Source organism: Rhodococcus sp. 06-1474-1B, from assembly GCF_002258885.1.
In the GTDB taxonomy this organism is placed as follows: domain Bacteria; phylum Actinomycetota; class Actinomycetes; order Mycobacteriales; family Mycobacteriaceae; genus Rhodococcoides; species Rhodococcoides fascians.
This window is the reverse complement of sequence record NZ_NOYR01000008.1, coordinates 172,031-287,373: the sequence shown is the minus strand read 5'-3', so window position 1 is coordinate 287,373 and position 115,343 is coordinate 172,031. Positions and strand designations below refer to the sequence as shown.

The window sequence follows — 115,343 nt, the reverse complement described above, 5'->3', positions numbered from 1 at the left end:
CCTTGGCACGCAGCGAGCGCCACGCCCAGCTGACCGAACGAGGTCGACGAGCGATCGTCGCCTTCGTCGCTGCGTTCGCACTGGTGGCACTACCGTTCCTGCCCATGTCGCGGATGGTGCACGCCGAGGAGTGGCGAGTCGATCCACAGGCAGCCACTGCCCGCGACATCTCGGCGTGGATCCCCGCCGGTGACCGCGTTGCGGCGTCGAACAACCTCGTGGCACAACTCGTCGCCGACCACGACGTCTCGGTGTTTCCGCAGCGACCGACCGACTCGACCGTCCCGGATTGGATCGTCGTCAACCGAGAACGGCCCGCGGGTTGGCCGACCGACGAACGCGGCGATCGGCAGGCGATCGACCGGGCACTGACCACCGGATACGACGTCGTCTACTCCGTGGACGGTATCGAGGTGCTGCACCGCAACTGAGCGGTCCCTACTAAGGTTTCGATCAGTTCGGGCATTTCGATACCGCAGGGTTCGCGAACTCTCGACATTCGACCGATCACGACAGCTACGGCAAGGCAGGTACAGGACATCGACGCTCGAACCGGCGACCTCGGCACCACCCGAACAGCATCGAAGCGGTCACCGTGGAATCGGAAGAATCCGTACCGCGCACAGGTGTCGAGCAACCGATTGCTGTCCGGTCCCACCTCTGCGAAAGAAGTACGACACTTCTCGATCGACCTCGGTGACAGCGGAATCACCTACGAGGCGGGAGACGGATTCGGCGTCAAACCCGTCAACGACGCCGCACTGGTCTTGGCCGTCATCGACCGTCTCGGTGTCCCCGCAGACACGGCCGTCCACACCAAGTCCGGAGAAATCACCCTCGCCCAGGCCCTGACCACCGAATACGAAATCGGCATACCGTCGATGGACCTGATAGAAGCCATCGCCGAGCGGGCCGGTGATGCCGAACTGGACCACGTGCTGCAGAACGGCGACCGGGCGTCGTTCGACGCGTGGACATGGGGACGCGACGTCGTCGACGTTCTCGACCTCGATCGGTCGGGTGCTCTCGACCCCGCCGAATTCCTGGGCCTGCTCCGTCCCCTGCAGCACCGCGTCTATTCGATCTCGTCGTCGCCGACAGCGCACGAAGGAAGCGTTCACCTCACCGTGTCGACCGTGAGATACCGATCGGCCGAGCGAGATCGCGGCGGGGTGTGCTCGACGTACCTGGCAGATCGCGTCGGCAACGCGCAGGAAGCGGGAGTGTTTCTCTCGGCCAACAAGTCGTTCCGACTCCCTTCCGACGACACTCCGATCATCATGATCGGTCCGGGCACCGGAGTAGCACCGTTCCGTGCGTTTCTGCACGAACGTCGGGCTCGCGGTGCGTCGGGCCGAAACTGGCTGTTCTTCGGGGACCAACATCGAGCGAGCGACTTCCTCTACGAGGACGAACTCACGGACTTCGAGCGTGACGGTCTGTTGACCAGGCTGGATCTGGCGTTCTCGCGCGACCAGTTCGAGAAGGTCTATGTACAGCACCGCATGCGCGAGGCCGGAAAGCAGCTGTACGGCTGGCTCGAAGAAGGCGCACAGATCTACGTCTGCGGAGACGCGTCACGCATGGCGCAGGGAGTCGACGAGGCACTCCACGAGGTCGTCGCCGAACACGGTGGGCGCTCCTCCGACGCCGCGGAGGACTACGTGAACGACCTCAAGCGCGCCAAGCGCTATCTGCGCGACGTCTACTGACGGGCCGTTCTTGTCGGACCCCCTCGCTACCGTCACGGGCACAGCAATGAAGTTCTCGTCCGAGTAGAGGGTGTGCACCGTGAACGCAGTGCAGAACGACCATTTCGACTTCACCACCGCGCGTGCATGGGGCACGTTCACCGAGAATCTGCACGCGCACCTGCGGTCGCTGCCGATGCGGGACTACATCACTGTGACGGCCGCGCAGGCCAGCCCGGGCGAGCGCGGGCTCCGGCCGTACATCGACATCGCAGCAACTCGAGACGGGGCTCTGGTGTCGATCGCGTCGCTGCCCTCGCTGCTGTATCCAGAGGCACCCGAGTCGGTCACCCTCGACGTTCAGTTGCTCGACTTCGGGTGGCTTGACCGAGGCAAGCCCGTCGCAGACGGGTCGGTCATCGATCTCACGCGAACGGATTCGAGGGCCGACGCTGCTCTCGTCGCCGAAATGGTGACCCGGGCGTTCCGCGAGCTGTGGAACGTTCCCCATCCGTCGTTTCTCAGCGTGTGGGGCGTCGCCGCAGACGGAGCCGCCTCGGGGCCGATCGACCTCCAGCGCGGAATCGTCGGCGTCCGGTCCAGCACTGCCGGGGACAGCCGTGTCGACTCGACACCGACCGATCCCCCGTTCGACATCACCGACGTTCCCGACGAACTGCGATCACTGCACACTCTGTGCCAATTGACCGGTCGCAAACTCGACGCGCAAACAGTGCACTCGGTGTGCGTGGGGGCGGACATCGACGAACTCGGTGTACACGCCGTCGCCCTGCATCGCTCGGCTGCCGCACACTCGGACCGCAGCGCAGCCGAGGGAACAGGCACCTCGATCGCGGTGTGGACGGGACTGGCCCGAACCTGGCTGTTGGTTGCCCGCAGTATCGCAGCTGCAGCCGGATCGGACCGGCACGCCTGTCGCTGAACTGCTACAGAATCCTTCGCCGCAATCCGCTGGCCCGCAGGACCTGACGTTCGACTCCGGCTCGGATGGCCTCCTCGGTGCCGATCACCCGTACATGCGACCGCGCACGGGTGATCGCGGTGTAGAGCAACTCGCGAGTGAGCAGAGTCGATGCCTCGGCGGGCAACAGAACCGACACGGTGTCGTACTGGCTGCCCTGGCTCCGGTGAATCGTCATCGCGTACACGGTCTGGACGGCAGAGAGGACGTTCGGGTGAATGAGAACGTGGCCGCGACCCCGCGCGAAAGCAGCCATCGGAGTTCCGTTCTCACCCGACACCACAACACCCGTGTCTCCGTTGTAGATTCGCGCTTCGTGATCGTTGGCCGTCACCAGCAGCGGCTGACCGGGGTACCAGTAGGCGGGGTCGAGGAAGGCCTTGTTCGCTTCTCCCACCCACTCGAGTGCCAGCCGATCCCACAGCGCAACGCCCCACCGCCCCTCACGGTGCGCGCACAGAAGTCGATGCTTCTCCAGTCCCAGCAGCGCCGCGGCGGCGTCACCGCGGGTTGCCGCCGCTGTGACCTCGGCGGCGGTGTCGACCACGTCGGCCCGCAATGCGTCGGTGTCCTCGGGTGCATGGAACGAGATCTGGTCGTCACCGGATTCGAGTAGTTTCATCACCTCGTCACCGCGGCCGTCTCGAACTGCGACGGCCAGACGGGCGATCGCGCCACCGAATCGTCGACCGCGGCTGAGCCGAACCACTCCGCCGCGCAACCTGTCTCGCTCGAACGCACTGAGCGCCGCCTCGTCCGGATCCTCGGCTGCGTCGAAATCCGCGTCGACCAGGTGCGCCAACACAGGGTTCTCGGTGCCAGTGACCGGCCTTGCGACGAGGTCGGCCAACACTGCTCCGGCATCGACGGACGTCAACTGATCGGGATCGCCCACCAGTATCAACCGCGATTCCGGTCGAACTGCTTCGAGCAGCCGGCACATCATCGTCAACGACACCATCGACGTCTCGTCGATGACCACCACGTCGTACGGCAGTCGATTGTGGGAGTCATGACGAAACCTGGTCTTGCTGCCCGGTTTCCACCCGAGCAGGCGATGCAGAGTCATTGCTTTCAGTTCTGCCGGGAGACCCAGCAGTCCCGCTTGCTCGGCCACCGACTCCTGCAGACGAGCGGCAGCCTTGCCGGTGGGGGCGGCAAGACCGATTCTCACATCGCTGCCGTGTTCTCGAACCAACAGCGCCAGAATTCGAGCCACCGTGTGGGTCTTACCGGTGCCCGGCCCGCCCGCTATGACCGTGGTCCAGTGCGTCGCCGCGAGGGCTGCTGCAATCCGCTGTCGATCGGGAGGGGTGGTGGGTGCGCCGGATTCGTCGATGAACAATTCGGCCAACGCACGGTCGATCTTTGCACCGTCGACGACGGGGTGCGACTGCGATCGAGCGTCGAGTATGCCTCGAACTGTATTCTCCTGCAGGTGATATCGATCCAGGTACAGCAGTTCACCCAGGTCGGTGCGCACCAGCTTCAGCGGCGTCAGCGGCCCGTTGGCGCTGCCGAGCACGAGCGGGCTGACCGCCAACGCGTCGAGAACGTCGGACAGATCGGGCCAGGGAAGAAGGCTCGGATCCACGTCCGATTCCTCGTCCACCGTGACATCCCGCAGTCGCTGCAGGTCGAGACATATCGATCCGGATCGCACTGCGCGCACCGTCAGAGCCGTGGCGAGCAGCACCGGTTCGGAGGCTTCCCCGGCCAGGGCACCGAGCCGCAACGCCACGTGCACGTCGGCCGCTGTCAGTACACCGGCGTCGTTGAAGGACCGCAGAATTCCGCTGCCGCGCAGCGCCGTCGAGACACTCGTCATCGTTGTACCTTTCCGGCGAGTAGATCCGACAACTCGACCACCAGCGCCGCAGGCGGATCCCAGTCGAACACACCGCAGCCGGCCGGAGTCTGCGGCCCCACCATGCCCCGAACGAACAGGTACCGTACTCCGCCGAGATGCGTCTCCGGCCGGTAGTTCGGTTGACGCCATCGCAAATACCTGTGCAACGCAACGGCATACAGAATGGCCTGCAGCGGATAGTGCGACCGCATCATCTCCTGCGCCATCTTCTCGCGCGTGAAATTGCCGGTCGTCAGATCGCCTCGGGCCAGGCGGTTGGTCTTGTAGTCGACCACGATGTAGCGAGGGCCGGGTACCCGAAGAACGGAGTCGATACTTCCGGTGAGAAAGCCGCGCAGTGGGGTGGCTTCCACTGCATCGAGCAGGTCGGCGTAGTCCGCGAGGACATCCGCCGGGTCGAGATGTCGACGCAGCAGCTGCGCAACCGATGTCAGAGTCACGCTCGAGTCCACCGGGTCGTCGCCTCCGGCCAAGGGCAGCTCGAAATCCAACTCGGCCAGGTGGTCGTTCGGCGCGATGTCGGCCAGCGTCCCGAAGCCCAGCGGTGTCTGCATCACCGGCAACAGAGCGGCTGCCAGAGCCGTCGGATCGACATCTGCCATCCGTGAGGCAACGGCAGCTCTGCAGCGCTGCTCGAGTTCGGATAGTAAATCGGCTGCGGAGGTATCGACGTGCTCGAGGGCCTCGTGCACCAGGGTTCCGAATGCGGCACCGGCCGGCATGCCGTTCATCGGTGACGCGATCCCGTCAACGGGCTCGTCCGGGTTCGCGCTTCCCAGCGGAGGTTCGACAGGCTCATCCGCTTTCTCGGGCCTCTCGGCCTCACTGGTCACCCCCACCTCCGGCTCGACGGGCGACGCATCGTGCGCGTGAGCCGTCAAGGCCGAGTAGGACGTTCGACGCCACAGCAAATCCAGAGCACGCCCGAAGCGAGCGGCAGTGACGTCGCGGTGTTCCTCCTCGGGTCGAACCCACTGCTGATCCGAGGGTGGTGTGGGGCCGACTGCCTCGATCGAGATCAGATCCGCTGACGGACCGACCCAGGATTGCACGCGGTTGGCGGTAGTGGCGTCGTCGAGCACCTTGTACGACGGCTCCGGCTGCGCAATCCCCGGAATGCGGCCGAACAGCATGCGGTGCAACGACGACGTAGCAGTGTTGCGTCCCGGTGCCCACCACAACACCACCTGGCACTGGGCTCTGGTGAGTCCCACGTACAGCAGCCGTAGTTCTTCTCCGGCTTCTTCACGATCGTTGACAAGCTTTCGTGCTGCGTAGCCGGCCCCGGAGGGACCGCCGACGTCCCGGATGCGGTGGCCGTCCTCGTGCAGCAGCAGGGTCGACGGTGAGCTGAAGTAGAGCGTGTCCCAGGCGTACGGAAGGTAGACGACGGGAAATTCCAGCCCCTTGCTCCCGTGCGTGGTCATGATCTGCACTGCCGCCGAGTCACTGTCGAGCCGGCGACTGCGATCGGTGGAACCGCCGGCTGCCGGTTCCTTGATTCGATCGGTGAGCCACCGAGTGAGAGCGGTGATTCCGTACGATTCGGATACCGCTGCGCGATTGAGCAGTTGGGCGATGTGCCGCAGGTCGGTCATCGTGCGCTCCCCCGCCTCGACCGCGAGCAACCGAGCATCGAGACCCGACTGCGCCGACACCCGCTCGAACACTGCCGCGAAACCCGCCTCGTCGAACAGCACGGAGTACTCACGCAGCCGGCTGCTCACCTGCGACAGAGCGTCCTCGGCCCCGGAATCGAGTTGGGCGGCAGTCCAACCGAGCAAAGGTGTCAGGGCTGCGACTCTGACGCGGTCGGTGCGGTGCGGTTGTTCGATCGCTTGCAGTAGCCACAACCAGTGTCGAGCACTGTCGGTGCCGAAGACGCTGGTGCTGCTCGACACCACCGACGGCACACCCACTGCGTCGAGCGCATCTCGAATCAGCGCAACCTGTTTGGTCGTGCGAGTCAACACCGCGATGTCCCGCGGTTCGACCGTCCTCGGCCCGTCCGGCCGGTCCATGACGGCGTTCCCGGACAGGAGCGTCACGATCTCGGCCGCCACATCTGCAGCCACCCGAGAGCGGAGTCGATCCACCGCCGGGAATCCCGAACGCAACGGTCCTGCTCCGGTTCGGGGCAGATAGCGCAGCCGCAACGGAGGATGTCCTGTCATGCGCGAGAACGGGTTCCGCGCTTCGACGCGATGGACGACGATATCGTCGTGTCCGAGGGCGGCACCTCCGTAGAGATGGTCCAACGCGTCGAGGAGCCCGGAGTCGCTACGCCAGTTCGCCGTCAGCTCGTACAGATGATCGGCCGACTGCACCGCATCCAGATAACTCAGCACTTCGGCACCGCGGAAAGCGTAGATGGCCTGCTTCGGATCTCCGACGAGGATCAATGTCGTGTAGCCGTGAAAGGCCCGGCGCAGGATGTCCCACTGCATGGGGTCGGTGTCCTGGAATTCGTCGATCAACACGACACGGAACCGGTCTCGCACGCGCGCGCATGCTGCCTCCCCGTGCACGGGATCGGACAACACCGAGTGCAGCAGTCCGAGTAGATCGTTATAGTCGCGGATGCCGAGAAGACGTTTGCGACGCTCGACCTCACGGCGGGCCTCCCGAGCGAACTGCACCCGCAGGGCGGCTTCCCGGTTGCCGTCGTCACCGTCGAGGTCGTCGATGTCGGGGTACAGGATCGACTGTTGATCTCCGACGGCTGCCGCGGCCAGTTGTTGGGCGTCGCGTCGCCCGAACGGTGGTGCCTCGTCGTCGCCGCTGAACATCTGCAGATACAGATCGTCGACCACCTGCTCGAGCAGATCCGACACCGACTCGACGAACGTGGATTCGGGTTCGCGCTCACCCGCGATACCCAGCCCGTCGAGCATGCGTTGGCAGAAGCTGTGCGTGGTGACGATCGTCCCGGCGTCGAAGTCCGACAGCGCTTTACGCAGTCGCCGGCGCCGCCTGTCCACTTCCTCGTCGTCTGCCGCGGCGAGAAAGGCGACGAGAGGGTCGCGCGCACCACGCGCAGAGTCCGGATCACCGAGGTCTCGGGCGATCGACGCGAACCGGCTGCGGGTGCGATCGCGCAGTTCCTGGGTCGCGGCGCGACTGAACGTCACCAGCAGTAGATCCGAGATCTCGGCCAGTCCTTCGGCGATGTACCGCGCCGCAAGTCCGACGATCGCGTACGTCTTGCCCGTTCCGGCGCTGGCCTCGAGCACGGTCGTCCCGGTCGGCATCGGACCGAGGAGGTCGAATCCGCGTGCGGCGGTCATGCGTTCCCCATGTTCTCTGCGGTCAGCAATGGATCCCACAACCGGCGGGAGAGAACTCCGAAGCGGCTCTGCTCGTTCGCGGGGTCGGTCTCGTCGTCGAGAGGGCTCGGATCGAGCAACGTTCCGAACGAGAGCGACGGGCCGTGCACGTATCGCAACGATCGGTCGGTGCCGTCACCGAAATCGCCGCGCCACGCCCAACCGGCAGATTCGTAACCGTCCTCGATCGATCCGCCGCCGAACCGCTTCTCCGCGTAGGCAGCTGCCGTCCCGGTCGAGATCGGCAGCGGCGCAACCAATCCGCGATCCCGCAGGTCCACCACGTCGCGGAGTACCGCGAGGGGATTCGGAGGGGTCGTCAGGCGGGACCGGCGAGGCGGACGCATTCCGCTGGCGCGCCCGATGGTGACCGCGCTCCACTCCCCCGGCTCGGACGCTGCCACCGCCAGCAGACGCACCCACGCCGCGAGCCTGTGCTTGGCCGCCAGCCGTGAATAGGACGAACGCACGAGTGTCCGGTCGTGAATGCCGGTGACGGTACCGGTCAGACGTCGCCCATCACCGAGATCGACCACGATGTCGGTGGTCTCGGCCGGGCCTTCGTGAAACGGCGCGGCCGCGTCGGCGATGATTCCGACGACTCGGCGGATGTCGGACATCTCGCGTCGACCTTGATGAAACGGAGGCAACGTGCCGCGCCGCCACTCGGCGTCGGCGAATTCGCCGATGTCCGTGCCGGCCAGCACCGCTGCCAACATCCGATCGCCGATGTTCCACCGAGCCAACGGATCCAGTTCGATGTCGAGACTGTCCGCCAGATCGTCTTCGAGCTCGGGAACTCCAAACCCGAGACGTTGACGCAGAAACGCCTGAACCGGATTCTCCACGAACGCGATCACGTCGGCGAGTTCCACGTCGCCCGAATTCGCTGGGGGCAATGCATCTGGCAAGAACAACGGCACCGGTACGGACGGCCGCTGCTGAGACACTGCGCCTGCCAACGCCACCGTGTCGAAGCTGAACGGGTGTCGGGCCTCGAAATTGCGAGGATCGAAGGGCTGCAGTGGATGCCGGTGTTCGACGCTACGGCCGGCGGTCACGTCGAGGACGTCCATCAACTCGCGCAGTGGGATCGCGGGCGGCTTGGTCGATCCGTCGACGGGGTCGGCACCGGTGTAGAAGAGCAGTAGCTTTTCTTCGGCGGACATCACGGCGTCGAGCAGTAGCTGTCGGTCCTCGCTGCGGATGTCGCGTTCGCCGACGGCCGGGTCGCGTGCGAGGACGTCGTCTCCGTCGAGGCTGCCGACGCGGGGAAACACCTCGTCGTCGAGACCGAGAAGGATCACGACGCGGTGCGGGACCGATCGCATCGGCACCATCGTGCACACGGTGAGCTCTCCGGTGCGAAAGTTCGCTCGGGTGGGGCGGCCGGTGAGCCGCCCACCGAGCATGGCGCGCACGTCCGCCAGCCGCAGCTCGGCGGTGTCGCCGTGCTCGGTGGCCTCGGCGATCTCGCGATGCGCTTGCGCCAGTTGCCATTCGTCGGCGGTGGGCACGTCGGCAAGCAGATCGAGGGTGCGGCCGAGCTGCCGCGTCCATTCGGTCACGGGGGCGCGCCCGGACAGCGCCCGTAGTACCGAGGCGAGCCGGTCGACCAGCTCGGCGAATCGGCCCGCGAGCCCGATGTCGTTGCTGTCCACGTCGTCGAGGGGCAGCGCGAGGTCGAGATAGTCGTTCCCGCTCTCGTCCGCCGCCACTCCGAGGAGAATACGGTCGAGTGCGGACTTGAAGGTGTTCTGCCGAAAGTTGTTCAAACCGAAGGATTCTCGTTGTCGCACCGTCAAGCCCCAGCGGGCTCCGGACGTGGCGACCCATTCGCGGAGGCGTTCGAGGTCGTCGTCGGTGAACGAGAACTTCTGCCGCACCGGGCCGCTCGCCGCGAAATCGAGTAGTTCGCTGGCCGTCACTCGCCCCTCAGAGAAATCGAGCACCGTCGCCACCACATCCAGTACCGGATTGGTGCGACGCAGGCCCCGATCGGCAAGCCGGACCCGCAGTCGATGACCGGGATGCACCAATGTGGCCTGGCCGAAATTGGCACGGATCAGCGGCGCATAGGTCTCGACGTCCGGGCACATGACGAGCACGTCACGGGGTTCGAGAGTCGGGTCGTCGGCGAACAGATGCAGCAGAGACTCGCGCAGCACCTCGACCTGGCGGGCAGGCCCATGACATGCGTGAATCTGCACGGTGCCGTCGGCGAGCGCTGGATCGCCGACCGTCGTTGCGTGAGAGGGCACTTCGTCGCCGGCGATGTCGGATTGGATCGTTCCGAGCAAGGTCCGCGTTGGTCCGGGCCCTTCGTGGTGCACGGTGTGATCGGCGATCGACCCGATGGTTGCCTGCAGTTCCCGCACGTCGCGCGACAGACTCGCCAGCAGCGGGTGCTCGACGGCCAGAGCGGTCACATCGTCGCGCCGTCGGGTGGCCGCCGGGATGTCGGCGAGTGTGGACCACATCGACGGGCTGGGGTGTGGGATCCAGATGTGGACGTCGCGGTGGTGCGCGAGCGCGTGCAGGATGTCGAGCTGGTCGGCGGTCAGCCGAGTCGGACCGAACACCGACAACCTGAACGGTAGGTCCACCGCGTTCGGTTCCGATCGCAGTGTCGAACACGTATCGGGAAGGCGCTCGGCGGGACTCGGACTGCCGATCCGCTCGCGTACCAGGCTCCATATCCGCGGTTGCCACGTCAGGTCGTCGTCCAGTTCCTGGCCGAGCCCGTCGGTGAATCGTCCGGCGCGCCAGTCGCGCAGCATCTGGGGTCGCTGAGATCCATAGGCGCGGAACAGCTCCGCGATGTGCGCGGCCGTCGACCAGCGGCGCCCTACCCGATGATCGTCCGATCCCGAACCCAGATGCTTGGAGAGCACCGCGGCCCACGGTTCGGTGCGGCAGTCGTCGATCACCGACAGCGCGGTCCACAGCACTCGATTGTGAGACCACGGGTCGTCGTCGGGATCGATGCCGTCGACCTCGGAGATGGTGCGCGCGACCAACCTCGCCGGGCTCGGAAACTCGATGTTCGCGGCAATTCCATCACCGTCCGGAGCGCCCAGGACGCTCGACAGACGCTGGGTGAGCCACCGCTCGACACCTCTCGCCGGCACCGACACGATTTCGGGTACGAAGGCATCGGGCAGCGGCTCGGACAGTACATCGGCGAGGGCTGCAGCGAGCGTTCCTGCACGTTCGGCGCGGTGGAGCGTCAACACGGTCGAAGTCCCCTGCCTGCTCGTCTGAGAACGCCCGAATTCGGACTGGTGACGACCCTACTCGAGCCACCGACAAGTTCTGTCCGGTGAGTCGAGCCCTCGGCACCGGTCCGTATGTGCAGAACCCGACAGCAACGGAGGAGAACGGCATGTTCAGATACATTTTCGCGGTCGTGGCGGTCCGGGATATCGATATCGCGAACGCTTGGTACGAGAAGTTGTTCGACCGTCGGGCGGACAACAATCCGATGTCGACACTGGTGGAGTGGCAGGCCGCTCCCGGAGCATGGGTGCAGGTGACCGTGGATTCCGAGCGTGCAGGCTCGTCGCTGTTCAATGTGGCGGTCGACGACCTCGAATCGTTCGTGTCGGCGGCCCACTCGCGCGGAATCGACTTCGCCGACATCGTCGAAGCGAACAAGGGCGTTCGGCTGTCCACGGCCACAGATCCCGACGGCAATTCCATCACCGCTATCGGCGGTTTTCGCGAGCACTACTGAGCCGGGGCGTGCCGTCTCGGCTCGAGGTGTAACGACGCTCGCACGCGGTGCGACATGGTGGAAGGAAATGCGACCGCCCGGTTCGGAAGAACGTGGGGTTGCTCCCGTCTCGCGGACACCCTTCGCCGCGAGACCGACACCCCGTGACCCGAGGACGATCCGACATGACCAGTGCCTACCCACCACCGTTCCAGCGCCCCGCACCCGAGCCAGCTCCTTCTCGCCGACCCCTCGTCGGCAAGATTTTCGCTTGGGCGGCAATCATTTTCGGCGCGATCTTCTTGATCGGAGCCATAATCTCGTTCGAGTTCGGTGCGGTACTCGTCGGCGCATCGATGCTCGCTGCGGGCGTCGCGTACCTGCGCTTGTCCCCCGAGAGTGGACGCAAGGGTTGGGCCGTACCGGCGATCGCTGTTCTTCCGGCACTGATCGTCATGGGACTGACGGGATCGACCGAACCCGAGAAGGTGGCCGTCACCCCGGTGGCATCCGTGCCCGCGCTGCCCACCGTGACGACGACCTCCGCACGTCCGACGACCACCACACCGGCACCGACCACGACGACCACGGCTGCACCGACGACCGAGCCCGTCGCCGCGATCGTGGAAATACCGACGACGTCGGAGTACATCCCCGCTCCCGAGCCCGTCTACATTCCCGAACCGGTCTACATCCCGGAGCCGGTGTACACACCCGAGCCCGTCTACACCGTTCCCGCGCCGTTGGCAGCGGTGCCGGAGAGCGCCTACTACGCAAACTGCTCTGCGGTGCGTGCAGCAGGCGCAGCCCCTATTTACGCCGGCGACCCGGGATACAGCAGCAAACTCGACCGCGACGGGGACGGGGTCGGCTGCGAGAACTAAACCACCATCCGCCGTGTCAGCTCGGCAGCCTCGCGGGAGTATGCGACCAGCATGACGAGGTCGACGGATGGCCGCGCTGCCTTGACGGCAACGACCTGTTGGGTGATGGCGTCGTGCATCGGCCAACCGTAAGACCCAGCCGAAATGAGCGGAAACGCAATGGATTTCAGATTCATCGACGCCGCCAGCGCCAGGCTGCGCAGGTAGCACAGGCGTAGTAGTTCGGATCTGTCTTCGTTCTTCGAGTAGCGCGGGCCGACGGTGTGGATCACGCAACTGGCGCGCAACCTGCCTGCGGTGGTGGCCACGGCGGCACCGGTGTCGAGGCCGTGGGGCAGGGTGGTGGCCCGCAACGCCTTGCATTCCGCGAGGATCGTGGGGCCTCCGGCCCGATGCAGCGCGCCGTCCACCCCGCCACCGCCGAGGAGTCGGGTGTCGGCCGCATTGACGATCGCGTCTGCGGCCACCTCGGTGATATCACCATGCACTACGTCGATGATCGTCATGCGTCGTCCTTTCTCTCGGCGATCGCGATGGCGATGCGATCGAGGTCGTCGGCGCGCAGCCCCGGGTAGCCGTGGACCAGCTCGCGCCACTGCGTCGGGACCGCCGACGCGCCCCACCGTGCACCGAGAAGTCCGCCTGCGATCGCGGCGGTGGTGTCGGTGTCTCCGCCTGCTCGGACACACAGTTCGAGCGCGGCGGGAAGGGGCAACGATGCGTCTGCCGCGCGATGTATCGCCCACCAGGCCGTTTGGAGCGCGTGCACGACCCAACCGTTCTTCGGGAAGTCGGTCGGCTCGCCCTCCTGAGCGCTGTCGAGCAGCGGCTGCCAGAAGTCCCGGACATCGGGTTCTTCGTGGCGCAGGAAGTCGGCGATACCGTCGTACGTTCCGTGTAGCACCGCGTGCCGGATCGCGTGCGACCACAGTTGACATGCCTGACCGGCACGAGGATCGGAGTGGGTCAGCGCGCTGATCCGCTCCGCAGCAGCCCGGCATCCGGTCACGTCGTCGAGATGGGCCAGCGCGACGGGCGCGGTCCGCATCAACGAGCCGTTTCCACCGGTCCGGCCGGTCAGCGACGCCGCGACCGCGGCCATCTCCGATCCGGTGCTCGCTCTCTGCGACAGCACTTTCCGGGTCTGATTGCCGACGTCGGGAGGATTCACCGCGAACCAGGCGCGGAAGTTCGCTGCCACCTCGTCGACGTCTCCGCCGATCTCGAGAGCGCTCGCAACGCACAGTGCCATCGACGTGTCATCGGTCCATTCCCCCGGGGCCCAGTCGAACGCGCCGCCCCCGATCATCGCAATGGCGGTCTCCGGCGTCGGATATCCGAATTCGTACCCCGCGCCCAACGCATCGCCCACTGCAGTGCCGAGCAGTACCCCACGCGCCCGATCCCGCTGATTGTCGGTCAAGTTCATTCGCTGCCCCTTAGATCGTTGTTGATCTAACAATAGATCAGACTTGCGCTAAGCTGCAACCCATGACGTGGACGGACCGAGACGGCAAGGCTCTGACCGATTACCCGCGACCTTCGGTTGCGGTCGATGTCGCGGTCCTGACGGTCCGTGAACAGCAGCTACAGGTCGTTGTCGTGCCCTCGGAGCGGGGCCTCGCACTTCCCGGAACGTTTCTGCGCCCGTCGGAAACCCTGACCGAAGCCGCCGAACGCGCACTCGAGTCCAAGGCGAACATCGTCGATCTGCAGTTCCACCAACTCAAGCTCTTCGACGAGCCCGGCCGCGACGACCGCGGTTGGGTGCTGTCGATGGCGCACGGCGCAGCCACACCGAGTCGATCACTGCCTGCGACAGCCGAATCGGTCGCCATCGACGGTGTGGTGCCGGGCTCGACGCTGGCGTTCGATCACAGCGGGATGGTCACCGAGGCAGTGCTGGACCTACGAGCTCGCTACGCGCGAGAGATCGACCCTGCAGGATTCCTGGATTCCACCTTCACGCTCCTCGAACTGCGGTCGCTGTACGAAATCGTCTTCGATCGCGCGTTCTCCAAAGACACGTTTCGCCGCCACGTCATCACCGCACTCGAGGGAACGAGCACGACGACGACGGCAGGTGGCGGTCGCCCGGCCGAGCTGTATCGCCGGGCACCCGATGCTGCACTGGCCGCTTCTGCGGACTCGTTCCTTCGCGGCTAGAGGCGTCACGCGACGAAACCGGACATGTCAGCGGATAAGCTGCGAGCCATGGGATCGAAGCGGCCTGCCAACCGCGGACAGAAACGTGCAGAAAAGACCAAGGCCCGGCAACGGCGTCACCAGCAATCTCGGCCGGCACCGACCGGTGTCGTATCCGAGCGGATCAGCGATCTGATCGACGGTTTCGTCGAGTGGCTCGACGAGAGCGAGATGTCGGAGCAGGCCGAGGCAATCTCACGGTTGGTGTCGTCGACACTGACCCAGTTGTCCGGTGCGCGCCACGGGTTCTCCCCCAGCGCGTGGATTCCCGCCGACGCGCACCTGCTGGTGGATGCTGCAGAACGCATCCTGCAGGAGGAATCGGAGACCGCCGAGGACACGGCGGTAAACCTCGTTCTGACGTCACTGCAGTATCTGACGTTCCTCGACGAGACCGATCTGTGGGACGGCAGCCCCGAGGACTACGCACACTGCATGGAAGACCTCTCCGACTTCCTCGAGGGCGACGAGCCCGACATGCTCGACGCAGACGACATCGATCTGCCTAACGTTTCGCTCGACCAGGAGCTTGCGGCCATTTCGGCTCTGCCGCTGTTGCCTGCGCTCGATGACATCGTTGCTCGCGTCGCCGACGGACTGGCAGTGTCGGACGACGTCCATCTACGCACCGCCGTCGGCCCGGCTCCACTCGACCCCGCCGGACTCACCGAGTCCTCGGACGTTGCAGCCGTCGATTACTGGTCGACGGCCATCGCGACCGAATTGGTCCGGATCGACGGCGACACGGCCAAGCTCGGCGACAACGCCCCCTCTCTGGCCAAGCGTGAGGCGGAGACCGTTCATGAGCTGGTTGCCGAACACGTCCGAGTGCAGCTGTCCGGAGACGCCGACGACCCCGACGTGTCCCGTTCGCTTGCCAACACGTTCGCGGTTCAGACCCTGCTGGCCGCGATGACCGACGAGCTGCCTCTGAACAACGAGGGCGAGGACTACGCCGATTTGGAAGGTGAGGACCTGCGGACGGCGCAGCTGATCGACCATCGGGTTCGATCTCTGATCGAGCAAGGCATTCTCGTGCGAATCGAAGAGGTCCTGGCGGTTCCACATGCGCTGCGTCCCGCTGTTCTGGACGGGGTGGCCGAGGCGCACCCTTTCGGGGCGCTGGACGAGGAGACGCACGAGCCGCTCGAGGACTCGGCGTCGTCGTGAACGCACTCGCGCGCGCCGAGACTCTGTCGGTGCTCGCCGCTAGCGTGACCGACGCCGCGTTATCTCAGCGCGATTCGGGTAAGGAGCCGACATGAGCGATTCACTCGAGTTCGACTTCGACGTCGACTCGGCATGGATGCACTTCCAGCGCCGGCTCGGCGAGTACGTCAGCGCCATGCGCGACGGTGACGCCTTGGTGATCGAGTCTCGATACGACAGCACGGACGGCGTTCCGGACACCGCGGCCTGCGTCCAGTTCTACGCCTGGGATCTCGACATGGTTCGCTGCGAGCTGCCCGCCAACGAGCACCTCCACAGTAGTCGCGCCATCACCGACGCTCAGCGAGAAGCACTGAACGCGTTGGGCTTTCGAACGTCTCGGGATTCCGAGCCGACGCCACCCCACGTCGACCGCAATCGCTCGTGGTCCGATGATCTGGCGAAGAAGACGGTCGCGGTGTTCCGTGACATCTGGGGCCTGCCACACCCGTCTTTTCTGAGTTCGCGGGCCACCGGACGCTACGACGTGCCGAGCTTCGAGGCCAGCACCGAACCCGTCTCGGCAGTCGTTCCACTGTGCGTGCAGCCGAAAGGGAAGGACCACCTGCAGCAACTCGTCGATCGTGCACTCGAACCCTGGTTCGGCTTTCCGCCCGATCACGACCCCGACGGCGACATTCCTCTGCGATTCGTCAACGGCACCGCATACGTCACGGTCAAATCCACCGAGCCGGTCGTCGAGATCAACTCGACGTTGGTGCACGCGGTCACCGGTCGCACCCGCGCGGCCGAGTTGCTGGTCGATCTCAACGTGCAGCTTCCGGATGTGATGTTGCATCTCGTCCAGGACTGCATCGTGGCCCAGGTACGTGTCAGCGGATCACCGTTCGTGGCCGATCACCTGCTGTGGGCGGTCCGGATGCTCTCGCACGTGTGGGAGCAGGTCGACGACAAGTTCGCCGAGGACTTCGGGGGCAGGCTCGGCGAACCGACCCCTCCGGTCCTCGAAGGTGACGACTTCCCGGACGGTCTGCTCGCGTTGATTGAGCTGATCGCGGATTCGCCCGATGCTGTCGAGCCACGCACCGTCCTCGAGTGCTGCTCTTCGGACCGTGACGTGGTCGTGTCGTATCTCCGCATCAGCGCCGAGCAGGAGGCATCGTGGCGCGGCATAGCGGTAGCCGCGGACCTGGGCGACGAACACTGCGATGTGGACGAGGCGGATCGCGAGGCCGCGAACTGGGGCAGCGCAGTGGCTGCCCTGCGGGAGGTGCTGCGGAGCACCCCCGAACAGGTCACTCCTGTGGTCGATCCGTCGGCGATCCAATTGCAGCTATTCGAGACCGACGAAGTCGCGGAGGTGTCCGACGAGCGTTCGGACGATCAGTAGCGCCATCCGAACAGAAAAGTTTCGACGGGCTTCCCTTTCATGTTAACTGGGGTTACATTAACTCCATGTTCGCATCACGTTTGGAGAAGCCATGACACTGACGACCGGCACCACGTCCGTTTCGGTGGACATCGACGCCACGGACGAGCAGCAGTACAACGAAACACTCACGTTGCTGTCCGAGGGTTCGGTGCACAAACACTTCGATCCTTACGTCGACATCGACTGGGAGTCCGAGAAGTTCGCGGTTCCCGCCAATGATCCCCGCTGGGTACTGCCCGCCAAGACCGACCCGATCGGGGGTCATGACTGGTACAAGTCCCTGCCGCTGGACCGGCAGATCGAGATCGGCATGTGGCGTCAGGCCAATGTCGCCAAGGTCGGCCTGCAGTTCGAGAACATTCTGATCCGCGGCATGATGCAGTACGTATTCTCGCTGCCCAACGGTTCGGCCGAGGCGCGCTACTGCACCCACGAATCCATCGAAGAGTGCAACCACACCCTGATGTTCCAGGAGATGGTCAATCGGGTGGGTTCCGACGCTCCCGGCATGAGTCGACCGATGAAGATGCTTTCGCCGTTCATCCCTCTGTTCGCGACGCTGCTACCCGAATTGTTCTTCGTCGGCGTCCTCGCAGGCGAGGAACCCATCGACCACATCCAGAAGTCGGTGCTTCGCTCCGGCGAAGAGATCCATCCGATCATGCAGAGCGTGATGGCCATTCACGTGGCCGAGGAGGCTCGCCACATCTCCTTCGCGCACCAGCTCCTGCGTCGTCGTGTGCCCAAGATGTCCAAGATCGGACGCTTCCTGCTGTCGCTGGCCTTCCCCGTCACGATGCGCATTCTGTGCGACGTCATCGTCATCCCGCCGAAGAAATTCTGGACGAAGTTCGACATTCCGAAGAGTGTCAAGAAGGACCTCTTCTGGGGAACCGAGCAGTCGCAGCACGCTTTGCAGGACTACTTCGGTGATGTGCGCATGCTGGCCACCGATACCGGAATGATGAACCGGGCGGCTCGCCTGATGTGGAAGCTGTGCGGAATCGACGGCAAGGCATCACGTTTCCGTAGTGAGCCGGACCGCAGCTCCAGCCAGTTCGCCGCATAGCCCTCTCGACACCCCACGCGCCAGTTATCCGTACAGCAGCGCCCGCCGTCAGGAACCCCACATGCCCCACGTCGTCACCCAATCATGTTGCAGCGACGCGTCATGCGTCTACGCGTGCCCCGTCAACTGCATACACCCCACCCCCGACGAGCCGGACTTCCTGACGGCGGAAATGCTGCACATCGACCCGCAATCGTGTGTCGACTGTGGTGCCTGTGTGTCGGCCTGCCCGGTGGACGCCATCGTTCCCCAGGCCAAACTGACCGAGGCTCAACTTCCGTTCCTGACCATCAATGCCGACTTCTACAAGCAGGAGCGGCCGCCACGGCCGATTCTGGCTCCGGTCACGCCGGCCGCCTCGGTGTCGAGAGATCGCCAACCGCTCCGGGTGGCGATCGTCGGGTCCGGACCCTCGGCGATGTACGCGGCCGACGAGCTGCTCACGCAGCCGGGGGTCAGCGTCGATGTCTACGATCGGCTTCCGCAACCGCACGGTCTGGCACGCCTGGGTGTTGCACCCGACCACCAGAAGACGCGTCAAGTGTCACGGCTGTTCGAAACCATCTCGGCGCAAGAGGGATTCACCTATCACCTCGGCGTCGAGGTAGGAAAAGACGTGACGCACGACGAGTTGATGGACACCCATCACGCCGTGATCTACGCGGTCGGAGCGTCGTCGGATCGCGAACTCGGTATCCCCGGAGCCGAACTGCCCGGGCGCACGTCGGCGACCGACTTCGTCGCCTGGTACAACGGCCATCCCGATCACGCTCACCGCACGTTCGATCTGTCACACGAACGCGCAGTCGTCATCGGCAACGGCAACGTCGCACTCGACGTGGCCCGGATCCTGACCATGGACCCCGACGCACTCGCCGCGACCGACATCGCCCCCCACGCCTTGGAAGCGCTGCGCCACAGTGCCATTCGAGAGGTGATGGTCGTCGGTCGGCGCGGCGTGGCGCAATCCGCATTCACGGTGCCCGAATTCGCGGGACTGCTGACCGTCCCCGATATCGATCTCACCGTCGATCGCAGCGAGCTCGCACTGGATCCGGTGACGGTACGACTGGCCGGCACCAACGACCTGCCTCACGCGGTCGCCCAGAAGCTGCAACTGCTGCGGCACGTCGACGAGTCACCCGAGCACATCGACGGCCGAAAGCGCGTCACGCTGCGCTACCTGCTCTCCCCCACTCGAATCCTGGGCACGGATCGGGTCACCGGGGTCGAGTTCGAGCGCATGGGTCTGACCGCCGACACCGACGATGTGGTGCGCAGTACCGCCACCGGCGAGATCGAAACGATCGACGCCGGCCTCGTCCTCACCTCCATCGGATACCGCGGCGTCGCGCTGCCGGGAATTCCGTTCGATCACGCAGTCGGCATCATCCCCAACCTCGGCGGCCGCGTACTCGAGGAAGTGGGCGGATCCCCGTCGACCGGTACGTACGTCACCGGGTGGATCAAGAGAGGACCTTCGGGCTTCATCGGCACCAACAAATCGTGTGCTCAGGAGACCGTCGGACATCTGGTCGACGACTTCAACGCAGGCCGCCTGACCGATCCGATCGATCTGCCGAGCGCATGGACGGCGAGCTCTGGTCGAGGGTCGCTGCGTCGCTCGAAAGACAAATTGCTGGCACTGCGCCGATCCTGACTTATCGGCTCCGACACCCCACCCGGTCGGGATCAATGCGACTGTCAGTCGTTCTGAGTGCAACAAAGCCACATTCATCCGGGCAGGGGTGAGGTTGAAGCGTCTACTATTAGGGTAGGTACCTTCATCGGCCACCGAATCGCGGCGGGCCAACACCTCGAGGAGACCGAGATGCCGGCCCTGCGACGCATCACCGCCACAGCCGCTGTCCCATTTGTCGGAATTGCCATTGCGCTCGTGTGCGCCGCACCGGCGCAGGCTCTGCCCACACCGGGCGATTTGGCAGATGTGCCGACACGGACGTCGATCTCGTACGAACACGTCCCGACGGCTACGTACGTCGGCAGCGCGGAGGACAATTCGGCGCGCCCGGGGTTGTCGACGGTCAAGCTCTACATGGCCGACTACGTCGTGCGCTTCGGAGACGGTTCGCCGCGAGATCGCGACCTGGCCGCACGCATGGTCCAGGTCAGTGACGACGGTGCCGCCTCGGTACTCGACAACAAATATCCCCAGGCCATCGATTCGACGGCAACGGAGTTCGGACTCACCTCTACCTCGCGGGGCGGTTTCTGGGGCAGTTCCTACACCAGCACAGCCGACACCGTGCGATTCCTGGCGGCGAAGAAGCGAACAGACCCCGCCAGCCCGGTCCTCGGCTGGATGAACTCCGCCGCACCGGTTGCAGCCGACGGAACCGTGCAGGACTGGGGCACCCAGCAACTACCCGGCGTGACCGGTAGCAAATGGGGATGGGCCGACGACGGATCGAGCGTGGTTGCGTCCGCGTCGATCGGTGACGAATTCGTCGTGGCTTCCAACACGTATGGACCGCGCCGCTCACAGACCGACGACGTCCTGGCAGCGCTCGGCGGCGTCGAGTTGACGGCACCGCCCGCTGCTTCTCCTGTACCGAACCTTCCCGTGATTCCCGGCCTGCCGTCGGTGGAAGAACTGCTGCTGATGCTCGCTCCTCGCTGACATGTTCGAATAACTTGTCGGACCCCTCCCCTACTCTGCGATTCACCGAAAAGTTCGGGGACCACACCGGGGGACGTGGAGGGGACGACGATGAGTCGTATCGATCTGGACAGTTTTTTCAAGTATTCACGCGCAACCAATGTGCGGGTCGGTGCTGATCCGAACGAATTGCTGGACAGCGGAATCGGTTTCGCCCAGCTGGGGACGTCGACGAAGGACATGACCCAGCTGATCGCCGAACGCCTTTCCGCTGCGGACGAAACCAGCCGAGCACATTCGGTACACGATCGCGCGGCGGAGATACTCGACGACGCTCTCGACAAGGCGTTCGAGAATGGTTGGCAGCCTGCCGAACTGGTGCACGTAACGCGTCAGAGCGCCGGAGCTGATGGCGCTGTGGTCATGATCGAGGCCATCGGCGCTCACGCGGCGCGCAGTTCCGCCGACAGCATTGCTCCCGAATCCTGGCGTGATCAGTTGTCCGATCTTAACGTCGAATCTGCAGGCGGCACTTCCGCCGAACGTCTTCGGCGGTGGCGTTCGTACAACCGGCGATCGGCGGCGCAATCGTGGTACACCCTGTTGCTCGTACTCGGTTGCGCAACATCGTTGTTCCCCCTCGAGTCACTCCTGCCCCCTCCTACTCGATGGACATCGAGCACTACGCCTGCCGGTCCGCGGCAGGCTCCGGATTCGAAGATGCTCGGCAAGATACGAGGGTTACTGGCCAAGGCGGAGTCGACGCAATTCCCCGCTGAAGCCGAGGCATTGTCGGCCAAGGCCCAGGACTTGATGACGCGCTATGCGATCGACAGCGCGCTTCTCGATGCGGGGAACACTCGCAACTTGATCGACGATGTCGTCACTCGTCGCATCATGGTGAGCAATCCGTACTCCAAGGCCAAACTGCTTCTGCTGCACAGCGTCTGCCAGGCCAACGGTGCCAGAACATTGTGGAAGAAGAAGTACCTGCTGGCCACCGTGATGGGTCTGCCCGTCGATCTCGATCTGTGCGAGCTTCTGTACACCTCGTTGCTGGTCCAATCGGCACGCGCACTCGACGAGGTCGGCGAGTCGTCGACCTTGCGGACTCGCAGCTTCCGTCACGCATTCTTGATCGCATACGCCCATCGAGTCGGCGAACGATTGCAGGAGGCACGCACGCGGGCTACTGCGGCGGCAACGCAACAGCACGGATCGGCTCTGGTGCCGATCATGGCGACACGATCCGATGCCGTGGACCGTGTCTACGCTGCCCGGTACCCGTCGACGAAGACGATCGAGTTCAGCAGCGACAATGCTCAGGGGTGGCTTGCAGGCCGTGCCGCCGCCGAACGCGCCGACCTTACCGGTGGGCGCGAACGTATCGACAAATCAGATCTGGCCTCGTAGTGCGCGCTACATTGGCTGACATGACCGGTCTGGATACTCCGCTGACGCCACTTCGCTTCCTCGAACGCGCTGCGGAGGTTCATCCCGACAAGATCGCCGTGGAGGATGGTGCGCGCACCTTCACCTACGAACAGTTCGCCGCCGCCGTCACCCGGCTCGCGCGTGCTCTGCGCGCGTCGGGGGTCGGCCACGGCGATCGGGTGGCCTACATTGCGTCGAACTCGGCGGAGTTGCTGTTCGCGCATTACGCGGTGCCACTGGCCGGCGCCGTTCTGGTCGCCATCAACACCCGCCTCTCACCGGACGAAGTTCGGTACATCTGCGATCACTCCGGTTCGGTTCTGTTGGTGGGTGATTCGGCACTGCTGGCCGGTCTCGGAACAGATCCCATCGCAGATTCGGTCACCGAGATCGTCGAGACCCCCTCGGTGGACGGCACGTACGACAAGCTGCCGCACACCACGCGATACGACGCGTTCCTCGAACGGGGAACGGACGAACCGATGGAGTGGGAGGTCGACGACGAGACGTCGACCATCACGATCAACTACACCTCGGGCACCACCGGTCGACCCAAGGGCGTGATGTACACCCACCGCGGTGCTTACCTCAATTCCCTGGGCGAACTTCACCACCAGGGATTCGGGGTCGACACCCGCTATCTGTGGACTCTGCCGATGTTCCACTGCAATGGGTGGTGCACCACGTGGGCGGTCACGGCCGCGTCCGGCACACACGTGTGCCTTCGCGGAGTGCGCGGCGACGCCATCTGGTCGGCCATCGACAACGGCGTCGATCACCTTGCCGGTGCGCCGACCGTGTTGACCACTCTCGCCACTGCTGCAGAGGCACATTCACTCGATCGACCGTTGACCATCGTCACTGCGGGAGCTCCTCCGAGCCCGACGATCATCGCCAAGATTCGAGCATTGGGAGCAACGCTCGTACACGTCTACGGCCTCACCGAAACCTACGGTCCGTATTCGGTGTGCGAGGCGAAGCAGGAATGGCTCGAACTGGACGCCGACGAACAGGCACGTCGCTTGGCTCGACAAGGAGTCGGCATGCTCACCGCAGACCGTCTGCGCGTGGTCCGCGACAAGCCTGGCCCCGGTGGGGTTTTGATCGATGTCGAACCCGACGGCACCGAAATGGGTGAGATCGTCATGCGCGGCAACAACGTCATGAAGGGGTATTACAACGACACGGCCGGAACGACACAGGCTTTCGCGGGCGGCTGGTTCCATTCCGGTGACCTCGGGGTGATGCATCCCGACGGCTACGTTCAGCTACTCGATCGCGCCAAGGACGTCGTCATCTCCGGCGGCGAGAACATCTCCACCATCGAGGTGGAACAGGCACTGGCGAGCCATCCTGCCGTCGCGGACGTTGCGGTCATCGGGGTGCCCGACGACAAGTGGGGAGAGCGGCCGAAGGCGTTCGTGGTGCTGGTGCCCGGCGCGGACGTCTCGGAAGCCGAGCTCGTGGCGCACGTGAAATCGGCCATCGCGTCGTACAAGGCTCCTCGCAACGTCGAGTTCATCGTCGAGCTGCCGAAGACATCGACGGGCAAGATCAGGAAGAAGGAGTTGCGCGACGCCGAGTGGGGCACGTCCGCGTCCAAGATCAACGGATAGCTTCTCTGGTCACGCCATCTGCACACCGGCAATTTCGGTGACGCAGCCCTTGCCGTCGAACGACAGCTGCCGAAAGGCCACCTTCTCGACGAAGAACCTGTCGTGGCTCACGAGAATCACCGCACCGGGAAAGGCCATCAGCGCACGTTCGAGCACCTGGGTGCTCTGTAGGTCGAGGTGGTTGGTGGGCTCGTCGAGCACGATGACGCCTGCGCCGAACAACAGGCACTGCGCCAATGCAACTCGTGCCTTCTGCCCTCCGGACAGCACGCCGATCTTCGATTTGAGATCCATCTCGGAGAACTGCAGCAACGTGAGAAAGCGGTGGACTTCCTTCTTCGTCGCCGTCAGAGCGAGACTGCCCGGCATCGCGTTGACCGAGTGCGACACGGTGTCGTCGAGATCGAGATCGGCGAGCACCTGGTTGTAATAGATGAACGACGGTGCCTTGGTCTTCCATTTGATCTTGCCACTGTCGGGTTGCTCGGCACCGACGAGAATGTCGACCAGCGTGGTCTTTCCGCATCCATTGGGTCCGGTGATGGCGATACGGTCACCGCGGTGCACGGTGAACGAGATGTTCTCGAAGAGTCGTTGCTCGCCATAGCTTTTCGAGATTCCTGTGATCTCCGCGAGGTTGTCGTGCACATGCAAACCGCCGTAGATTGCGGTGACCACCGTGTCGACCGGGCGGGGGCTCTTGCTCTTCTTGATGTTCGCCAGGCGACGTTTGAGCACTCCGCTGGGGTTCTTCACTGCTTCCTTACGATCACTGATCGCTTCTTGCTCGTAGGCCAGCAGCTGCTGTTCGTTGCTGAACTCACGTTCGAGGTTCTTCAGTCGAAACTGCTTCTGCTGCACGTATTCCGAGTAGTTACCGTCATAGGTCTGCAGGTGATGGTTCTCGATTTCGACGATGCTGGTGACGACCTGCTCGAGGAATGCGCGGTCGTGCGAAACAACGAGTAGCGCACCGCGGAAGTCTCGTAGCCTGCGTTCGAGCCACGCGATTCCGGCAACATCGAGGAAGTTCGTCGGCTCGTCGAGGAGCAGGACGTCCGGGGCCTCGATGAGGATCTTGGCCAACGCCGCGCGGTTGCGCCAACCACCGGACAGCCGATCGACGGGGAGCTCCCGTCGTTCGGCGTTGAATCCGAGCATCGACAACACGGTGTCGATCTGTTGGTGGTAGGTCCAACCGCCACTGTTCTCCATGGCGTCGAGCAGTTCGGCTTGGCGGTCGACGAGCTTGTACATCTGCTTCTCGTCCAGGTCACCGCCCAATGCGGCCTCGACCTCGGCCAACTCGGTCTCGATTGCGTGGACAGCACCGAAGAGAGATTCGAGCTCCGCTTGAATGCTGCGATCGCCGTCCAGTTCGGAGAACTGCGAGAAGTAGCCGATGCGAGCACCCTCGGTGACGTCGACGGTCCCCGAATCCGGGGTCTCTCGGCCGAGGAGAAGCTGCAGCAGGGTGGTCTTGCCTGTGCCGTTGCGGCCGATCAGACCGATGCGATCGCCGTCGGCGAGGCGGAAGAACACCTCACGCAACATCACCTTCTGGTCGTATCCCTTGGCAACGTCGTTCAAGCGAATCCAGCTCAAGCGTCCACTCCTGTAAAGCACGGGGTTCGCTGAGTCGTCGAACCGACTCGCTCACTGTAGTCGCGTCTGCGCGAACACTCCGCGTCGCCGATCAGTTGACCAGCCGCGGATCAGCTCCCCGGACTCGACATGCAGGCGCCGATCGGCGTCATACTTCCCAATCTGAGGAGCCGATCTCCCACGGGCACACTTATCGCCCTGTGATTGTCGCAAGTGAATCGTTCGGCGGGGACACGACGACTGGATCGCGTCCGGACCACAGATCGAGAACTGCTTTGGGGCGTGCCAACAACTCTCGTGCGTAGTTCCGCACAACAGCGAGCGTGTTGCAGTCGATGCAATCGGCGGTCACGCCGTCGACCTCCAGATCCATGTCCTCGCACAGCGCCACGGCGCGCGAGACGTGAAGGGGTTGACTGATGATGAGTCCACGTTCGACGCCGAACGTCTCTTTCGCGCGGGCGCACGTGTCGTAGGTATCGATGCCGTGATCGTCTCCGATGATGACGTCAGGGTCGATTCCATGCTCGATCAGGTACTCGGTCATAGCCTGAATCTCGTTGCCGGACTTGCCGTCTGCATCACCGGAGACAAGGATTGCCTTGATCTTTCCTGCCTCCATCAACTGAATGGCGGTGTCGAGCCGACCGGCGAGAAAGCGCATCGGTTTGCCGTCACGCACCTGGGCACCGAGAACGATCCCTACTGGCGCGTCCGGTGCGTCGTCGACGTCGTAGACCTTGCCCGCCGTCGCGTACGCAACCCATCCGGCCGATGCCAGAACGACCGCGACCAGCGCTGCGACAACAGCGCACATCGCTTGTAGTAGTCGCCGAACCAGTCCTCGAGGCTTTGCTGTCGTACTCATGATCTCGTTTCGTCGGCTGCGGAAAACTCAACGTAGCTCACGAAATCGGCGAACCGTCGATCGCGCAGCGCACCCTCATCGATTCCACAGTGAACCCTCAGAAGAACCCTGCCCGTCGCGGCGATTGTCGGACGAGTACCGTCTTACCAGTGAATCCGCTGCTGACCTCTCGACGCTACGTCGACTTGCGTCTGCAAGCCAGCGCTACCTGTTGACGGTCCTCTAGACCGCAACCTCTCCGTCGGGCACATCGTCCCGATGAGCACTTTCTCGCCCACCTCTGTCGGCGTCTCTTCTTTTCGAAAGGCATAACCATGTCTGCGCCCAGCGCTACCCGTACGCGCCGTGTCCCTACCTGGGCAACCGCGTTCGGTCCACAAATCGTTGCCGGTCTCGTACTCGGTGTCGTGTTCGGGCTGATCGCTCGATCGATGCCCGACGCGGCCGACGGCAACGAAAACTGGTTGGTCGGTACCCTCTCGACCATCGGTTCGAGCTACGTCAAGCTGCTCACCGTCGCGGTCATTCCGCTGGTCTTCACGGCCATCGTCAGTTTCATCGCCAATCTTCGTGAAGTCACGAACGCTGCACGTCTGGCAATCCAGACGCTGTGGTGGTTCGCCATCACGGCGTTCATCGCGGTGATCATCGGCATCGTCATCGGTCTGGTCGCCCAGCCCGGATCGCGGACCAGCGCTGGGGCGGACTCGGCAGGAGATCCGTCCAGCGTCGGGTCATGGTGGTCGTTCCTCACCGGTTTGGTGCCGAACAACTTCCTCGCGCTCGGCGCGAAGACCACGGTTGCCGAGAGCGGTACCGCGACCACGTCGTTGAGCTTCAACATCCTGCAGTTGCTGGTGATCGCCGCTGCCATCGGTATCGCTGCTCTCAAGGTCGGCAAGAAGGCCGAACCGTTCCTGGCCTTCAACGCGTCACTCCTTGCGATCGTGCAGAAGGTGTTGTGGTGGATCATTCGCCTCGCGCCGATCGGCACGGCTGCTCTGATCGGCAATGCTGTGGCCACCTACGGCTGGGACGCGATCGGTTCGCTCGGGGTGTTCACCGTCTCGATCTACGTCGGCCTGGCTGTTGTGTTCTTCGTGGTGTACCCGTTGATCGTTCGCGCACATGGTCTCTCGGTCCGCGCCTTCTACTCGGGCGTGTGGCCGGCGACCCAGCTCGGTTTCGTCTCGCGGTCGTCGATCGGCACTCTGCCTCTCACCGAGCGTGTCACCGAACGCAACCTGGGCGTGCCGCGTGAGTACGCCTCGTTTGCGGTACCGCTCGGGGCGACGACGAAGATGGACGGTTGCGCTGCAATCTATCCCGCCATCGCAGCACTGTTCGTCGCGCAGTTCTACGGTATCGACCTGACCATCACCGACTACCTGCTGATCATCGTCGTGTCTGTGATCGGTTCAGCGGCAACAGCAGGAACGACGGGCGCGACGGTGATGCTGACTCTTACGCTGTCGACCTTGGGACTGCCTCTCGCCGGCGTCGGCCTGCTGCTCGCAGTGGAACCGATCGTCGACATGGGCCGTACCGCGGTCAATGTCACCGGCCAGGCTCTGGTGCCGACCATCGTCGCCAAGCGCGAAGGCATCTTGAATCTCGAGCGCTACAACGCTCCGCGCAACGGCGATCCCTTCGTCGACGAGGAAGCCGAAGTGGAACTGGCTCGCTAGCAGCACGTTTCGACCGATCGATCCCGACGACCGAGCAACTGGGTCGTCGGGATTTTTCGTCTATCGCGGTGGCGACAGCGCTTCGACCGATGCCGCGGTGGCACTGTCCACGGCCTCGACACTTGCGAAATAGTGTCGAAAGAACTCGCGCATGGTCTTGATGATCTCGATCTGCTGCTTGATCGCAAAGCGAGCGGAGCCTTCATCTCCCGTTGCCAACCGCGTGAACTTCGCCTGAAGCTGTTTGGCCGAGTCCAGGTCACCCCAGGACTCAGGCCACGCGAGGGAGGCGGTCATCTCCAGCATGCGATCGAGCTTTATCAGGTACTCGGTGCACGCAGCGTCGCACCGTTCTGCAACTCCTGATTCGACCTCGAGTTCGCCCGCCGCTGCTCGGTCTCGAAGACTCCGCCAGTGGTCCAGATTTTGATTCAAACCGTATGGCTCCAAGTTAGTCAGCACCCTTCTGATTCACTTCGGCAAATACGGTTCGAAGTCGACCGCGTGTCTGTTGACCTCGGCGCAGGGTTCACCTTCGAGATCTCGCGAACCCTTCTTCTGCAGGTCGAGCACGATCAGACCGTCACCCGTGCCGAAAGCAACTGCGCAACCCAGGGATTTCAATTCGTCTGCGTGCCGCAGTTGAACTGCGGTGCGGCCCGAGAGGCTCACCTCCGCACCGCGCACGAACGAAGGACTGCCCAGTAGTTCGTTGATGGACTCCAGCGACGACAACACGGCGACGTAGTACCAACTGTTCAGCGCAGTGCCGTCCCAAGTACAGCCCTTCCATCCGGGGTACGTCGTGATTCCTGCGAAGTCGGGTCGTTCCGTACTCACGTCCAAGCCGCTTGCTGTCACCGCAGATTTCGGGATAGTGCATGGATCGAATGGCTCTCGTGGGCCCGGTGCCACCGCCGACGTGGATGTGTCCTCGCTCGCCACAGGGTTTCCATCTGTCGAGCCGGCGCATCCCGTCAGCAACAGCACCGTGCTGCACGCCACAGCAATTCGACGTCCAGACATCACACGCATTCATTCAACCTCTCGACGCCGACGGCACTGACAGGTTGGACGCACGCAACGCAAGATCGGTTCCCTAGACGGGCTGCGAGGCCTCGATCTCCTGTGACTTCACGGAAGCAGGACTCCTACGTTCGGCTGCCCACACCCACAAGGCCAGCGAGATCAATGCGATCACTTCGGCAACGACGAGCACGCGCTCCACGTAGCCGAGGGTCACCACCCGGTACCAGGGTCGCGTGCCGACGGCACCGACAACGAGTGCGTATGCGATCGGGAGCAGCGTGCAGACGGACAGCACGCTCAGCCACAGTGTCGTTCGTGCCCGGACAGACCATGGACCCTGACGAATCCAGGGCCGCGAGAACGCGAAGACCGCGACGGGGATGCTGACGAACGCCACTGCCGCACCGAGTCGATGGATCGTCCCGCCGAGGCTCAGTGACGCGTCGTTCGACCAATCCTGCTTCGGCACGGCGACAACGGCAACAAGGCCGACAGTCCACAGCATCAGACACAAGGACGCTACTGAGGTGGGTGGGGTGAGCCGTTGTCGCACCGCGGCCAGCAGAGTGAAAGCAGAACCCAACGCGAGCAGGACGACCCCGATCGAGAACACCCACTGCTGTGCGCCGAGTCCGTATTCACTGATCGTGCGCCGAAGGTGCGAAGGCGTCTGCCATGCAGTGTGAGCATCGAGAACCAGAACGACCAGCGCTCCCAACACGATCGACACGGTGCCGACCTCGGCCGGACGAATCGACACGAAGACCCCTCTCTCGGACGACGTCGGTCGCGTCCGACCTCCATGGTGCCCGAACCGTTGCTCGAACCCCCTTGGATCGTTGTGCGCGGAAACTCGGTCTCTGCTACGAGTTTCCGCGCACATGCGGCGAAGCCGCTCTACTGGGGAACAGAGCTGACGGTGAACGGCTCGACCGGTTCTCCCCCACGCTTGTCGAACTGACTGTTGACCACCAGTAGTCGATCATCCACTGCTGCAACGGTTGTGGGGTAGGCAAACGATGGGTCCGTGATTTCGCCGGTGACCGATCCGCGCCGGCCATCATCGTTGAGGTCGACCTTCGAGATCAGACCGTCGCGATTGCGGACGAGATACAACGTGTCGTCGTCCATCTCCATGCCATCGCCGTTCATGAGCGTCGCCCCACCGAGGTCGACCTGGGTGACCTCTTTCGAGGTCTTGTCGATCCGGTACAGATTTCCGGTGCTGGACTGCACAACGATCAGCGCCGATTCGTCGTCGTTCTCGACGATGCCGTTGGCATTGAAGCCCTCCCCGTAGACGAACGGGCTGCCGTCGAAGTTCACGAACGTCTCCATCGGAGCGTCCTGCGTCCCAGCCACGATCTGATCGAAGGGAATGCGGTACAGCGCCGGGCTGCGTGAGTCCGTCACAAAGGTATCGCCGTTGTCGGCAATCGCGACGTCGTTGAGGAACGTCGCGTCGGGGCCGAGACCGTTGGTGAACGTTGCCACCAGATCACCGGAATTGGCGTCGTACACCCACACCTTGCCTGTCGCTCCACCGGCGATCACCAAGTAATCGGGCCGATCGTCGTCATCGGTGACATCGATCCCCGCAGCACCGGTGCGTCCGTCCGCACCGCCGGGCAGGAAGACCGATACATCCGGCGATCCGACGGTTCCGCGGAACACGGCACCGTCGGAAGTGGAGGTGACGTAGAACGTGTCGTCGGCGGCGGTGATGCCTTCGGGGAACACTCCTGTGCCCGGCAGGTTGTAGACGCCGACGTTCGATGGGCCGGACGAAGCCGATACAGACGACGGAGCGGAGGACGCCGGAGCTGACGATTCAGTGGGAGCGGAAGCGGGGGTCGGCTCCGGATCGGAGGACCCGCAGGCACCCAGCAGGAGTGTGGCGGCGGCAACAACGGGCAGTACCTGGAGGGCTCGTTTCACCCTCGCAAGTGTTCCATATGTCTCAATTTCTTGGCATTTCTCCTGGTGAGCAGATTTTCGGTCGAGACGTTTCGTACAGTCGTAGTCATGAGTGAGCTCTCCACCCTTGCCGCGACCAGCACTGAACTCGGCGGAATCGCCGGGTGGGCGGTGAGTTTGATGGAGGCGATCGGCGGTCCCGGTGCCGGTATTGCCGTCGCTGCCGAGAACTTCTTCCCGCCGCTACCCAGCGAGATCATCCTGCCGTTGGCCGGCTTCACCGCATCTCAGGGCGGGATGACGCTCTTCGGTGCATTGTTCTGGACGACGGCGGGATCGGTGCTCGGCGCTCTGGTTCTCTACTGGCTGGGCATCAAACTCGGACGTGACCGGATGTACGCCATTGTCGAGAAGATGCCGTTCGTCGGAACCGAGGATCTGACGAAGGCCGAGGACTGGTTCACCAGACACGGTCGGTCGGCGGTGTTCTTCGGCCGCATGATCCCGGTGGTTCGCTCGGGCATCTCGATTCCGGCCGGTGTGTCACGGATGCCGGTACTGCAATTCACGTTGTACACCACGCTCGGCAGCCTGATCTGGAACTCGATCTTCGTGCTGGCCGGATACTTCCTCGGCGAGAACTGGCACTACGTGGAGAACTACGCCTCCGTGTTCCAGTACATCGTCATCGGCATCGTTGTGGCGCTGATCGCGTGGTTCGTGGTGAAGAAAATGAAGGCGAGGCGCGTCGAGGTCGAGTGAACCTCACAGATCGTCGATATCGATGAAGCCGTCCTGCAGAGCCCTCGCCAACAATGCCGCTTTGGTGGGTGCCGTGCGCCCCACCGCGGAGTACTTGGCTCGGATCCGGGACAAGTGGGTGTTCACAGTTCCCATCGACAGATAGAGCGCCCGCGACGCCTCCGACTTGGAGTCGGACACCAACCATGTGGTGAGTACTTCGATTTCACGAGCGCTGAGCCGTGGATCGGGGGCGTCGCCGATGCGGATGTCGAGAACTGTCATGGAGATCCTTGATTTCGGGCACCACCGCTGTCCCGGCGGTGCGATCACCGCCAATGACATCGCACTCGCTCCGTGGCGTCACTCCGACGAATGACCGAGTTAGCTCTCACCCGAGAGTGAATACTGTCACCGGCACCGTCGTGGTCGTCCTCACCTCGGTAAAGTCCGTCCTCATGAACGAGCTCGACGCGACTGCCACCCATTTCGTCGAGGCGGCCGTCACATTGTTGGTCGCAGATCCTCGACGAATTCTCGACCGGGGTATGCGCATCGAGGACGTCGTCCACGCATCCGACTCGTCGACAGCGACGTTCTTCCGCAAGTTCAGCACCAAGGCCGACTTTCTCGACAAGGTGGTCGAGCAGCTGGCCCGGACCTCGCTGCCCACCGACGTCCACGAAACAGTTCGCAGCCAGGTGACGAACGGCGGTGCATCGATTCGCACGACGGTGACGGCGCTCGTTGCGCAGTACTTCCCGGCAATCGTCGACCGGAAGAGCATCACCGAGTCTCTTCTGGACCACGTTTTCGGCGGACCGTCGTCCCCGACCCTGTTGAGTGAGTACCGCGTCCGAGACGAAGCCGTACTGGGCGCGTTCGAGGCACTGTTCGACCCCGACGGCGGGGCCTTTCGCCGTCCCTTCACAGCCCGAACGTTCGCAGTGACGGTCAACGCAATCATCGATGGATTTCGCCTCCGCAGTCAGGCGGACGCCGCGTCCGTATCGGCCGAGGTGATGTCCGACGCGGTGCTTGCCTTTCTCGGGGCCGTCGTCGACACGTCCGGACGTCATCAGCACCTCGATGATGTGGGAGAAGTCGATTCACCGGTCGAGGAACGCCCGCTTCCTCGCGATCCTCGCGCTGCGATCGTCACAGCTGCGCGCGACGAGTTCGGAAAGCGTGGCTACTTCATGACGCGAATGGACGACGTCGCCGACATCGCAGGAGTGCCGAGGACGGCCTGCAAGACACTGTTTCCGACCAAGCCGTCCGTCATCGTTGCAGCCCTGCAGAATCGGGTCGATCATCTTCGCGAGTCGGTAGCCGACGACCAGTTGCTGGGCCTCGATGAACTCACGATTCTACGAAATCACATGCTGCGGTGCGCGCAGCTCGCCGCCGACGAAGTCGAATTCATGGACGCGCTCCTCGTCGCCGTCGCACACGACACGTACGGCGAGCCGGAGGGGTTGATCTCGATCAAGGAGAAACTCAACCTGCCGGCAATCATCGGGCCGGTCATCGCGCGGGGTCAGGACAGCGGGGTGTTCCGAAAGAGCTCGAGCCCAGTCGATCTCGCAGCAGGCATCACCAATACGCTGCTGATGCGATGCTTCACACGAAGACAGAACAGCCCGCAGGACAACGCGAACTTCGTCGCTGAACTCCTCCTCGACGGTCTCGGTGTGCACTGAGCATCGACCGAGTGCGTGTTATCGGACCCGCCGGATGCCGTCCGCGAAGTCGTCGAGAGCGGCAAGTATCTCCTCGGCCTGCCACACCCTGTTTCGTCGCCCCTTCGACGTCTGGTGCAAAATTCCCACCTCGGTCAGCTTGTCGATTGCCCGCTGAGCCGCAATCTCGCTGACGGCGAAAGTGATTCGTACGTAGGCGTTGTCGACGACCGGTTGCGCCACCAGCGCGTCGAGTAGTTTCCACACAACCGAGTCGCTGCGTGCGACGACGCGATCGGTGTACTCGGTTCTGACGTCGGACAGCTCGTCTACCAATCGCCGCCCACCTTCGACGGCGTGGAACGTGGCAGCGGTGAGGCTTCGCACGATCGCCTCGACATCCCCGGCGCGGTAGGCATCCAGACTTCGGAAGTAGCCTGCGGTGTCTGTGAGGAGCCCAGCAGACAATGGAACCGTCACTCGCTCCGTCACTTCTGCCCTCCGCAGCATCGCGTGGACTATGGCTCGGCCCGTTCGCCCGTTTCCGTCCGTGAACGGGTGAAGCGTTTCGAATTGCGCATGCGTGACGGCGATATGCGGGATGACGGGCAAGTCCGAACGAGCTGCGAACTCGAACAGGTCGGCAAGTGCACCCGGAAGCCGGTCGTGGTGCGGTGGAACGAAAGCGGCACGGTGCGGGCCTATGTCCGATCCCCCGATCCAGACTTGCTGAGTTCGCCATTGCCCCGGGAACGGATCGCCGTTGGACTCCATCAGCGATCGGTGCATCTGAAGCACGCTTGCTTCTCCGATCGATGATCCGACCTCGAGTGCTGCTTCCATCGCACGGACGTTTGCCGACACGATCGAGGCGTTCCGCGTTGTGGGCGCACCCAATTCGGCGAGTGCAAGTGCCCTGGCTCCCACGGTCAGATTCTCGATCTGAGAGGACGCCGAGCTTTCCGTCCGCAGCAGAATCGAACTCATGGGTGCATGTTCCACCGACGAACCGAGCCGCTCAGAGGCATAGTGGTCGAATCGAACGATCTCACGAAGGGCGTCCTCCGACTCTGCGATCAGCTGCGCAGGCAGGTTCAGCTCTACCTCTGCAATACGCGGCGGTACAGCTGCTCGATAGTCACCCTGATGCAGCCGCCTCTGGGCGCACGACGTGTACGAATCGGCGACACGCCACGGCCGGCTCTCGAACTCCACCGCAGACCAGGATGCACCGGCCTCACCGTCCGCCATTATGCGACCATACCAAACCTTATTTGTATATAGTTTGGTATGGACTGCTAAACCGTACGATCGGCACGCTCGGACAGTGTCGAGATGAAGGTCGACTCTGCCGATGGCAGCTACCTTTTACAGTCAGGCTCGAAATTGGCCATGTTGCAACCACTCCCCTGACTCAGTCCTTCGGAATACGGTATCGACTGCCCATGAACGCGAAGGCCGCATATCCCAGAATCACCACCACATAAAGCACAGTCGGCACCACGAACACCCACGCGCTCACCGACGCACCTGTAGTCGTGCCCGCAACGACGCAGATCCAGGCGAACAGCAGTGCGGAGGCGACTCCGATCCAGTCGAGGTCCTCGGAAATCTTGCGGTTCAGTTCGGGCCGATTCTCGGGGGCAGTCCAGTACTCGTGCAGTCGTCGACTCGGCAGGTTCACCAGCTGGGCCGGGACCTTCGGCAGCCACCACCCGACGCTGACGAACAACCCGATCATGACGAACCCGGTACCACCCATCGTGAGGAGGAAGGAGAGCTTCGAGTCCATCCGATCCACCTGACCGGATCCGTCGAAATGAGCGGGTATCTCGTCGCCCGCGGTGACGGCGACCCACACGAGGCTACCGACGAAGACGAGACTGGACAGCAGTAAGGCAGCGCGCGAAAGCTTCATCCCAGTCAACATTAGCGCCTGCGGCAGTGGTGTGGTGCTGAGCCTCTGGGTCGCTCCGCAGGCTATGCTCCTGTGCCACAGACGGCACCTATCCGCACCACTGCCGGAGGCATCGATGCCCAACAACGAGTTCGGAGACTTTCAGACTCCGGTCGAGTTGGCGCGCGCGTTGGTCAACGCCCTGCCTCGTCGCGAATGGACCCGCGTCCTGGAACCCACCTGCGGTGTCGGGAACTTCCTGTCGGTGATGGCCCGGACTCACCCTGAAACAGAGCGCGTCGGGATCGAGGTGCAGCCCGAGTATGCCTCGTCAGCAGCACAATTCGGCAGGATCATCACAGCGTCGATCTTCGACTTCGATCTGGCCCGAGATATCGAGTGGAGTTCGGGGCCCGGCGCGACCCTCGTGATCGGCAACCCACCGTGGGTCACCAACTCGCAACTGTCGGTGCTCGATTCCGCCAATCGACCCGCCCGCACGAACACGAAGAACGCCCGCGGCATCGACGCCATCACCGGCAGCTCCAACTTCGATATCGCAGAGTTCATTTGGATCAAGTTGCTCACCGAATTCGCAGATCGACCCGCAACCATCGCGATGATCTGCAAGACCCAGGTAGCTCGAAACGTTCTGCTGCACTGTGCTCGGCATCAGCTTCCGGTGACCGGTTCGAGCCTACGAATGATCGATGCGAAAAAGTGGTTCGACGCAGGGGTCGATGCCTGCTGGTTCCTTGTCGAACTCGGGCCGGGCCAGACCGACTACACCGCAGAGACATTTCCGAGCATCGATGCGTCGCAGCCGGACAACAGAATCGGAGTCGTCGACGGCCGACTGGTCGCGAACGTCGATGCATATCAGCGCAGCAAGCACTTCGACGGCACCAGCCCTCTGGTGTGGCGGCAAGGCATCAAGCACGACGCCACCGCGGTGATGGAGTTGGCCGAGAATGGCGGCCCGCGAACCAAACTGGGAACCGGCGTGGACATCGAAGCCGACTACCTGTTCCCACTCTTCAAGTGCACCGATGTCTACCGCGACAAGCTGGACTCGGTGTCCAAGTGGATGATCGTGCCGCAGTCGCATACCGGCGACGACACCGAGCAGTTGGCGCACACCGCACCGAAGTTGTGGGCATACCTCAACGCCAACGCCGCGGCGCTCGACGGGCGGAAGTCGTCGATCTATCGCAATAGAGCCCGGTTCTGCATCTTCGGTGTAGGCCCGTACACGTTCGCGCCGTACAAGATTGCGATTTCCGGGTTCCACAAGATTTCACAATTCAGGATGGTCGGTCCCTACGACGGCAAACCAGCGGTGTTCGACGATGCCACCTATCTGCTCCCTTTCGAGGACCCCGCAGCCTGCTCCGTCGCCCACGCGTTACTGACCGGGCACGAAGCCACCGATCTCATTGCTGCTCTGGCATTCTGGGACAGCAAGCGGCCCGTGACGAAGAAGCTCTTGCAACGCATCGACCTCGCGGCGATCGCCCGGGCGACCGACCCCGTCGTACTGAGTGAGCGTTCCGCAGCAGCTGCAGCTGCGCACGGTCTAGTATTCGAGGCAGCATCGCTCACTCACGCGGTGGATCTCGCGAGGGGCAAAAAGCTGTGACTGTCGATCCTCCTCAGCGACAACCCGTTCCAGAGCTGGTCCTCTTTTTCATCGGCGGTGGCATGTTCGTGGTGGCTACCGTGGCGAAGTGGAGCGCGTTGATCTTCGTGTCTATCTTCCTCTGCGTATTTGCCGGTTTCGCAGCCCTCATTTCGACATGGCTGGCCCGTCAGAGTCGGCGCATCATCGCACTGTCCGGCATCATCAACCTGCTGGCAGGCCACATACAGAGGTCGCGCCGACGCAGTGGAGACGTCACAGATCGGTCTTGATCGTTTCGGCCAATCGGTCGAGGTACTCGGCGTTGCGTTTGTAGTGCACCCACGGCCCAATTTTGGTGCTCGTCACCAGGTGGGCGCGTTGTAGCACCGCCATGTACTGCGAGGCAGTCGACTGCGAGACGCCCGCTCTGGATTGAATATGCTTGAGGCACACCCCTACCTGTTCGGCCGGTTCGAGCTGCGGCGGAAAGTCGCTCGGGTCCTTGAGCCATTGCATGATCGCCAATCGCGCCGGGTTGCTGAGAGCACCGAACACTGCCGCAAGCTCCGCAGGATTCAGTTCGTCAGCCACCCTCGAAGCGTACTCCAATATCGCAATATCGCGATCTGTGGTCTACTTACTCGGACATCGCAATATCGCGATATTCAGATAAGGAGAAGCCGATGAAGACAGCAGTAGTCGTGGGGGCCAACGGCGTGATCGGCGGAAATCTGTTCGAACACCTGCAGCGGACCGGGGATTGGAACATCATCGGCCTGTCCCGCCGCGGCGGTACCGACAGCGAACGCGTCCAGCACATTGCGGTGGACCTGCTCGACGGCGACGAGACTCGACGCCGACTCTCGCACCTGACAGACGTCACGCACATCTTCTACGCCGCGTACCAGGAACGCCCCACGTGGGCCGAGCTGGTGCCTCCCAATCTGGCGATGCTCGTCAACGTGGTCACCGTGATCGAGGACAGTTCTCCGAACCTGGAACATGTCAGCCTGATGCAGGGTTACAAGGTCTACGGCGCGCATCTCGGACCGTTCAAAACCCCTGCGCGCGAAACCGATCCACCGCACATGCCGCCCGAGTTCAACATCGACCAACAACAGTTTCTCGAAAGCCGTCAGGTCGGAAAGAGGTGGTCCTGGTCGGCTATCCGGCCATCGGTGGTGTGCGGTGTAGCGCTGGGGAATCCGATGAATCTGGCCACCGTCATCGCTGTCTACGCCACCATGTGCAAGAAGCTGGGCGTGCCCATGCGATTCCCGGGCAAGCCCGGTGCTTTCGGATCTCTGCTGGAAATGACCGATGCATCGTTGCTCGCCGAAGCGACCGTGTGGGCCGCAACCACTCCCGCGTGCGCGAATCAGGCGTTCAACATCACCAACGGAGACATGTTCCGCTGGAACGACATGTGGCTGCGCATCGCGAACATCTTCGGGTTGGACACCGCCACCCCACTGCCGATGTCGCTGGCCGACGTCATGGCCGACAAAGAGCCACTGTGGAATTCGATCGTTGCCGAGCACGAGCTGAAGCCCACTCCCTACCGCGATGTGTCGTCCTGGGCGTTCGGTGACTTCGTGTTCTCCTGGGACTACGACGTCATATCCGACGGCTCCAAGGCCCGCCGTATGGGTTTTCATCGTTTCGTGGACACCGAGGCGATGTTCGCCGGCATCGTCACAGATCTCCGGCGGCAACGAATCATTCCCTGAGCGAATCGGGCTCGGTGGTTCCGCACCCGAGAGCTGTGGAGGCATAGGCTTTTCGACGCACGCCCCCGACAAGGAGATCGCCATGTCAGTGAAGTCCGAATCGACGTCCACTCGGCACGTGATGCCAAAGAAGCAACTACTCGCAGTCAGTATCGGCAACGCCGTGGAGTGGTACGACTGGACGGTCTACGCGACATTCTCGATCTACTTCGCCACCCAGATCTTCTCCGGTGACAACCCGGCTGTGGCTCTGTTGAGCACATTGGCGACGTACTCGGTGGCGTTCTTCTTCAGGCCGCTCGGGGGCTTGCTGATCGGACGGTTCTCCGATCTGCGGGGGCGACGCCAGGCAATGATCTTGACGATCGCGATGATGTCGGGTGGGTCGTTCGCGATCGCGGTCCTCCCCACGTTTTCCGTAGCAGGGTGGATCGCTCCGATTCTGCTGTTGCTGGCCCGGATCGTCCAGGGCATGTCGATGGGCGGTGAAGTCTCCAATGCGTCGGCCTACCTCGCCGAGATCGCCCCGAACGATCGGCGGGGGCGATACTCGTCCTTCTATTACATCTCCACCGGCACGGCCATTCTCCTTGCGTCACTGCTCGGCGCGTACCTGACGTTCGTGCTCGACGACGACCAACTGAGCTCGTGGGGCTGGCGCGTACCGTTCGTCATCGGCGGGCTGCTCGGAGTAGTGGGACTCTGGATGCGACGCGGCATGGCCGAAGCCGACAACCAGGAGCGCAACGCGGTGAAGGCGAAGGCCGTGCGAAACCCGTTGTGGATGACCATGAAGCACCATCCCCGCGCCGTTCTGCAGGTCATCGGATTCGTTCTCCTCGCCACACTCGCCTACTACACGTTCTTCTCCGCGATGACGCCCTACGCCGTCAAGCAGCGCGGAGCGGAGGCCAACGACGTGTTCGTGGCCTTGTCGATTGCGACAGCGATGTTCGTCGCGTTGCAGTACCCCATGGGTGCTCTCGCGGACCGCATCGGCCGCAAGCCGCAATTACTCACCTACGCTGCACTGTTCGCGATTCTGATCGTCCCGCTCTCCAAGCTGATCGGGCCGTCGTTCGTCAAACTGCTGATCGTCTTCTGCGTCGGCCTGCTGCTGTTCGCGATGTGCTCGGCCATCATTCCTGCCGTTCTGGCCGAAGCCTTCCCGGCAGAGCTTCGAGGTGTAGGTATCGGGGCCTGGTACAACCTCACGGTTGCGTTGTTCGGTGGCACCGCTCCCCTACTGGTCAATGCCTTGTCCGACGCAGGCCACGCCGACTGGTTCTTCTACTATCTCGCTGCAGCAGCCGTGATCTCGTTCTTGACGATGGTGTGGATGCCGGAGAAGCGTGGCCAGGACCTGGACTGATTCTCGGCGACACTACGATCGGATGGCACACCGTCCGAGGCCGTAGGAGAGTCAATGCACCCGTTCGACGCAGCAGTCGCACTCGAGAGTGTCGGCGAGGGCACGTACGCCGGACGTACGTCGCCGTCGTACAACAACATGGTCGGCCCGTTCGGCGGAATCACTGCTGCATCGTTCGTCCGGGCCATCGAGCTCCATCCCGACTGCCAGGGAACACCGGTCTCGTTGACGGTGAACTTCGCCGGTCCTGTCGCCGAGGGTGATTTCGAGATCTCGGCTCGCCCTGTGCGGACCAACCGAAGCAACCAGCACTGGTATCTCGAACTGACTCAGAACGGTGCGGTGGCGACGACCGCGACCGCGGTGTTCGGTTCGCGTCGTGAGACCTGGGACAACATCGAGGCGACGGTCCCTGACGTTCCCTCCCCCGCCGACACGAAGCAGGGCGGTCTTCCCGACGCCATCGCGTGGGCACAGAACTACGAGATGCGTTTCGTGCACGGCGCACTGAGCGATCAGGAGTCCGCTGACTCGACCGAAACTCTGTGGATCCGCGATACACCACCGCGGCCGATGGACTTCGCGGCCCTGACCTCGCTGAGCGATGTGTTCTATCCGCGGATCTTCCAGCGGCTCGGCAAGTATGTTCCGGCCGGGACGATCTCGTTGACTACCCATTACTTCGCTACGCCCGAGGATCTCGAGCAGCATTCCGACGGATACGTCCTCGGCACCGCGCGGGCACGCCGATTTCACCAGGGCTACTTCGACCAGACTGCCGAATTGTGGACCGAGGGCGGGATTTTGCTGGCAACCAGTCACCAGATGGTCTACTACAAGGTGTGACTCACCGACGACTGTTCGAGCAGTCGTCGTACCGCGCCCCTGGCACCGTTGTCCTGCAGCGAACGCTTGGCTCGCTGGTACGCACCTCGTAGTCGCGGGCTAACCGAGAGGTCCCCGAACACTGCGCGATTGGTCAGGAATGCTCCGGGATTGTCGTGGTCTTCCCACGACAGTCGCTGCAGACGCTCCGCATCGACGTCGATCATGGGCACGTCTCCACGCTCGTACACCCCACACCATCCGGCGAGTATCAACGCGCAATGATCGACGGTCCGATCGTGCGCCAACCGATCTCGCAGTACCGGCAGCACGAATTTCGGGATTCGCGCGGAGGCGTCGACGATCTGACGTTCGAGGGTGTCTCGAACGGCCAGACTCGAAAATCGTTGCAGCAGTTGCTCTATGTAGGTGTCGAGGTCTATCCCCGGCACCGGCGCGAGCGTCGGGGCAGCCTCCGCACGCATGTACGATGCGACGAATTCACGCATGTCCGGATCCGCCATCACCTCGTGAACGTGGGTGTATCCGGCGAGGATGCCGAGGTAGCTCATGGCCTGGTGGGATCCATTGAGCAGCCGAAGTTTCATGTGCTCGTACGGTGCGACATCGGAGACGAGTTGCACTCCTACTGCGTCGAACGGTGGCCGCCCGAACGAGAAGGTGTCTTCGAGTACCCACTGCGAGAACGATTCCGACTGAACGGGCCAGCGGTCGTCGATGCCGAAATCACGTCGTAGGTCGTCGACGACGGTGGGCGTCGTGGCCGGGGTGATGCGGTCGACCATCGAATTGGGGAACGCGGTCGTGGCATCGATCCAGTCGGCCAAGTCGCTGTCGTGGTGGCGCGCGAAGGACGTCAGCGCGGTGCGAGTGACCGCTCCGTTGTGGACGATGTTGTCGCACGACATCACGGTGAACGGCGGAACTCCGTGGAATCGACGGGTGGCGAGAGCCACGGTCAGAAAACCGAAGACGCTCTTCGGTATGGAGAGATCCTCGAGATCCGCCAGCACCGACGGGTCGGTGGGCTCGAACGCTCCCGTCAGATCGTCGACGCCGTAACCGCCTTCGGTGATGGTCAGGGACACGATCATCGTGGACGGTGAACTGAGCACATCGATGAGGGCCTGCGGATCGTCGGGTGCGAAAACGAAATCGGCGACGGAGCCGACGATTCGGGCGTCACGTTTGCCGTCGGGGTCGACGGTCACGAGTGTGTAGAGGTAGTCCTGGGCGTCGAGGACCTCTCCGATTCTCTTGTCCTGGGGCAGTACTCCTACCCCGCACAGCGCCCAGTCCAGGTGCCCGGCCGCGAGCAATCGGTCGAAGTAGACCGCCTGATGTGCGCGGTGAAACGCACCGACACCGAAATGAACCACACCGCAGTGCAGTTCCTCCGCATCGTACTCGGGCCTCGCGACGGTCGCCGGTAGGTGTTCCAACGTGGTGCGACGAAGCTCGGTCATGACTTCGGTCCTCGAGTCGGCTGAAGATGAAGCGGACGTGGTGAGCGGTGGCGCTCCCGGGCAAGTTCTGCCACCAGGAGCACCACCGCAGTTCAGGGGTGAATCAGCAAGACGACTTGTAGACGTACTGTGCGCCTTCGCCGTCGATGTTGTCGGCGGTGATGACGTGGAAACCGGTGGAGATGTCGGCGGTGACCGGCTTGTCGTCGATGGCAGCCATGGCCTGCTCGACGCCATCGGTGCCGATGGTGCCGGGCTGCTGAGCGATCAGGGCCTGCACCGTTCCCTCACGAAGCTGCTTGACCTGCGCCGGGCCCGCATCGAAGCCGACGATCTTGACCTGATCCTGCTTGCCCGCCTGCCGAACTCCGGTTGCGGTGCCTTCGGCCGCAAAGGTGTTGGCAGCGAAGATGCCGACGATGTCGGGGTCCTTGGCCAGTGCGGCCGAGACCAGCCGGGCGGCTTCGGCCGGATCGTTGTGGCTGTACTGCACGCCCAGGTAATCGAAGGCCGAGTTCGCTCCGACGGCTTCCTCGAAGCCTTCCACTCGGGCGTCGGCGGTGGAGACTCCCGGATCGGTCGAGATCACCAGCACCTTGCCGCCTGCCGGGCTGAGCCGCTCGATGGCGCTGAATGCCTCTGCGCCACCGCCCTTGTTGTCGGACGAGATGGAAGAGACCGCAATGGACGGATCTTCGAGAGTGGTGTCGACGAGGACGACCTTGATGCCGGCCTTCGAGGCTGCCTCGAGGGGTGCCTGCATGGCGGCGACGTCGGTGGGCGCTATGAGAATGGCCGACGGCCGTGATGCCACAACCGAATCCACGATCGGCTTCTGCAGCGTCGGGTCGAACTTCACCGGCCCCTGGGTGTCGACGGTGACGCCTGCGTCCTTGGCCGCAGCCTCGATTCCGCACTGCATGCTGATGTAGAATTCGTCGCCGCTGACGCCCTGGATGAAGGCGATCTTGCCGCTGCCGCCACCGCTTCCGGAGTCGGACGAACAACCCGCCAGGAACATGGCGGAGACCGAAGCGACACTCAGTGCAACGACGGCGGTGCGTGATGTGATCATGGTCGACTTTCTTGTAAGGGGTTGCGAGTGAGGGAGTTCAGGACCGGTCCGAAGCTAGGGACTTCGAGACCAGAGTCTCTTGAGGGAGCTGGGCGATTGGCCTCGACTTGCGGCGTCGCGTCGACGTTGGTCGAAGTACACCGCGGCGATGAGAACCGCACCGACGGCGACCTGCTGCCAGAAGGGCTGTACTCCGACGATGACGAAGCCGTTCTGCAGTACGGCCGGAATGAACAATCCGACGACGGTGCCGAACATGGTGCCGATGCCGCCGAAAAGGCTCGTTCCACCGATGACCACTGCCGCAATGACATTGAGGTTGGTCTGGGACTGGCCGGCGATCGCGGTGGTGCCGTACTGGGACAGCGACAGTATGCCCGCCAACCCGGCGAGGGTGCCGGAGAGTGCGTAGATCTTGACCAGATGCATGTCCACCTTGATGCCGACGCGGCGAGCGGACTGCTCCTTGGAGCCGACGGCGAAGGTGTAGAGGCCGAACTTGGTGCGGTGCAGAACGATTCCGAAGATGACGACCAGCACCAAGGCGATGCTCGAGATCAACGGGATGGTGGTGGCAGGCAGGTTTCCGTAGCCGATCGTGTCGACGAGAACCGGTGGTACGTCGCGGATGTCGACGCCGCCGGTGATGACCTGAGACAGACCGAGCGCCCCGCCCAGTGTGCCGAGTGTGACGATCAGCGGAGGCACTTTTGCCTTACCGATCAGAAATCCGTTCAGCAGGCCCCAGCACAGGCCGCATCCCAGCGCCACCACGATGCCGACGGCCGCCACTCCCCAGCCGTCGCCGCCGATCGCGGCCATCGTCTTCGCCGACACCACGCCGGAGAAGACGAGCACCGAGCCGACCGAGAGGTCGATGCCGCTGGTGACGATCACGAACGTCATGCCGATACCGAGAACGGCCAGGATGGAGACGTTCTGAATGATCTGCCGAATGTTGCCCCATTCGGGGAAGCTGCCGGGGGCCATGATCGAGAACACCAGGCAGATCGCCGCCAGCACCAGCACGATCTGAAAGACCTGAACTCGCGCCAGCTTTCCGAGCGACTCGACGAGATCGAACGTGTGCCGTGACGGCCTGTCGCCGGGAGGCAACGGCTCGAGCGATGGGGAGATGGTCTGATTGCTCATCGTGTTGCTCCGGTGGTTGCGCCGGTCATCGCACCGACGAGTTCTTCCATGGTCGTGTTCTTGGCGTCGAGGGTTGCCACGCGCTTGCCCATCCGCAGCACCTGGACACGGTCGGCTACTTCCATCACGTGCGGCATGGAGTGGCTGATGAACACCACGGCCACTCCCCTGTCCGCGACCCGGCGGATGGTGTCGAGGACATTGCGCGTCTGCACCACACCGAGGGCGGCGGTCGGTTCGTCGAGAAAGACGACGCCCTTGGCCCAGGCGACGGCACGCGCGATGGCGATGGCCTGTTGCTGGCCGCCGGACATCGATCCCACCGGGACGGTGAGGCTGCGGACGGTGGCACCGAGTTCGTCGAGCGCATCCTGTGATTGCTTGCGCATCGTGGAGACGTCGAGGAAACCGAGGCGGCCGAGCGGCCCCTTGGCCGGCAGTTCGCGTCCGAGAAACATGTTCTGTTGCGCGTTGAGATGCGGAGCGAGCGCGAGATCCTGGAACACCGTCTCGATTCCGAGCTCTGCCGCCACCGTCGGACTGTCGAGATCGACTGCTGTGCCGTCGAACAGGATCTCTCCGGTGTCGACGGCCAGGCTGCCCGAAAGAGCCTTGACCATCGTGGACTTGCCTGCGCCGTTGTCGCCGATGAGGGCGACGACCTCACCCGGGTAGATGTCGAAGTCTGCGTCGTCGAGGGCGCGCACGTTTCCGAAGCTCCTCGACAATCCCCTCGCTTCGAGGATCGGTGTCGCAGCAGGTGCAACGGTGGCCATGGGTACTCCTCGGTCGAATGGAAACGTTCGGGTGTGGGACAGGACGCCCCCGCCGACGCCGGTGCAGCACGGTTCGAAAACTGGGCCTGCGCGGCATGTCGAGCTCCCTGCGGGGCTCGCTGTGTTAACGAGTGTGACCCACACAACTCGCATTGTCACGTGTTTCGCGAAAATTCATGTCACCGGTGACATGGCCTATCGGCCCGGCAGTCGTTCCGCCGCAGCACGAGGCCGATATCCGACCACGGAGTACCGTCTCTGAACTGGACAAATGGACGATCTACACCGTTTTCGCGACGGGAACGACGCGCTGCGGTACCGTCCATGACACCGATGACATGTGGGTCCACTCCGGGACCGATGACATCGATGACATGACCACTCGGAACAGTGAAGGTAGACCCCCATGGCGAAGTTCGACGGCCGCAAGATCTTGGTGACAGGTGCCAGCGGAGGCATCGGCTCGGCAACCGTTCGACGATTGGTGGCCGACGGTGCCGACGTCGTCGCGGCGGGCCAGTCGGTGGACGCGCTGGACAAATTGGCCGACGAAACCGGCGCAACGCCCCTGGCGTTCGATCTGACGTCCGAGGACAGTGTTCGCGACGCCGTCGCCGGCCTCGAGCTGTACGGCGTCGTCAACTGCGCCGGATTCGGCGGCGAGATCGCCACGCCTCAGGACACCGACATCTCGATCTTCGACAAGGTCATCGCCATCAATGCGCGCGGCGCACTGTTGGTCATCAAGTACACCGTCCCCGCCATGATCGCCGCGGGCACCGGAGCCATCGTCAACGTCTCGAGCCAGGCCAGTCTCGTCGCTCTGACCGGACACACCTCTTACGGATCCTCGAAAGCAGCCTTGGACAACATCACTCGGGTCTCCGCACTCGAACTCGGCCGCCACGGCATCCGCGTGAACGGTGTGAACCCGACGGTCGTCATGACGGAGATGTCCGCGTTCTACTGGGGTCGCCCGGAGATCGAGGAGCCGTTCCTGGCGCAGATGCCGCTGGGACGCTGGGCCACCGAAGACGAGATTGCCGCGCCGATTGCCTTCTTGCTGAGCGATGATGCTTCCATGGTGACCGGAGTGTCGTTGCCGGTGGACGGCGGCTACACCAGTCGCTGACGGGACGAGGACGAGCAGACGGGGTAGATCATGACCACCATGCAAGACGTCGCGGCGCTGGCCAAGGTCAGTGCCAAGACCGTCTCACGGGTGTACAACAACGACCCGCACGTCGATCCCGATACTCGTGCCCGCGTTGCCGAAGCGCTCGAGTCGCTCAACTATGTGCCGAACACGATGGCGACCTCCTTTCGCAACGGCCAGACGGCGGCCATCGGTGTCGCCGTCCCGGACATCGACGACCCCTTCTTCTCCTCCATCGCACGCGCAGTGGAGGAACGGGCCCGCCAGGACGACATGGCAGTTCTCGTCACCAGCCTCGGTCACGACGGAGATCAGGAACAGGCGTTGGTGGAGTCGCTGCTGCGTAGGCAGTTGAGCGGCTTGATCATCGCGCCGACGGGTGCGGACCACGCATATCTGGAGCGCTGGATCGACAAGACACCGACGGTGTTCGTCGACCGCGCACCCGACGGCCTCAAAGCCGACAGCTTCGTCGACGACGATCACGGCGGGGCGGTACTGGCCACCGATCATCTCCTCGATCTGGGTCATACCCGCATTGCCGTGATCGGCGACAGTGCGGGGATTCCGACCAGCCGCAATCGCTTGGCCGGATATCGAGAGTCGTTGCAGGCCCGGGGAATCGAGTTCGACGAGGCTCTCGTCGCTTTGGGTGTGCTGGACCGCGAGGACGCCCGTGTGGCACTGACCGACTTGACCGCACTCGACAGTCCGCCTACCGCACTGTTTCTGTCGAACGCGCGAGTGGCGATGGCCTGCGTGCCCGTTCTACAGCAGATGAACTTGCTGCATCTGGCGTTCGTCGGATTCGGCGACTTTCCCCTCGCCGATGCAGTGATGCCACCGGTGACGGTGATCGATCAGAACCCGGCTCGACTCGGCCATCTGGCCATCGAACGACTGTTGGGTCGAATCGAAAATCCCGGGCGCCGTTACAAACGGCGCAACATCCTCGGCGTCGAGTTGATCGAGCGTGAATCCTGCACTCCCGGAACCACTCACACCATCAGCTGAGCCCGAGTTCTCGGGCCACGAGATCGGCTTGCTGCGCGGTCGTCAGTTCGGCGTCGACGCGTAGGTGCGGAATGCGCGGCGTCCGAGCGGGCGGATCCACCGGCCGGTGGGCATCGCGATCCGCCCCACGAGCAGCCCGGCGTCGCGCCAGGAGTTCCGGCGATCCGTCGACGTGGATCACCTTCGTTGCAGCAGGGGACAATTCGTTCACCAGCAGCGTCCATTCGGGCGCACCCGTCAATTCGCGGGTGAAGGGCGCAACGAGGACGGGCCGCTGACCGAGCTGTACGAGTTCCCGGGCAGCGGCGCGCACCACGGCGTAGCGCCCGGCGCGAATCCGCTCCGAATGGGGACCGGCACTGTTCCAGTGCGGGCCTTCGATCATCGAATCTAGTTCGTCCAGTATCGGATTGGTGAGGGTGTCAAGGTCGAGCAGGGCCGTACCGAGACGGCGCGCCAGCTCTCTACCCAGCGTCGTTTTGCCACTGCCCGCCGCGCCGGCAACCACCAGGACCGGCAGGGATTCCCGTTCGATTCCGAGGACGTCTTGACAGACATGAGGCATAGCGGGAATCATACAAGACAACGTTGTCTCGCATACGTGCTACAGCGAACACACTTCCTCCGATCGAGAGTTCACGTGACCGAGCGCGCCAGCATCAAAGACGTCGCCGCATTGGCGGGCGTCAGCTTCAAGACCGTCTCACGCGTCGTCAACGGCGTGGATACGGTCCTGCCGGAGCTGCGCGAGCGGGTCGAGGCTGCGGTGCAGACACTGAACTACGTTCCGAACTCCGCCGCCAGGTCGCTGAAATCGGGGTCGGGCAACACCATCGGGATCGTCGTCGACTCCATCGACGATGTCTTCTTCGCATCACTGGTCAGTGCCGTCGAAGATCGCGCACTCGAACACGGGCTCGCCGTCATCGTCGGCAGCACCGGCTTCGATGCCCAACGCGAACGGGATCAGCTGGCTCTCCTGGCCGGACAACACGTGCGGGGCATCATCCTCGCGCCGGTCGGCGACCACAGTGACTTCCTCGTACCTCGGCGTCGCACACTGCCCACGGTCACCATCGACCGCTCGATCACCGGTTTCGATTCCGTCATCGTGGACGATTACGGTGCCGCCAAGCGAGCCGTCGAGAAGTTGGTGGCCAGCGGGCACACGCGAATTGCCTTGCTCGGCTTCGACGATCGCCTGCAGACCGCGCAGTTGCGCAGGCAGGCGTACCTCGACGTTCTCGCCGATCTCGGCCAAGAGCCGGAGGCCGCGCTCGCCCCTCCGGTATCCCACGCCGCAGATTCGGTGCGGCCTGTAGTGAAGACGCTCCTGGCGCAGCACAATCCACCGACTGCGTTCTTCGTCGCCAACGCACGACACGCGACCGCCGTGGTGTCGGTTCTGCACGAGATCGGTCGCACCGATGTAGCCATGGTGTCGTTCGGTAATTTCTCGCTCGCCGATGCCGTCAGCCCGTCGGTGACCTGCATTGACCAAGACCCGTATCGCATCGGCACCCTCGCATTCGACCGCCTGGTGCAGCGGTTCGACGATCCCTATCTCGAACCCGAGCAGCAGATAGCGCCGACCACTCTCGTGGAACGACTTTCACACGCACTCCCCCTACCCGTAGAGAAATGAGAACTACTCCGTGAACCCCAGACTTGTTGCGGGACTGGACCTCGGGAGCACCGGCGTCAAAGTACTCGTCACCGACGGTGCAGGCACCGAGCTGCTCATCGAGCAGAGTCCCACACCGTGGCGGCACGGACCGGGCGGAACCACCGACCTGGCCGCCGAGGATCTGTTGTCCACCATCGGACACCTACTCGATGCGGTCGCTCGCCGGCTGCCCGAGGCAACCGGTGACCCAGCCGCCTGCATCGACGCCATCGCGGTGTCCGGGATGGGTGAGACGGGCTTTCTTCTCGATGAAGACAACGTTGTCCGGGCACCGGCCTTCGCGTGGTTCGACCCGCGTGGTCAGCAGCAGGTCGACAACCTGCCGGCCGAATTGCGCGACCAGTTCGCCGGCAAGACCGGACTTCCCGTCGGCGTTCAGGTCTCCGTCGTCAAGATTGCGCATCTTCGTGACAACGGACTGAGCCTGACCGGGCTGCGATGGTTCAACCTGCCGGAGTTCGTCGTACTGTCCCTCGGCGGTCGTGCCGTGGCCGATTACTCACTGAGTTCGCGCACCGGACTACTCGATCAGGACAGCGGCGAGCCGTGGTCGGAGATGTTGTCGCACCTGGGTGTCGGAACCGACTTCATACCGCCGCTGGTCGACGCCGGAACCGATCTCGGAACTGCCGACGCATCAACACTTCCCGAGACAATTGCCGGAGCTCGATTGACCGTCGCCGGTCACGATCATCTCGTGTCCGCGGTGTCCGGCGGAGCTATCCCGCCCGACCGATACCACGTGTCGATGGGCACTGCCGAGGTGCTGCTGCGGGTACTCGACACTCCGTTGACCACCGACGCGCGGAGCAGGCTGGCCGAACACCTCATCAACTCGGTGCGCCACGTGGTTCCGGGCCAACATGTGCTCGTCGCGGGAGTGAAGACCGGCTTGCTGATGCGACGAGCGTTGCAGCTGTGCGACATCGGCGATCGTGCCGGTCGCGATCTACTGGACCAGCGAGTGTGCGCATTGCCTGCAGGCGGACCGTTCACCGACGGCGGTATCGACATCGCCGGTGCGCGCAACGACGACGGCGTTCTGTCCATCACGGTCCGTACCGACGGGATCGATTCGGCCGAGCTGTTCCGTTCGATTCTGTTGCACGGCAACGACGAAGTGGCTCGCCTCATCGACGCACTCGACGCCGAGGTGCCGCCCGCCAGGACGACATTGCTCACCGGCGGTTGGGCCGGCATGGCCAGCGTACGAGATGCCCGGGCTCAGGTGCTGCCCGGCGTCTCGGTCTCGACCAGGTCCCAGGACACTGCCTACGGCGCAGCACTGTTCGCGGCCCGACTACTGACGCTCATAGAAATCTGAGCCCACATTTCTGCAGTGAGACAACGTTGTCTCACTCGCGCTCGGCCCCAACACACACCAGGAGAAGAAGATGAACGAACTCACCACCCTCGAACGTCGCGGAATGGCTGCTATCTCCACCGAAGGCGGCAACATGCTCATCGTCGCCGGAGATCAGCGCAACGGTATGAAGGCCGTCATGAAGGACGCCGTCGACGGGCCGGGCTCGATCACCGTCGAGCAGCTCGCCGAGGCCAAGGCCGATCTTGTCCGCTACCTCGGCAACCACGCGCCGGCGATCCTTCTGGACCCGGAGGTGGCACTGCCGAAGATCGTCGACGACGGTGTGCTCTCGCGGGGCACCGCTTTGGTGGTCGGTATGGATGCGTCGGGCTTCGAGGAGACCGAGGGTCTGCGCTACACCCGTTTCGTCGACGGCGTGACCCCGCGCGTCGTGCGTGACCTCGGCGGCGATGTCGCCAAGATGCTGTTCTACATGCGCCCCGAGCAGCAGGGCGTCGATTCCCGTGTTGCCGAGGAGATCCGCGACCTCGTCAAGGCTTGCTCGGCCGAGGGTCTGCTCCTCATCGTCGAGATCTTGACCTACCAGCTCGAGGGCGAGTCGGACGAGGACTACAAGGCCGGCTTCGGAAAGATCATCGCTGATTCCACGCGCATTTCGGTCGAGTGCGGTGCCAAGGTGCTCAAGCTCCCCTACCCCGGTTCCGCCGAGGCCTGCGCTGCCGTTACCGAAGCGGCACAGGGTGTTCCGTGGGCTGTGCTGTCGGCGGGCGTCGATCACGAGACGTTCATCGAGCAGGTCCGCATCGCCGTCGCCAACGGTGCACGCGGAGCAATGGCAGGCCGGTCACTGTGGAAGGACAGCATGGCCGTCTCTGCCGACACCCGCGAGGATCTGCTCACCAACCGCGCACTCCCCCGGCTGCGTGAACTGAACGCGGCCGTCGACGCCTGATCCGCGTTCTTCGACCGAGCCCGTGGGCGAACACGGGCTCGGTCGACGCCGTCTGGGTAGCGTGAACCCATGACGGAAGACTCGAAGCACATCGATATCGTTGCCGCGCCCGGAGTATTCGCCGACCTGCAGACCGCGCAAGAGCTGGTCGCGAGGGCGCTGTCCACCCGCGGTCTGTCGGGCGGAATTGTCGACGCTGCAACCGGTTCCGATGAGGTTGTCGTCGTTCCCTGCGATGGAGCGCAGGTCGATACGTCGTTGTACAGCAGCGTTGTTCGCGTCGACTTCGGTCAGTGCGCGCCGGATCGTTCCGAGGGGATTCGCGCACACATCCGGGGCCGCGGTCTCGACGGCCTCAGGTTCGCGATCGACAGTCTCTACTTTCACCGCTTCCACCCCGGCACGATCGTGACGTACGGAGATCACCCCGAGCAACGCGTCGAACTGCGGATGCCCGAAGGCGTTGGCCCGTTCCCCGTCGCCGTACTGATTCACGGCGGATACTGGCGTTCGAGGTGGGAATTCGACCTGATGGATGCGATGGCGGTCGATCTGACCGCACGCGGCTACGCCACCTGGAATGTCGAATACCGCCGACCCGACGAACACGGGTGGGATGCGACGACCGAAGATGTCGCGGCTGCTCTCGCCGCGCTGGAGACGGCACCCGCCTCGCTGGATCTGTCTCGAATCGTCCTGATGGGTCATTCCGCGGGAGGTCAACTCGCCCTGCGGCTTGCGGCCGATTCCGTCGGCAAACCTGTGGCCCCTGCCCTGGCGTTGAGTCTGGCCGGGGTGCTCGACCTGAAAGTCGGCGACGAGCGGTGGCTCGGGGAGGGTGCGGTATCGAACGCGATCGGTGCCCGTTATGCGGAGGCGCGACGCATCTACGAGGAGTCGTCACCGATGTCTCGGCTGCCCCTCGGCGTTCCACAGCTGGTGGTGTCCGCAGTGGGCGACGATCCCAATCTCCTCGAGATCAGCCGCGCGTACTACGCCGCCGCATCCGCGGCTTCCGATTCCGTTGCTTCGGTCGAAGGACCGGGCGGGCACTTCGCCGTCGTCGATCCCACGTCGGTGATCTGGGTCGACATCGTTGCGGCGGTGGATGCTGCCCTGATGTGAACCGACCTCAGTCGGTGGTGATCGACAGAATCACCCGCGGCTTGCGGCGTCGAGCGATGATCAGTTCGACGAGCATGACGATGCGGTACTCGATGCCGTATTTCTTCTTCAGCACCGATGTCGGTCTCGAGGCGGCGTCTCCGGTGACGATGGTTGCCGAGCCGGTTACCGCCACGGCGTCATCGGGCACCGCTCCGCGCCGACTGCACGGGCGGAGCTCCACGCGATCGGAGTTCTTGATGCGCTTGACCTTGCCGCTCTCCGCGGGAGTGATGACGACCAGGTTGTCGCCGTCTCGGGCGATCCACACCGGCGTCGATACCGGCGCACCGGATCGACGGAAGGTGGTGAGCGAAACGAATGCCTCGTCGCCAAGGGCACGAGCGTCATCCGAAGTAGTGGCCATGAGTACCAAGTTACGCACCCTCCTCGCGTCGAGTCCGTAGTGTGCATGTTGTGACGCGGAGCACAAAGACGTGCAGCCGCGCCGGGACATCGAAAGCGAGATCGTCGTGAAGAGCACCATGCAGGACACCCCACTGTCCATCGGCCAGCTGGTTCGATTCGGGACGTCAATCCACTCCTCGGCCGAGATCACCACGTGGACCGACACCGGACCCACCACGGTGACATTCGGGGAGTTGGGCAGGCGGGCAGCACAATTGGCTCACGGCCTGCGGTCGATAGGGATCGACGACGATCAACGAGTCGCGACGTTCATGTGGAACAACGCCCCGCACATGGAGGCCTACATGGCGATTCCGGCGATGGGCGCAGTGCTGCACACTCTGAACATCCGACTCTTCCCCGAGCAGCTCACGTACATCGTCAATCATGCCGAGGACCAGGTGATCATCGCCGACGCCAGCCTGCTCCCCCTGCTGACGCCGTTGCTGCCGACGTTCGAGACCGTGCGACATCTCGTGGTCGTCGGGGTCGACCCGGCGCAGGTCACTGCACCCGACGGTATCGAGGTGCTCGGCTACGAGGACCTGTTGGCCGGCAAACCGGAGGAGTTCGATTGGCCCGAACTCGACGAACGATCAGCTGCCGCAATGTGTTACACCTCGGGCACCACCGGCGATCCCAAGGGGGTCGTGTACTCGCATCGCTCGATCTACCTGCATTCCATGCAGGCGTGCATGACCGACGCGATGGCAATTGCGCAGTCCGACAGGGTGTTGGCCATCGTGCCGATGTTCCACGCGATGTCGTGGGGGCTCCCGTATGCGGCGCTGATGGTCGGTGCGTCCCTGATCATGCCCGACAGGTTTCTGCAGCCGGCTCCGTTGGCAGAGATGATGTCGACGCTTCGTCCGACGGCGGCGGCTGCTGTCCCGACGATCTGGCAGGCCCTGCTCGCTCATCTGGACGAGCATCCGGCGGATCTGTCGAGTCTGCGTGATGTGGTGGTCGGCGGTGCCGCATGCCCACCGAGTCTGATGAAAGCCTTCCACGAGAAGTACGGCGTACACATCTCGCAGGCATGGGGCATGACCGAGACCTCACCGCTCGGCACCTCCGGTAGGCCCGACGCGGGACTGTCGCCGGAAGACGAGTTCGACTTGCGTTGCACACAAGGCAGATTCGTTGCCGGAGTTCGGGCACGACTCGTCGACGACGCCGGAACGGTGTTGCCGTGGGACGGCAAGACCGTCGGCGAGCTCGAGGTCCGTGGCCCGTGGATCACCGGCAGCTACTACCGCGCTGACGCGGACGACAAGTTCGACGACGGTTGGCTGCGAACCGGTGACGTGGGCACCATCTCCGAGAACGGCTACCTCCGGCTCACCGATCGCTCCAAGGACATCATCAAGTCCGGCGGTGAATGGATCTCCTCGGTGGAACTCGAGAACCAGGTGATGGGACATCCGGCTGTTCGTGAGGCTGCGGTCATCGGTGTGCCCGACCCGAAGTGGGACGAGCGTCCACTGGTCGCTGTCGTCGTCCGCGAGGGTGCGTCGGTGACGGCCGAAGAACTGAAAGAGTTCCTCGACAGCCGCGTCGCGCATTGGCAGTTGCCGGAACGATGGACCTTCATCGACGAGGTCCCGAAAACGAGCGTCGGCAAATACGACAAGAAAAGGCTGCGGAGTTCCCACGCCGACGGGGCGTTGGAGGTCATCGAACTGGTGTAGGACTAACTGCTCCAACCCCAGTTGTAGGGGTTCACCACGATTCGGTACCAGGTATCGGTGTTCTCGACGTTGGTGCACGGCACCACGATGTACGACTGCGACGCCTTCTCGAGTGACAGCGCCTTGTTGCAAAAGTATTGCGCGCCTTCCCCGGACTGCTCGGCGCGATAGACAGGACCGTAATGCCATTCGTCGGCACTGGCGGTCGCAGCCCCCATGGTGGTGCCGGCGGCGAGCGGAAGCGCCAGAAGTCCGGTCAATACTGCAATGCGTCGGCTGGTGCGGTTCATTCGAGGGCCTTTCGTGGCGGCACGTCCTGCACAACGTCGCCGGCCGTGGTCCGGCCACCGACTCGATCCGTTCATTGGTGACGTCGCTCGACGGCCGAGTCGCGTTACCGGTCGACGCGACGCAGCGCGACTACCCATCGACCTCCACGCCGAACCGCACCGCCAATTCTGCCAATCCGTCGTCGTAGCCCTGACCGATCGGCCGGAAGCGCCAGCCACTCCCGCGGCGGTAGATCTCTGCGAGCAGCATCGATCGTTCCGTGGTCGCGGCATCCAGCACCGCTGTCGCGACCGCCGAATCGAGTCCATCGAGCGACACCGATACCGCGCCTAGGTCACCGAATGTGTGGTCACCGTCGATTGCTGCGGCGACGGTGATACGCACGCAATCCTCGGGAACGAGTGAAAGGTCGATCCGCACACCCTGTTCGCTGTCACCATCGATCGACATCGAGACGGCACCGTCCGAGGTGACCGGAGCGTTGTAGAACACGAAATCCTCGTCACTGGCGACCAATTCATCGTCGGACAGCAAGAACGCGACTACATCTACACCGACCCGATCGGAGTCGTCGGCACGCCAGGAACTGTTGACCGTCAGCACTGCCTGATCAGGGTCGAGGTCGACGACGCCACCCCGTGGCACCAACGGAGCGATTCGGGACCGCCGAGCAGGGAGCGGCGCGGGAACTTCGATATTCAGTTCTCGGTCGATCGCTGCCGGTGTCAGCAACGTGAGATCCCGTTCCTTCACTTTCGGCATCCGCGGGTCTCCATCGCCGCCGTCCAAGATCAGGATGTCGGTCACGCCGGCGCTGAGATTCACAGCCGGTGTCGCACCGAGTTGGATCAGGCGCGACCGCATGAGTACCGACTCGGCGTGCGAACCGCCCATGACCAAGACCCTTCTAGTCTGCCAGGGCTTGACGACTGGATCGGGCTGCTGCTCGGCTGGTTTCGGCTGGGTCTGCGGCCGAATACCTTTCGGCGTTCCTGGCTGCACATTCCGGAGCAAGTCGAGCAATTCCGACTCCGAGATGATGCGAAGGCCATGGGCGCGCGCCCTTTCGACTTTTCCGCTTTCCGTTGTGGGATCCGAACACACCACCACACTCGTGAATCGACTGACGGAATTCATCACGTCCAGTCCGGCTTCCGTGAGCTGAGCGGCCAAGCGCAATCGCGGGATTCGCGTGTCGCCGCTGATCACGACTCGCATGCCCTGAACGAGACCGCCGTCCTCGGCAAGTGGACCTGGGTTCTCCCACGCGCAATGTGTGCGGGGAACGGTATCCGGATACAGCGTCAGACGCTCGGTGCACGTGACGACTGGAAGGGGAAGTTCGAGCGACCTGGCCAGCCGAGCGCTGTGGGTGAACACCTGCGCCAGCACTAGGGCATCGTCGTAGGCGTCGTGCGCATTGGACTGCAGCACTTTCCAGTGCGCGGCCAGGGTGGACAGCTTGTGGTTGGGAGTATCGAGTTGTAGTCGCCTCGACAATGCCACGGTGCACAACCGTTGCTTCGTCGGCATGTCGATGCCCGCACGCATCGATTCGAGCTTCAAGAACCCGTGATCGAAACTCGCGTTGTGCGCGACCAAAGTTCGACCATCCAGCAGATCCATGAGTTGCGGAGCGATCATGTCGAACGTCGGCGCACCGGCAAGCCGTTCGGGCGTCAGTTTGTGAATGTGCACCGGGCCAGGATCGCAACCCGGGTTGACCAGAGTCGACAGTTCGCGTCCGACACGTCCGTCCTCGTCGACCGTCAGAGCGGCCACACTGAGCACTCGATCACGGGATGCCTTCAGACCCGAGGTCTCGACATCGACGACGACCCATTTGTCGCTGCCGGTTCTAACCGAATTCTTCACAGGATTACCGCTTTCGACCGCATCGGACAATGAAGGCCACTATGCCGCACGAGATGCTGCACGCGAGTCGACTTCGGGCCAACACCTACGGTTCCTGGCCACCGACGGCCGTTCCACAGCACATTGGCGTACCTCGGACCATCGGTCCGCTTGCCAACGCACGCATAGCGAGCCCTTCTCCTGCGAGACGACGTTTCCACACTTTCTGCCTGCTAGAGCAGGCATAGGGGCTCATTGTCGGCAGAACCTTCGGCTAAGTTCCAACATGCATGCCAGGGCAAGCAAAAGGAGCGATGATGGCGGAACCGCGACGACGAGCCCGTGAGCACTCGTGAGAACTGGCCGCAACGTTCGTCGCGCGTCGCCATCAGTTGCGCATGACCCAAGCCGAGTTGGCGTTGCTCGCCGGGGTGGGTCGTTCCACCGTTCAAGCACTCGAAGGAGGAAAGAACACAGTGCAGCTCGACAGCGTGGTCGCGGTCGCGGATGCTCTGGGGTGCGATATCGCACTGCTTACGCGCGCCGGATCGTTTGTGCCGCCGCTGGATCCGACATGATTCAAGCATTCGAGCTACGAGAGTTCGATGCAGCCGATGACTACCAGGGAAGACCCCTTCCCGATTGACTGACCCGCACGGGAAACGACATGGTGTTTCGATACGAGAGCACTGACCTCGACGACTCCTCTGCGCCGGCTCGTCACCGAGGCCCGAATTGACGGTCTCCCGCATCCCCCAGTCCGGGCACGATGATGCCCTGATCGTTGAGCTCATCGTCGACGGCGGCACACACCACGCGGACGGGGTGTCCTGACTTCTCCAGCGCTGCAAGGCCTTCGGGTGTGACGACGACGCACACGACGACCACGTCGGTTGCCCCGCGAGCGACGAGCAAGTCGATCGTCGCGGTCATGGACCCGCCTGTCGCCAACATCGGGTCGAGAACGAACACCGGCGTGCCGGCGAGATCTGCGGGGAGAGACTCGAGGTACGGCACCGGCTGCAGTGTCTTCTCGTCTCGTGCCATGCCGATGAATCCCACACCGGATCGCGGAATGAGCGCACTCGCCTGCTCCACCATGCCCAGCCCTGCCCGGAGAACAGGAACCAACAGAGGTGGGTTCGCCAACCGAACACCGGTAGTGCGGGCAACCGGGGTGTCGACCTCGAAGGTGTCCACCGGGGCGTCACGCAAAGCCTCGTACACCAAGGTGTGTGTCAGCTGCCGCAGCGCCGAACGGAAGGTCGCGTTGTCACTGTGGACGTCGCGCATCGTCGTCAAAAGCGCTGCGGTCAAGGGATGGTCGACTACGTGGGTATCCATGGTCGCAGATTATGGGCCCCTCGTCGGCCATCCGTCCACACGGCTCGCGCTCACTCGAACTGTCCGAAAGCGACCCCTCAGCGTCGGCAACTTTTGCCCACGACGGGGCCGCGACCGGCACGTTGACTCGGACGCATGACGCTTCGCAACGATCGATTCGACTTCGACACCGACATCGCTCCCCTGTCTCGGAACGCAATCCGATGACGGTCGGACCGCTCTCCGACTGCCTGGTCGTCGATCTCTCGCGGGCACTCGCCGGACCCCATGCCGCGATGATGCTCGGGGACCTCGGCGCGCGAGTGATCAAGGTCGAGTCACCCAGCGGCGGTGACGACACGCGAAGCTGGGGGCCGCCCTTCGTCGCCGACGACGAGGGCGATCGGCACTCGACGTACTTCCTCTCGTGCAATCGCAACAAGGAGTCCATCGCACTGGACCTGAAAGCTGTCGACGGCCGAGAAACGCTCACCGCATTGATCCGCCGCGCCGACGTGCTCGTCGAGAACTTTCGTCCCGGCGTTCTCGCTCGCCTCGGCTACAGCATGGAGGCATTGCACGAGCTGAACCCGCGTCTGGTGATCCTGTCGATCACCGGCTTCGGCCACGACGGCCCGGAAGGCACCCGCCCCGGCTACGACCAGATCGCCCAGGGTGAAGCAGGATTGATGTCGCTCACCGGGCCGTCGAAGGACGAGCCCACTCGGGTCGGCGTTCCCATCGGCGATCTGCTCGCCGGAATGAACGGCGCGTACGGCGTCGTGGCCGCACTGCACGAGCGCAACACCACCGGACGCGGCCGCGTCGTGCGTACCAGCCTGCTGGCCTCCATCGTCGGGGTGCACGCATTCCAAGGCACTCGCTACACCGTGGCCGGCGAAGTGCCCCGCCCCACCGGCGGACATCACCCGTCGATCTGCCCGTACGGTCTGTTCCACTCGTCCGAGGGGCTGGTTCAGATTGCCGTGGGCAGCGAGGGATTGTGGCAACGCTTCGCTCCCGCATTCGGATTGGACCGTCCGGAGTGGGCCACCAACCCCCAACGGGTCGACGACAGAGAGGCCGTCATCGCAGCTGTCGATGCCGTTTTCGCGGACTGGCCGACCGACAAACTTCTCGGACTACTCGGTGAGCTCGGCATACCGGCCGGACGCGTCCGCGATCTGGCCGAGGTCTACACCTGGGAACAGACCCGGTCGCAAGGACTGATGATCGACGTGGACCATTCCGCCCTGGGCACCATCACGTTGCCCGGCCCGCCGCTGCGTATGGACGAGGATTGCGAGGGTGCCGCGATGCGCACGACGCACGCAGCCCCGCCGACCCTCGACCAGCACGGCGACTCGATCCGCACCTGGCTCGAGACGACGCCATGACCCGCACCGGCGCGCCGGCCCGGCTCGGTGCACTCGAACTCGTCGAGATGGTCGTCGACGCCGGCAGTTTCGTCCGGTGGGACACCGACCCGCTTCCCCCGATCGGGGTGCACGGACCGGCGGATCAGGGCTATCTCGACGAGCTGGCCGCGGCCCGTGAAACGAGCGGCTGCGACGAGTCGGTGTTGACCGGCGAAGCCACCCTCGCGGGGCGCCGGGTGGCACTCGTCCTGTGCGAGTTCGGATTTCTCGCCGGCTCCATCGGAACTGCGGCCGCCGAACGATTGGTACAGGCCGTCGAAAGGGCGACGGCAGAACAGCTTCCGCTGCTGGCGTCGCCGACCTCCGGCGGAACACGGATGCAGGAGGGCACGGTCGCCTTCTTGCAGATGGTCAAGATCTCGGCGGCTATCGCTGCACACAAGTCGGCGGGTCTCGCCTACGCCGTCTACCTCCGTCATCCCACGACCGGTGGAGCACTTGCCTCGTGGGGCTCACTCGGCCACGTCACTGCGGCCGAACCGGGTGCGCTCCTGGGCTTTCTCGGTCCTCGCGTGTACCAGGCGCTGTACGGGGAGAAGTTTCCCGAGGGAGTGCAGACAGCCGAAAACCTCGCCGCCCGTGGCCTGGTCGACGCGGTGGTCCCTCCCGAGCAACTCCGTGAGGTTGCCATTTCGGCGCTCGCCGTCCTGTGTGCGCCACACGAGCCACCTCCGCCGGTTCCGAACATCCCGTTGGAGCACCTCGACGATGTGCCTGCATGGGAATCCATCCGTCGTTCTCGACGACCGGAACGGCCGGGAGTACGCCACCTCGTGCGATCGGCCGCGAACACGGTAACGACGTTGCAGGGCACCGGAGCCGGTGAGATCGAGCCCGGATTGTTTCTGGCCCTTGCCAAGTTCGGGGCCTCGGCGTGTGTACTTCTCGGCCAGGACCGCACTTTCGCCGATCAGCCGTTGGGTCCCGCCGGCCTCCGGGAAGCACGACGCGGAATGCGTTTGGCGGAAGAGCTGCAACTCCCCCTTGTCACAGTCATCGACACTGCCGGTGCCGCGTTGAGCAAGGAGGCCGAAGAAGGTGGCCTCGCGGGCGAGATCGCCCGCTGCTTGGTCGAACTCACGACACTGAAGGCACCGACAATCTGCCTGCTGCTCGGCCAGGGAGCCGGCGGTGGCGCACTCGCACTGCTCCCCGCCGATCGGGTGCTGTGTGCCCAGCACGGTTGGCTGTCGCCACTGCCGCCGGAGGGTGCATCGGCGATCAAGTTCCACACCACCGACCGCGCAGCCGAGATGGCAGAAGAGCAGGGAGTGCGCAGCCTGGACCTGCTCCGTAACGGTGTCATCGACCGGATCGTGGCCGAACGGCCGGATGCCTCCGACGAACCTGCGGCGTTCCTGTCTCGGCTCGGTACCGTGCTCGAACACGAGTTGGCCGTACTCCTCGCTGCCGACCCTGCCGCACTGGCGACCTCCCGGCTGCAGCGCTACCGCTACCTGGGGATGTCCGATAACCAAAAAAGTGCGCTGATTGGGCAAAGCTTGCCAGTGCACCCCCGGTCCAACGGTCGATAACGTTCGTGGGGCGAGCCCCCGCCGCGCGAACGCCGGCCGACTCTGCAGTACCCACAGATCCCGATGAAGGAGATTTCAGTGCCCGACGCAATCGAGGTCCGCAAGGTCCCGCTCCACAACGTGTCCGATGCCAGCGAGCTGGCGAAGCTCATCGACGACGGGGTGCTCGACGCCGACCGGGTCATTGCAGTCATCGGTAAGACCGAAGGCAACGGCGGAGTCAACGACTACACCCGCATCATCGCCGACCGAGCATTCCGCGAAGTGTTGTCCGCAAAAGGAACTCGAAGCGCACACGATGTCGGCGAGGTTCCGATCGTCTGGTCCGGTGGCACCGACGGAGTCATCAGCCCCCACGCCACCATTTTCGCGACCGTACCGTCGGACAAGGCAGTGCAGACCGAGGAGCCGCGACTGACGGTCGGCGTCGCGATGAGCGAGCAGTTGATGCCCGAGGACATCGGCCGCACTGCGATGATCACCAAAGTGGCTGCGGCAGTCAAGGATGCGATGGCCAACGCCGGCATCACCGATCCCGCAGACGTGCACTACGTGCAGACCAAGACCCCGCTGCTGACGATCCACACCATCCGTGACGCCAAGAGCCGCGGCAAGACCGTCTGGACCGAGCAGACCCACGAGTCGATGGATCTGTCCAACGGCGGCACCGCTCTCGGTATCGCTGTCGCACTCGGTGAGATCGATATGCCGACCGACGAGGACGTCATGCACAGTCGTGAGCTGTACTCCTCGGTGGCCTCGTGCTCCTCGGGCGTCGAGTTGGACCGTGCGCAGATCGTCGTCGTGGGTAACACTCGCGGAATCGGCGGCCGGTACCGCATCGGACACAGCGTGATGAACGACGCGCTCGATCAGGACGGCATCTGGAACGCGATCAAGGATGCCGGTCTCGAACTTCCCGAGCGGCCGCACACGAAGGATCTGGGCGGCAAGCTCGTCAACGTCTTCCTCAAATGCGAAGCAAGCCAGGACGGTACGGTCCGTGGACGGCGCAACGCCATGCTCGACGATTCCGACGTCCACTGGCACCGCCAGATCAAGGCGTGCGTCGGCGGCGTCACCGCAGCAGTGACCGGCGACCCAGCGGTCTTCGTCTCGGTCTCGGCAGCGCACCAGGGCCCCGAAGGCGGCGGACCCGTCGCCGCGATCGTCGACCTCGGATAACACCGGTTTCGATATCGAACAGCGCCGCGCGAACCCGACATTCTCGGGTTCGCGCGGCGTCCGGCCCTCCCCGCTTCTGCGTCTCTCTCGAACGAAGGAACCACCATGGCAACCACCGTCGGACCCGCTGCCGAACTTCTCATGTCCGACGCGGTCGAGCTCAGCGGCAAGATCAAGCGCCGCGAGGTCTCGTGCGTCGAGACCATGACGGCGTACCTCGACCACATCGAGGCACACAATCCGACGGTCAATGCCATTGTTGCCCTGCGTGATCGCGACGAGCTGATGGACGAGGCACGCGAGCGAGATCGACAGCTCTCGGACGGACAGTATCTCGGGTGGATGCACGGATTTCCCCATGCGGTGAAGGACCTGTCCGCAGCCCGAGGGCTACCGTTCACATCGGGGTCACCGATCTTCGCCGATCGCATCGCCGACGCGGACGATCTGTTCGTCGCCCGCGTGAAAGCGGCCGGTGCCATCGTCATCGGCAAGACCAACACACCGGAATTCGGGTTCGGATCTCAGACGTACAACCCGGTGTACGGAACCACCGTCTCGCCCTACGACACCTCGCGCACTGCAGGCGGAAGCAGCGGAGGTGCGGCGGCAGCATTGGCCCTGCGCATGCTGCCCGTCGCCGACGGCACCGACTACATGGGATCGCTGCGCAACCCCGCAGCCTTCAACAATGTGGTCGGCTTTCGCCCGTCGTGGGGACGCATTCCCGAGCCCGGCTTCATCGCACAGGGCGCGGTCGCCGGACCGATGGGCCGATCGGTCACCGACGTCGCACATCTGCTGTCGACGATGGCGGGCCCGGATGCCAACGCGCCCCTCGGAATCGACGAGGACCCGGAGATCTTCACACGCACTCTCGAACGCAGCTTCCGCGGTGCCCGCATCGCGTGGGTCGGAGACTGGAACGGTCACCTGGCTACCGAACCCGGTGTACTCGATCTGTGCGAGTCGTCGTTCACCGTCTTCGAGGACCTCGGCTGCGCAGTGGAGAGCACCGTGCCGTCGTACGACCCGGCGAAAATCTGGGACTCGTTCCTGACGTGGCGGTGGTGGGCGCAGCTCGGGATGGCCGATCTGTACGAGAACCCGCGCACGAGGGAGCTGATGAAGCCCGAAATGCTGTGGGAGATGGAGCATGCCGTCGCATTGACCGCACTCGATGTCACCAAGGCAGCGCAGGCTCGCAACGACTGGCAGAGCGCACTGACGACATTGTTCGAGACCTACGACTTCGTTCTCGCGCCCACCGCGCAGGTGTTCCCGTTCGACAAGGACCAACACTGGCCGCAGTCCATCGCGGGTCGACCCATGGACACCTATCACCGGTGGATGGAAACGGTGGTGCCCTGGACGATGACCGGCGTTCCTGCCGCCGCCGTCCCGGTCGGGTTCGACGATCGCGGTCTGCCGATGGGGGTCCAGATCATCGGCAGGCACGGTGCCGACCGGGCGGTTCTGCAGCTCGCCTACGCCTACGAGCAGGCCTCGCGGTGGGTCGAACGCGTACTCCCGCCGGCACTGCACGTCGGCTGATCCCCCGCCGTCGCGACATGCGCAACACAGTATTGTTGAACAATGGATGACATGGTCGGTGCGCTTCGGCCACGAGTACGAGACTTCCCGGCGTCGGCGAGTTACGCGCTCACCGTCGCAGAATTGCTTGCACTTCCCAGCCTCTCCGGGTCCACTCTTGTTGCGGGCGAGCAGGGACTCGAGAACGTGGTTCGACGCGTCAACGTCATCGAAGTACCCGACATCCTGCCGTGGGTGAAACCGAACGAACTGCTGCTGACGACGGGTTTCCCACTGCGGCATGCAGATTCGGGCCGCCCGTTCGGTGCCGGTGCCCTGGTGGAGCTGGTCGAAGGACTCGCCGAACGCGGCGCGGCAGCGCTCGGAGTCAAGGAAGGACGCTACTTCGGCGACGTGCCCGCTGCGATGATCGAGGCAGCAGATCGACTCGGCCTGCCGCTCTTCCTCATTCGCCGGGATGTCGGCTTCGACGAGGTCATCTCCGAGGTGTTCACACACCTCGTCGACCGGCAGGCGTGGGCGTTGGATATCGCCGATCGCATGCATCGAGCACTGACCTCGATCGTGCTCGAAGGCGGCGATCTACCGCAGATCGCCGATGAGGTCGCCACGCTCTTCGAGGCCTCGGTGCTCATCTGCACTCCGGACGGTCGAGTCCAGGCCACAGCAGGAGCAGACGTAGATCTTGCGGCCCTGGAAGAGATGCCCCTGTTCGACCCGTCCGGTCGTCTGCTCACCGAACGACTCAACGAAGGCCTGCAACCGGTACCGGGCGACAGCGGGCACCGCATTGCCGTCGCACCGATCATCGCGGGCGGCACCGACCACGGACTGATCGTGGCTGTGGCGGCCGCCGAGCGACTCGGTCCCGTCACGATGCAGTCCCTCGAACGCGCGGCCACCGTCGTGGCGTTGGCGGTCATCAAGAAGCTCGCGGTCTCTGCAGTCGAGTCCAAGTTTCGCGGCGACTTCCTGCGGGACGTCCTCAACGGCGCAACCGAATCCCCCGAACAGATCATCGAGTACTGCGCCCAGCTCGACTGGGACGTGGACCGGAGCATGGTCGTCATCGTTGCCCAATTGGACGAAATCGCCGAGGATGCCGTGAGCAACTCGGTGAAGCCGGCCGTGTCCGGCCGCCTGCCACAGGAGCGGCTGACCGCGGCGTGGCAGCAGGTGGTGCGCAGGCGCGATCGACGGGCTCCCGTCGTCGGGTTCAGCAACGAGGTCGTCACGCTGATGCCGGCCGAACCCGGCACCGAACGGGACGTCGTCGAGGATCTGATCGCCTCCGTCGCCGGAGACAAGGGCGGCGGACGAAACTCGTTCGGCGCGGGCGTGAGCCGCGTCATCGACTCCGTTGCCGACATTCCGCGCGCCTACGATCAAGCCCGCAAAGCAGTCGTCGTAGGACGCCGTATGCGCGGAAACGGATCGGTAGCGCATTTCGACGGCCTCGGCGTGCATCGACTGCTGTCACTGGTCACCGACGGAGCCGAGCTGCAGGCCTTCGCAACCGAGGTGTTGGGCTCACTTGCGGGCGACGACGCCGATGCCGTCGACCTGCGCCAGACGTTGCAGGCGCTGCTGGACACCAACTGCAACGTGGCAGAGACCGCTCGCGTCTTGCATTTCCACTACAACACACTCCGCTACCGAATCGGCAAGCTGGAGTCCATCGTCGGCCCGTTCACCACCGATCCGATTCTGCGCTTGGATGTAGCGCTGGCGCTGCGGGTCGCGGAGATGAAGGGGCTGTGACACCACCCGAGGAGACAACTAGTGCCTGAGGGCAATTCGATCGGAACCGACGCCAACGCACTCGCGGCTGCAGTGCAGGCCGGCACCGTGTCCGCGCGCGAGGTGACCGAGCAGCACCTCGAACACATCGGCCGAATCAACACCGAGCTGAATGCGATCGTCACCGTCGCAGCCGAATCGGCACTGCTGGCAGCCGACGGAATCGATGCCCGCATCGCCCGCGGCGAGCGGGTCGGCGACCTCGCCGGAGTGCCGTTCACGGTCAAGGACCTGATCGCCACCGCCGGAGTTCGCACCACGGCGGGCTCACATGCGCTCGCGGACAACGTCCCACGCGTCGACGCTCCCGCCGTTGCTCGGATGCGCGCCGAGGGCGCAATCCTGATCGGTAAGACCAACACACCGGAGTTCGGTGCCAGCGGACTCACACACAACGACCTGTTCGGCTACACCGTCAACCCGCTCTCTCCCGCCGACACGAAGCTGTCACCGGGCGGGAGCAGTGGCGGTGAGTCGGCGGCCATCGCGTCGGGCATGAGCGTGGTGGGACTGGGCACCGATTTCGGTGGTTCGGTGCGGTGGCCCGCGCACTGCACCGGTCTGTGCTCGATCAGGCCGACACCGGGCCGAATCGACTCCGAGGGGCAGTATCCCGGTGTCATGAGCGACAACCGAGTGCTGACGAATCCGGCGACCATGCACGGCACCGTGCAGACCATCGGACCCATGGCCCGCACTCTCGACGACGTGATCCTGTTGCTGCGCGTGCTGTCGTCGCCGCAATACGCCTGGACCGACCCTGCGAGCGTGAACCTCCGCGAGCTCGATATTCGTTGGGCCACAGGAGAAGGCACGATTCCGGTCGATGCGGAGATCCGCGCTGCCGTCGAGGCCGCAGCTCTGCGCACAGAGCCGTTCGTCGGATCGGTGACGCCGTACGAGGGCACCGCACTACGCGAAGCTCATGAGCTGTTCACACAGATGCGGGCCTGCGAAACCCAAACGGACATCGAGCAATACGGCCCCGCCGAGTTCAGCGCCAACATCCGGGCCATCCTTGCTGCCGTCCGAACCACCACGGCCGCAGACGTCGAGGCACTGTGGGCTCGACGCGCCGAGATGCAGCACCAGCTGGTGTCCACGATGGGCGACGTCCTGATACTTCCCGTCGCATCGATTCTCGCTCCGCCGCTCGGTGAGACGAGCTTCGAGGTCGACGGTGCAGCTCTGTCGTGGTCGCAGGCGCTGGCGAGCAGCCGAGCGATCAGCATCCTCGGGGTGCCCTCGGTGGTGATTCCCGTTGCCACCTCCAGCAGCGGTCTGCCGATCGGTGTACAGATCATCGCCAAGCCGTGGCACGAGCATCACGCTCTTGCCGTCGCCGCCGCTCTGACGTAGCCCGCGCGGTCCGTCCATCCGTACCGCGACGGCAGGTTCTTACAACGACCCGCTGTCGATTTGGTCGAAATATGTTTCATGGTCGGCCCGCGCCAGCAACTAGCGTGATGGGCATCACTCATCCGGTCGAAAGGCGGCGGCATGCGCGACATTCTCGACGACGTGGCCCCGTGGCTGCGCGAACGTGAGCCGTTCGCCCTGGGCACGGTGGTACGTACGTGGCAGTCGTCGCCGCGCCCCGCGGGTGCGGCCATGGCAGTGGCTACGTCCGGTCAGGTCGTCGGCAGCGTTTCCGGCGGCTGCATCGAAGGTGCCCTGTACGAGCTGGCGAACGACGTCCTCGCCGACGGCATGGCCAGGAGCGAGACCTACCGGGTAGCGGACGACGACGCGATCGGCGTCGGCCTCACGTGCGGCGGCACCATCGAGGTGTTCGTTCGTCTCATCGACAGCGACGCGTGCGCGGCACTCGAAGACGTCGCTCGTCTGGTCTCGAGCGGCGAGCCGGTGGCCGTGCTCACCGACCTCACCACCGGGGCCCCGACACGGCTGGCGGTTCTGGGAACGGAGGCAACCGTCGATCCCGACGGACTCACCGACATCGAGTCCGACGGTTCGAGCGTGAGTCTCGCCGTTCTCGACCGACTGCACCGCGGCGAGTCCGGCTTGGACATTCGCATCGCCGACGACGGCGCGCGGTCCGTCATGGTCGAGTTGTTCGGGCCACCGCCGCGGATGTACGTGTTCGGTGCCATCGATTTCGCCGCCGCGATGTGCCGCCTGGGCACGTTCGCCGGCTTCGCCGTCACCGTCGTCGACGCCCGCCCGGTGTTCGCCACCCGAGCACGATTCCCCGACGCGCACGACGTCGTGGTGGCGTGGCCGCACACGTTCCTCGCTACTGCGCCGGTGGACGAGCGCACCGTCGTCACCGTTCTCACCCATGACGAGAAGTTCGACATTCCGCTGCTCGAGGTTGCGCTGCGCAGTGGTGCCGCCTACGTGGGCGCGCTGGGCAGTCGATCTACCCACCGCCGCCGGGTGGAACTGCTCGGCGAGCGCGGGGTGACCGAGAGCGAGCTGGCTCGGTTGCATTCCCCCATCGGGCTGGATCTCGGTGCTTCCACTCCACCGGAAACGGCGATATCCATCGTGGCCGAGATCCTCAAGGTCTCACGGCAGACGACTGGACTCGAATTGCGAAGTCTCAGTGGGCCGATCCACCGCGATGCTGCTGCCGAGATCGACGCGACATCACCCGTTCGATCGGCCGTCAGGTGCTGACACTGCACGACGAGCGACGCTCGCCCACCACGGAGGTACCGCATACCGTCGAGACCGTCCTGGGCTCGAACCTGCTGGCGCACGCCACGTTGCTCGCCGGCCGCGCCGGCCTCGGCCGGCCGGTACGCAGAATCAATCATGTCGACGACCCCGCCGGCATTCGGTTCTGGATTCGACCGGGCGACCTGTTGTCCACGACGAGCGAGGCCCTCACGCACCTGACGGAGCCGACGGACGCGCTGCTGTCCCGAGCCCATTCCCTCGGCGTTGCCGGAATTCTGGTGCGGGTGGACGACGACATCGCCGTTCCGGACTGCGTCGGCGTGAGTGCCGAGACACTGGGCTTGCCGCTGGTTCAGGTCTGCGGCGAACTCGACCCCGGGCACGATCTCACCGCGGGCCTACGCGACAACGCAAAGACGCAGGCACGAGCGATGTTTCGGTCCGAGCGTCTGCGCCGGGCACTGACCGACATCACACTCGCCGGCGGCGGGGTGGCACAACTGGCATTCGCAACCTCGGTCGAATGCGATGTGGCAGTGTCGATCACCACGGTGGACGGACGCGAACTTGCCTCGGCAGGCAGTGACGACGAACTGTCCGCCCTCCGCGCCAGCACCGCCCTCGATCCCACCGGAAGACTGCGCACCGACTCCGTCGACGGCGGCCTCGGTCTCCGTTCGCAACAGGGCAATTCGATCGCGGTATGCGCCATCACTGCCAACGGAATCGACCATGGACGCATCGTCCTGTTCTCCTCACGTCGCCCTCTGACGGAATCGGACCTGCACACTGCCGACGCGGCCGCGGGCGTGTTGGCGATGGTCGTCACTCGCGATCTCGCGCTGTCGGCAGTCGAGGAGAAACACCGATCGAATTTTCTGCGCGATCTTCTCCTGGGCCGAGGCGGCGAGCACGCACACGCGGTGGCGCATGCACGACGCTTCGGCTGGGATCTCGGCAGGCCGGTGGTGATCGTCGCGATCGAACCGATCCCACACCTCGACGACCAACCGACGCCCGGCCGCAGGCCACTCGTCGATCGGCAGATGTCGGCTTTCGCAGGGGCTCTGGCACAACGAGATCCGCAGGACGCCATCGCCGCCCTCGGCACCGAGACCGTCATCATCATGGGCGGACGTCCCACGACGGTCGCGGACGTGCACGAGATCGTCGAACGAGTGCACGGAGACGGCGGCGGTGGTCGGCAACCGTTCACGGTCGGGATCTCGCGTCCGTGCACCACGGTGGCCGACATCCCCAGCAGGTACGGCCAGGCGCGTACCGCGTTGAAGGTCGGCCGTCAGGTATCCGGGGACTGGGCCGTCACCACGTTCGACGAACTCGGCGTGTTCCGACTACTGAGCCTGGTGGACAACGTCGACGAGCTCGAATCGTTCACCCGGGAAACCCTGCACGACCTCGCCGGGCACGACGACGAGGCACGCGACATGCGCAGAACCCTGGAAACGTTGCTGGCCACCAACATCAACATCGCCGAAACCGCTCGGGCACTGCACTTTCACTACAACACCTTGCGATACCGAATAACGAAACTCGAAAAGATACTGGGCCCCTTCACCGATCGCGCCGATCTACGCCTGGATCTCTCCCTTGCGCTGAAAATCATGGCCATGCGCGGAACCGACCACCACATGTGACGGACCCGCCATCGAGCGCTTGGCAGATTGCGCTCGTAGCGATTCGGAAATGCGTCAGTAACGTTGCAGGACAATGCTTTACCCATCCCGCGAACCACCCCGGTTCGATACGTTGGAGAAAGGCTCGACATGCCTATCTGGAAGATTCACGGAGACGGAAAGAATGTTCGACCGGGTGACGTCGTCGCGCCGAACGAACGGTTGAACTGGGGCCGCACCATCAGTCTCGGCGGCCAACATGTGGTGTCGATGTTCGGGGCCACGTTCGTCTTCCCCATCATCATGGGGCTCAATCCTCAACTCGCCATTCTGATGTCGGGCTTCTGCACCATCTTCTTCCTGCTCATGGTCAAGGGCCGCATCCCCAGCTACCTCGGCACGTCCGCGGTGTTCGTCGGCGGCGTCGCCGCCATCCGAGCGCAGGGTGGAACGTCGGCCGAGGTCACCGGCGCCATCCTGGTATCGGGTCTCGTCCTGGCTCTCGCCGGACTCGCCATCCACTTCATGGGCGGCGGCGTCGTGGTGCGGGTGCTGCCCCCGGTTGTCACCGGTGCGGTGGTCATGTTGATCGGCTTCAATCTCGCGCCTGTCGTCGCCAGCACCTACTGGCCACAGGACCAATGGGTCGCTCTCGCAGTGATGTTCGTGCTCATCGTCATGAGCGTGGCGTTGCGCGGGTTCCTCGGACGGATCGCGATTCTGCTGTCGCTGGTGTTCGGGTACGCGCTGTCCTGGATCCTCGACCTCGTATCCGGACCCATCACGTCCTACGACGCCACGGCCGGCGAGGTCACCGAGCACTTCCGCGTCAACTGGTCGGGTGTCGAGGCGTCGCAGTGGTTCGGGCTCCCGCCGTTCAGCGACGAGGCCAACGGCATCGTCGGCATTCACGCACCGTCGTTCAGTCTCGCCTTCATCGTGCTCGTCCTCCCGGGTGTCATCGCTCTGATCGCCGAGAACGCAGGCCACGTCAAGGCTGTCGCGGAAATGACCGGTGACGATCTCGACCCGATGATGGGCCGGGCACTCGCTGCCGACGGCATCGCAACGGTCATGGCCAGCTCGGTCGGTGGCTCACCGACGACGACCTACGCCGAGAACATCGGCGTCATGGCGGCGACCAAGGTCTATTCGACGGCGGCATACACGGCGGCCGGAATCATCGCGATGATCCTCGGATTCTCGCCGAAGTTCGGCGCGCTGATCTCGGCCACTCCCGGCGGCGTACTCGGCGGTATCACCGTCGTCCTCTACGGCATGATCGGTCTGCTGGGTGCCAAGATCTGGCGCGAGAACGGTGTCGACTTCGGCAACCCGCTCAACATGATGCCGGTTGCCGCGGGGCTGATCATCGCGATCGGCGACACCTCGCTCGTCTTCAGCGATTCGTTCTCGTTGAGCGGTATCTCCCTCGGCACGATCGTCGTCATAGGGCTCTACCACCTGTGCGCTCGCATTGCACCGGCCCACATGAAGACACCGGTCGACGCGTCGCCTCGGCATCGATCCTCCTCTACCACAGCACGTTCCGACGACAGCGACGGAGACGGGGTTGTCGGCGAGGTCGACACCCTGAAGCCGTTGCGGTAACGAGCGATTGCAACACTGGGGCGTGACGTTTGTCACCTCTTGACGAAACACTTCCAGGCACAGGCAGGCAGGATCGGGATATGAAACCTTCTCCATTGAAATACCATCGGCCGCGGTCGATCGAGGAGGCGTGCCGCATCCTGGCCGAGGTCGACGGCAAGGTGCTGGCCGGCGGTCAGTCCCTGATTCCGATGCTGTCGATGCGCCTGGCCGCTCCCGGGAACCTGATCGACATCACCGGTATCGACGGTCTCGACGACATCACCGGGTCGACCCAGTCGGGCGTCACGTTCGCGGCCCTGGCCACGCACGCGTCGCTCGCGTCGAACCGGGCTGCCGCCCGGACGCAGCCGTTGCTCGGACGGGCACTGCAGCTGGTGGCCCACGCGACCATCCGGAACCGTGGGACCACCGTCGGATCCATCGTGCATGCCGACCCGTCGGCCGAGATGCCCGCGGTCATCCGGTTGCTCGACGGTTCGGTCACGGTGCAGTCCGTCCGCGGCCGCCGAGAGATCGCGGCGAAAGATCTGTTCCTCGGGCCGCTGGAGTCCTCGCTCGAAACCGACGAGATCGCGATCGCCGCAACGGTTCCAGCCGCCAAGTCCGGCGAGGGCACGGCCATCGACGAGGTTGCCCGCCGACACGGCGACTACGCGCTCGTCGGAGTCGCGGCCCGCGTCACCGTTGCCGACAACGCAGTACGCACCGCGCACGTCACCTATGTGTCCGCCGGAGAATTCGGCGAGGTCGTCGACTACACCGACGTCATCGGTGGGGCCGCGGTGTCCGACGCACGTGATCCGAAGTGGAACGCGTTGTCCGAGGACGCACGTCGACGCGTCGCGACCGAGTCCGATATTCATGCCACCGCGGCATACCGATCCCAACTCGTCGCAGCACTGACCGCACGGGTGGTGATGGCCGCCGCAGTCGACGGCGCGTCGTCGAAGTCCGCTCACCCGCAGCACGCCGATTCCGGAGTGAACCACTGATGAAGACAACAGATATCGAACAGCAGTTGGACGATCTGATGGCGGAGACCGGTGAACAACACGTACAGGTGACGTTCATCCTCAACGCGACCAAGCAGACGATCGTCGTCCCGGCCCGCACCCTCGCGTCGGACGCCATCCGCCACGACCTTCGTCAGACCGGCACCCACGTCGGATGTGAGCACGGCGTGTGTGGCGCGTGCACCGTGCTTCTCGACGGCAAGCCCGTCCGGGCCTGCCTGATGCTCGCCGCCAGCCTAGAAGGCCAGACCGTCACCACGGTGGAGGGCCTCGTCGAGCCGGACGGCACTCTGCATCCCGTGCAGCAGGCCTTCAAGGACTGCCACGGTCTGCAGTGCGGTTTCTGCACACCGGGATTCGTCACAACCATCGCCGCGTTCCTCGACGAAAACGATTCGCCGACGCAGGAGGAGGCCACCGAGGCCATCGCCGGCAACATCTGCCGGTGCACGGGCTATCAGAACATCAAGGCTTCGGTGCTGCGCGCCGCCGAGATCAAACGTGAGCGGGCGGGCGAGTTTCCGCTCGGTCCCGACGACGAGTCGAGTCGTGCCGCACTCGACCGCAAGGTACGCGGATCCACCAGTCCCGTCGGCGGACGGATGGGCCGAGCATGAGCACCACGCGCACCGCACCGCCGCACACTCCCACCAACACCGCTCCCCTTTTCGGCCAGCCGCTGTCGCGGTCGGAGGACGAACGCCTGCTCAGCGGCAAGGGCAAGTATCTCGACGACCTCGGTCACGGCGCGCTGATCGCCGCCTTCGTGCGCTCCCCACACGCACATGCACGCATCACCGCCATCGACATCGACGACGCACTGGCCATGCCGGGCGTGCATGCGGTCTACACCTACGACGATCTCGAAGCGGACTCGGCCGAGATGGCCGAAGGGCTGCCGCTGCTGATCCCCCATCCGGCAATCGTGGCTCCACGCAACGGCTTCCCGCTCGCCAAGGACGAGGTCAACCACGTCGGTGAGGCCATCGTCATGGTCATCGCAACGAATCGCTACGTGGCCGAAGACGCCTGCGCGGTCATCGACGTCCGCTACGACATCCTCGAACCGGTGGTCGGCATCGACACCGCGCGCGTCGCGGCTCGCCGAGTACACGACGACGTGCCGGACAACGTGGCCGCGCACCTGCAACACGGTTTCGGAGACATCGACGCCGAACTTGCCGCTGCACCACACCGCATCACCCTCGACCTGAACATCGAGCGTTCAGCGGCAATGCCGATGGAGGGCAAAGGCGTCTACGCGCGCTGGGACAGTGACGAGGAGACGCTGACCTTCTGGTCGTCCACGCAGACCTCCACGTCGGTGCGCGCGGCCGTCGCGGCGCGACTCGGCATGGCGATGAACAAGATTCACTGCATCGCCCCGGACGTCGGTGGCGGCTTCGGCGTGAAGATCATGCACCCGTGGCCGGAGGAGGTGATGGTGACGTGGGCAGCCCGACAGCTCGGTCGCGCCGGTATCTCCAACGAGGTCAAGTGGGTCGAGGACCGCCGCGAGCACTTCATCTCGAGTGCGCACGAACGTGCACAGGTCCAAGAGGTCACCCTCGGTTTCGACGACGAGGGACGGCTGCTGGCCTTCGACTTCACCGTCTGGCACGACAATGGTGCATACCTGCCGTACGGCATCATCGTGCTGATCAACACCGCGACGCAGGTGCTCGGGCCCTACAAGCCGGTCTCGTTCCGCTGCAACGGTTATTCGCTGTACACCAACACCGTCATCGTCATTCCGTATCGAGGAGCGGGCCGCCCACAGGGTGTGTTCGCCATGGAACGGTCCATGGACGCCATCGCCCAGTACCTGGGCAAGGACCGACTCGAGGTACGCGAGAAGAATCTCATCAGGCCCGAGGAGATGCCCTACGACTTCGGTTTGATGTTCCAGGACGGTCGACCGTTGATCTACGACACCGGCGATTACCAGGCCGGCATCGACAAGCTCAAGGCGCTGATCGACTGGGACGGCTTCCCCGAATACAAGAAGCAGGCAGCCGCGCAGGGCCGCACCGTCGGTATCGGTGTCGGTGCCTACGTCGAGGGCACCGGCCCGGGGCCGTACGAGGGCGCGCACGTGCTCATCGAGAACTCGGGAAAGATCAAGGGCGCAACGGGCTTGACGACGCAGGGCCAGGGCCATCAGACGACGTTCGCGCAGATCGTCGCCGATGACCTGGGTGTCTCCATCGCCGACGTCGAGATCACCACCGGCGATACTCGTCGATTCGGTTATGCCGTCGGCACATTCGCCTCCCGTGGTGCGGTGATGTCCGGTTCGGCGTTCCACGTGGCCGCGCAGATGGTCGCCGAGAAAGCGAAGGTCATCGCCGGGCGTGCCCTCGATCTCGACCCCGTCGAGCTCGAATTGCGCGGGGGCTACGTCTGCAAGATCGGCACCGAACCCGGAGCAGAGGGCACGTCCATCTCCCTCGGTGTCGTTGCCGTACTGTCCAATCCGCTGCGCTATGCCTTCGACAAGGAGTCGAGGCAGGCCACCGGGTTCGCGAAGATGGACACCGACATGACGATCCCGCCGGTGCCGGAGGGCGAACAGCCGGGCCTCGAAGCCACCGGTTACTACTCTCCCCCGCGCTCGACGTTCGCGTCGGGCATCCACGCGGCGATCGTCGAGACCGATCCGGTGACGGCCGAGATCCACGTCGAGCGCTACGCGGTGGTGCACGACTGCGGCAACGTCATCAACCCCCGGATCGTCGAGGGCCAGATTCACGGCGGCGTCGCCCAGGGAATCGGCGGCGCGTTGTACGAGAAGATCGCCTACGACGAGCACGGGCAACTACTGAACGCCTCGTTCATGGACTTCCTGATGCCGTTCGTCACCGAAGTTCCCGAGACCATCGAGATGGACCACACCGTCACCCCGTCCGGGCTCAATCCGTTGGGAATGAAGGGTGCCGGCGAAGCCGGCGTCATCCCCACCAGCGCCGTCATCGCGGCCGCTGTCGAAGACGCCGAGGGCTTTTCGATCACCTCCATGCCCATTTCACCGTCCGACCTGTACGAGCTGCGGCTGACCCACGCGGTCGCTCAGACAACCGAGGAGATTTCATGAGAATCGCAGGAACCGCCACGCTGGCCGCACCTCCCGCCGAGGTGTACGACAGCATGCAGGACGGCCGGGTACTGGCCGCGACCATCCCCGGAGTGCAGTCGCTCGAGCAGTTGAGCGACGATCACTACAAGCTCTCGATCACCGCAGGCGTCGCAGCCATCAAGGGCACCTACGACGGTGAAGTGGTCCTCTCGCAACAGAATCGGCCCGAGTCGTTCGTCATGACCGCCTCCGGTGCCGGCGCACCGGGCACGGTGCGCGCCGACGTCACCATCAAGCTCGAGCCCACCGAAGGCGGCGGCACGATGCTCAGCTACGACGCCGACGCCGTGGTCGGCGGCATGGTCGGCGGTGTCGGTCAGCGCATGATCACCGGTGTCGCCAAGAAGATGGCCGGGGTGTTCTTCAACGGCCTCGACGGCGTCATCGCCAACGGGGTGCCGGAGGCCGCTGCTGCGCCCGCGGAGGTATCAGCCAGCGATTCCGGCACCACCCCCACTGCCCTGCCCGTCGCGGCCGGGCGCGCTGTGAGTGCCGGTGCACCCGTCGCCGCGCAGTCCGTCCGCGGCACACTGCTGGCCGCCGCAGCCGGCGCAGGCTTCGCACTGGCCGGAGTCGTGTTGGGCGGACTGCTCACTCGCTCGTCCTGTCACCGGTAGCTCCGCGCCGTCACGGCTCACGACAAAGGCCGCTCATCCCAACCATCGGGGGTGAGCGGCCTTTGTCGTTGCAAGTACTGCCAATTCGACGCCGGTGCAGGGCGCGCGAAGCTCAAATGCTCGGCCGGAGTTTGGCACCTTGTGCCAAAGATACTGAGACGCAGAACGGGTCGAATGTGAGTACACGTCAGGTACCCGCCGATCCGATCAACGGACGCGTGGCCTACGAACCATATCGAGGAGGAAGCGTGGAACCACGAAAGATTCGGGTCGGTATCGACACCGGTGGCACATTCACCGACGTCGTGGCAGTGGACGAGGAGTCGGGAGCCATGGTGACCACCAAGACTCCGTCGACTCCCAGTGATCCGGCCGAGGGATTCCTGACCGGCATCGACAAGGTACTTCGCCAGCTCGGCGTATCCGGCGATTCGCTCAGCGCCGTCAGCCACGGCACCACCGTCGCCACCAACAAGCTGCTCGAAGGCAAGGTGGAGAACCTGGGGTTCATCACCACCGAGGGCTACGAGCACGTACTCGAGATCGCGCGCCAGTCGGTACCCGACGGCTACGGCAACTCGTACTTCTGGGTCAAGCCCGATCGCATCGTGCCCGCACACCGCGTCCGCACCATCCGCGGCCGGCTCTCGTTCGACGGCAACGAGATTCGCCCTCTCAACGACGACGACGTACGCGCGGCAGCAGCATTCTTCAAAGCAGAGGGCGTCAAGACCCTCGGCGTCTGCCTGGTGCACTCCTATGCCAACCCCGATCACGAGCAGCGCGTCCGCGACATCCTTCTCGAGGAATACCCCGAGGCGACGGTCTCCATCTCCACCGAGGTACTGCGTGAGTACCGCGAATTCGAGCGCGCCATCACCACATTGGTCGACGCGGCCGTGAAGCCGAACATTCGCAGCTACGTCAACAACATCGCGAACCGCCTGCGGGAGTTCGCCACCGAATCCGGTGATGCACGCGACGTGCCGTTCTACGTCATGAAGTCCAACGGCGGCGTCCTGTCCGCCAAAGAGGTTGTACACCAGCCCATCACCACCGTGCTCTCCGGGCCGGCCGCCGGCGCGCTGGGTGCGGCCCTGGTGGCCAGCGCTGCAGGCGTCGAGCAAGTCCTCACCTGCGACGGCGGCGGCACCTCCACCGACGTGACCGTCGTGGTCCGCGGCGAGCCCGCGCTGACCACCGAGGGACGCGTCGGCAACTACCCGTCGAAGATCCCGATGATCGACGTCGTCACCGTCGGCGCGGGCGGCGGCTCGATCGCCTGGATGACACCCGAGGGAACGCTGCGCGTCGGGCCACATTCGGCCGGTGCCGATCCCGGGCCCATGTGTTACGGAAACGGCGGCTCCGCGCCCACCATCACCGATGCCCACGTTCTGCTCGGCCGCATTCCTCCCCACCTGCTCGGCGGCGAGATCCCCCTCGATACCGACCTGGCACGCAAGGGCATCGAAGACCTCGCGCACCAGCTCTCGCTCGAAGTCGAAGCCTGCGGCACCGGCATCCTCGAGGTGTCCGCTTGGAACCAGGCGAATGCGCTACGGCAGATCTCGGTCAAGCGCGGACTCGACGTTCGCGACTTCACCCTTGTCACGTTCGGCGGCTCCGGGTCGCTGCTCGCCTGCCGCCTGGTGGACATCCTGGGTCTGAAAGACGTTCTAGTACCGCTCAATCCGGGCAACGTCTCGGCGTTCGGTCTGCTGACCGTCGATGTGCGCAACGACTACGTGCAGACGCACGTCAGTCGGCACGACCGACTGCGCGCGGAGGACCTGGAGTCGGAGCTGGCCGTGCTCGCTGCCCGTGCCGACGAGGCGCTCGCCGGTGAGGGCTTCGCGGCCGAGGATCGTCGCTACGCACGCTCGGCCGACCTGCGCTACTTCGGGCAGGCCTTCGAGGTGCGCGTACCGATCGCCGACGGTGAGATCACCCAGGCCACGATCGATCAGGCCGCCGAGGCCTTCCACGAAGCGCACCATGAGCTGTACGGGTACGACTTCCGCGGCGATCAGGGTCAGTTCGTCGAGTGGGTCAACCTGCGGGTCAGCGGTATCGGCCCCATCAAGCGCCCTGTGCTGTCGGAGATCGCCGCCGGCACCGGAGCCGAAAGTGCCCGCACCGGAACGCGTCAGGCGTACTTCGACGGCTGGCACGAGACCGCGATCTACAGCCGTGCGGATCTCGGTGCCGGTGACACGATCACCGGACCGGCCGTCATCGAAGAATTCAGCTCCACCGTGCCGATCGATCCGGGCTTCTCCGCCCGCATCGACACGTTCGGCAACGTCCGCATCACCCGCACTCTCGACTCGAACGGAGCGAACTGATGACCGTCATCGACATGGTGAACAACAAGCCCTACCGGCTCTCTCCGGTCGACGCGCCTGCGCCTGATCCCGTTCTCGTCGAGATCGTGGCCGGCTACCTCGCGAGCGTCGAAATGGAAGTGGAGACGGCCATTTCGAGGACGTCACGGTCCCCGATGATTCGTGACGCCCACGATTTCCGCGCCGGAATCCACGACCGCAATCTGCGCAAGCTGACGGGGCGTTCCTACTCCGCGCTGGTGCATCCGGTGGCTCGCGACTTCCCGCTCGAGACCATGAAGCCGGGTGACGTCTACTTCCACAACGACGTCTATCTCTCCGAGGGTGGCATCGGCCACCTGCCTGATCTCTGCGTCACGGTGCCGGTGTTCGCGACGAAGCCCGGCGACACCGAGCCGTCCGTCGTTGCCTTCGTGCAGGCTTTCGGCCATCACGACGACATCGGCGGCTGCTGCCCCGGCTCCATGCCGTCCGGTGCGACCACCGTGTACGAAGAGGGCCTGATGGTTCCGCCGATCAAGCTGTGGGATCAGGGCGTACCCAACCAGGCCGCGTTGACGATCATGACGCGCAACTCGCGCATGCCCGACGCGTTGGCCGCCGATCTGGACGCCGAGTGCTCGGCGTGCCTCATGGGTGCCCGGCGGATGACGGAGCTGTACGAGCGCTACGGCGTCGATACCGTCGAGGCGTGCTTCGACTCGATGATGGATGCCACCACCGAGATCTACCGTCGCGAGATCCTGAGCAAGATCCCCAAGGGTGAATACACCTGGGAGGACTACGCCGAGCATGACGGCGTCGACGAGCCCATGTTGCACGTTCAGCGGATAACACTCACCAAGACCGGTCCCGAGGACGAGCGCGGCGAGCGCCTCATCCTCGACTTCACCGGCACCGGACCGCAGGCCAAGGGCCCGATCAACCACTGTGGTGATTACGCCGACGGCAACTTCCTGGCCAAATGGCTTGCGCCGGTGCTCCGCAACCTCGCGGACTCCCCCGAGCGTATGGCCGAGCTCGACGTCAACGAGGGCGTCATCCCGCTGATCGAGATGAAGTTCCCCGAAAAGGGCACGCTCATCACCCCGATCTTCCCGGCCCCGACCAACGCTCGGACGTTCGTCATCCTGCGTCTGCTCGGTGTGCTCGCCGGCGTCGTGGCAAAAGCTGTGGACGGCAACATGCCTGCCGATCAGGAAACCATCCGCTACACGGGCGTGTACGGCGACGACTTCGACGGCAACTCGTACCTCATGCGTGAGGTGCTCGGTGGCGGCTCCGGTGGACGGCATTACGCGGACGGTGAAGACACCATCCACGTCGTGCCCGATTCGCGGAACCTGCCGACCGAATTCACCGAGAGCCGCTTCCCGTTCATCGTCGAAAAGCTCGGCCTGGCCAAGGATTCCGGCGGTGCCGGACGCTACCGCGGCGGCCTCGGTTACGAGAAGCACATCCGGATGCTCAAGGATGCGCACTTCATGTCCATCGCCGACCGTTCGATTCTCGCGTGCTGGGGCGTCAAGGGCGGCAAGGCCGGCGGATCGTTCTCGGTAACGCTGAATCCGGGCCAGCCCAACGAGCGTGAGTTCGACGCGTTGACCGATGCCGAGCCGATCCTGGCGGGCGACACCATCCGTATCCGCACGACGGGTGGCGGCGGCTGGGGCGATCCGCTCGAGCGTCCCATCGAATCCGTCGAGCAGGACGTGCTGTGGGGCAAAGTGTCTCGCGAGTTCGCGGCCACGGACTACGGCGTCGTGATTGCCGAGGGCACAGCGACCGCGGATGTCGAGGCATCGGAGAAGCTCCGCGCGGAGATGCGCAATGCACGCGGCCTCGATGAGCCGTTCTTCGATCGTGGGCCGGGCTACGAACGCCTCTCCGGTGGCGCGAAGTTCGCCGAGTACGACTTCATCGATCGCTGAGATTCACTGATGGAGCTCGATGTGTCCCGTGGCACCGACATCGCGATCGTCGGTGCCACGGGCAAGACCGGACGAGCCGTCGCAGATGCACTCGACGGCATTGCACTGGTGCGGCGGCTGAGCCGTTCAGCGCCGGACTATCCGGTGGACCTGGAGACCGGAGAAGGTCTTGCCGAGGCCTTCACCGGGTGCCGTGGGGTGTATTTCATTGCACCTAATGTGCATCCGGACGAGCCGGCTCTACTTCTACGGGCGCTGGACGCGGCGGCGTCCGCCGGAGTGGACCACGTCGTCTACCACTCGGTGGCGTGGCCCTACAGCCCGAGGATGCCGCATCACATGGACAAGGCACGCTGCGAGGAAGCGCTACGTGCTTTCAGTTCGGAGCGGGGCTTGCACTGGACCATCCTGCAGCCGTGCGCCTATGCACAGAACTTCGAGGCGGTTCTGGACGGGACTGTTGCCGATCTTGCTGTGCCCTACAGCCTGGACACCATGTTCTCGTTCATCAGCCTCGACGATGTGGCCGAGGTGGCAGCCCGGATTCTGGTCGAGGGTGCGGACATTCACCACGGATCGACGTACGAGCTCGGTGGGCCGGAAGCGCTCAGTGTCCGAGACGTGGTTCGTCTGGTCGAGGTGGCCACCGGCCGTGTGGTCGCTTCCAGGTCCTCGAGTGTCGATGAATGGATGAGGCTGCACAGCGACTCGATGTCCGCCGATGAGCAACATCGACTCGGGGCAATGTTCGAGTTCTACGACGACCGAGACTTTCTGGCCGGGAGTGCCGTCACCGCAGCCCTGTTGGGCCGGGAGCCGACGCCGGTGCGTGCGCTGATCAGCTAGTCGTTTCTCGACGAGCAGGCCACTGCAACACCCTCACGGCCAGGTGATGCCCAGGATTGTCACTGTGCTTTCGGCACCGGAGGGGAGCGAGTACGTGCGTACGTCACGCACTCGACTCCCGTCCAAGGCAGCGCCCAAAGGTGAAGCGGTCGAGCAGGTTCGGCCGCTGCTCTCCATCGCGTGTTCGACCAGCACGAAGGTGTCCACGTCCTTCTCGTCACCATCGAACATGACGGTGACAGCAGATCCTGGGCCGGCGATATCGCGGTCGATGATCTTCGATGCGTCCGATTCTGCGATGCGGCTCTTCACTTCTGCGATCGTGCGATCGATGCGCTGCAGCTCGGCGCGAGCGCGGTGGTACGCGTCGTTGTTGTCCAGGTCACCCGAAGCACGTTGCACCAGAACGTTGTTGAAAGCCATCACTCGGCTCTCCAGTAGCTCCGGCAGTTGTTGCTCACGGGGTGCGGGTGTGTCGAACGGCAGGTGATCGATAGTGGTCACGGTTTCTCCTGTGTGACTGGGGTTGTGAGAGTGCTCGAGCAGCACGTCATTGCGCGATGCACGGACGCAGAACTGCGCCCGCCGATTCGAGATGACTATTCGATGACCGCTGTTTCTCGATGCGCCGACGGAGGGCTTTACCGAGCGCGATCAGAACGGCCGGTGGTCGAAAGAGGTGGCGCTGCAATCGGGTCCAGGACGGAGTCGAGGGACCGAGGATCGAACGAGGTGACGAAAGCGCGAACGCTACCGCACCTCTGCTCCATCGGGGATCACAGCGACACACCTTCTTTCGGTTCGAGCTCGTGCAGCCGACTGTAGCCGAAAGAAAATAAAAGGCCAGTCGGTGATGAGGCCGGTGCTTCAGACGATGCCGAGAGCGATCATCGCGTCGGCGACTTTGATGAAACCGGCGATATTCGCGCCGTGGACGTAGTCGCCCGGCTTGCCGTACTCCTCGGCGGTCGCGATGGTTCGGTGATGGATTCCGTGCATGATCGCGGCGAGGCGTTCGTCGGTGTACTCGAAACTCCACGAGTCACGAGATGCGTTCTGCTGCATCTCGAGAGCGGAGGTAGCCACTCCTCCGGCATTGGCCGCCTTGCCAGGTGCGAACGCGACTGAGGCGTCGCGGAAGATCTGGACGGCCTCCGGTGTGGTCGGCATGTTGGCCCCTTCGGCCACCACCTTCACGCCGTTGGAGACGAGGACTTTCGCCGCGTCGGCATCGAGTTCGTTCTGCGTGGCCGAGGGCATTGCTACCTGGCACGGCACATCCCAGATCGAGCCGTTCTCGATGAACGATGCTCCGTCGACGGTCCCGCAATACGCGCTGATGCGTTCGCGTCGCACCTCTTTGATGTCTTTGAGCAGTTCGAGGTCGATGCCGTTGGGGTCGACGATGTAGCCCGAGGAATCCGAGCATGCGATCACCGTGCCGCCGAGTTGATGCACCTTCTCGATCGCGTAGATGGCGACGTTTCCGGACCCGGATACGACGACGGTCTTGCCATCCAGTGAGGTGCCGAGCGTCTCGAGCATGTCTGCGACGAAATAGGCGACGCCGTAGCCGGTGGCTTCCCGGCGTACCTGCGAACCACCCCACGAGGTGCCTTTGCCGGTCAGCACGCCGGATTCGTAGGAGTTGGTCAGACGCTTGTATTGCCCGAAGAGATAACCGATTTCGCGGCCACCGACGCCGATGTCGCCGGCGGGCACATCGGTGTACTCGCCGATGTGGCGGTGCAGCTCGGTCATGAAGGACTGGCAGAACCGCATGACCTCGGCTTCGGATCGGCCCTTGGGGTCGAAGTCGGAGCCGCCCTTGCCGCCGCCGATGGGGAGCCCGGTCAGTGCGTTCTTGAAGATCTGCTCGAAACCCAGGAACTTGACGATGCCCAGGTTGACGCTGGAGTGGAACCGCAATCCACCCTTGTACGGCCCCAGGGCGCTGTTGTACTGCACTCGGAAGCCACGGTTGACGTGCACTGCGCCGGCGTCGTCCATCCACGGAACACGGAAGATGATCTGACGCTCCGGCTCACACAAACGCTCGATCAACCCGGCGTCGGCGTAACCCGGACTGCGATCGACCACCACTCGAAGCGAGTCGAACACCTCGGTCACCGCTTGATGGAACTCGGGCTCCCCCGCGTTCCGCGCGCGAACTTGCTGGTAGATCGTCTCGATCTGGTCTCGCGTCGACACTCGTGCGTCTCCTATGTGAGGAATGTGAAATAAGACCGTAACAATGACGGACGCGAGATGGGCACACAGGTTGGGGACTCACAGGACCGGATCCACGACGTTCCCGATCGAGTGGGGTCAGCTTCCGCAGCGCGATGTACGCGCGAATGCGGCCTGCGGGTCAACACCTGTCTGCATACGCCACGCCGTCAGAGCGAGTCCCAGACCGGCCAGGTGCGTCGGATCATCGAGCGAGGTGCCCAGGAGCGTGTCGAGTCGAGACAACCGGGCGTAGAGAGACTGTCGCCTGATGCCCAGTCCGATCGCGGTCTGGGCTTTACTACCGCCGTTCGCCACGAAGGCATCGAGGGTTCGCACGAGATCGGCAGAGTGCTCGGTGTCGAAAGCGATCACGTCACCGAGCTGTTCGGTGACGAACTCCGTGATCATGGCCGGTACGCACGCGCCCAGCAACCGTTGAACACCGACATCGCGAGCGCACAGAACACCGGTGCGAGTTCCGAAGCGCCGCGCGATCTGGGCCACCTCACGCGCTCGGCCGATCGCATCGGAGATGTGAGACAACCTGAGAACCGCAGCCGACGCACCGATCGTGCGCAATGCTGAACCATGAGATCCGCCGCGGAGCAGAGCCTCGATCTCGTTGAACGCGGAGCGAACTCGCGCAGGCGACGGCTGCACCCAGCCCTGCGCGAGCACGACGACGTGGTTTGCAGCCACCCCGACCAAACACCGCCCGAGGACGGACTCGACCGCCTCTCGAACCGGAATCAACAGCTCGCGCGCCGGAGTTCGTTGATCGACGTCGACGGCGGCCACCAGAACATGGTGGCCTTCGGTGGGTGCCCAACCGGCTGCGCCGAGGCGCTCGACCAGGTCACCGTGTGAGGTCGACGTGCCTCCCACGAGATCGGTGATCACGGCCTGTGCACGGGACTGTCGGGGACCGAGGCCTGGATGTCGACCGAGTTCAAGAGCTACCGCGACGGCCGCGCAGTGACCGATGGCCGAGCGCCGTGCAGTGGTCCGTCCGGCCAGCACGAGCCGACCGAGCGAGCCCGCGGGTCCGCGCACGTCGAGGACCGTTTTTTCATCGGCCGATCGCGGCGCAGCGGTAGCGTTGTGTTCGACGACGCGGCCCTCCGCGTCGAGCAGATCGACGCCACAGCCGGCCAGCCGTGCGATCGCGTCGAGTAGGGCAGTCATGCCCTGCCCCGCCACGACGAGGTCCATGAGCTGATGCCAGACCGGCTCGCCGGTGCGCTGCATTCCGAGCCGGCGCCTCATCACGAGGTCGTGGAAGTCCTCGACCATCCGCTCGAAGGGAACGATCGTGTGCAGCGTCAGGAACGCCACCCCTCGGCGACGCGCGGCCTCGACCAATTCCGGCGGTGCCACGAGAAATGAGCGCCCGACTTCCATTGCAAGAGCGGCACATCCCGCGTCGGCCAGTTGGTCGAGGTAGGCGGTCAGCTGTTGGGCCGATCGCCCTTGGAGGCCGAGTCCGGTGGTCAACAACAGCTCTCCGCCCGACAGCAAGCCGCCCATCTCGTAGACCTCGGACGAATGCACCCAGCGGACGACCACGGTGTCGGGTGAGCCCGTGAGTACCTCGACAGCAGCCGCTTCGAAAGACGGCAGCGCCAGAACGTTTCGCAGAGTCGGCAGCATTCGTTCATGCTCCGCCGGCGGGACACAGTGCTCCAGATCGACTATTGCTCGAGTGACACGTTGTCCCTTGGCAATCTGTGCGAGGCCTGGTCGACTGATGGCACGCATCACCCTCACCGTTCGCAGACACTTCAGGAGGACCCCTTGACCGATCCCGCGCACACCGACGAGTACTTCCTCGGACTTGCAATCGAACAAGCACAGATCGGCTGGGAGGAGGGCGGCGTTCCCATCGGCGCGGCACTCGTGCACGACGGCGAAGTTCTGGCGGTGGGACGGAACCGACGCGTGCAGATGGACAGCGCAATTCGTCATGGCGAAACCGACTGCATCGAGCGAGCGGGGCGACTACCGGCTTCGGTGTACCGCAAATCCGTTCTCTACACCACCCTGTCCCCGTGCTTCATGTGCGCGGGAACCGCATTGCTGTACGAGATTCCGCGAATCGTCATCGGCGAGAACCGCTCGTTCGAGATGTCGGAGAGTCTGTTGCGCGAGCATGGGGTAAAGCTCGACGTCGTGGACGACCCCGCTTGTCTGCAGCTCATGGAACGCATGTTGGCGGAACGCCCGGGCCTGTGGCTCGAAGACATCGGTGAGGAGGCATGAGCAACCGAGCCGATCACGAGTCCACCGCACAGAAGGCCGACGAACCGGTAGACCTGGACTACCCCGTCACGCCCGTGCCCCGCAGTGCCCGCAAGCCGTTCTTCTCGTTGGCCATCGTTCTGCTGGGCTTCACCATCTTCACGCCGACAATGCTGGCCGGCGCTGCACTCGGCACGGCGTTCAGTTTCTGGACCCTCATCCTGGTGATCGTCGCCGGCTCAGCGATTCTAGGCGCGTACGTGGCCATGATGGGATTTGCCGGTGCACGTACAGGTTTGACGACCGTGCTCATGGCGCGTTACAGCTTCGGCACCCGCGGATCCAAGCTTGCGTCGTTGCTCCTCGGTGGTACGCAAATCGGTTGGTTTGGCGTCATCATCGGCACCATCGGTGAGCTCACCTCGCAGGCATTGGGCTGGGAGTCCTATGCCGCGCGGGCGGCGGTCATGATCGGTGCGAGCATCCTCATGTGCATCACCGCCTGCTACGGATACCGCGGGATGTACTGGGTCTCGGTCGTGTCGACGCCATTGATTATTGCCTTGGCATGTTGGGTGGTCTCCCGCTCTCTCGACGAGGTCGGTGGGTTCTCCGGTCTGACGTCGATCGCACCCACGACGACCATGACGGTCACGCTCGCCATCACGACGGTCGTCGGTACTTTCGTCTCCGCGGGGACCCAGGCACCCAACTGGACTCGGTTCGCACGATCCGGGTCGCAAGCGGCGTGGGCGTGCATCATCGGGTTCCTTCTCGGCAACGGAATGATGATTCTGTTCGGAGCGATCGGAGCAATAACCTTCGGTGAGGGCGATTTCGTTCTGGTTCTCTACAACCTGGGGCTCGTCGGCTGGGGCTTGATTCTGCTGTTCGGCAATCTCTGGAAGAGCAACGCCGACACAGCATATGCCTTCGGTGTTGCCGGCGCGGAAATGTTCCGGCATCCCCGGAAGGCACCGTTCATCATCGGCGGCTGCGTCATCGGGACCGTGCTCGCGCTCGTCGGTGTGCACAACCATCTGGTCGACTACCTGAGCTTGCTCGGCACCTTCATTCCCCCGTTGGGCGGGGTTCTCATCGGAGACTTCCTGTGCCGCTGGCGTCAGGGTATTCCTGAGGGACACACTCCCCCACTGGTGCACTGGCGACATCTCGCGGTCTACGCCTTCGCGGCCTTCCTCGCGTGGTTGTCCGGAGAACTGGACATCGGCATCCCGCCCTTGATCGGCATCGTGGTCGCCATTGCACTGACGATGGTTCTGCATCGACGTGGCTCGGCGTCAGCAGATGGCTCCCTGGCCGCTTAGGGTTGTCGACACTCCACCGCGAAGCCAGTGTCCATCGAAGAGAGGTAGCCGACGCCGATGATCATCACCGGATTGTTCTTCGCGGAGTACGCACGCGTCAGCGAGGACATGCTCGACATTCTCGGCGGTGTCTGGGATACCTGCACGGTCCCGCGCGATACCCGCATGCTCGAATGCCGGTTGGTCGCTTTGTTGCAGACCGGACCCGACGACATCGGTAAGGACTTCCCCGCGACGCTCGAAGTGCTCGACGCGAAGGGCGAACACATCGTCAATCAACGTGGTCTCCAGGTCCCCGGTGCCGGTTTCACCGGGGAGAATCGATTCTGGTTCTTGCCGATGCAGATGGTGTTCAAAGACGAAGGACGGCACAACTTCATCCTCAGTGCCGGTGGAGCCACAGCGAGCGTCGGGCTTCGCATCGCGTTCGGCTAATCGAGCGGTAAGAGGCTTTCGGTCAGTTACTAGAGCGCCCGCAGCCGGGACAAGACGCCTCACTGCCAGTCGACCCACTCAGCGGGACAACGCGTGCAGGGTCGCCTCTCCCGCCCGATATCCCGCCTCGAACAGCCATGGCCACTCGGAGAAATCCTCAGGTTCGACCACTACGGTCTCCACACCCCCGTTTCCCCGCCGCTTGGGCATGTTCTCGGGATGCGCAGGAAACCGTTCTTTCAAATAGGCCGGCTCGAGGCTCTGCCGAAAGATCAGCCACGTTTTCGGCGTAAAGCCCACTGCCTCAGCACGTTTCGCGACGTCGATCCACGCCTCACTGTTCGCGTAACCACCCGCGAGCACCAACCTCTGGGTCTCCAGCATTGGGAACACCCCGAACCATATCGGCGGATAGCTCAGCAGCGTCTGGCACCAGGCACGACGACGCTCCGGCGGAATGGGTTCCCATTTGGATTGTGCTGCTTCGAGTCCGTCATCTGCAGACATTGTTCACCTCGTCCTGGAGGTGCGAACCTCCATCGACTTGCGCACCCGCGGTCACGGGATGCGCCGGTTCTTCCCCTGGGGCACCCTGTCGATGGAGACGGGGTTGCCGGACAGCCGGCCAGGTACCTACGGCTGTCGCTCTTGAACCTTCTTCGACAATAGCCGAGGGGTACGGCTTGGACAATCCTGTGGGCCAGTGGCGCATTCCGATAAGAATCGCATTCAGAGCGGACCCTGACTTCAGCTCGCACACCAATTCCGCAGCAGCGCAGTATCTGTCCAGACGGACCAGCGGCATCGATCGCACTGGACCCGAACATGGAACGTCACCTGCCCAGGCGCTCGCCGATCTCTGCGATGGACGTCAACGTTCGCTGGTCGGCGTACTCGGCTTCATCGAAATAGCGCTTGAACAACGACCGCATCAGCTCGATGACCTCGATGTGCTGCGTCAGCACGACGCGCAGCGAGCGATCACCGCTGTAAGCAATCCTTTCGAACTTTTCGCCGAGCTGCCTGGCTGAATCCAAGGTGCCGAATGCCTTGACGTCGACCAAGTTTTACGTCTTTACCACCATATCTTTCAAGTGCCGGATGTAGGCAGCACACACCTCGTCACACCGGAACGCCACGCCTTCTGGAATCTCGAGCTGGCCGGACTCCGCCTGCATCGACAGCGCCTGCCACTGCTGCATCGACGACGCCAGCTCATTGGTCTCCGAACCCATCGATTACCTCCACCTATTCTTCCGACGGCAAAGACAATCGGAGCGAACGCGCCAACCGTTCGACCTCAACACACGGATTTTCAAGAGGTGGTGTCATCACCAACCCATCGAGATTCAGGTAGACGACGCCACCCGGGTGGCCGAAGGCGACGCCGCAGTTGACCTCGTCGTACTTGATGGTCCGCTGGAAGCGCATGCCGTCGGAACCCTCGATGGGCAGGAAATTCTCGAACGGTCCCCGCTCACGCAAGTAGTCCAGACTTTCCGTGGAAGAAAAGATGCCGACGCGATACCACGGCGTCGGCAGAGGGTTCGTCCAGAAGCACGTCATCCAGTCTTCCGAAATTGGCAGATCTCCTACCAAGTTCCAGGACTTCGTCTCGACTGCCAAGCCTGCGTCCTCGATGGCCGAGTCCGGGATAGTGCACGGATCCCATGCACCACCTGCCGGTGCGGTTGTCGACGCCGAGGTCGTCAACGGCGACGCAACAGGCATGTCTTCGGTCGCCCGTCCGCATCCGGTTACCGCCAGCATCACGCCGACCGCGCCCGCGATCAGCAATCGCATCTTGCTCACAGCACTCCATCCAGGTAAGCCATCCTTGATGTTGGACGCAGCTACCGACGCATCGGTTCCACTGGATCGAAGGCAAGCACGCCTTGCGTTTGCCGAAAGGTGCGACGCGCTGTGCACCGAATGATCCCAGTGATGAACGGGCAACACTCCGGCCGAGGTTCTCTACGTAGATCGGACATCCGTCATCATTGACGCGTGATCAAACAGGGAAGTTGTTTTGCTTTGCTCGGCGCTGTGATTGCGGTGCTGGGTCACTCAGCGACGGGAACTGCAGGGTACTCGGCGTACGTCTCCGGCGGGTCGTTCTATGGTCCGGACACCACGCTGGGACAGTGGGTGCAACCCGTTGTCGCTGCGTCAGCCGGCGCGGTGATCGGCATGCTTGCCGGCCTGGTGCTGTACCTGTGCGGATTTCGATTCGCCGTCGCCCCCTCAAGGCGGGTGGGTCTGGTCGCCGTTGCCGGCCTGATCGGAGTGACGCTCGGGATGACGCCTGTACTGATCCTCGTCGGCACGAGCTTTTCCGGGCAGAGTTCAGGCGTATCGACCGACTACGTGCTCCCACTCTATGCAGGCACCGGAATTTTGGCCTACGGGCTCGGAGTCGCCTCGGTTCGTCTGCTGCTCCGGGTAAGTCATGATGAGCTGTCTTCCCGGACGACCAAGGTTGTGGCTGTCTTTCTCCCGATCGGCGGTGTCCTCGCCACCCTCGCCGGAATGGGGACTGCCTGGATTCTCGGATTCTCCACGACGGCAGTGACTTTCGTCGCCGTGATCGTGGCGGTGCTGTGCGTACTCGTGGCAACATTCGCGCTCGCTCGGGCGTGGGCGTTGCGTACGACGGCATAGGCGCTCGAAGATCTACCGCCGAGATCGTTTAGCCTGAGGGCAATTCACGAACGAGAGAGCGAGCCGATGATCATCACCGGATTGTTCTTCGCGAAGTAGGCGCGAGTCACTGCAGACATGCTCGACGTCCTCGGCGGAAACCTGCACCGTCCCACACGAAACCCGCAGGCTCGAATGCCGGCTGGCCGCACTGTCGCAGCCGGGACCCGACGACATCGGTAACGACTTCCCGCGACTCTGGGGGTTCTCGACGCCAAGGGCAGAGACATCGTCACTCAACGAGGTGTCCAGACCCCGTTCACGATTCACCGGCGAGGATAGATTCTGGCTCCTGCCGATGCAGATGGTTTTCCGCAACGAAGTACGGCACAACTTCATCCTCAGCGCCGGTGCCGCAGCAGCGGGCACCATCCGATCCGACGGCGTTTTCGGTGCCCCTCGCTATCGAACTTCGTGTGCCAGACGCCGTCCAGCGTCGATCAACCATTGTCGCGGATCCGCCATGGCGGCCTCACTGCTGCCGGCAAGGTCCGTCAGCGACACGGTCCGCACCTCGACGTCCGACTTCACCGCCCCGGCGACCACCACTACCGGAACCGAAGCGTCCGAACACATCTGAACTACATATCCGACGAGTTTGCCCGTCAGCGACGTGCGATCGAAGGTGCCCTCACCCGTCACCACGAGGTCGGCGGAAGAGACAGCAGCCGACAGTCCCGTCAGGTCCGACACCCGTTGCGCTCCGGCGGATACACGAGCCCCCAGCGCGCACAGCCCAAATGCGACCCCTCCCGCAGCACCGGTTCCCGGCATGGACGGGTCGGCCGGCAAGCCCGCATCGGCGAGCAGATCGGCCCAATACTCCAACGCTTCGTCGAGAGCCTCGATGTCAGCGGCCGACGCACCCTTCTGCGGCCCGAAGACGTGTGCGGCACCGTCGAGTCCGAACAAGACCGCGCGCGTATCGGTCAGCAATTCGATATCGGACGGCACCCCCGCGAGGCCCGACGCATCCACCGACCGGGCGGCCACCAGACCTGCACCGCCCTCCGGAACTTCCTGACCCGATTGGTCCAGCACCCGAACGCCAAGCGCCCGAAGCACTCCTAGCCCGCCGTCGGTCGACGCCGAGCCCCCGAGCGCTACCGTAATTCGATCCGAACCGCAGCCTCGAATGACCTCACCGAGCCCGCGGGTGGTCGCAGCAAATGCATTCAGCGACTCCATCATCGCGATGCCCGACGACTCCGAAAGCTCGATCACCGCCCGGCCGTTGTCGAGCATCAACCATCGCGCGTCGACCGGCCGACCGTCCGGGCCGCAGACACCGCGCACCGATGACCACGTCGAGTCTGCCGAGCACGCTGCGAGCACGTCGAGCGTCCCTTCGCCCCCATCTGCCTGCGGCATCGACACCAGGTCGTCACCCTTGCGGACAGCCGCCCACCCCTCGATCAGTGCCGCGGCGGCATCCACAGCGTCGATGGTGCCTTTGAAGGAATCGGGGGCGAAGAGAACTCTCATGCGATCAGACTGGGAAGAACCAGATCGCGGTAGCGCTGCTTCATCGTCTCGATCACCTGGTCTCCATCGGTCGCCCACACGGCAGCGTTGAAGATCTCCACTTCGACATCACCTCGGTACCCAGCGTCCTGAATTAATCGGCCGATGGATTCGAAGTCGATCACACCGTCTCCCATCATTCCGCGCGACAGAAGCGGGTCGGCCTCCATCGGCACCAGCCAGTCGCACACCTGGTACGAGCTGATGCGGCCACGGTCACCTGCCGTTCGGATCAATGACTCCAGGTCCGGATCCCACCACACGTGAAAGGTGTCGACCACGACGCCTACCGCTTCCACCGGATGCGGCTCGGCCATCGACAAAGCCTGTCCCAGTGTGGAGATGACAGCACGGTCGGCCGCGAACATCGGGTGCAGAGGTTCGAGCGCTATGCGAACCCCCCGCTCGAGTGCATACGGAACGAGCAGAGCCAGCCTCTCTTCCACCCGAGCCCGCGCTCCGACGAGGTCGCGATCGGGGATGCCACCCATGACCATCACGAGCTCGGGCGCTCCGAGTTCGGCGGCTTCGTCGAGAGCGCGACGGTTGTCATCGAGACCGTCGTCGTCGATCGCCGTGAGGAACCCACCGCGGCAGAGGCTCGACACCCGCAGACCGGCATCGGAGATGAGCTTGGCCGATTCGCTGACACCGGCCTCCTGAATCCGATCCCGCCACGGGGCCACCGCACCCAGCCCGGCTCGCGCGGCCCCGTCGACGGCTTGCTTCAGCGTCCAGCTATTCGTCGTCTTGGTGTTGAGAGATAGTGACGCGTAGGGGTTCTCGATATCGAACGGTAACAACTTCACGAGGACACTCCGTTCAGATCCAGGTATAGCCCCATACGATGCGCAGCCAGCGACGGATCCGACAAGAGCCCGGCGCGATCGGCGAGGACGAACAGCGTGGTCAGGTGTTCCACACTGCGACCCGACGACAGACCGCCCACCATCGAATAGCCCGGTTGCTTGCCGTTGAGCCACGACAGGAACGCAATCCCGGTCTTGTAGTAATAGGTGGGCGCGGCGAAGATATGGCGGCCGAGCTCCTGCGTCGAACGCAGAATGGTCTCGGCGCGTGCAGTGTTCCCGCGGTCGAGCTCCTGCAACGCCGTCGACGCCGCCGGGTAGATGCCGGCGAAGATGCCGAGTAGTGCATCCGAATGATGCTGTCCATCGCCGATGATCAGCTCGGGGTAGTTGAAGTCGTCGCCGGTGTAGAGGCGGACGCCTGCGGGCAGCCCGGCTCGTAGTTCGATCTCGTGCTGAGCGTCGAGCAACGACACCTTCACTCCGTCGACCTTGGCTGCGTGCGACTCGATCAGCCCGCGGAAGGTACCCGTAGCGGACGAAATGTCAGCGCTACCCCAGTATCCGGCGAGCGCGGGATCGAACATCGTTCCGAGCCAATGTAATACGACAGGCTGTTCGACTTCGTCGAGCAATGTCGAGTAGACGTGCAGATAGTCGTCGGGTGACGTCGCCACCCGAGCCAGGGCGCGTGAAGCCATGACGATGACCTTTGCTCCCGACTCGGTGACCACCGAGATCTGCTCGCGGTAGGCGTCGAGCACAGCAGCGAGACCGTCTTTGCCCGACGGCAGCCCGTTCAAGTCGAGTTGGTCCGTTCCCGCGCCGCAGGCGAGTGATCCTCCGACGCGAGCGGCCTCGGCTCCAGAGCGACTGATCAGCTCGGACGTAGCGGCCCAGTCCAGGCCCATGCCGCGCTGAGCGGTGTCCATCGCATCGGCGACACCCAATCCGTAGGACCAGAGTTCATGGCGGTACGCCATGGTGGCGTCCCAGTCGATGTCGGCGGGTGCCCCCGGGGTGTTGTCTCCTGTGGCCCTGGGGATCACGTGCGCTGCGGCATATGCGACGCGTGAGGTGATGGGGGCGGTGGGCTTGGTCCACTCACCCGGTTCGCCGAGCGCGTAGACCCCGCGGCCGGGGAGGGTGATCGACACCCTGGAGTCGACGGCGGTCACAGCGCGATTTCCGGGACCTCGAGGCGACGGCCCTCGGCGGAGGATCGCAAACCGAGCTCGGCCAGCTGCACACCGCGGGCAGCGGAGAGCAGACCGTAGCGGTGCGGCCGTTCAGCGACGACGTCGCGCAGGAACTCTTCCCATTGCAACTTGAACCCGTTGTCCAAGTCCGCGTTCGCGGGAACCTCGAGCCACTGGTCGCGGAACGGTTCGGTGACGGGCAGATCTGGATTCCATACAGGCTTCGGGGTGTGCGAACGATGCTGGGCGACGCAGTTGCGCAACCCCGCGACCGCCGATCCGTGCGTGCCGTCGATCTGGAATTCGACCAGTTCGTCTCGGAACACTCGCACCGCCCACGACGAGTTGATTTGGGCGACAACGCCGTTCTCCATCTCGAAGATGCCGTAGGCGGCGTCGTCTGCGGTGGCGGCGTATTCGTTGCCCTGCTCGTCCCAGCGCGTCGGGATGTGAGTGGCGGTCTTGGCGGTGACGGTCTCGACCTTGCCGAGTATGCCTTCGAGCACGTAGTTCCAGTGGCAGAACATGTCGACGACGATGCCGCCGCCATCCTCGGCCCGGTAATTCCAGCTGGGGCGTTGGGCGGGCTGACCGTCGCCCTCGAAGACCCAGTAGCCGAATTCGCCGCGCAAGGAGAGGATGCGGCCGAAGAATCCTTCGTCGACGAGCCGCTTGAGCTTGACGAGTCCGGGGAGGTAGAGCTTGTCGTGTACGACGCCGGCCGTGATGCCCGCGTTCTGCCCGATGCGGGCCAGTTCGATTGCTTGTGTGAGCGTTTCGGCGGTCGGCTTCTCGGTGAAGATGTGCTTTCCGGCCTTCATCGCCGATGACAATGCCTCGGCGCGCCGTGAGGTGACCTGGGCGTCGAAGTAGATGTCGATGGACGTGTCGTCGATGACGGATGAGCTGTCGGTGGTGTGCTCGGCGATACCGTGCCGGGTGCAGAGCTCCTGGAGCTTGGCTTCGTTGCGGCCGACCAGGATTGGCTCGACCTGGACGCGTGTGCCGTCGTCGAGCAGAAGTCCGCCGGCGTCGCGAATGGGCAGGATGGAGCGAAGGAGATGCTGACGGTAGCCCATGCGGCCGGTGACGCCGTTCATGGCGATGCGCAAGGTACGGGTGGGTGTGGGCATGAGCATTGCCCTTTCTGTGCACGGATGGCGTGGAATCACGGACGGCGGCGAGCCATGACGGATGGGGCCGCGTCGACGGTGTGGCGGAGGTCCACTACGCGTCGTGAGGGAAAGCCAGCTTCGGAATGCGCTTTCCAAGCTATGCTGTCGGAGTCGATCGGTCAAGAGCCGACCGTCGATTGCAACGATTTCGCAGGGGGTGAGGGGTGTATGGCTGCAGTACGACTCAGCGATGTGGCCGCGGCGGCGGGCGTCTCGCAGGCCACAGCGTCGCGGGTGCTCAACGGCTCGTCACGAGTGCCCGGCGAGGGTGTGGCCGATCGCGTGCGCGCAGCTGCGGCCGATCTCGGCTACATCGCCAACGCTCAGGCCCAGGCGCTGGCCCGGTCGTCGACGGGCTTGATCGGGCTCGTGGTGCACGACGTGGCCGATCCGTACTTCTCATCCATCGTCCGCGGCGTGCAGAACGAGGCGCGCGACGCCGGCAAGCTGGTACTTCTGGCCAGCACGGAGCGCGATTTCGCTCTCGAACGGCAGTCGGTCGCCACCTTCATCTCGCACCGCGCCGACGCCATCATCCTGGCCGGCTCGAGGCAGAGCGGTGACTTGGACCGAGCACTGGAACAGGAGTTCGCGGCATACCGCGACAACGGCGGCAGGGTGGTGGTGATCGGGCAACCGGTACCGTTCGCCTCTGCGGTCGAACCCGAGAACTTCGCCGCATCAGCGGCTTTGGCGCAGGCCCTGCACGAGCACGGCCATCGTCGCTTTGCGATCATCGGCGGCCCAGGAAACATCCGGACCTCGGCCGATCGTCGTAACGGCTTCGTCGAGACCCTGTGCACCTACGGCATCACACCGGAGATCGAAGTGGCCGGAGACTTCTCGCGAGACGGTGGCTACAGCGCCGCGCGGCGTCTGGCGGCTGCGCTCGAACTCTCCCCCGGCCACGGCGCTCCACCGTGCGTGTTCGCAGTAACCGACGTCATGGCCATCGGGGCAATCGCAGCATGGCGTGAGCTGGGCCTGAGCGTCCCGGAGGACGTTTGCGTCGCCGGATTCGACGACATTCCTACACTGCGCGATCACTCCCCGAGCCTGACCACCGTCGCCCTGTCGTTGGTGGACATCGGCGAGCGAGCCGTTCAGCTCGCCCTCGACCCGGACAGTCGCCCGGGCAGTCGTGAGTGGGCACCGGGCACCGTAGTCCTGCGACGCAGCACCTCTCTGAACAGCTGAATGTCCGAATTGCTTGACACTGTGGGCGCGATCACACTACGTTGAGCGACAGCTTCGGAAAGCGCATTCCAGCGGGAGTAGACGGACCCGCCTCCTACTAGATCGAGGACTGCATATGACGACAACATCGTCGGTCGAAGTCCGTTCTGCCACTGCGTCGGTTCCTCAACCCGCACCGACCCGTCGTCGACGGTTCCCTTCGTTCCGCAATACCTGGTCCGGCCTCTGGCGACCTCTGGCCCTCGTGGCTGTGCTCGTCGCCGCATGGTGGGCCGTCACCGCCTCCGAACTCGTTGCGCCCTATATTCTTCCGTCACCCGGTGACACGTGGTCGACGATGGTGGACAACGCGTCCTACCTCGCCGGCCACACCTGGGTGACAACGTACGAAACAGTCGCCGGCTTCATCATCGCCAGCGGCGTCGGAATCGCCGTCGCGGTGGTGATGATCTACTCGTCCTCGATCGAGAAGACGATGTACCCACTGATCCTGTTCGCGCAGGTGATCCCGAAGATCGCTATCGCGCCACTGTTCGTCGTGTGGCTCGGCTTCGGTCCCAGCCCCAAGATCCTCGTGGCCGTCCTCATGGCCTTCTTCCCCATCGTCATCGCCGGAATGGCGGGATTGCGTTCCGTCGATCCCGAGATCCTCGAACTCACATCGACGATGGGTGCGAGCAAATGGAAGACGTTCTGCAAGGTGCGTTTTCCGGCGTCGTTGCCGCAGCTGATGTCCGGCCTCAAGATCGCCGCAACACTCGCGGTGACCGGAGCGGTGGTCGGTGAATTCGTCGGGGCCAACGAAGGTCTGGGGTACGTGATACTCCAGGCCAACGGAAACATAGACACGGCAATGCTTTTCGCCGCACTCATCATCATGTCCCTGCTCGGCATCGTGCTCTTCCTGATCATCGAGATCGCCGAGAAGTTCCTCATCCCCTGGCACGCATCGCGTCGCTCCACCGCGTCCGTCGGCGCTGTGTGACCCGCTCGCTCTCCCTCCATCGAAGGACACATTCCATGAAGCTCAAGAACGTTCTGGTGGCGACCGTCGCGTCGTCCGCTCTCGTACTCGCCGGATGCAGCGCAGGAGGTGGAGGCGAGGAAAAGGCCCCGGGTGCCGACGGTGACACCACCGCGACCTCGCTGATGCTCAATTGGTATCCCTACGGCGAGCACGCCCCGTTCTACTACGGCGTGCAAGAAGGGATCTTCGCCGAGCACGGTATCGATCTCACCATCACTGCGGGCCAGGGCTCGACCAAGACCGCACAGGCAGCGGGTTCGAACCAGACCGATTTCGGCTGGGCCGACACTGCGGCCGTGATGTCCAACATCGACAAGGGCGTCAAGGTCAAGAGCCTGGGCGTATTCCTGCAGACGACGCCGTCGGCTGTGCAGGTCTACGCTGACGGACCTATTCAGACCACCGCCGACCTCGCCGGAAAGACCATCGCCGTCTCCGCCGGGGATGCGCCCACCACGACATTCCCCATCTTCCTCGACCGCGTCGGCGTTCCCGAGGACCAAGTTCAGCAGCAGAGTCTGGACTCCGCAGGCAAGATCGCCGCGATGCTCTCGGGTCAGGTCGACGGTCTCATCGGCTTCGCACACGACCAGGGTCCCAACATCGCGAACAAGTCCGGACGCGAGATGCGCTACCTCCGCTACTCCGATGAGGGCCTGAACTTCTACAGCAACGGCCTCATCGCCAACACGTCGACCATCGAGCGTTCCCCCGAGCTCGTTCAGGCCATGGTCGACGCCACCCGCGAATCGTTCGAGGCAGCCATCGCCAATCCTGAAGCAGCCGTGGCATCGATGGTCGGCAAGGACCCGCAGACTCCGCCGGAGTCGGTGCTTCTGCAGCAGTGGCAGGAAACCATTCCGCTACTCACCACCGACAACACCGAAGGAATGGATCCGGGTGTCAACAGCGACGAGGACTGGGCCAACACCATCAGCATCCTCAGCGATGCCGGACTCACCGAGGCTGGAGCCGAGTCTTCGACGTATTGGGACTCGACCTTCACCTCCAACGAGGAATGAGACGTGACCATGAATGCGATCACCAGTGAACGGCCTCCCACCGTGACGGACACCGCGGTCTCTGTCGACAACCTCACCGTCCAGTTCTCGTCCAAACGAGGTGACGTGACCGCTCTCTCCGATGTCGACCTCCGGGTCGGGAAGGGTGAATTCGTCTCCATCGCAGGGCCTTCCGGTTGCGGCAAGTCCACCCTCCTCAAAGTGGTCGCCGGCCTCACCGGTGCTTCACGTGGGTCGGTCCAGCTGGTCGGTAAGGAGGTCAAGGGCCCGCAACGTAACATCGGCTACGTCTTCCAGCGTGCTGCACTGCTCGAATGGCGGACCGTGCGCAAGAACATTCTGCTTCAGGGTGAGATGCGCGGGATGAACAAGAAGGCAGCGGCCGCGAGGGCCGATCAGCTCATCGACATGACCGGGTTGAGCGGTTTCGAGGGAGCACTTCCCCATGAGCTGTCCGGCGGCATGCAGCAGCGCGTATCGCTGTGCCGGGCATTGCTTCACGAACCCGAAGTGTTGCTCATGGACGAGCCTTTCGGAGCGCTGGACGCTCTCACCCGCGAGAAGATGAACGTCGAGCTACACCGCATCTGGCGGGAAACCGGAACGACGGTCATACTCGTCACCCACTCCGTGGCCGAAGCGGTGTACCTAGCCAACCGAGTGGTCGTCATGAGCCCGCGGCCCGGACGAATAGTCGATATCCTCAACGTCGACCTGCCGACACACCGCGACTACAGCGCAACGATGGAGAAACCCGAGTTCATCAGTGTTGCAAACACTGTGCGAGATCTCCTGGGAGCGACAACGAGCGCAGACTGATCACCACCGCAAGAGGCCCTGCAGACTTCGATGGTCTGCAGGGCCACTTGCCGTCGTGACAGCCGGAGTTCACGTGTTTCTTGTTCTCTGACGTCGAGCTTGTCAGCTCCGCGCCATCGACTCCCGCGCGGCTCCTCTCTCCACCACTCGTCGAGCGGTTCGGGCAACAGCCTCGTCGATCAGAAATCCCTTGCTGTCTACGGCCACACCCGAAGTGGCACGTTCCAAGTCGGCCAACAGTTGCTCTGCCTCGAGAACTTCCGACTCCGACGGCACGAACACCGTTCGCACCGGCGCGAGTTGAGCCGGATGAATACACGCACGACCGACGAATCCGAGACCGGCCAGCGCACGAGTGTCGGCCTCGAACGCATCGGCATCGCGGAAGTTTCGCGACACCGCAGCAGGCGGTGGATCGATCCCCGCCGCCACGCTGGCTGCGACCACCTGAGCCCGCACGAACGACAGTGACTCCGCCGAGCCGTCGACGCCCAGATCCGCGGCGAGGTCCACTTCCCCGATCTGGAGAAACTTGACCCGAGGAGCACGGGCGATCTCGAGAGCGGCGAACACTCCGGCGGCTGTCTCGATGAGAGGCGAGACCACCGCGTCACTGCCACTCAGTAGAGCGTCGGCCTGTTCGATCTCCCGAGCAGAGGACACCTTCGGGAGCCAGATGCCCGTCAGGTTTGGGTGCAGCACCGCCCGAATATCGTCCTCCTGCATCGGCCCTGGGTTCACCCGCACCCAAATCTGCACGTCACCCGGATCGCAGGCAGCAACCCACTCGGCCACCGTCGCGCGGGCGTGACCCTTGTTCGCCGCGGTGACGGCGTCCTCCAGATCCAGCACCACCGCGTCCGTGCCCGACACCAATGCTTTGTCGAAGCGCTCCGGCACGTCCCCCGGAACGTAGAGGTACGTCAGAGCCGACCTCATCCGATGACACCCGTTCCCGCTACGAGGGACTTGGCAATGACGGTGCGCATGATGTCGTTGGTGCCCTCACCGATGGCCATGAGAGGCGCATCGCGGTAGAGACGCTCGACGACGAACTCGGTGGAGTATCCGTAGCCACCGTGGATGCGCATCGCTTCGAGGCTGGCGGTGATGGCGGCCTCGGACGCGAAGTACTTCGCCATGCCCGCTTCCATGTCCACGCGCTTACCCGAATCCGCCTGCGACGCCGCCCAGTACGTCATCAAGCGTGCGGCCTGCAGCTGGGTCGCGATGTCGGCAATCTTGAGCTGGATGGCCTGGAACTCGGCGATGGGCTGACCGAATGCGGTGCGCTGCTTGGCGTATTCGAGGGCGGCGTCGTAGGCAGCCTGCGCGATGCCGACGCTGCGGCCGGCGATGTTGAGACGGCCGATCTCGAGACCCGACAGTGCCTGCTGCAGACCGCGACCCTCGACGCCACCGAGCACTGCGTCGACGGGAACGCGTACGTCGGTGAACGTGATCTCACACGATTCGGTTCCCTTGTAGCCGAGCTTGCCCATGTCGCGCTGTACCTCGAACCCGTCGGTCGTGGTGTCGATCAGCAACAGCGACATGCCCTTGTGTGCCGGTGTAGTCGTGGTGTCGGTCTTCACCAGTACCGGAAGCACATTCGCGTGCCGTGCGTTGGTGATCCACGTCTTGGCACCGTTGACGACGTAGTGGTCGCCGTCGCGTTTGGCGGTGGTCTTGATGCCCTGCAGGTCGGTGCCGGCACCGGGCTCGGTCAGACCGACACCCGTACGCCATTCACCCGACGCAAGCTTGGGCAGCAGAGTCTTCTTCTGCTCCTCGGTGCCGTGCTTGCCGATCATCCAGCACGAGAGGTTGTGGCTGCCGAGAATGCCGGCCACACCCATCCATCCGCGGGCCAGCTCCTCGTACACCAGGGTGAACGACACCTTGTCGAGGTCGAGCCCGCCGTACTCCTCCGGCGTCGTGATCCCGAACAGGCCCATGGCCTTCATGTGCTCGACGATCTCGGTGGGGTACCGTCCCGTCTTCTCCCACTCGTTCGCGACGGGGATGATTTCCTTGTCGACGAAGGTGCGCAATGCTTTCCGGAAGGCCGTCTGCTGCTCGTCGTACGTGAAGTCCATGATGATGTCCTGTCGGTTGGAGTTTCAGGTGGCCGGCGCGATGGCTGCGGCGAGATCGAGAATGGCGGTCAAGTCGGTTTCGTCGACCAACCCGAGGACGCGGTCGGCCAGCTCGGTGGCACGAGAGTCGTTGCCACAGTTGGCGAGAAACTTCTCCAGCAGACGGTCGTCGCTCAACGGGAACCCGGCGGATCCCTGACTGCCGCCGACGGAGGCGTCGAGCACTCGACCGTCGGCGAGCGTGAGAACCGCCCTGCCCGACGCGGCGGCCGCGGGAACCTCGGACGGGAGGTTCGTCACCCGCACCTTGCGGGCAGTGACGAGAACGTCCTCACGCGCGATGGATTCGTCGGTGTAGGTCGAGACGGTGATCGCGCCGTCGTGCAGCAGCGCGGCCACACTCCACGGCAGATCGAACTTGCCGTCGTAGGTGCTGCGCGGGGACGCGACCCCGGTGTTCGGTCCGCAGACGAACGGACTCGAATCGGGGTGCACGAAGACCTCGATGTCGGCGATCTCGCCTACGTGAACCGTATTGTCCGCGAGTGCTTCCGATACCGCGTCGAGCGTCACGTGCATCAGCTGGCAACTCGGATACGGCTTGATTCCGATTCGGGTGGCTTCCCACCGCGTGCCGAGCCCCTCCGTCAACGCCGCGAAGTTCGTCGGCCGATCGGTCAACGCAGCGTAGATTCCGCGTCGACCTTCCAGCACCGACGACGGTCCCGTGGCACCGGCAGCGGCGAGCCGGGCGGCCAGCACACCGTTCATGCTCGCCGATCCGGGATGCAGTGCCTTGGTGTCGGCGTCGGTATCGAGAAACTCGAGCAGCCCCGAGCTGGACGACCCGGCGATCCCCAGGGCGTTGACCAGTGTTTCGGTGTCGAACTTCGAGAGGTGGCCGGCTACGAGCGCGGCGGTCAACGGACCCACCGCGGCGGTCGCATGAACACCCCGAGCGTGAAACCCGTGCGGGCTCACTTCACCGAGGCGACAAGCGGTTTCGAGTCCGAGAGCCGCGGCGGTCAGCACATCGGCACCCGAGGCCGACACTTGCTGTCCGACGGCGAATGCCGCAGGAAGCGATACCGCCGTCGCGTGCACCAGTGCGCCCGCATGAGTGTCGTCGAAGTCCAGGGAGTGCAGCATCACCCCGGTCGCGAAGGCGGCTGCCGGCGCAGACAGGCCTCGTGTACCGGTGAGGGGCCGCGCCTCCGGTGGGCCGCCGAGAGCATCGGCCACGGTCCAGCCCGGTCGACCGTAGCCGAGCCGTTGGGCCGCAACGGTATTACCCACGCCATCGAGAAGGTGCCGCGCAGCAGCGTGCCGGACGTCCTCGGACAGATCGGCGACGGTCACACTCGATGCCCACTCCGCCAAGATCGTCGAGGTCACGCCCGCACCTCGTCCTTCGCCGTACCGAACGCACCCTCCGCCTTCAGTTTCGCGACGCGTTCGTCGTCGTAGCCCAGTTGGTCACGCACGATGTCGTCGAAGTGCTCGTTGCGCTGCGGCGCTCGGCGGTACTGCTTGGCCTCGGCACCGAAATTCACCGGTGACGCGACCTGACGCACCGTGTCGTACACCGGATGCTCGGTCTCGACCACGAGATTGCGTGCGAGCGTGTGAGGTTCGGTCAGTGCGTGCTCGACGTCGTTGATCGGACCGGAAGGCACCCCGGCCGGGCCGAGCTTAGAGAGCCAGTGATCGACGGTATTCGTGGCGAACACCTCTTCCAGGATCGGCAGCAGCACGTCCTGATGCTTGCCACGAAGCGAGAAGTTGCTGAACCGCGGATCGGCACCGAGATCCGGGCGATCGATGGCGACGACGAGCCGGTCCCAGAACTTCTCCTTCGCGCAGCCGACGATGAGCCAGCCGTCTGTTGCCTCGAAGGCCTGGAACGGCACCAAGGACGGGTGAGCGGAGTTCTTCGTGCGGATCGGCTCGAAGCCAGCGTTGAGATGCCACGTCGCGGGATACGTGAGTAGCGACATCGCCGTGTCGTACAGCGAGACATCGCAGTCACCGCCGACGCCATCGCGCTTGGCCGCGTGCAATCCCGACAGCAGCGAGATCGCGGCGACGAATCCACCGGAGTAGTCGACCAGTGACAGACCGGATTTGGTGGGCGGGCCGTCCGGGTCGCCGGTCACACTCATCCAGCCGGCGAGACCCTGCAGAATGTAGTCGTAGCCAGGCTCTTTGGAGCGAGGGCCGGTCATACCGAAGCCGGTGAGGCTGCAGCACACGATCGCGGGATTGAGATGCTTGAGCTGGTCGTAGGTGATACCGATCTTCTCCGGCACATCACCACGCAGGTTGGAGTAGACGGCGTCGCTGGTACGAACGAGATCCTCGAACACCGCTCGCCCACTCGGGGTCGAGAGGTCAAGGGACAGGGAACGTTTGTTGCGGTTGAAGCTCTCGAAAAACAGCGAGTCCTCGCCCTCGTTGTAGGGCGGGACGTACCGTCCGACGTCGCCGCCGACGCTGGGGTCCTCGATCTTGATGACGTCCGCGCCGAGGTCGGCCAGGTGCAAGCTACCGAACGGGCCTGCGCCGTACTGCTCGAGGGAAATGATGCGTACGTCTTCGAGTGGCCTCATGCGTCGGAATCCTTAGTCTGGGGAAGTTCGAGCGGTCCGTTCTGCGCTTCGGGAAAGTAGTTCTGCCCGATGCCACTGTCGCGGGTTGCGACCATGACCGAGCGCTTCCACGAAATGACCTCGACGCCATCCTGATTGAGGCCGCGGGTGATCATCGAGACGATGCCGGCGTAGGGGCGTGACTCGGACTTGCGCAGCCCGGTACAGATGCTTTCGGCGTACAGGGTGTCGCCTGCATAGACCGGGTGGGACATCTTGATGTCGGTGAAGGCGAGGTTGGAGATCGCGTTCTGGCTCATGTCGATCACCGAAAGTCCCAGCACCACAGAGACTGTGAAGCCGGAGTTGACGATGACCTTCCCATCGGTGATGGGGTTCTGCGACGCCAGATGCGCGTTGAAGTGGTTCTGGTTGGTGTTGAGCGACAGCAGCGTGATCCACGTGTTGTCGGTCTCCGTGATCGTCCGCCCGAAGGGATGTTGGTAGACGTCCCCCACGGTGTAGTCGTCGAAGAAGCGCCCCAGAACGGCCGGATGGATTGCCACCGTGTCTCCTCGTGTCGGTTTGGCGAGTGCCTTACCTAGACCATAAACATCAGATGTTTACGGCGTCAAGGGTTCGAGAAAACCGGCAATCGGCAGACTTCACCTGAATCGACTCGGTAAAGAGCAGATGTTTACGGATTACGAAGTCGATCCATCTGTCGGTACGAGTCACCGAGGTGGTCGAGATGCTTACGCATCAGATCCATGGCGGCCATCGAGTCACCGGCCTCCACCACGTCGAGCAGTCCCCGGTGGTCGCTGTCGACGCACTGCCAGAAGCCCTCGGGCGCATGGTCACGACCGAATCGACCGGACAGGACACGGAAGACGGGTGCAGTGATGAGCTCGAGCAGCGGATTGTGGGCCGCGCGCAGCAAGACGAGGTGGAATTCCTGGTTCTTGGCGAACGTCTCGGGTCCCTGCACTTGATTGGGATCGAAGATGGTCGCGTTGAGCTGCTCGAGATGCTCGTCGGTGCGGCGGAACGCGGCAATGCCCGCCGCCGGAACCTCCATCAGGTTGCGCACTTCCATGAGCTGGTCGACGGTGACAGTCTCCGCGGCAGCCATTAGAGCGACACCGGTTTCCAGGTGCTCACTGATGTGTCCAACACTGGGGACGGCGACGAAGCTTCCCCCGGTCACTCCCCTGGTCGTCTCGATCAGGTTCTGGCTGGCCAGGGACCGGAGCGCTTCACGAATAGTGCTACGCCCGACGCCGAATTCGGCGGTGAGCTCGGCTTCGCCGGGTAGCCGCTCTCCCGGCTGCAGCTCACCGGAGAGAATGCGGCTCCGAAGATGGCCGGCGAGAACCGCATACGCGGGGACACTCTTGGCGGTCGCCTTGAGCGGAGCCGATTGGGCCACGTCTTCCCCCTGATGTCGCTCGACTGTTTCTACTGACCGGTCGGCTCGAGCTTAGCGTGACCGATGCCCCGAGATGCGGAGATCGCAACCCTCGATACATCCGCTTTTTAGCAAGAAACCACGCATACCGACGCGAATCTAGGCCGATATCTGGACAAAACCGACGCAATACATCAGAGGTATTGCTTTTCCCGTCGATCATCAGCACTATGACTCATGTCACCTCAGCAGTGACCCCACGACTTCGTAGGACACGCGGAGCACGCCTTCCCGCTCCCCTCGGGCACCGACAGAACGGACGCAGCATGAAACGCATTGGAGTCGACGTCGGCGGCACGTTCACCGACCTCGTCCTGTGGGACGACGACGGCACGGTCGTCGTGCACAAGACCCCGTCCACCAATCACGATCCCTCGATCGGCACGATGGACGGCATCAAGGTCCTCGCCGAACGCGCAGGGATCGACCCGTCCGAGATCGACATGTTCTTCCACGGCACCACCGTGGCCACCAACATCGTGCTCGAGCACAACGGCTGCGACGTCGGCATGATCACCACCGAGGGTTTCCGCGACCTGCTGCACATCGCGCGCAAGAAGCGTCCTCTCAATTACTCGAACTACCAGGATCTTCCGTGGCAGAAGTGGCAGCTCGTGCCACGGCGCAACCGGCGGGTGGTCCCGGAACGCATCGATGCCGCAGGAAACATTCTGACCCCACTCGACGAAGATGCTGTGCGCGAACAGGTTCGCCTGCTGCGTGAGCGAGGCGTGCAGGCCATCGCCGTCGCATTCCTGCACGCGTACCGCAACCCCACCCACGAGCAGCGCGTGCGAGCCATCATCGAAGAAGAGTTCCCGGGCGTCTTCATCTCCCTCTCCAGCGAGGTGGCCCCGCAATACCGCGAGTACGAACGCTTTTCGACCGCAGCACTCAACGCGTTCATCGGACCGAAGACCTCGAAGTACATCGAGAACCTGGCCGGTAAGGCGAAGGCAGCGCAGGTCGGCGAGGACGTACACCTCATGACCTCGGCCGGCGGGCTCGTCACCTCCCGCAGCGCCAGCGAAATCCCGGTCTCACTTCTGACCAGCGGGGTGGTCGCCGGCCTGCTCGGCGGCTGCGCCATCGGTAAGGCATCCGGGTTCCCCAGTGTCATCACCCTCGATGTCGGCGGTACCTCCGCGGATGTCGGCGTGGCACCGGACGGTGCCCTGCGGATGAAGCATCTGCTCGACACCCGAATCGGCGACTATCACGCGATGGTGCCCATGGCCGAGGTCGACACCATCGGTGCCGGCGGCGGATCCATCGCCGTGGTCGACGACGGCGGCATGTTCCGCGTCGGACCACGCAGCGCGGGTGCCGTTCCCGGTCCCGCCTGCTACGGACACGGCGGCACCGAACCGACGTCCACCGACGCCATGGTGATGATGGGATGGCTGCGCGAGAAGAGCTTCCTGTCCGGAACAATGGAGGTCAAGCCCGAGCTGGCGCGCGAAGCGATTCAGACTCACATCGCCGACAAGCTCGACACCCCACTCGACGACGCCGCGATGGGCATCTTCAAGATCCTAGCCCATTCCATGACCGAGGCGATCAGCCTGCACTCGGTGCGTAAAGGCTATGACCCGCGCGACTTCTCACTGATCGCCGAGGGTGGAGCCGGTCCGCTGTTCGCGTGGCAGATCGCCGACCAGCTCGGTATTCCGCGGGTCATCGTGCCCGGTCACCCCGGCATCACCTCCGCTGTCGGCCTGCTCACCACCGACATCCGCTACGAGGAGCCGACGACGGTGTGGACGTCGTCCGCCGACCCGAACATCGAACTGCTGCAGGAGCAGGTCGAGCGTCTGTCCGCACTGGCCGTCGCACAGCTCGAGAAGGACGGTGTTGCGGCCGAGAACATTTCGCTCGAGCGCAGCGTCGACTGCCGATACGTCGGCCAGGGCTACGAACTCCGCGTCGCTGCACCGGACGGCGACATCGACGACGTGTGGGTCAAGACCGTCGCCGAGGCATTCCACGACGTGCACGGACGCACCTACTCTCAGCGGTTCGACGACAAGCCCGTGCAGCTGATCAACGTCCGCGTCACCGGCGTGGGTGCGGTTCCCCACGTACAGATCGCCGATATCGCCGTGGGCTCCGCCGACTCCTCGGCCGCGATCAAGACGACCACGCAGGCACTGTTCTGGCAGGACGAGACGTCCGCGCCGCAGTGGGTGGACACCCCGGTCTACGAGCGGTCACTCCTGCTGGCGAACAACGAGATCGACGGTCCTGCGATCGTCGAGCAGTTCGATTCCACCACGATCATCGGCATGAATCAGCACGCCACCGTCGACGCCGTCGGCCACATCATCATCGAGAGGAACCCCGCATGAGCAAGGCGCTGATGCCCACCACCGGAGTGTCACTGGCGGGCGAATCCACTCGAACCTGGAACGACGTCGAGGTCGATCCCATCACGCTGCGCGTCATCGGCGGAGCCCTGCAGTCGATGGCCAAAGAGATGGCTCAGGTGCTCTACCGCATGGCGTACTCGTCGCTCATTCGAGAGTCCGAGGACCTCGGCGCGGGCATCTTCGACATCAACGGACGCGAACTCTGTGAATCGGATTCGACTCCGATGCACTGCGGTTCGATTCCCGCCTACATCAAGGGCGTCAACCGTCGCCTCGCCGGAACGTACAAGCCCGGAGATGTGGTGCTGCACAATCATCCGTACCACGGAGCGGCTCACTCCCCCGACTACGGCGTGATCATTCCGATCTTCTGGCAGGGCGAGCACATCGGCTTCGCCGGGTGTACCGGTCACGTGTCCGACGTCGGCGGCAACTTCCCCGGCCTGTGCATGGACGTCGTCGATGTGTGGGCCGAGGGCAAGCTGATGGACTCGATGAAGATCTACGAGGCCGGGGTCCGCAACGACTACCTGATTCAGCACATCCTCGACAACGTCCGTACGCCCGAGCAGAACCGCGGCGACCTCGAAGCACTGATCGCGTGCTCTCGCATCGGCGAGAAGCGATTCACCGAGCTGCTCGAGAAGTACGGCCTCGACACCGTGATGAGCGCGGGCGAACGCTGGATGGACTACTCCGAGTCCATGCTGCGCAAAAAGATTCGTGAGATTCCCGACGGCAGCTACACCGCGCCCATCGGATACCTCGACGACGACGGTAAGAACCGCGACGAACCGCTCAAGGTGGCTGTGCGGGTGCAGGTCGAGGGCGAGGACATTCTCATCGACCTCACCGGCTCCAACAGCCAGGTGCCCACCGCGTTCAACGTCCCGTTTGAGGGTTCGGTTCTGCCGGTGGCTGTCTCGGCCATTCGTACGATTCTGCTCGACGAGGATCTGACGGAGGAATTCGTTCCTCAGAACGACGGGTGCTTCCGACCCGTCAAGGCCTATGCCCCCGAGGGGACGATCTTCAACCCGGACTTTCCCGCGTCGTGCTTCGCGCGGTTCTCGCAGGTGAACCGGGTGTTCGACTCGATCAATCTCGCTCTGGCCCCGGTGCTTCCGGATCACGCGATCGCGGGATCGTCCGCCGCCCTGTGCGCCATCGCCTACTCCGGTATCGCTCCGGACGGCGAATCGTATTGGGTCTACATCGAAATTAACGAGGGCTCCTACGGTGGCCGCAATGGCAAGGACGGCATGGACGCCGTCGACGCCCTGATGGCCAACACTCGCAACAACCCCATCGAGGAGCTCGAGCTCAACCACGCTATGCGCGCGTTGCGGTACGAGCTGCGCGACGAGGCACCCGCGCCAGGGAAGTGGCGCGGCGGTATCGGCAGTGTGCGCAAGTGGTTGATGGAGACCGATACGTTCCTCGGTTCCGAGGCCGACAACCGATCGGATGCTCCGGCCGGAGCTCTGGGTGGACACAACGGTGTGTCCGGCTCGTTCACCAGGAACGCCGGGACTGACCGCGAGGAAGTGTTGTACTCCAAGGTCACTCAAGAGACGATTCGTTCCGGTGAGACGCTGGAGATCAAGCTCCCCTCAGGCGGTGGCTTCGGAAACCCGTTCGAGCGTGATCCGTTCCAGGTGCTCAGCGACGTCTGGGACGAGTACCTCACCGAGGACGATGCTCGACGCGACTACGGTGTGGTCGTGAACACCGATTCGTGGACGGTCGACGAGGACGCGACGGCCGAGCTGCGCGCCCGGAGCGCGGCCTGATCGAGGACGGGACCTTCGGCGGTGTCGTCCGGTGGATCGACGACCGGAACGACACCCCGGGGCCCCTGTCCGGCCTGAGCATCGGAGTCAAGGACAACATCGACGTGGCCGGCGTCGAGACCACCTGCGCGTCGGAGTTCTTCGAGCACAACGTCGCCGACGCTGATGCCGAGGTCGTCACCCGCCTACGTGACGCAGGCGGGTCGGTGGTCGCGAAGCTGAACATGGCCGAGTTCGCCGTTGGTGTCACCTCGCAGAACTCGGCTGCGGGCCCGTCGTACAACCCGTGGAATACCGCTCGGGTGCCCGGCGGATCGAGCGGCGGTTCGGGGATTGCCGTCGCCGCCGGACTGGTCGACGCAACCCTGGGCACCGATACCGGCGGGTCGGTGCGCCTCCCCGCCGCGGCGTGCGGGATCACCGGTCTACGCCCCAGTTGGGGATCGATCAGCAACGACGGCGTGTTCCCGGTAAGCGAGCAATTCGACACCGTCGGCCCGATGGCGCGGTCGGTGGCCGAGGTGAAGGCTCTGTTCGACGTCTTGTCCCCCACTCCATCCGAACCATCAGCCGTGACACGCATCGGTGTGCCCAGCGTCTTCCTCACCGCGGACGTGGATCCGGGCGTCGCGCAGACCGTCGCGGCCGCGGTGCGCACGTTCGCCGAACTGGGGTACGAGATCGTCCCCATCGAGCTAGGGCGTGCCGCCGATGCCCAGGACATCGTCTACACGATCGTCTACAGCGACCTCGCTCGCTGCCATCGGCACCGGCTCGACACCGAGCCTTCTCGCTTTCAAGCCGCGACTTACGAGCGAATAAGGTTGGGCCTGAGCATCTCCGAGTCCGACCGTGCCCGTGCATTCACCGGCCGCGATCGGTTCCGTCAGGCCATGACCGCCACGTTCGAGAGTGTCGACGCGGTGCTGACCCCGGCCATGCCCGTCGATGTTCCCCCGAGGGACGGGGGCGACGACGTTGTCGCGCTCTCACGCCGGATGGGACAATTTACGTACCCGTGGTCGTTGCACGACGGTCCGACGCTTGCTCTGCCGGTCGGGTTCCACCCGTCCTCGGGCATGCCGGTGGGAGCGCAACTGACCGCTGCTGCGCACTGTGAGGGCGCGTTGTTCGGCGTGGGTGAGCGCTATCAGTCGGTGACCGGCTGGCATCGGGCGATACCTTCGCATACATCTGATCTTTAACCCGTCCCGTGCGGATAATCTACGGGCATTGTCCGGATTTACCTTACCTTGACGCCTAAAACATCTTATGTTTAGGTAGAAGACAGCTGTTACGTACGTCTCACTACGGGTGGGCCTGCGACAGCAGACACTCCCCTTCGGCATCGTCACGCCGATCATCCAGCGAGGACGCAGATGCATTTACGCCGAGCCACGTCCATCATGGCAGCACTGACGCTGTCCACCGCATTGGTGGCCTGTGGATCCGATCCCGGTCCCGACGCGGACCCCGCCAATCCGGTCACGATCGATGTCACCGTCTCGGCAGCGGCCGAAATCTACAGCATCCCTTGGCTTGTCGCGCAGAAGCAGGGACTGTTCGAGAAGCACGGCGTGATCGTGGAGAACATCGTTCCGGGCAAGGGCGGCAGTGCCACCATGCGCACGCTGCTCGACGGCAACATCCCCATCGGTGAGGTCAGCTACCCGTCGATCGTGCAGGCGGACGCAGCCGGCTCCGAACTGCGCATCGTCGGCGGCGGCACGCAGGGGCCGTACCCGATGAACTTCTACGCGCTCGCCTCCAACACCGACATCAACTCCATCGAGGACGTCCGCCGGTGGGCCTATACCCGGCCCAACTCGGCGTCCGATGCTCTGACGCGTCTGCTTCCCTCCGTTGCAGGCGTCGACCCGAGCCGGATCGAGCGGGTTGCCTCCGGCGGAATCGGTGAGGGTTTCGCACTACTCGAAGCCGGCAACGTCGATATCGCGCTCGTTCCCTCTATCGTCGCCGAACAGCGGCCGGAGGATTTCAAGCTGATCGTCAGCAGCCCCGACTATATGTCGCGGTTCCTGCAGTCGACGATCACGACCACCAAGGATTACGCCGCGAGTAATCCCGGTGTCGTACGGGCCATCAACGCCGGTTACACCGAGGCGGTCGCATCCATCAAGGCCGATCCTGTTGCGGCCGCCCAGATCTACGCGGACTACACCGGCTTCGATGTGGAGTCGGCGACCGCGGTGGTCGAGCGTGCATCCTCGGTCGACACCTGGGGTGGCGGCTTCGATACCGCGTCCGTCGAATCCGCCCAGGACGGCGTCGAAGCGTCCGGGAGCGATCGAGTACCCAATTTCTGCACCCTGTTCGACCCGGACTTCCTCGCCACGGGAGTAGAGACCGACGTTCCCGGCGACTGCGACTCCTGACCGCAATTTCCCACCACCAGAAGGTAGCGACGTGACTCACGCAGCGACTCGACCCCGCCCCGACACCACCTCCGCCATCGCCGTCGCCTCGTCGGTGTCGCGGCACTTCGGTGATGTGACCGCCCTCCACGAGATCGACTTATCCATCGGTAGGGGCGAATTCGTCTCCGTCGTCGGGCCCAGTGGCTGCGGCAAGTCCACTCTGCTCGAGGTTTTCGCCGGACTCCAGGATCACGATGGCGGCACCGTGCAGGTCGACGGGCAACCGCTTACCGGTCCTCGATCCAAGACTGCGGTCATCTTCCAGGAATCGGCGACGCTGCCCTGGCGAACCGTCCGCGACAACGTCGCGTTCGCTCTCGAAGTCCGAGGTGTCGGCAAGAAAGAAAGACGAGCCCGCGCCGACGAGCTGCTGAACACAGTGGGACTGGGCAAGTTCGGCGACCACTACCCCACCCAGTTGTCCGGCGGTATGCGTCAGCGTGTGGCCATCGCGCGTTGCCTGTCCATGGAGCCCGACCTCATTCTCGCGGACGAGCCCTTCGGAGCGCTCGACGAGCAGACGCGGTTGGTCATGTCGTACGAGCTGCTCAAGATCGTCGAGAAGCTCACGTGTGGAGTCCTGTTCATCACCCACAGCATTCAGGAAGCGGTATTGCTGTCCGATCGTGTGCTGGTGATGAGCGCGCGGCCCGGTCGATTCATCGACGAGATGGACATCGACCTGCCCCGTCCGCGCTCCGAAGACGTTCTCGCAAGCCCGGCGGCGACTGCTCTGCACGAACGTATTTGGTCGAGTCTGCGCGACGAGGCCAAGAAGACGATGAGCATTGAGCCATGAGTTCGCCGACGCGCGAGAGCGACCGCGCCTCCGTGGTCCCCGGATACATCCGGCCCGCCCCCTCCACCCAACTCGGCCTCCCCGCATGGGGCTGGACCGTACTCATCCTCGTCGCGGCACTGGTGGCCATCGACATCTCGGCACGGTTCTTCGCTTCTCCGCTCGACATCGTTCCGGTGACCGACATGATCTCGACGTCGCTGAGCCTGCTGACCGACCCGGACTTCCTCGTCGACGAGTTGGGCCGCACGCTCGGCATCATCGTTCTGGCTTTCGTGCTCAGCTCCGTACTCGGTGTCGGCGCCGCGTACGTGCTGTGGCGGTACGAGCTGTGGGACAGAGCGTTTCAGCCCTACCTCAACGTGTACTACGCCGTCCCGACGTTCGCGCTGTACCCGATCATGGTGGTGCTGTTCGGTGCTGGCGTGGCTCCGATCGCCATCCTGTCCACCATCTTCGCTTTCGGTGTGGTGGCGTTGAACGCACGCACTGGTTTCAACGCGGTGTCGCCGATCGTCACCAAGCTCGGGACCACTCTGATGTTGACGCGGTGGCAGTACTTCCGATCGGTTCTGCTGCCGTATGCGCTGCCGAGCATCGTGACCGGACTCAAACTGGGGCTCTCGTACGCCGTCATCTCGGTCTTGGCCAGTGAGTTCATCCTGTCGACCCAAGGCCTGGGCCACTTCATCTCCATCGCCTATGACGGGTTCGACATCGCCGACATGTACGCCGGGATCCTCATCGTGGCGCTGATCGCTTTGCTCTCGACCTCGCTGATCTCGCTCGCGCTCAACCGATTCGATTGGAGGCGCCGCTGATGAGCAGCACCTTGGACAGAGTAGCCACCGCCCCTTCAGTTCCCCCGAAGGTGACCCCGTCCGCGGGACGCACGAACGCTCGACGGTTTCTGCCTCCGGTGGTCGTGGCCGTCGTCGCGGTGTTGATCTGGTGGATCGCGGCCGTTCTGGTCGACAGTCTCATCTTCCCGACGCCTGCCGAGGCCATGGCCTCGCTCGTCGAGGACCTGGGCAAAGCAGACTTCCGCGCCAATGTCGGCGACTCGCTGCGCATTCTTGTGCTCGCGTTTCTGGCCAGCACGGTCGTGGGTTCCCTGCTGGGTCTGACGCTGGGTCTGAGTCCGTTCTGGACCCGAACCATCGCCCCGATCGTGTACTCGATCAACAGTATTCCGAAGATCGTGCTGTACCCGATCTTTCTGTCGTTCCTCGGCATCGGCGCACTGAGCCGATTCGGCTTCTCCTTCTACGCCGCGTTCATCCCGATGTTCCTCGTCGCTGTCGAAGCCACCGCGTCGGTCCAGAGAATTCACTTGAAGATGGCCGCGTCACTGCAGGTGAGCTGGCCCAGGTTGATCCGTCAGATCGTGATTCCTGCGGTGCTGCCGGCATTGGCGACCGGTATGCGCATGACCTTCGGCTTGGCGTTCCTGGGTCTGCTTCTCGCCGAAATGTTCTCGTCGTCCAGTGGCATCGGATATGAACTGCTCCGCAACGTCAGCCTGGTGCGGATGGAGAACATCATGGGCACGGTTGTACTGATCCTGGTGATGGCACTGCCTCCCACCATCGCCCTGCAGTGGTTGGAAACCCGTATCACCTCGAAATACGGCGGACGGTAATCGCAGTGGATCGGCACGCCGAGGGTTTACGGTCCGTCACTCGAACGCAATCCCGACGGCCGACCGGACCAATGCCGATACCGCTGGCGATCGGACTCCGGCCGGCCACGCGATGACCGTCGTGATCATCGGCGCATCAACGACAGGCACGGCCACATGCTCGGGCCACTGCCACGCGCGACTCGACGCCGGAATCACCAGCAGCGCCTGACCCAGCGCGACTAATTGGGCGATCTGCGATTGACCGCGCACCTCAGGCCCGGGCCCCTGCGGATAGGTGCCGTCGAGCTGTGGCCACCGAGCCATCGGCAGATCCGCGACGTCACGGATATCGTCCATCCTCAGTTCGTCTTTCGAGGCCAAGGGGTGATCACGCGGAACGATTGCGACCTGCCCCTCGGTGACGAGGTCCTCGGAGTCGAACCCGACGAGGTCATCGACGGGGCGATGCATCAACGCCACGTCGGCATCACCGCGGCGAAGATATTCGGCCTGCTCACCGACTTCACACAACAAGACATCCACGTCAACGGGGTACGCATCGAGAACGCGGCGCAGGAGCTCATGGGACGCACCGGCTTTGGTCACCAGTTTGACTCTGGCACCGGCCGCTCGTGCTCGCTGCGCTGCCGCTGCCACGGCGTCGAGCGCCGTGGCAGCGTCCCTCAAGAACACGGCACCGGCAGCAGTGAGGGCGACTCCGCGACGATTCCGATCCAGGAGGGCGACGCCGAGTCGGCGCTCCATCCTGCTGATCGCTCGCGAGAGTGGTGGCTGGGCGATCCCCAAGCG

At 64.0% G+C, this 115,343-nt stretch carries 101 protein-coding genes, 1 pseudogene and 1 riboswitch (2 of these 103 running past the window's edge); of the genes and pseudogenes, 60 read left to right on the top strand and 42 right to left on the bottom strand.

The window, feature by feature from the left end; genetic code table 11:
* The 3 genes and pseudogenes from CH266_RS02730 to CH266_RS02720 form a co-directional block, all read left to right on the top strand.
* A protein-coding gene (locus CH266_RS02730; RefSeq protein WP_255175819.1) for a DUF2079 domain-containing protein crosses the window boundary here: on the top strand, positions 1 to 431 show its 3' portion. The gene continues 1,042 nt to the left of window position 1, outside the view; 431 of the gene's 1,473 nt are visible here — the last part of the coding sequence; the start codon falls outside the window, past its left edge; its stop codon occupies positions 429 to 431.
* 138 nt (positions 432 to 569) lie between these two features.
* Positions 570 to 1,712 (top strand): annotated as a pseudogene (locus CH266_RS02725) (sulfite reductase subunit alpha); the annotation flags it as partial.
* 79 nt (positions 1,713 to 1,791) lie between these two features.
* Complete coding sequence (locus CH266_RS02720; protein WP_094714633.1) at positions 1,792 to 2,634, top strand: TY-Chap domain-containing protein; 843 nt, start codon at positions 1,792 to 1,794, stop codon at positions 2,632 to 2,634.
* Between the two features lie 4 nt (positions 2,635 to 2,638).
* Here the strand turns inward: CH266_RS02720 and recD are convergent, their stop codons facing one another.
* Genes recD through recC form a run of 3 tightly spaced genes read right to left on the bottom strand, consistent with a single transcriptional unit; the run spans position 2,639 to position 11,105 of the window.
* The gene (recD, locus tag CH266_RS02715; protein ID WP_032389545.1) at positions 2,639 to 4,501 is read right to left on the bottom strand and encodes an exodeoxyribonuclease V subunit alpha; all 1,863 of its coding nucleotides are present in this window, start codon (positions 4,499 to 4,501) and stop codon (positions 2,639 to 2,641) included.
* Positions 4,498 to 7,830, bottom strand: a complete 3,333-nt coding sequence (locus tag CH266_RS02710; protein WP_094714632.1) for a UvrD-helicase domain-containing protein — start codon at positions 7,828 to 7,830, stop codon at positions 4,498 to 4,500. The genes recD and CH266_RS02710 overlap by 4 nt, the downstream gene beginning before the upstream one ends.
* Entirely contained in the window at positions 7,827 to 11,105 is a 3,279-nt protein-coding gene (gene recC / locus CH266_RS02705; RefSeq protein ID WP_094714631.1) for an exodeoxyribonuclease V subunit gamma, read from the bottom strand. The genes CH266_RS02710 and recC overlap by 4 nt, the downstream gene beginning before the upstream one ends.
* A 149-nt stretch (positions 11,106 to 11,254) precedes the next feature.
* Between recC and CH266_RS02700 the strand changes: the two genes are divergently transcribed.
* Together CH266_RS02700 and CH266_RS02695 are read left to right on the top strand one after the other, a co-directional pair.
* On the top strand, positions 11,255 to 11,605 hold the full coding sequence (locus CH266_RS02700) for a VOC family protein (RefSeq protein ID WP_094695400.1): 351 nt from the start codon (positions 11,255 to 11,257) through the stop codon (positions 11,603 to 11,605).
* A gap of 164 nt (positions 11,606 to 11,769) precedes the next feature.
* Complete coding sequence (locus CH266_RS02695) at positions 11,770 to 12,468, top strand: excalibur calcium-binding domain-containing protein (RefSeq protein WP_094714630.1); 699 nt, start codon at positions 11,770 to 11,772, stop codon at positions 12,466 to 12,468.
* On the opposite strand, the gene CH266_RS02690 is transcribed toward CH266_RS02695, so the two are convergent.
* Positions 12,465 to 12,974: an O-acetyl-ADP-ribose deacetylase gene (locus CH266_RS02690; protein WP_094714629.1), complete on the bottom strand. Its 510-nt coding sequence runs from the start codon at positions 12,972 to 12,974 to the stop codon at positions 12,465 to 12,467. The two genes, CH266_RS02695 and CH266_RS02690, sit on opposite strands and share 4 nt — an antisense overlap.
* Positions 12,971 to 13,897, bottom strand: a complete 927-nt coding sequence (locus tag CH266_RS02685) for an ADP-ribosylglycohydrolase family protein (protein ID WP_094714628.1) — start codon at positions 13,895 to 13,897, stop codon at positions 12,971 to 12,973. Before CH266_RS02685 ends, CH266_RS02690 begins: the two co-directional genes overlap by 4 nt.
* 62 nt (positions 13,898 to 13,959) lie before the next feature.
* Here CH266_RS02685 and CH266_RS02680 point away from each other — a divergent pair, with 62 nt between their 5' ends.
* The 8 genes from CH266_RS02680 to CH266_RS02645 all read left to right on the top strand — a co-directional run bounded on the left by CH266_RS02680 (position 13,960) and on the right by CH266_RS02645 (position 24,014).
* Entirely contained in the window at positions 13,960 to 14,634 is a 675-nt protein-coding gene (locus CH266_RS02680; protein ID WP_094714627.1) for an NrtR DNA-binding winged helix domain-containing protein, read from the top strand.
* Positions 14,635 to 14,682: 48 nt separating this feature from the next.
* On the top strand, positions 14,683 to 15,843 hold the full coding sequence (locus CH266_RS02675) for a hypothetical protein (RefSeq protein WP_052054975.1): 1,161 nt from the start codon (positions 14,683 to 14,685) through the stop codon (positions 15,841 to 15,843).
* 91 nt (positions 15,844 to 15,934) lie between these two features.
* Entirely contained in the window at positions 15,935 to 17,233 is a 1,299-nt protein-coding gene (locus tag CH266_RS02670; RefSeq protein ID WP_052054976.1) for a T3SS (YopN, CesT) and YbjN peptide-binding chaperone 1, read from the top strand.
* Positions 17,234 to 17,324: 91 nt separating this feature from the next.
* Complete coding sequence (locus CH266_RS02665) at positions 17,325 to 18,344, top strand: AurF N-oxygenase family protein (protein WP_032364396.1); 1,020 nt, start codon at positions 17,325 to 17,327, stop codon at positions 18,342 to 18,344.
* Between the two features lie 61 nt (positions 18,345 to 18,405).
* Entirely contained in the window at positions 18,406 to 20,004 is a 1,599-nt protein-coding gene (locus CH266_RS02660) for an FAD-dependent oxidoreductase (RefSeq protein WP_052054977.1), read from the top strand.
* 171 nt (positions 20,005 to 20,175) lie between these two features.
* Positions 20,176 to 20,985 (top strand): hypothetical protein, encoded by an 810-nt coding sequence (locus tag CH266_RS02655; protein WP_032383234.1) that lies wholly within the window; start codon positions 20,176 to 20,178, stop codon positions 20,983 to 20,985.
* A 90-nt stretch (positions 20,986 to 21,075) separates the two neighbouring features.
* Positions 21,076 to 22,377 carry a DUF2786 domain-containing protein gene (locus CH266_RS02650; protein ID WP_141214473.1) on the top strand — a complete coding sequence of 434 codons (1,302 nt, stop codon included), beginning with the start codon at positions 21,076 to 21,078 and terminating at the stop codon, positions 22,375 to 22,377.
* 20 nt (positions 22,378 to 22,397) lie between these two features.
* Positions 22,398 to 24,014, top strand: coding sequence for an AMP-binding protein (locus CH266_RS02645; protein ID WP_094714665.1), 1,617 nt, complete (start codon positions 22,398 to 22,400; stop codon positions 24,012 to 24,014).
* 9 nt (positions 24,015 to 24,023) lie between these two features.
* Here CH266_RS02645 and CH266_RS02640 read toward each other — a convergent pair whose 3' ends face one another.
* Positions 24,024 to 25,619, bottom strand: a complete 1,596-nt coding sequence (locus CH266_RS02640; RefSeq protein WP_176456986.1) for an ABC-F family ATP-binding cassette domain-containing protein — start codon at positions 25,617 to 25,619, stop codon at positions 24,024 to 24,026.
* Positions 25,620 to 25,809: 190 nt separating this feature from the next.
* Positions 25,810 to 26,487 carry a SanA/YdcF family protein gene (locus CH266_RS02635; RefSeq protein WP_094714626.1) on the bottom strand — a complete coding sequence of 226 codons (678 nt, stop codon included), beginning with the start codon at positions 26,485 to 26,487 and terminating at the stop codon, positions 25,810 to 25,812.
* A gap of 314 nt (positions 26,488 to 26,801) precedes the next feature.
* Between CH266_RS02635 and CH266_RS02630 the strand changes: the two genes are divergently transcribed.
* Positions 26,802 to 28,175: a dicarboxylate/amino acid:cation symporter gene (locus CH266_RS02630; RefSeq protein WP_094714625.1), complete on the top strand. Its 1,374-nt coding sequence runs from the start codon at positions 26,802 to 26,804 to the stop codon at positions 28,173 to 28,175.
* Positions 28,176 to 28,235: 60 nt separating this feature from the next.
* Here CH266_RS02630 and CH266_RS25110 read toward each other — a convergent pair whose 3' ends face one another.
* The 4 genes from CH266_RS25110 to CH266_RS02610 all read right to left on the bottom strand — a co-directional run bounded on the left by CH266_RS25110 (position 28,236) and on the right by CH266_RS02610 (position 31,142).
* Entirely contained in the window at positions 28,236 to 28,481 is a 246-nt protein-coding gene (locus CH266_RS25110; protein WP_094733282.1) for a hypothetical protein, read from the bottom strand.
* Between the two features lie 165 nt (positions 28,482 to 28,646).
* A complete protein-coding gene (locus CH266_RS02620; RefSeq protein WP_230592880.1) occupies positions 28,647 to 29,201 on the bottom strand; it encodes a DUF3558 domain-containing protein in 555 nt (184 codons plus the stop codon).
* A gap of 73 nt (positions 29,202 to 29,274) precedes the next feature.
* Positions 29,275 to 29,964 (bottom strand): DUF998 domain-containing protein, encoded by a 690-nt coding sequence (locus tag CH266_RS02615; RefSeq protein WP_230592865.1) that lies wholly within the window; start codon positions 29,962 to 29,964, stop codon positions 29,275 to 29,277.
* A 137-nt stretch (positions 29,965 to 30,101) separates the two neighbouring features.
* Positions 30,102 to 31,142: an SMP-30/gluconolactonase/LRE family protein gene (locus tag CH266_RS02610; protein ID WP_032368939.1), complete on the bottom strand. Its 1,041-nt coding sequence runs from the start codon at positions 31,140 to 31,142 to the stop codon at positions 30,102 to 30,104.
* Between the two features lie 87 nt (positions 31,143 to 31,229).
* On the opposite strand from CH266_RS02610, the gene CH266_RS02605 reads away from it, so the two are divergent.
* Entirely contained in the window at positions 31,230 to 31,883 is a 654-nt protein-coding gene (locus CH266_RS02605) for a DedA family protein (RefSeq protein ID WP_032364389.1), read from the top strand.
* 3 nt (positions 31,884 to 31,886) lie between these two features.
* On the opposite strand, the gene CH266_RS02600 is transcribed toward CH266_RS02605, so the two are convergent.
* Positions 31,887 to 32,147 carry a LuxR C-terminal-related transcriptional regulator gene (locus CH266_RS02600; protein WP_094714624.1) on the bottom strand — a complete coding sequence of 87 codons (261 nt, stop codon included), beginning with the start codon at positions 32,145 to 32,147 and terminating at the stop codon, positions 31,887 to 31,889.
* A 173-nt stretch (positions 32,148 to 32,320) separates the two neighbouring features.
* On the opposite strand from CH266_RS02600, the gene CH266_RS02595 reads away from it, so the two are divergent.
* Entirely contained in the window at positions 32,321 to 33,565 is a 1,245-nt protein-coding gene (locus tag CH266_RS02595) for a TetR family transcriptional regulator C-terminal domain-containing protein (protein ID WP_094714663.1), read from the top strand.
* Positions 33,566 to 33,583: 18 nt separating this feature from the next.
* On the opposite strand, the gene CH266_RS02590 is transcribed toward CH266_RS02595, so the two are convergent.
* Both CH266_RS02590 and CH266_RS02585 read right to left on the bottom strand, forming a co-directional pair.
* Positions 33,584 to 34,795 carry a Fic family protein gene (locus CH266_RS02590; protein ID WP_094714623.1) on the bottom strand — a complete coding sequence of 404 codons (1,212 nt, stop codon included), beginning with the start codon at positions 34,793 to 34,795 and terminating at the stop codon, positions 33,584 to 33,586.
* A gap of 163 nt (positions 34,796 to 34,958) precedes the next feature.
* A complete protein-coding gene (locus CH266_RS02585; protein WP_052053708.1) occupies positions 34,959 to 35,462 on the bottom strand; it encodes a DUF1648 domain-containing protein in 504 nt (167 codons plus the stop codon).
* Positions 35,463 to 35,577: 115 nt separating this feature from the next.
* On the opposite strand from CH266_RS02585, the gene CH266_RS02580 reads away from it, so the two are divergent.
* Both CH266_RS02580 and CH266_RS02575 read left to right on the top strand, forming a co-directional pair.
* Positions 35,578 to 37,080, top strand: a complete 1,503-nt coding sequence (locus tag CH266_RS02580) for an SAM-dependent methyltransferase (RefSeq protein WP_094714622.1) — start codon at positions 35,578 to 35,580, stop codon at positions 37,078 to 37,080.
* A complete protein-coding gene (locus CH266_RS02575) occupies positions 37,077 to 37,352 on the top strand; it encodes a hypothetical protein (RefSeq protein WP_094652414.1) in 276 nt (91 codons plus the stop codon). Before CH266_RS02580 ends, CH266_RS02575 begins: the two co-directional genes overlap by 4 nt.
* Here the strand turns inward: CH266_RS02575 and CH266_RS02570 are convergent.
* A complete protein-coding gene (locus tag CH266_RS02570) occupies positions 37,336 to 37,578 on the bottom strand; it encodes an ArsR/SmtB family transcription factor (RefSeq protein WP_371128986.1) in 243 nt (80 codons plus the stop codon). The genes CH266_RS02575 and CH266_RS02570 overlap by 17 nt on opposite strands.
* Positions 37,579 to 37,745: 167 nt before the next feature.
* Between CH266_RS02570 and CH266_RS02565 the strand changes: the two genes are divergently transcribed.
* The 3 genes from CH266_RS02565 (at position 37,746) to CH266_RS02555 (ending at position 41,010) form a co-directional block, all read left to right on the top strand.
* Entirely contained in the window at positions 37,746 to 38,792 is a 1,047-nt protein-coding gene (locus CH266_RS02565) for an SDR family oxidoreductase (protein ID WP_094714621.1), read from the top strand.
* An 82-nt stretch (positions 38,793 to 38,874) separates the two neighbouring features.
* Positions 38,875 to 40,164 (top strand): MFS transporter, encoded by a 1,290-nt coding sequence (locus CH266_RS02560; RefSeq protein ID WP_094714620.1) that lies wholly within the window; start codon positions 38,875 to 38,877, stop codon positions 40,162 to 40,164.
* A gap of 54 nt (positions 40,165 to 40,218) precedes the next feature.
* On the top strand, positions 40,219 to 41,010 hold the full coding sequence (locus CH266_RS02555) for an acyl-CoA thioesterase (protein ID WP_032375211.1): 792 nt from the start codon (positions 40,219 to 40,221) through the stop codon (positions 41,008 to 41,010).
* Here the strand turns inward: CH266_RS02555 and CH266_RS02550 are convergent.
* From CH266_RS02550 to CH266_RS02535, 4 genes are all read right to left on the bottom strand, one after another.
* Positions 40,998 to 42,476, bottom strand: coding sequence for a mannitol dehydrogenase family protein (locus tag CH266_RS02550; RefSeq protein WP_094714619.1), 1,479 nt, complete (start codon positions 42,474 to 42,476; stop codon positions 40,998 to 41,000). The two genes, CH266_RS02555 and CH266_RS02550, sit on opposite strands and share 13 nt — an antisense overlap.
* A gap of 103 nt (positions 42,477 to 42,579) precedes the next feature.
* Positions 42,580 to 43,551 carry an ABC transporter substrate-binding protein gene (locus tag CH266_RS02545; RefSeq protein ID WP_032364379.1) on the bottom strand — a complete coding sequence of 324 codons (972 nt, stop codon included), beginning with the start codon at positions 43,549 to 43,551 and terminating at the stop codon, positions 42,580 to 42,582.
* A 54-nt stretch (positions 43,552 to 43,605) separates the two neighbouring features.
* Positions 43,606 to 44,703, bottom strand: coding sequence for an ABC transporter permease (locus CH266_RS02540; protein ID WP_032364378.1), 1,098 nt, complete (start codon positions 44,701 to 44,703; stop codon positions 43,606 to 43,608).
* A complete protein-coding gene (locus CH266_RS02535) occupies positions 44,700 to 45,479 on the bottom strand; it encodes an ATP-binding cassette domain-containing protein (protein WP_032364377.1) in 780 nt (259 codons plus the stop codon). The genes CH266_RS02540 and CH266_RS02535 overlap by 4 nt, the downstream gene beginning before the upstream one ends.
* A gap of 406 nt (positions 45,480 to 45,885) precedes the next feature.
* On the opposite strand from CH266_RS02535, the gene CH266_RS02530 reads away from it, so the two are divergent.
* Positions 45,886 to 46,611 carry an SDR family oxidoreductase gene (locus tag CH266_RS02530; RefSeq protein ID WP_094714618.1) on the top strand — a complete coding sequence of 242 codons (726 nt, stop codon included), beginning with the start codon at positions 45,886 to 45,888 and terminating at the stop codon, positions 46,609 to 46,611.
* Between the two features lie 30 nt (positions 46,612 to 46,641).
* The gene (locus CH266_RS02525) at positions 46,642 to 47,649 is read left to right on the top strand and encodes a LacI family DNA-binding transcriptional regulator (RefSeq protein WP_032383247.1); all 1,008 of its coding nucleotides are present in this window, start codon (positions 46,642 to 46,644) and stop codon (positions 47,647 to 47,649) included.
* On the opposite strand, the gene CH266_RS02520 is transcribed toward CH266_RS02525, so the two are convergent.
* Positions 47,642 to 48,214 (bottom strand): AAA family ATPase, encoded by a 573-nt coding sequence (locus tag CH266_RS02520; RefSeq protein ID WP_176456985.1) that lies wholly within the window; start codon positions 48,212 to 48,214, stop codon positions 47,642 to 47,644. The two genes, CH266_RS02525 and CH266_RS02520, sit on opposite strands and share 8 nt — an antisense overlap.
* Before the next feature lie 75 nt (positions 48,215 to 48,289).
* Between CH266_RS02520 and CH266_RS02515 the strand changes: the two genes are divergently transcribed.
* From CH266_RS02515 to CH266_RS02500, 4 genes are all read left to right on the top strand, one after another.
* Positions 48,290 to 49,294, top strand: a complete 1,005-nt coding sequence (locus tag CH266_RS02515; protein ID WP_176456984.1) for a LacI family DNA-binding transcriptional regulator — start codon at positions 48,290 to 48,292, stop codon at positions 49,292 to 49,294.
* A gap of 10 nt (positions 49,295 to 49,304) precedes the next feature.
* Entirely contained in the window at positions 49,305 to 50,660 is a 1,356-nt protein-coding gene (locus CH266_RS02510) for an FGGY-family carbohydrate kinase (RefSeq protein ID WP_094714615.1), read from the top strand.
* 70 nt (positions 50,661 to 50,730) lie between these two features.
* On the top strand, positions 50,731 to 51,615 hold the full coding sequence (locus tag CH266_RS02505; RefSeq protein ID WP_094714614.1) for a tagatose-bisphosphate aldolase: 885 nt from the start codon (positions 50,731 to 50,733) through the stop codon (positions 51,613 to 51,615).
* A gap of 69 nt (positions 51,616 to 51,684) precedes the next feature.
* Positions 51,685 to 52,740, top strand: coding sequence for an alpha/beta hydrolase (locus CH266_RS02500; RefSeq protein ID WP_094714613.1), 1,056 nt, complete (start codon positions 51,685 to 51,687; stop codon positions 52,738 to 52,740).
* A 7-nt stretch (positions 52,741 to 52,747) separates the two neighbouring features.
* Here the strand turns inward: CH266_RS02500 and CH266_RS02495 are convergent, their stop codons facing one another.
* Positions 52,748 to 53,146: a PPOX class F420-dependent oxidoreductase gene (locus CH266_RS02495; RefSeq protein ID WP_094643663.1), complete on the bottom strand. Its 399-nt coding sequence runs from the start codon at positions 53,144 to 53,146 to the stop codon at positions 52,748 to 52,750.
* Positions 53,147 to 53,252: 106 nt separating this feature from the next.
* Here CH266_RS02495 and CH266_RS02490 point away from each other — a divergent pair, with 106 nt between their 5' ends.
* Positions 53,253 to 54,878 (top strand): long-chain fatty acid--CoA ligase, encoded by a 1,626-nt coding sequence (locus tag CH266_RS02490; RefSeq protein WP_094714662.1) that lies wholly within the window; start codon positions 53,253 to 53,255, stop codon positions 54,876 to 54,878.
* 2 nt (positions 54,879 to 54,880) lie between these two features.
* On the opposite strand, the gene CH266_RS02485 is transcribed toward CH266_RS02490, so the two are convergent.
* Complete coding sequence (locus tag CH266_RS02485) at positions 54,881 to 55,168, bottom strand: hypothetical protein (RefSeq protein WP_094643664.1); 288 nt, start codon at positions 55,166 to 55,168, stop codon at positions 54,881 to 54,883.
* A gap of 130 nt (positions 55,169 to 55,298) precedes the next feature.
* Positions 55,299 to 57,044, bottom strand: coding sequence for a TerD family protein (locus CH266_RS02480; RefSeq protein ID WP_094643665.1), 1,746 nt, complete (start codon positions 57,042 to 57,044; stop codon positions 55,299 to 55,301).
* Between the two features lie 338 nt (positions 57,045 to 57,382).
* Between CH266_RS02480 and CH266_RS02475 the strand changes: the two genes are divergently transcribed.
* A complete protein-coding gene (locus CH266_RS02475) occupies positions 57,383 to 57,601 on the top strand; it encodes a helix-turn-helix domain-containing protein (protein ID WP_255175822.1) in 219 nt (72 codons plus the stop codon).
* Positions 57,602 to 57,743: 142 nt separating this feature from the next.
* Here the strand turns inward: CH266_RS02475 and upp are convergent, their stop codons facing one another.
* Entirely contained in the window at positions 57,744 to 58,367 is a 624-nt protein-coding gene (upp, locus tag CH266_RS02470) for a uracil phosphoribosyltransferase (protein WP_027497743.1), read from the bottom strand.
* 203 nt (positions 58,368 to 58,570) lie between these two features.
* Here upp and CH266_RS02465 point away from each other — a divergent pair, with 203 nt between their 5' ends.
* The 16 genes from CH266_RS02465 to CH266_RS02390 all read left to right on the top strand — a co-directional run bounded on the left by CH266_RS02465 (position 58,571) and on the right by CH266_RS02390 (position 81,647).
* Positions 58,571 to 59,743 (top strand): CaiB/BaiF CoA transferase family protein, encoded by a 1,173-nt coding sequence (locus tag CH266_RS02465; RefSeq protein WP_032393163.1) that lies wholly within the window; start codon positions 58,571 to 58,573, stop codon positions 59,741 to 59,743.
* Complete coding sequence (locus tag CH266_RS02460) at positions 59,740 to 61,320, top strand: carboxyl transferase domain-containing protein (RefSeq protein WP_094714612.1); 1,581 nt, start codon at positions 59,740 to 59,742, stop codon at positions 61,318 to 61,320. The genes CH266_RS02465 and CH266_RS02460 overlap by 4 nt, the downstream gene beginning before the upstream one ends.
* Positions 61,321 to 61,398: 78 nt before the next feature.
* A complete protein-coding gene (locus CH266_RS02455; protein ID WP_032375321.1) occupies positions 61,399 to 62,505 on the top strand; it encodes a ring-opening amidohydrolase in 1,107 nt (368 codons plus the stop codon).
* Between the two features lie 105 nt (positions 62,506 to 62,610).
* A complete protein-coding gene (locus CH266_RS02450) occupies positions 62,611 to 64,059 on the top strand; it encodes an amidase (RefSeq protein ID WP_094714611.1) in 1,449 nt (482 codons plus the stop codon).
* A gap of 42 nt (positions 64,060 to 64,101) precedes the next feature.
* Complete coding sequence (locus CH266_RS02445; protein ID WP_094714610.1) at positions 64,102 to 65,820, top strand: PucR family transcriptional regulator; 1,719 nt, start codon at positions 64,102 to 64,104, stop codon at positions 65,818 to 65,820.
* A gap of 21 nt (positions 65,821 to 65,841) precedes the next feature.
* Entirely contained in the window at positions 65,842 to 67,218 is a 1,377-nt protein-coding gene (locus CH266_RS02440) for an amidase (RefSeq protein WP_094714609.1), read from the top strand.
* Between the two features lie 141 nt (positions 67,219 to 67,359).
* Positions 67,360 to 68,502, top strand: a complete 1,143-nt coding sequence (locus CH266_RS02435) for an XdhC family protein (protein ID WP_094714608.1) — start codon at positions 67,360 to 67,362, stop codon at positions 68,500 to 68,502.
* Complete coding sequence (locus CH266_RS02430) at positions 68,496 to 70,163, top strand: helix-turn-helix domain-containing protein (RefSeq protein ID WP_094714607.1); 1,668 nt, start codon at positions 68,496 to 68,498, stop codon at positions 70,161 to 70,163. Before CH266_RS02435 ends, CH266_RS02430 begins: the two co-directional genes overlap by 7 nt.
* Positions 70,164 to 70,292: 129 nt before the next feature.
* Positions 70,293 to 71,753: a uracil-xanthine permease family protein gene (locus CH266_RS02425; protein WP_052056437.1), complete on the top strand. Its 1,461-nt coding sequence runs from the start codon at positions 70,293 to 70,295 to the stop codon at positions 71,751 to 71,753.
* Positions 71,754 to 71,833: 80 nt separating this feature from the next.
* The gene (locus CH266_RS02420) at positions 71,834 to 72,748 is read left to right on the top strand and encodes an FAD binding domain-containing protein (protein WP_094714606.1); all 915 of its coding nucleotides are present in this window, start codon (positions 71,834 to 71,836) and stop codon (positions 72,746 to 72,748) included.
* Positions 72,748 to 73,386, top strand: a complete 639-nt coding sequence (locus CH266_RS02415; protein ID WP_094714605.1) for a (2Fe-2S)-binding protein — start codon at positions 72,748 to 72,750, stop codon at positions 73,384 to 73,386. The genes CH266_RS02420 and CH266_RS02415 overlap by 1 nt, the downstream gene beginning before the upstream one ends.
* A complete protein-coding gene (gene cutA, locus CH266_RS02410) occupies positions 73,383 to 75,863 on the top strand; it encodes an aerobic carbon-monoxide dehydrogenase large subunit (protein ID WP_094714604.1) in 2,481 nt (826 codons plus the stop codon). Before CH266_RS02415 ends, cutA begins: the two co-directional genes overlap by 4 nt.
* Positions 75,860 to 76,522 carry an SRPBCC family protein gene (locus CH266_RS02405; RefSeq protein ID WP_032384873.1) on the top strand — a complete coding sequence of 221 codons (663 nt, stop codon included), beginning with the start codon at positions 75,860 to 75,862 and terminating at the stop codon, positions 76,520 to 76,522. Before cutA ends, CH266_RS02405 begins: the two co-directional genes overlap by 4 nt.
* Positions 76,523 to 76,770: 248 nt before the next feature.
* Positions 76,771 to 78,870 (top strand): hydantoinase/oxoprolinase family protein, encoded by a 2,100-nt coding sequence (locus CH266_RS02400; protein ID WP_094714661.1) that lies wholly within the window; start codon positions 76,771 to 76,773, stop codon positions 78,868 to 78,870.
* Positions 78,870 to 80,801 (top strand): hydantoinase B/oxoprolinase family protein, encoded by a 1,932-nt coding sequence (locus tag CH266_RS02395; protein WP_032389507.1) that lies wholly within the window; start codon positions 78,870 to 78,872, stop codon positions 80,799 to 80,801. The genes CH266_RS02400 and CH266_RS02395 overlap by 1 nt, the downstream gene beginning before the upstream one ends.
* Positions 80,802 to 80,810: 9 nt before the next feature.
* Positions 80,811 to 81,647 (top strand): SDR family oxidoreductase, encoded by an 837-nt coding sequence (locus tag CH266_RS02390; RefSeq protein ID WP_094714603.1) that lies wholly within the window; start codon positions 80,811 to 80,813, stop codon positions 81,645 to 81,647.
* Positions 81,648 to 81,680: 33 nt separating this feature from the next.
* On the opposite strand, the gene CH266_RS02385 is transcribed toward CH266_RS02390, so the two are convergent.
* The 3 genes from CH266_RS02385 to CH266_RS02375 form a co-directional block, all read right to left on the bottom strand.
* Positions 81,681 to 82,151, bottom strand: a complete 471-nt coding sequence (locus tag CH266_RS02385; RefSeq protein ID WP_094714602.1) for a GreA/GreB family elongation factor — start codon at positions 82,149 to 82,151, stop codon at positions 81,681 to 81,683.
* Between the two features lie 363 nt (positions 82,152 to 82,514).
* Positions 82,515 to 83,858, bottom strand: coding sequence for an NADP-specific glutamate dehydrogenase (gdhA, locus tag CH266_RS02380; RefSeq protein ID WP_094714601.1), 1,344 nt, complete (start codon positions 83,856 to 83,858; stop codon positions 82,515 to 82,517).
* A gap of 117 nt (positions 83,859 to 83,975) precedes the next feature.
* Positions 83,976 to 85,529 (bottom strand): helix-turn-helix domain-containing protein, encoded by a 1,554-nt coding sequence (locus CH266_RS02375; RefSeq protein WP_094714600.1) that lies wholly within the window; start codon positions 85,527 to 85,529, stop codon positions 83,976 to 83,978.
* A 144-nt stretch (positions 85,530 to 85,673) separates the two neighbouring features.
* On the opposite strand from CH266_RS02375, the gene CH266_RS02370 reads away from it, so the two are divergent.
* Genes CH266_RS02370 through CH266_RS02360 form a run of 3 tightly spaced genes read left to right on the top strand, consistent with a single transcriptional unit; the run spans position 85,674 to position 87,880 of the window.
* Positions 85,674 to 86,138 carry a nucleoside deaminase gene (locus tag CH266_RS02370; protein ID WP_217900982.1) on the top strand — a complete coding sequence of 155 codons (465 nt, stop codon included), beginning with the start codon at positions 85,674 to 85,676 and terminating at the stop codon, positions 86,136 to 86,138.
* Positions 86,135 to 87,445, top strand: a complete 1,311-nt coding sequence (codB, locus tag CH266_RS02365) for a cytosine permease (RefSeq protein ID WP_094714598.1) — start codon at positions 86,135 to 86,137, stop codon at positions 87,443 to 87,445. The genes CH266_RS02370 and codB overlap by 4 nt, the downstream gene beginning before the upstream one ends.
* Before the next feature lie 57 nt (positions 87,446 to 87,502).
* Complete coding sequence (locus CH266_RS02360) at positions 87,503 to 87,880, top strand: DUF6941 family protein (RefSeq protein ID WP_094714597.1); 378 nt, start codon at positions 87,503 to 87,505, stop codon at positions 87,878 to 87,880.
* 78 nt (positions 87,881 to 87,958) lie between these two features.
* Here CH266_RS02360 and CH266_RS02355 read toward each other — a convergent pair whose 3' ends face one another.
* The 4 genes from CH266_RS02355 to CH266_RS02345 form a co-directional block, all read right to left on the bottom strand.
* A complete protein-coding gene (locus CH266_RS02355) occupies positions 87,959 to 88,387 on the bottom strand; it encodes a mandelate racemase/muconate lactonizing protein (protein ID WP_094714596.1) in 429 nt (142 codons plus the stop codon).
* 28 nt (positions 88,388 to 88,415) lie between these two features.
* Positions 88,416 to 88,534, bottom strand: a riboswitch (SAM riboswitch).
* Positions 88,535 to 88,713: 179 nt separating this feature from the next.
* Positions 88,714 to 88,944: a hypothetical protein gene (locus CH266_RS25735; protein WP_255175818.1), complete on the bottom strand. Its 231-nt coding sequence runs from the start codon at positions 88,942 to 88,944 to the stop codon at positions 88,714 to 88,716.
* A 3-nt stretch (positions 88,945 to 88,947) separates the two neighbouring features.
* Positions 88,948 to 89,115, bottom strand: a complete 168-nt coding sequence (locus CH266_RS25730) for a hypothetical protein (RefSeq protein WP_255175817.1) — start codon at positions 89,113 to 89,115, stop codon at positions 88,948 to 88,950.
* A gap of 13 nt (positions 89,116 to 89,128) precedes the next feature.
* Positions 89,129 to 89,683 carry a DUF3558 domain-containing protein gene (locus CH266_RS02345; protein WP_255175821.1) on the bottom strand — a complete coding sequence of 185 codons (555 nt, stop codon included), beginning with the start codon at positions 89,681 to 89,683 and terminating at the stop codon, positions 89,129 to 89,131.
* 204 nt (positions 89,684 to 89,887) lie between these two features.
* On the opposite strand from CH266_RS02345, the gene CH266_RS02340 reads away from it, so the two are divergent.
* A complete protein-coding gene (locus CH266_RS02340; protein WP_141214471.1) occupies positions 89,888 to 90,541 on the top strand; it encodes a hypothetical protein in 654 nt (217 codons plus the stop codon).
* Positions 90,542 to 90,982: 441 nt separating this feature from the next.
* On the opposite strand, the gene CH266_RS02335 is transcribed toward CH266_RS02340, so the two are convergent.
* Genes CH266_RS02335 through CH266_RS02320 form a run of 4 tightly spaced genes read right to left on the bottom strand, consistent with a single transcriptional unit; the run spans position 90,983 to position 95,245 of the window.
* Entirely contained in the window at positions 90,983 to 92,065 is a 1,083-nt protein-coding gene (locus CH266_RS02335; RefSeq protein ID WP_032364350.1) for a glycerate kinase, read from the bottom strand.
* Positions 92,062 to 92,913 carry a sugar phosphate isomerase/epimerase family protein gene (locus CH266_RS02330; protein ID WP_094714594.1) on the bottom strand — a complete coding sequence of 284 codons (852 nt, stop codon included), beginning with the start codon at positions 92,911 to 92,913 and terminating at the stop codon, positions 92,062 to 92,064. Before CH266_RS02330 ends, CH266_RS02335 begins: the two co-directional genes overlap by 4 nt.
* Positions 92,910 to 94,091 (bottom strand): dihydrodipicolinate synthase family protein, encoded by a 1,182-nt coding sequence (locus tag CH266_RS02325; RefSeq protein WP_094714593.1) that lies wholly within the window; start codon positions 94,089 to 94,091, stop codon positions 92,910 to 92,912. Before CH266_RS02325 ends, CH266_RS02330 begins: the two co-directional genes overlap by 4 nt.
* Positions 94,088 to 95,245 carry a Gfo/Idh/MocA family protein gene (locus CH266_RS02320; RefSeq protein ID WP_094714659.1) on the bottom strand — a complete coding sequence of 386 codons (1,158 nt, stop codon included), beginning with the start codon at positions 95,243 to 95,245 and terminating at the stop codon, positions 94,088 to 94,090. Before CH266_RS02320 ends, CH266_RS02325 begins: the two co-directional genes overlap by 4 nt.
* 210 nt (positions 95,246 to 95,455) lie before the next feature.
* On the opposite strand from CH266_RS02320, the gene CH266_RS02315 reads away from it, so the two are divergent.
* The 4 genes from CH266_RS02315 (at position 95,456) to CH266_RS02300 (ending at position 99,352) form a co-directional block, all read left to right on the top strand.
* The gene (locus CH266_RS02315) at positions 95,456 to 96,484 is read left to right on the top strand and encodes a LacI family DNA-binding transcriptional regulator (RefSeq protein ID WP_048320022.1); all 1,029 of its coding nucleotides are present in this window, start codon (positions 95,456 to 95,458) and stop codon (positions 96,482 to 96,484) included.
* Positions 96,485 to 96,599: 115 nt separating this feature from the next.
* Positions 96,600 to 97,469 (top strand): ABC transporter permease, encoded by an 870-nt coding sequence (locus tag CH266_RS02310; protein WP_094714592.1) that lies wholly within the window; start codon positions 96,600 to 96,602, stop codon positions 97,467 to 97,469.
* A 35-nt stretch (positions 97,470 to 97,504) separates the two neighbouring features.
* Entirely contained in the window at positions 97,505 to 98,533 is a 1,029-nt protein-coding gene (locus tag CH266_RS02305; protein WP_094714591.1) for an ABC transporter substrate-binding protein, read from the top strand.
* Between the two features lie 9 nt (positions 98,534 to 98,542).
* On the top strand, positions 98,543 to 99,352 hold the full coding sequence (locus tag CH266_RS02300; protein ID WP_094714590.1) for an ABC transporter ATP-binding protein: 810 nt from the start codon (positions 98,543 to 98,545) through the stop codon (positions 99,350 to 99,352).
* A gap of 102 nt (positions 99,353 to 99,454) precedes the next feature.
* Here the strand turns inward: CH266_RS02300 and CH266_RS02295 are convergent, their stop codons facing one another.
* The 6 genes from CH266_RS02295 to CH266_RS02270 form a co-directional block, all read right to left on the bottom strand.
* Complete coding sequence (locus CH266_RS02295) at positions 99,455 to 100,291, bottom strand: HpcH/HpaI aldolase/citrate lyase family protein (protein WP_094714589.1); 837 nt, start codon at positions 100,289 to 100,291, stop codon at positions 99,455 to 99,457.
* On the bottom strand, positions 100,288 to 101,451 hold the full coding sequence (locus tag CH266_RS02290; protein ID WP_032393088.1) for an acyl-CoA dehydrogenase family protein: 1,164 nt from the start codon (positions 101,449 to 101,451) through the stop codon (positions 100,288 to 100,290). Before CH266_RS02290 ends, CH266_RS02295 begins: the two co-directional genes overlap by 4 nt.
* A 24-nt stretch (positions 101,452 to 101,475) precedes the next feature.
* Entirely contained in the window at positions 101,476 to 102,846 is a 1,371-nt protein-coding gene (locus CH266_RS02285; RefSeq protein WP_045840814.1) for an MmgE/PrpD family protein, read from the bottom strand.
* Complete coding sequence (locus tag CH266_RS02280) at positions 102,843 to 104,060, bottom strand: CaiB/BaiF CoA transferase family protein (RefSeq protein WP_045840815.1); 1,218 nt, start codon at positions 104,058 to 104,060, stop codon at positions 102,843 to 102,845. Before CH266_RS02280 ends, CH266_RS02285 begins: the two co-directional genes overlap by 4 nt.
* The gene (locus CH266_RS02275) at positions 104,057 to 104,605 is read right to left on the bottom strand and encodes a MaoC family dehydratase (RefSeq protein WP_032368993.1); all 549 of its coding nucleotides are present in this window, start codon (positions 104,603 to 104,605) and stop codon (positions 104,057 to 104,059) included. The genes CH266_RS02280 and CH266_RS02275 overlap by 4 nt, the downstream gene beginning before the upstream one ends.
* A gap of 131 nt (positions 104,606 to 104,736) precedes the next feature.
* A complete protein-coding gene (locus CH266_RS02270; RefSeq protein ID WP_032364336.1) occupies positions 104,737 to 105,471 on the bottom strand; it encodes a FadR/GntR family transcriptional regulator in 735 nt (244 codons plus the stop codon).
* 305 nt (positions 105,472 to 105,776) lie between these two features.
* On the opposite strand from CH266_RS02270, the gene CH266_RS02265 reads away from it, so the two are divergent.
* The 7 genes from CH266_RS02265 to CH266_RS02235 all read left to right on the top strand — a co-directional run bounded on the left by CH266_RS02265 (position 105,777) and on the right by CH266_RS02235 (position 114,551).
* Positions 105,777 to 107,858 carry a hydantoinase/oxoprolinase family protein gene (locus CH266_RS02265; protein ID WP_045840816.1) on the top strand — a complete coding sequence of 694 codons (2,082 nt, stop codon included), beginning with the start codon at positions 105,777 to 105,779 and terminating at the stop codon, positions 107,856 to 107,858.
* Positions 107,855 to 109,672, top strand: coding sequence for a hydantoinase B/oxoprolinase family protein (locus tag CH266_RS02260; RefSeq protein ID WP_094714588.1), 1,818 nt, complete (start codon positions 107,855 to 107,857; stop codon positions 109,670 to 109,672). The genes CH266_RS02265 and CH266_RS02260 overlap by 4 nt, the downstream gene beginning before the upstream one ends.
* Positions 109,618 to 110,877 carry an amidase gene (locus CH266_RS02255; protein WP_255175816.1) on the top strand — a complete coding sequence of 420 codons (1,260 nt, stop codon included), beginning with the start codon at positions 109,618 to 109,620 and terminating at the stop codon, positions 110,875 to 110,877. The genes CH266_RS02260 and CH266_RS02255 overlap by 55 nt, the downstream gene beginning before the upstream one ends.
* Positions 110,878 to 111,051: 174 nt before the next feature.
* Positions 111,052 to 112,068 (top strand): ABC transporter substrate-binding protein, encoded by a 1,017-nt coding sequence (locus tag CH266_RS02250; protein WP_094714587.1) that lies wholly within the window; start codon positions 111,052 to 111,054, stop codon positions 112,066 to 112,068.
* A 76-nt stretch (positions 112,069 to 112,144) separates the two neighbouring features.
* Positions 112,145 to 112,909 (top strand): ABC transporter ATP-binding protein, encoded by a 765-nt coding sequence (locus CH266_RS02245; RefSeq protein WP_441347035.1) that lies wholly within the window; start codon positions 112,145 to 112,147, stop codon positions 112,907 to 112,909.
* Complete coding sequence (locus tag CH266_RS02240) at positions 112,906 to 113,730, top strand: ABC transporter permease (RefSeq protein ID WP_045840818.1); 825 nt, start codon at positions 112,906 to 112,908, stop codon at positions 113,728 to 113,730. The genes CH266_RS02245 and CH266_RS02240 overlap by 4 nt, the downstream gene beginning before the upstream one ends.
* Positions 113,730 to 114,551 carry an ABC transporter permease gene (locus tag CH266_RS02235; RefSeq protein WP_094714585.1) on the top strand — a complete coding sequence of 274 codons (822 nt, stop codon included), beginning with the start codon at positions 113,730 to 113,732 and terminating at the stop codon, positions 114,549 to 114,551. Before CH266_RS02240 ends, CH266_RS02235 begins: the two co-directional genes overlap by 1 nt.
* A 36-nt stretch (positions 114,552 to 114,587) precedes the next feature.
* Here CH266_RS02235 and CH266_RS02230 read toward each other — a convergent pair whose 3' ends face one another.
* Positions 114,588 to 115,343 carry the 3' portion of a LysR family transcriptional regulator gene (locus CH266_RS02230; protein WP_094714584.1) on the bottom strand. 78 nt of this gene lie beyond the right edge of the window, so only the last 756 of its 834 coding nucleotides appear in the window; its start codon lies beyond the right edge, outside the window; the stop codon is at positions 114,588 to 114,590.

Bases quoted from the DNA above. Each gene is read 5' to 3' on its own strand.
- recD (WP_032389545.1), bottom strand. From the start codon at position 4,501: ATGACGAGTGTCTCGACGGCGCTGCGCGGCAGCGGAATTCTGCGGTCC.
- CH266_RS02710 (WP_094714632.1), bottom strand. From the start codon at position 7,830: ATGACCGCCGCACGCGGATTCGACCTCCTCGGTCCGATGCCGACCGGG.
- CH266_RS02700 (WP_094695400.1), top strand. From the start codon at position 11,255: ATGTTCAGATACATTTTCGCGGTCGTGGCGGTCCGGGATATCGATATC.
- CH266_RS02695 (WP_094714630.1), top strand. From the start codon at position 11,770: ATGACCAGTGCCTACCCACCACCGTTCCAGCGCCCCGCACCCGAGCCA.
- CH266_RS02690 (WP_094714629.1), bottom strand. From the start codon at position 12,974: ATGACGATCATCGACGTAGTGCATGGTGATATCACCGAGGTGGCCGCA.
- CH266_RS02685 (WP_094714628.1), bottom strand. From the start codon at position 13,897: ATGAACTTGACCGACAATCAGCGGGATCGGGCGCGTGGGGTACTGCTC.
- CH266_RS02680 (WP_094714627.1), top strand. From the start codon at position 13,960: ATGACGTGGACGGACCGAGACGGCAAGGCTCTGACCGATTACCCGCGA.
- CH266_RS02675 (WP_052054975.1), top strand. From the start codon at position 14,683: ATGGGATCGAAGCGGCCTGCCAACCGCGGACAGAAACGTGCAGAAAAG.
- CH266_RS02670 (WP_052054976.1), top strand. From the start codon at position 15,935: ATGAGCGATTCACTCGAGTTCGACTTCGACGTCGACTCGGCATGGATG.
- CH266_RS02665 (WP_032364396.1), top strand. From the start codon at position 17,325: ATGACACTGACGACCGGCACCACGTCCGTTTCGGTGGACATCGACGCC.
- CH266_RS02660 (WP_052054977.1), top strand. From the start codon at position 18,406: ATGCCCCACGTCGTCACCCAATCATGTTGCAGCGACGCGTCATGCGTC.
- CH266_RS02655 (WP_032383234.1), top strand. From the start codon at position 20,176: ATGCCGGCCCTGCGACGCATCACCGCCACAGCCGCTGTCCCATTTGTC.
- CH266_RS02650 (WP_141214473.1), top strand. From the start codon at position 21,076: ATGAGTCGTATCGATCTGGACAGTTTTTTCAAGTATTCACGCGCAACC.
- CH266_RS02645 (WP_094714665.1), top strand. From the start codon at position 22,398: ATGACCGGTCTGGATACTCCGCTGACGCCACTTCGCTTCCTCGAACGC.
- CH266_RS02635 (WP_094714626.1), bottom strand. From the start codon at position 26,487: ATGAGTACGACAGCAAAGCCTCGAGGACTGGTTCGGCGACTACTACAA.
- CH266_RS02630 (WP_094714625.1), top strand. From the start codon at position 26,802: ATGTCTGCGCCCAGCGCTACCCGTACGCGCCGTGTCCCTACCTGGGCA.
- CH266_RS25110 (WP_094733282.1), bottom strand. From the start codon at position 28,481: ATGCTGGAGATGACCGCCTCCCTCGCGTGGCCTGAGTCCTGGGGTGAC.
- CH266_RS02620 (WP_230592880.1), bottom strand. From the start codon at position 29,201: ATGTCTGGACGTCGAATTGCTGTGGCGTGCAGCACGGTGCTGTTGCTG.
- CH266_RS02605 (WP_032364389.1), top strand. From the start codon at position 31,230: ATGAGTGAGCTCTCCACCCTTGCCGCGACCAGCACTGAACTCGGCGGA.
- CH266_RS02600 (WP_094714624.1), bottom strand. From the start codon at position 32,147: ATGACAGTTCTCGACATCCGCATCGGCGACGCCCCCGATCCACGGCTC.
- CH266_RS02595 (WP_094714663.1), top strand. From the start codon at position 32,321: ATGAACGAGCTCGACGCGACTGCCACCCATTTCGTCGAGGCGGCCGTC.
- CH266_RS02590 (WP_094714623.1), bottom strand. From the start codon at position 34,795: ATGGCGGACGGTGAGGCCGGTGCATCCTGGTCTGCGGTGGAGTTCGAG.
- CH266_RS02585 (WP_052053708.1), bottom strand. From the start codon at position 35,462: ATGAAGCTTTCGCGCGCTGCCTTACTGCTGTCCAGTCTCGTCTTCGTC.
- CH266_RS02580 (WP_094714622.1), top strand. From the start codon at position 35,578: ATGCCCAACAACGAGTTCGGAGACTTTCAGACTCCGGTCGAGTTGGCG.
- CH266_RS02570 (WP_371128986.1), bottom strand. From the start codon at position 37,578: ATGCAATGGCTCAAGGACCCGAGCGACTTTCCGCCGCAGCTCGAACCG.
- CH266_RS02565 (WP_094714621.1), top strand. From the start codon at position 37,746: ATGAAGACAGCAGTAGTCGTGGGGGCCAACGGCGTGATCGGCGGAAAT.
- CH266_RS02560 (WP_094714620.1), top strand. From the start codon at position 38,875: ATGTCAGTGAAGTCCGAATCGACGTCCACTCGGCACGTGATGCCAAAG.
- CH266_RS02555 (WP_032375211.1), top strand. From the start codon at position 40,219: ATGCACCCGTTCGACGCAGCAGTCGCACTCGAGAGTGTCGGCGAGGGC.
- CH266_RS02550 (WP_094714619.1), bottom strand. From the start codon at position 42,476: ATGACCGAGCTTCGTCGCACCACGTTGGAACACCTACCGGCGACCGTC.
- CH266_RS02545 (WP_032364379.1), bottom strand. From the start codon at position 43,551: ATGATCACATCACGCACCGCCGTCGTTGCACTGAGTGTCGCTTCGGTC.
- CH266_RS02540 (WP_032364378.1), bottom strand. From the start codon at position 44,703: ATGAGCAATCAGACCATCTCCCCATCGCTCGAGCCGTTGCCTCCCGGC.
- CH266_RS02535 (WP_032364377.1), bottom strand. From the start codon at position 45,479: ATGGCCACCGTTGCACCTGCTGCGACACCGATCCTCGAAGCGAGGGGA.
- CH266_RS02530 (WP_094714618.1), top strand. From the start codon at position 45,886: ATGGCGAAGTTCGACGGCCGCAAGATCTTGGTGACAGGTGCCAGCGGA.
- CH266_RS02525 (WP_032383247.1), top strand. From the start codon at position 46,642: ATGACCACCATGCAAGACGTCGCGGCGCTGGCCAAGGTCAGTGCCAAG.
- CH266_RS02520 (WP_176456985.1), bottom strand. From the start codon at position 48,214: ATGCCTCATGTCTGTCAAGACGTCCTCGGAATCGAACGGGAATCCCTG.
- CH266_RS02505 (WP_094714614.1), top strand. From the start codon at position 50,731: ATGAACGAACTCACCACCCTCGAACGTCGCGGAATGGCTGCTATCTCC.
- CH266_RS02500 (WP_094714613.1), top strand. From the start codon at position 51,685: ATGACGGAAGACTCGAAGCACATCGATATCGTTGCCGCGCCCGGAGTA.
- CH266_RS02495 (WP_094643663.1), bottom strand. From the start codon at position 53,146: ATGGCCACTACTTCGGATGACGCTCGTGCCCTTGGCGACGAGGCATTC.
- CH266_RS02485 (WP_094643664.1), bottom strand. From the start codon at position 55,168: ATGAACCGCACCAGCCGACGCATTGCAGTATTGACCGGACTTCTGGCG.
- upp (WP_027497743.1), bottom strand. From the start codon at position 58,367: ATGGATACCCACGTAGTCGACCATCCCTTGACCGCAGCGCTTTTGACG.
- CH266_RS02465 (WP_032393163.1), top strand. From the start codon at position 58,571: ATGACGGTCGGACCGCTCTCCGACTGCCTGGTCGTCGATCTCTCGCGG.
- CH266_RS02460 (WP_094714612.1), top strand. From the start codon at position 59,740: ATGACCCGCACCGGCGCGCCGGCCCGGCTCGGTGCACTCGAACTCGTC.
- CH266_RS02450 (WP_094714611.1), top strand. From the start codon at position 62,611: ATGGCAACCACCGTCGGACCCGCTGCCGAACTTCTCATGTCCGACGCG.
- CH266_RS02445 (WP_094714610.1), top strand. From the start codon at position 64,102: ATGGATGACATGGTCGGTGCGCTTCGGCCACGAGTACGAGACTTCCCG.
- CH266_RS02435 (WP_094714608.1), top strand. From the start codon at position 67,360: ATGCGCGACATTCTCGACGACGTGGCCCCGTGGCTGCGCGAACGTGAG.
- CH266_RS02425 (WP_052056437.1), top strand. From the start codon at position 70,293: ATGCCTATCTGGAAGATTCACGGAGACGGAAAGAATGTTCGACCGGGT.
- CH266_RS02420 (WP_094714606.1), top strand. From the start codon at position 71,834: ATGAAACCTTCTCCATTGAAATACCATCGGCCGCGGTCGATCGAGGAG.
- CH266_RS02415 (WP_094714605.1), top strand. From the start codon at position 72,748: ATGAAGACAACAGATATCGAACAGCAGTTGGACGATCTGATGGCGGAG.
- cutA (WP_094714604.1), top strand. From the start codon at position 73,383: ATGAGCACCACGCGCACCGCACCGCCGCACACTCCCACCAACACCGCT.
- CH266_RS02405 (WP_032384873.1), top strand. From the start codon at position 75,860: ATGAGAATCGCAGGAACCGCCACGCTGGCCGCACCTCCCGCCGAGGTG.
- CH266_RS02395 (WP_032389507.1), top strand. From the start codon at position 78,870: ATGACCGTCATCGACATGGTGAACAACAAGCCCTACCGGCTCTCTCCG.
- CH266_RS02390 (WP_094714603.1), top strand. From the start codon at position 80,811: ATGGAGCTCGATGTGTCCCGTGGCACCGACATCGCGATCGTCGGTGCC.
- CH266_RS02375 (WP_094714600.1), bottom strand. From the start codon at position 85,529: ATGCTGCCGACTCTGCGAAACGTTCTGGCGCTGCCGTCTTTCGAAGCG.
- codB (WP_094714598.1), top strand. From the start codon at position 86,135: ATGAGCAACCGAGCCGATCACGAGTCCACCGCACAGAAGGCCGACGAA.
- CH266_RS02360 (WP_094714597.1), top strand. From the start codon at position 87,503: ATGATCATCACCGGATTGTTCTTCGCGGAGTACGCACGCGTCAGCGAG.
- CH266_RS02355 (WP_094714596.1), bottom strand. From the start codon at position 88,387: ATGTCTGCAGATGACGGACTCGAAGCAGCACAATCCAAATGGGAACCC.
- CH266_RS25730 (WP_255175817.1), bottom strand. From the start codon at position 89,115: ATGGGTTCGGAGACCAATGAGCTGGCGTCGTCGATGCAGCAGTGGCAG.
- CH266_RS02345 (WP_255175821.1), bottom strand. From the start codon at position 89,683: ATGCGATTGCTGATCGCGGGCGCGGTCGGCGTGATGCTGGCGGTAACC.
- CH266_RS02335 (WP_032364350.1), bottom strand. From the start codon at position 92,065: ATGAGAGTTCTCTTCGCCCCCGATTCCTTCAAAGGCACCATCGACGCT.
- CH266_RS02320 (WP_094714659.1), bottom strand. From the start codon at position 95,245: ATGCCCACACCCACCCGTACCTTGCGCATCGCCATGAACGGCGTCACC.
- CH266_RS02315 (WP_048320022.1), top strand. From the start codon at position 95,456: ATGGCTGCAGTACGACTCAGCGATGTGGCCGCGGCGGCGGGCGTCTCG.
- CH266_RS02310 (WP_094714592.1), top strand. From the start codon at position 96,600: ATGACGACAACATCGTCGGTCGAAGTCCGTTCTGCCACTGCGTCGGTT.
- CH266_RS02305 (WP_094714591.1), top strand. From the start codon at position 97,505: ATGAAGCTCAAGAACGTTCTGGTGGCGACCGTCGCGTCGTCCGCTCTC.
- CH266_RS02300 (WP_094714590.1), top strand. From the start codon at position 98,543: ATGAATGCGATCACCAGTGAACGGCCTCCCACCGTGACGGACACCGCG.
- CH266_RS02295 (WP_094714589.1), bottom strand. From the start codon at position 100,291: ATGAGGTCGGCTCTGACGTACCTCTACGTTCCGGGGGACGTGCCGGAG.
- CH266_RS02290 (WP_032393088.1), bottom strand. From the start codon at position 101,451: ATGGACTTCACGTACGACGAGCAGCAGACGGCCTTCCGGAAAGCATTG.
- CH266_RS02280 (WP_045840815.1), bottom strand. From the start codon at position 104,060: ATGAGGCCACTCGAAGACGTACGCATCATTTCCCTCGAGCAGTACGGC.
- CH266_RS02265 (WP_045840816.1), top strand. From the start codon at position 105,777: ATGAAACGCATTGGAGTCGACGTCGGCGGCACGTTCACCGACCTCGTC.
- CH266_RS02260 (WP_094714588.1), top strand. From the start codon at position 107,855: ATGAGCAAGGCGCTGATGCCCACCACCGGAGTGTCACTGGCGGGCGAA.
- CH266_RS02250 (WP_094714587.1), top strand. From the start codon at position 111,052: ATGCATTTACGCCGAGCCACGTCCATCATGGCAGCACTGACGCTGTCC.
- CH266_RS02240 (WP_045840818.1), top strand. From the start codon at position 112,906: ATGAGTTCGCCGACGCGCGAGAGCGACCGCGCCTCCGTGGTCCCCGGA.
- CH266_RS02235 (WP_094714585.1), top strand. From the start codon at position 113,730: ATGAGCAGCACCTTGGACAGAGTAGCCACCGCCCCTTCAGTTCCCCCG.